103 protein-coding genes, 1 tRNA gene and 1 pseudogene (1 of these 105 running past the window's edge) are annotated in these 115,343 nt (G+C 63.6%); 40 read left to right on the forward strand and 65 right to left on the reverse strand.

Translation table 11 applies throughout. The features are described 5' to 3' along the window. Positions 1-414: 414 nt before the first annotated feature. Both tyrS and JGU71_RS21895 read right to left on the reverse strand, forming a co-directional pair. Complete coding sequence (tyrS, locus tag JGU71_RS21890) at positions 415-1,689, reverse strand: tyrosine--tRNA ligase (protein ID WP_307829761.1); 1,275 nt, start codon at positions 1,687-1,689, stop codon at positions 415-417. Continuing rightward, positions 1,682-2,341 carry a DNA-3-methyladenine glycosylase gene (locus tag JGU71_RS21895; RefSeq protein ID WP_307829762.1) on the reverse strand — a complete coding sequence of 220 codons (660 nt, stop codon included), beginning with the start codon at positions 2,339-2,341 and terminating at the stop codon, positions 1,682-1,684. Before JGU71_RS21895 ends, tyrS begins: the two co-directional genes overlap by 8 nt. Before the next feature lie 122 nt (positions 2,342-2,463). Between JGU71_RS21895 and JGU71_RS21900 the strand changes: the two genes are divergently transcribed. From JGU71_RS21900 to JGU71_RS21910, 3 genes are read left to right on the forward strand one after another with little or no spacing between them, the layout of a single operon-like run. After that, entirely contained in the window at positions 2,464-3,198 is a 735-nt protein-coding gene (locus tag JGU71_RS21900) for an ABC transporter ATP-binding protein (RefSeq protein WP_199706562.1), read from the forward strand. After that, entirely contained in the window at positions 3,195-3,950 is a 756-nt protein-coding gene (locus JGU71_RS21905; RefSeq protein ID WP_199706564.1) for an ABC transporter permease, read from the forward strand. Before JGU71_RS21900 ends, JGU71_RS21905 begins: the two co-directional genes overlap by 4 nt. A gap of 2 nt (positions 3,951-3,952) precedes the next feature. Beyond that, complete coding sequence (locus JGU71_RS21910; protein WP_199706566.1) at positions 3,953-4,573, forward strand: TetR/AcrR family transcriptional regulator; 621 nt, start codon at positions 3,953-3,955, stop codon at positions 4,571-4,573. A gap of 19 nt (positions 4,574-4,592) precedes the next feature. Here the strand turns inward: JGU71_RS21910 and JGU71_RS21915 are convergent, their stop codons facing one another. From JGU71_RS21915 to argC, 10 genes are all read right to left on the reverse strand, one after another. Further along, positions 4,593-4,838: a Trm112 family protein gene (locus JGU71_RS21915; RefSeq protein WP_199706568.1), complete on the reverse strand. Its 246-nt coding sequence runs from the start codon at positions 4,836-4,838 to the stop codon at positions 4,593-4,595. A 15-nt stretch (positions 4,839-4,853) separates the two neighbouring features. Next, complete coding sequence (locus JGU71_RS21920) at positions 4,854-7,826, reverse strand: AMP-binding protein (protein WP_199706570.1); 2,973 nt, start codon at positions 7,824-7,826, stop codon at positions 4,854-4,856. A gap of 98 nt (positions 7,827-7,924) precedes the next feature. Then, complete coding sequence (argH, locus tag JGU71_RS21925; protein ID WP_199706572.1) at positions 7,925-9,358, reverse strand: argininosuccinate lyase; 1,434 nt, start codon at positions 9,356-9,358, stop codon at positions 7,925-7,927. After that, positions 9,355-10,569, reverse strand: a complete 1,215-nt coding sequence (locus JGU71_RS21930) for an argininosuccinate synthase (RefSeq protein ID WP_199706574.1) — start codon at positions 10,567-10,569, stop codon at positions 9,355-9,357. Before JGU71_RS21930 ends, argH begins: the two co-directional genes overlap by 4 nt. Before the next feature lie 58 nt (positions 10,570-10,627). Next, positions 10,628-11,119, reverse strand: coding sequence for an arginine repressor (locus tag JGU71_RS21935; protein ID WP_199706576.1), 492 nt, complete (start codon positions 11,117-11,119; stop codon positions 10,628-10,630). Then, positions 11,116-12,045 (reverse strand): ornithine carbamoyltransferase, encoded by a 930-nt coding sequence (argF, locus tag JGU71_RS21940; protein ID WP_199706578.1) that lies wholly within the window; start codon positions 12,043-12,045, stop codon positions 11,116-11,118. The genes JGU71_RS21935 and argF overlap by 4 nt, the downstream gene beginning before the upstream one ends. After that, positions 12,042-13,238, reverse strand: a complete 1,197-nt coding sequence (locus tag JGU71_RS21945; RefSeq protein WP_199706580.1) for an acetylornithine transaminase — start codon at positions 13,236-13,238, stop codon at positions 12,042-12,044. Before JGU71_RS21945 ends, argF begins: the two co-directional genes overlap by 4 nt. Continuing rightward, positions 13,235-14,149, reverse strand: coding sequence for an acetylglutamate kinase (argB, locus tag JGU71_RS21950; RefSeq protein ID WP_199706582.1), 915 nt, complete (start codon positions 14,147-14,149; stop codon positions 13,235-13,237). The genes JGU71_RS21945 and argB overlap by 4 nt, the downstream gene beginning before the upstream one ends. Continuing rightward, complete coding sequence (gene argJ / locus JGU71_RS21955) at positions 14,146-15,345, reverse strand: bifunctional glutamate N-acetyltransferase/amino-acid acetyltransferase ArgJ (RefSeq protein ID WP_199706914.1); 1,200 nt, start codon at positions 15,343-15,345, stop codon at positions 14,146-14,148. The genes argB and argJ overlap by 4 nt, the downstream gene beginning before the upstream one ends. 32 nt (positions 15,346-15,377) lie before the next feature. Then, on the reverse strand, positions 15,378-16,436 hold the full coding sequence (gene argC / locus JGU71_RS21960) for an N-acetyl-gamma-glutamyl-phosphate reductase (RefSeq protein WP_199706584.1): 1,059 nt from the start codon (positions 16,434-16,436) through the stop codon (positions 15,378-15,380). A 122-nt stretch (positions 16,437-16,558) separates the two neighbouring features. On the opposite strand from argC, the gene JGU71_RS21965 reads away from it, so the two are divergent. Further along, positions 16,559-18,046, forward strand: a complete 1,488-nt coding sequence (locus JGU71_RS21965; protein ID WP_199706586.1) for a peptide MFS transporter — start codon at positions 16,559-16,561, stop codon at positions 18,044-18,046. Positions 18,047-18,069: 23 nt separating this feature from the next. On the opposite strand, the gene JGU71_RS21970 is transcribed toward JGU71_RS21965, so the two are convergent. From JGU71_RS21970 to infC, 9 genes are all read right to left on the reverse strand, one after another. Next, positions 18,070-18,822, reverse strand: coding sequence for an N-acetylmuramoyl-L-alanine amidase (locus tag JGU71_RS21970; RefSeq protein ID WP_199706915.1), 753 nt, complete (start codon positions 18,820-18,822; stop codon positions 18,070-18,072). Positions 18,823-18,893: 71 nt separating this feature from the next. After that, a complete protein-coding gene (locus tag JGU71_RS21975) occupies positions 18,894-19,934 on the reverse strand; it encodes a hypothetical protein (RefSeq protein ID WP_199706588.1) in 1,041 nt (346 codons plus the stop codon). Beyond that, positions 19,931-20,386, reverse strand: coding sequence for a hypothetical protein (locus tag JGU71_RS21980; protein ID WP_199706590.1), 456 nt, complete (start codon positions 20,384-20,386; stop codon positions 19,931-19,933). The genes JGU71_RS21975 and JGU71_RS21980 overlap by 4 nt, the downstream gene beginning before the upstream one ends. 51 nt (positions 20,387-20,437) lie before the next feature. Further along, positions 20,438-22,909 carry a phenylalanine--tRNA ligase subunit beta gene (pheT, locus tag JGU71_RS21985; protein ID WP_199706592.1) on the reverse strand — a complete coding sequence of 824 codons (2,472 nt, stop codon included), beginning with the start codon at positions 22,907-22,909 and terminating at the stop codon, positions 20,438-20,440. A gap of 30 nt (positions 22,910-22,939) precedes the next feature. Further along, complete coding sequence (pheS, locus tag JGU71_RS21990; protein ID WP_199706594.1) at positions 22,940-23,971, reverse strand: phenylalanine--tRNA ligase subunit alpha; 1,032 nt, start codon at positions 23,969-23,971, stop codon at positions 22,940-22,942. Positions 23,972-24,047: 76 nt separating this feature from the next. Beyond that, on the reverse strand, positions 24,048-24,848 hold the full coding sequence (locus tag JGU71_RS21995) for a TrmH family RNA methyltransferase (protein WP_199706596.1): 801 nt from the start codon (positions 24,846-24,848) through the stop codon (positions 24,048-24,050). A gap of 20 nt (positions 24,849-24,868) precedes the next feature. Next, complete coding sequence (gene rplT / locus JGU71_RS22000) at positions 24,869-25,258, reverse strand: 50S ribosomal protein L20 (protein WP_199706598.1); 390 nt, start codon at positions 25,256-25,258, stop codon at positions 24,869-24,871. A gap of 52 nt (positions 25,259-25,310) precedes the next feature. Next, positions 25,311-25,505: a 50S ribosomal protein L35 gene (gene rpmI, locus JGU71_RS22005; protein WP_199706600.1), complete on the reverse strand. Its 195-nt coding sequence runs from the start codon at positions 25,503-25,505 to the stop codon at positions 25,311-25,313. A gap of 46 nt (positions 25,506-25,551) precedes the next feature. Further along, positions 25,552-26,259: a translation initiation factor IF-3 gene (infC, locus tag JGU71_RS22010; protein ID WP_199706916.1), complete on the reverse strand. Its 708-nt coding sequence runs from the start codon at positions 26,257-26,259 to the stop codon at positions 25,552-25,554. A 344-nt stretch (positions 26,260-26,603) separates the two neighbouring features. On the opposite strand from infC, the gene JGU71_RS22015 reads away from it, so the two are divergent. Beyond that, entirely contained in the window at positions 26,604-26,936 is a 333-nt protein-coding gene (locus JGU71_RS22015) for a DUF1844 domain-containing protein (RefSeq protein WP_199706602.1), read from the forward strand. Here the strand turns inward: JGU71_RS22015 and JGU71_RS22020 are convergent. Next, a complete protein-coding gene (locus tag JGU71_RS22020) occupies positions 26,930-28,555 on the reverse strand; it encodes an alpha/beta fold hydrolase (protein ID WP_199706604.1) in 1,626 nt (541 codons plus the stop codon). The two genes, JGU71_RS22015 and JGU71_RS22020, sit on opposite strands and share 7 nt — an antisense overlap. A gap of 124 nt (positions 28,556-28,679) precedes the next feature. On the opposite strand from JGU71_RS22020, the gene JGU71_RS22025 reads away from it, so the two are divergent. Next, positions 28,680-29,387 (forward strand): alpha/beta fold hydrolase, encoded by a 708-nt coding sequence (locus JGU71_RS22025; RefSeq protein ID WP_199706606.1) that lies wholly within the window; start codon positions 28,680-28,682, stop codon positions 29,385-29,387. Positions 29,388-29,391: 4 nt separating this feature from the next. Here the strand turns inward: JGU71_RS22025 and JGU71_RS22030 are convergent, their stop codons facing one another. Next, entirely contained in the window at positions 29,392-30,483 is a 1,092-nt protein-coding gene (locus JGU71_RS22030) for an alpha/beta hydrolase family protein (RefSeq protein WP_199706917.1), read from the reverse strand. A 38-nt stretch (positions 30,484-30,521) separates the two neighbouring features. After that, positions 30,522-33,455, reverse strand: a complete 2,934-nt coding sequence (uvrA, locus tag JGU71_RS22035; protein WP_199706608.1) for an excinuclease ABC subunit UvrA — start codon at positions 33,453-33,455, stop codon at positions 30,522-30,524. A gap of 163 nt (positions 33,456-33,618) precedes the next feature. On the opposite strand from uvrA, the gene JGU71_RS22040 reads away from it, so the two are divergent. Next, entirely contained in the window at positions 33,619-34,305 is a 687-nt protein-coding gene (locus JGU71_RS22040; protein WP_199706610.1) for an MBL fold metallo-hydrolase, read from the forward strand. A gap of 10 nt (positions 34,306-34,315) precedes the next feature. On the opposite strand, the gene JGU71_RS22045 is transcribed toward JGU71_RS22040, so the two are convergent. Further along, a complete protein-coding gene (locus tag JGU71_RS22045) occupies positions 34,316-35,179 on the reverse strand; it encodes a MerR family transcriptional regulator (RefSeq protein ID WP_307829765.1) in 864 nt (287 codons plus the stop codon). A 35-nt stretch (positions 35,180-35,214) separates the two neighbouring features. Between JGU71_RS22045 and JGU71_RS22050 the strand changes: the two genes are divergently transcribed. The 4 genes from JGU71_RS22050 (at position 35,215) to JGU71_RS22065 (ending at position 39,343) form a co-directional block, all read left to right on the forward strand. Next, positions 35,215-36,135, forward strand: coding sequence for a DoxX family membrane protein (locus tag JGU71_RS22050; protein ID WP_199706612.1), 921 nt, complete (start codon positions 35,215-35,217; stop codon positions 36,133-36,135). 58 nt (positions 36,136-36,193) lie between these two features. Beyond that, the gene (locus JGU71_RS22055; protein ID WP_199706614.1) at positions 36,194-36,532 is read left to right on the forward strand and encodes an antibiotic biosynthesis monooxygenase family protein; all 339 of its coding nucleotides are present in this window, start codon (positions 36,194-36,196) and stop codon (positions 36,530-36,532) included. Between the two features lie 61 nt (positions 36,533-36,593). Further along, positions 36,594-38,900 (forward strand): HelD family protein, encoded by a 2,307-nt coding sequence (locus JGU71_RS22060; RefSeq protein WP_199706616.1) that lies wholly within the window; start codon positions 36,594-36,596, stop codon positions 38,898-38,900. A 35-nt stretch (positions 38,901-38,935) separates the two neighbouring features. Further along, entirely contained in the window at positions 38,936-39,343 is a 408-nt protein-coding gene (locus JGU71_RS22065) for a DUF732 domain-containing protein (protein ID WP_199706618.1), read from the forward strand. Between the two features lie 43 nt (positions 39,344-39,386). Here JGU71_RS22065 and JGU71_RS22070 read toward each other — a convergent pair whose 3' ends face one another. Continuing rightward, entirely contained in the window at positions 39,387-39,839 is a 453-nt protein-coding gene (locus JGU71_RS22070) for a universal stress protein (RefSeq protein WP_199706620.1), read from the reverse strand. Positions 39,840-40,078: 239 nt separating this feature from the next. Here JGU71_RS22070 and JGU71_RS22075 point away from each other — a divergent pair, with 239 nt between their 5' ends. Together JGU71_RS22075 and JGU71_RS22080 are read left to right on the forward strand one after the other, a co-directional pair. Further along, positions 40,079-42,979: an alpha/beta fold hydrolase gene (locus tag JGU71_RS22075; RefSeq protein ID WP_199706622.1), complete on the forward strand. Its 2,901-nt coding sequence runs from the start codon at positions 40,079-40,081 to the stop codon at positions 42,977-42,979. Further along, entirely contained in the window at positions 42,976-43,848 is an 873-nt protein-coding gene (locus JGU71_RS22080; protein WP_199706624.1) for an ABC transporter permease, read from the forward strand. The genes JGU71_RS22075 and JGU71_RS22080 overlap by 4 nt, the downstream gene beginning before the upstream one ends. A 15-nt stretch (positions 43,849-43,863) precedes the next feature. Here JGU71_RS22080 and uvrB read toward each other — a convergent pair whose 3' ends face one another. Beyond that, positions 43,864-46,023 carry an excinuclease ABC subunit UvrB gene (gene uvrB / locus JGU71_RS22085; RefSeq protein WP_199706626.1) on the reverse strand — a complete coding sequence of 720 codons (2,160 nt, stop codon included), beginning with the start codon at positions 46,021-46,023 and terminating at the stop codon, positions 43,864-43,866. A gap of 252 nt (positions 46,024-46,275) precedes the next feature. Here uvrB and JGU71_RS22090 point away from each other — a divergent pair, with 252 nt between their 5' ends. Both JGU71_RS22090 and JGU71_RS22095 read left to right on the forward strand, forming a co-directional pair. Next, complete coding sequence (locus JGU71_RS22090; protein ID WP_199706628.1) at positions 46,276-47,190, forward strand: patatin-like phospholipase family protein; 915 nt, start codon at positions 46,276-46,278, stop codon at positions 47,188-47,190. A 53-nt stretch (positions 47,191-47,243) separates the two neighbouring features. Continuing rightward, the gene (locus tag JGU71_RS22095) at positions 47,244-47,792 is read left to right on the forward strand and encodes a ribonuclease FAU-1 family protein (protein ID WP_199706630.1); all 549 of its coding nucleotides are present in this window, start codon (positions 47,244-47,246) and stop codon (positions 47,790-47,792) included. Between the two features lie 9 nt (positions 47,793-47,801). On the opposite strand, the gene JGU71_RS22100 is transcribed toward JGU71_RS22095, so the two are convergent. Both JGU71_RS22100 and coaE read right to left on the reverse strand, forming a co-directional pair. Then, positions 47,802-48,599, reverse strand: a complete 798-nt coding sequence (locus tag JGU71_RS22100) for a crotonase/enoyl-CoA hydratase family protein (RefSeq protein ID WP_199706632.1) — start codon at positions 48,597-48,599, stop codon at positions 47,802-47,804. A gap of 34 nt (positions 48,600-48,633) precedes the next feature. Continuing rightward, a complete protein-coding gene (gene coaE, locus JGU71_RS22105) occupies positions 48,634-49,851 on the reverse strand; it encodes a dephospho-CoA kinase (protein WP_199706634.1) in 1,218 nt (405 codons plus the stop codon). 120 nt (positions 49,852-49,971) lie between these two features. Here coaE and JGU71_RS22110 point away from each other — a divergent pair, with 120 nt between their 5' ends. Then, positions 49,972-50,184 (forward strand): hypothetical protein, encoded by a 213-nt coding sequence (locus JGU71_RS22110; protein ID WP_199706636.1) that lies wholly within the window; start codon positions 49,972-49,974, stop codon positions 50,182-50,184. Between the two features lie 182 nt (positions 50,185-50,366). On the opposite strand, the gene rpsA is transcribed toward JGU71_RS22110, so the two are convergent. Next, a complete protein-coding gene (rpsA, locus tag JGU71_RS22115) occupies positions 50,367-51,854 on the reverse strand; it encodes a 30S ribosomal protein S1 (RefSeq protein WP_199706638.1) in 1,488 nt (495 codons plus the stop codon). Between the two features lie 175 nt (positions 51,855-52,029). Here rpsA and JGU71_RS22120 point away from each other — a divergent pair, with 175 nt between their 5' ends. Beyond that, on the forward strand, positions 52,030-52,890 hold the full coding sequence (locus JGU71_RS22120) for a class I SAM-dependent methyltransferase (RefSeq protein WP_199706640.1): 861 nt from the start codon (positions 52,030-52,032) through the stop codon (positions 52,888-52,890). Between the two features lie 44 nt (positions 52,891-52,934). On the opposite strand, the gene JGU71_RS22125 is transcribed toward JGU71_RS22120, so the two are convergent. Together JGU71_RS22125 and JGU71_RS22130 are read right to left on the reverse strand one after the other, a co-directional pair. Continuing rightward, positions 52,935-53,087: a type II toxin-antitoxin system antitoxin gene (locus tag JGU71_RS22125; RefSeq protein ID WP_199706642.1), complete on the reverse strand. Its 153-nt coding sequence runs from the start codon at positions 53,085-53,087 to the stop codon at positions 52,935-52,937. A gap of 9 nt (positions 53,088-53,096) precedes the next feature. Beyond that, positions 53,097-53,948: an SPFH domain-containing protein gene (locus JGU71_RS22130; protein ID WP_199706645.1), complete on the reverse strand. Its 852-nt coding sequence runs from the start codon at positions 53,946-53,948 to the stop codon at positions 53,097-53,099. A gap of 97 nt (positions 53,949-54,045) precedes the next feature. On the opposite strand from JGU71_RS22130, the pseudogene JGU71_RS22135 reads away from it, so the two are divergent. After that, a pseudogene (locus JGU71_RS22135) lies at positions 54,046-54,306 on the forward strand (TetR/AcrR family transcriptional regulator); the annotation flags it as partial. Between the two features lie 9 nt (positions 54,307-54,315). Here JGU71_RS22135 and JGU71_RS22140 read toward each other — a convergent pair. The 4 genes from JGU71_RS22140 to JGU71_RS22155 form a co-directional block, all read right to left on the reverse strand. Beyond that, on the reverse strand, positions 54,316-55,077 hold the full coding sequence (locus JGU71_RS22140; protein ID WP_307829767.1) for an amino acid ABC transporter ATP-binding protein: 762 nt from the start codon (positions 55,075-55,077) through the stop codon (positions 54,316-54,318). Then, a complete protein-coding gene (locus tag JGU71_RS22145) occupies positions 55,074-56,024 on the reverse strand; it encodes an amino acid ABC transporter permease (RefSeq protein ID WP_199706647.1) in 951 nt (316 codons plus the stop codon). Before JGU71_RS22145 ends, JGU71_RS22140 begins: the two co-directional genes overlap by 4 nt. A 62-nt stretch (positions 56,025-56,086) precedes the next feature. Next, entirely contained in the window at positions 56,087-56,950 is an 864-nt protein-coding gene (locus JGU71_RS22150) for an ABC transporter substrate-binding protein (protein WP_199706649.1), read from the reverse strand. 197 nt (positions 56,951-57,147) lie between these two features. Beyond that, positions 57,148-58,236 (reverse strand): isocitrate/isopropylmalate dehydrogenase family protein, encoded by a 1,089-nt coding sequence (locus JGU71_RS22155; RefSeq protein WP_199706920.1) that lies wholly within the window; start codon positions 58,234-58,236, stop codon positions 57,148-57,150. A 122-nt stretch (positions 58,237-58,358) separates the two neighbouring features. Between JGU71_RS22155 and JGU71_RS22160 the strand changes: the two genes are divergently transcribed. The 4 genes from JGU71_RS22160 to JGU71_RS22175 all read left to right on the forward strand — a co-directional run bounded on the left by JGU71_RS22160 (position 58,359) and on the right by JGU71_RS22175 (position 60,573). Beyond that, complete coding sequence (locus tag JGU71_RS22160) at positions 58,359-59,150, forward strand: transglutaminase-like domain-containing protein (RefSeq protein WP_199706921.1); 792 nt, start codon at positions 58,359-58,361, stop codon at positions 59,148-59,150. A 10-nt stretch (positions 59,151-59,160) separates the two neighbouring features. Continuing rightward, positions 59,161-59,679, forward strand: coding sequence for a 2'-5' RNA ligase family protein (locus tag JGU71_RS22165; RefSeq protein ID WP_199706651.1), 519 nt, complete (start codon positions 59,161-59,163; stop codon positions 59,677-59,679). A 60-nt stretch (positions 59,680-59,739) separates the two neighbouring features. Continuing rightward, positions 59,740-60,111 (forward strand): thioredoxin, encoded by a 372-nt coding sequence (gene trxA, locus JGU71_RS22170; RefSeq protein ID WP_199706653.1) that lies wholly within the window; start codon positions 59,740-59,742, stop codon positions 60,109-60,111. Positions 60,112-60,216: 105 nt separating this feature from the next. After that, the gene (locus tag JGU71_RS22175) at positions 60,217-60,573 is read left to right on the forward strand and encodes a YciI family protein (RefSeq protein ID WP_199706655.1); all 357 of its coding nucleotides are present in this window, start codon (positions 60,217-60,219) and stop codon (positions 60,571-60,573) included. 60 nt (positions 60,574-60,633) lie between these two features. On the opposite strand, the gene polA is transcribed toward JGU71_RS22175, so the two are convergent. From polA to JGU71_RS22215, 8 genes are all read right to left on the reverse strand, one after another. Next, positions 60,634-63,378, reverse strand: coding sequence for a DNA polymerase I (gene polA, locus JGU71_RS22180; protein WP_307829768.1), 2,745 nt, complete (start codon positions 63,376-63,378; stop codon positions 60,634-60,636). A gap of 54 nt (positions 63,379-63,432) precedes the next feature. Then, positions 63,433-65,544, reverse strand: a complete 2,112-nt coding sequence (locus tag JGU71_RS22185; protein WP_199706657.1) for a bifunctional serine/threonine-protein kinase/ABC transporter substrate-binding protein — start codon at positions 65,542-65,544, stop codon at positions 63,433-63,435. A gap of 39 nt (positions 65,545-65,583) precedes the next feature. Next, positions 65,584-66,297 carry an ABC transporter ATP-binding protein gene (locus JGU71_RS22190; protein WP_199706923.1) on the reverse strand — a complete coding sequence of 238 codons (714 nt, stop codon included), beginning with the start codon at positions 66,295-66,297 and terminating at the stop codon, positions 65,584-65,586. Positions 66,298-66,349: 52 nt separating this feature from the next. Further along, positions 66,350-67,309, reverse strand: a complete 960-nt coding sequence (locus JGU71_RS22195; protein ID WP_199706659.1) for an ABC transporter ATP-binding protein — start codon at positions 67,307-67,309, stop codon at positions 66,350-66,352. Continuing rightward, positions 67,306-68,544 carry a branched-chain amino acid ABC transporter permease gene (locus JGU71_RS22200; RefSeq protein ID WP_199706661.1) on the reverse strand — a complete coding sequence of 413 codons (1,239 nt, stop codon included), beginning with the start codon at positions 68,542-68,544 and terminating at the stop codon, positions 67,306-67,308. Before JGU71_RS22200 ends, JGU71_RS22195 begins: the two co-directional genes overlap by 4 nt. Then, positions 68,541-69,578: a branched-chain amino acid ABC transporter permease gene (locus JGU71_RS22205; RefSeq protein WP_199706663.1), complete on the reverse strand. Its 1,038-nt coding sequence runs from the start codon at positions 69,576-69,578 to the stop codon at positions 68,541-68,543. The genes JGU71_RS22200 and JGU71_RS22205 overlap by 4 nt, the downstream gene beginning before the upstream one ends. Positions 69,579-69,677: 99 nt before the next feature. Then, positions 69,678-70,913: a branched-chain amino acid ABC transporter substrate-binding protein gene (locus JGU71_RS22210; RefSeq protein WP_199706665.1), complete on the reverse strand. Its 1,236-nt coding sequence runs from the start codon at positions 70,911-70,913 to the stop codon at positions 69,678-69,680. A 184-nt stretch (positions 70,914-71,097) separates the two neighbouring features. Further along, positions 71,098-71,700, reverse strand: a complete 603-nt coding sequence (locus JGU71_RS22215; protein WP_199706667.1) for an ANTAR domain-containing response regulator — start codon at positions 71,698-71,700, stop codon at positions 71,098-71,100. 129 nt (positions 71,701-71,829) lie between these two features. Here JGU71_RS22215 and JGU71_RS22220 point away from each other — a divergent pair. After that, positions 71,830-71,903, forward strand: a tRNA-Leu gene (locus JGU71_RS22220). A 358-nt stretch (positions 71,904-72,261) separates the two neighbouring features. Continuing rightward, positions 72,262-72,423 (forward strand): hypothetical protein, encoded by a 162-nt coding sequence (locus JGU71_RS29975; protein ID WP_233529924.1) that lies wholly within the window; start codon positions 72,262-72,264, stop codon positions 72,421-72,423. On the opposite strand, the gene JGU71_RS30430 is transcribed toward JGU71_RS29975, so the two are convergent. Then, on the reverse strand, positions 72,414-74,153 hold the full coding sequence (locus JGU71_RS30430; RefSeq protein ID WP_199706669.1) for a serine/threonine-protein kinase PknH/PknJ: 1,740 nt from the start codon (positions 74,151-74,153) through the stop codon (positions 72,414-72,416). The genes JGU71_RS29975 and JGU71_RS30430 overlap by 10 nt on opposite strands. 170 nt (positions 74,154-74,323) lie before the next feature. On the opposite strand from JGU71_RS30430, the gene JGU71_RS22235 reads away from it, so the two are divergent. Next, positions 74,324-77,413 carry an FAD-dependent oxidoreductase gene (locus tag JGU71_RS22235; protein WP_199706671.1) on the forward strand — a complete coding sequence of 1,030 codons (3,090 nt, stop codon included), beginning with the start codon at positions 74,324-74,326 and terminating at the stop codon, positions 77,411-77,413. On the opposite strand, the gene JGU71_RS30435 is transcribed toward JGU71_RS22235, so the two are convergent. From JGU71_RS30435 to JGU71_RS22260, 5 genes are all read right to left on the reverse strand, one after another. Further along, positions 77,393-78,316 carry an FHA domain-containing protein gene (locus JGU71_RS30435; protein WP_199706673.1) on the reverse strand — a complete coding sequence of 308 codons (924 nt, stop codon included), beginning with the start codon at positions 78,314-78,316 and terminating at the stop codon, positions 77,393-77,395. The genes JGU71_RS22235 and JGU71_RS30435 overlap by 21 nt on opposite strands. 587 nt (positions 78,317-78,903) lie before the next feature. Next, positions 78,904-79,899 (reverse strand): LLM class F420-dependent oxidoreductase, encoded by a 996-nt coding sequence (locus tag JGU71_RS22245; RefSeq protein WP_199706675.1) that lies wholly within the window; start codon positions 79,897-79,899, stop codon positions 78,904-78,906. Positions 79,900-79,902: 3 nt separating this feature from the next. Then, positions 79,903-81,417 (reverse strand): catalase, encoded by a 1,515-nt coding sequence (locus JGU71_RS22250; RefSeq protein ID WP_307829769.1) that lies wholly within the window; start codon positions 81,415-81,417, stop codon positions 79,903-79,905. A gap of 85 nt (positions 81,418-81,502) precedes the next feature. Continuing rightward, on the reverse strand, positions 81,503-82,420 hold the full coding sequence (locus JGU71_RS22255; RefSeq protein ID WP_307829770.1) for an NADP-dependent oxidoreductase: 918 nt from the start codon (positions 82,418-82,420) through the stop codon (positions 81,503-81,505). A gap of 75 nt (positions 82,421-82,495) precedes the next feature. Continuing rightward, entirely contained in the window at positions 82,496-82,906 is a 411-nt protein-coding gene (locus tag JGU71_RS22260; protein ID WP_199706677.1) for an STAS domain-containing protein, read from the reverse strand. A gap of 159 nt (positions 82,907-83,065) precedes the next feature. Here JGU71_RS22260 and JGU71_RS22265 point away from each other — a divergent pair, with 159 nt between their 5' ends. Next, a complete protein-coding gene (locus JGU71_RS22265; protein WP_199706679.1) occupies positions 83,066-84,376 on the forward strand; it encodes a DUF222 domain-containing protein in 1,311 nt (436 codons plus the stop codon). 13 nt (positions 84,377-84,389) lie between these two features. Here JGU71_RS22265 and JGU71_RS22270 read toward each other — a convergent pair whose 3' ends face one another. Continuing rightward, positions 84,390-85,808 (reverse strand): MFS transporter, encoded by a 1,419-nt coding sequence (locus JGU71_RS22270; RefSeq protein ID WP_199706681.1) that lies wholly within the window; start codon positions 85,806-85,808, stop codon positions 84,390-84,392. Positions 85,809-85,882: 74 nt separating this feature from the next. Between JGU71_RS22270 and JGU71_RS22275 the strand changes: the two genes are divergently transcribed. Beyond that, positions 85,883-86,494 (forward strand): TetR/AcrR family transcriptional regulator, encoded by a 612-nt coding sequence (locus JGU71_RS22275; protein ID WP_233529959.1) that lies wholly within the window; start codon positions 85,883-85,885, stop codon positions 86,492-86,494. A gap of 8 nt (positions 86,495-86,502) precedes the next feature. Here the strand turns inward: JGU71_RS22275 and JGU71_RS22280 are convergent, their stop codons facing one another. The 6 genes from JGU71_RS22280 to JGU71_RS22305 form a co-directional block, all read right to left on the reverse strand. Beyond that, a complete protein-coding gene (locus tag JGU71_RS22280; protein ID WP_199706685.1) occupies positions 86,503-89,628 on the reverse strand; it encodes a multicopper oxidase family protein in 3,126 nt (1,041 codons plus the stop codon). Between the two features lie 30 nt (positions 89,629-89,658). Beyond that, a complete protein-coding gene (locus tag JGU71_RS22285; RefSeq protein WP_199706687.1) occupies positions 89,659-90,624 on the reverse strand; it encodes an antibiotic biosynthesis monooxygenase in 966 nt (321 codons plus the stop codon). Then, a complete protein-coding gene (locus JGU71_RS22290) occupies positions 90,621-93,323 on the reverse strand; it encodes a molybdopterin-dependent oxidoreductase (protein ID WP_199706689.1) in 2,703 nt (900 codons plus the stop codon). Before JGU71_RS22290 ends, JGU71_RS22285 begins: the two co-directional genes overlap by 4 nt. Next, positions 93,320-94,138 (reverse strand): FAD binding domain-containing protein, encoded by an 819-nt coding sequence (locus JGU71_RS22295; RefSeq protein WP_199706691.1) that lies wholly within the window; start codon positions 94,136-94,138, stop codon positions 93,320-93,322. Before JGU71_RS22295 ends, JGU71_RS22290 begins: the two co-directional genes overlap by 4 nt. A 101-nt stretch (positions 94,139-94,239) precedes the next feature. Then, positions 94,240-94,638, reverse strand: coding sequence for an ACT domain-containing protein (locus JGU71_RS22300; RefSeq protein ID WP_199706693.1), 399 nt, complete (start codon positions 94,636-94,638; stop codon positions 94,240-94,242). After that, entirely contained in the window at positions 94,619-94,939 is a 321-nt protein-coding gene (locus JGU71_RS22305; protein ID WP_199706695.1) for a hypothetical protein, read from the reverse strand. Before JGU71_RS22305 ends, JGU71_RS22300 begins: the two co-directional genes overlap by 20 nt. A 150-nt stretch (positions 94,940-95,089) precedes the next feature. Between JGU71_RS22305 and JGU71_RS22310 the strand changes: the two genes are divergently transcribed. The 4 genes from JGU71_RS22310 (at position 95,090) to JGU71_RS22325 (ending at position 99,921) form a co-directional block, all read left to right on the forward strand. Beyond that, positions 95,090-97,594, forward strand: coding sequence for a VIT and vWA domain-containing protein (locus JGU71_RS22310; RefSeq protein WP_199706697.1), 2,505 nt, complete (start codon positions 95,090-95,092; stop codon positions 97,592-97,594). A 2-nt stretch (positions 97,595-97,596) separates the two neighbouring features. After that, a complete protein-coding gene (locus JGU71_RS22315; RefSeq protein WP_199706699.1) occupies positions 97,597-98,463 on the forward strand; it encodes a serine/threonine-protein kinase in 867 nt (288 codons plus the stop codon). Between the two features lie 69 nt (positions 98,464-98,532). Next, positions 98,533-98,814 carry a hypothetical protein gene (locus tag JGU71_RS22320; RefSeq protein WP_199706701.1) on the forward strand — a complete coding sequence of 94 codons (282 nt, stop codon included), beginning with the start codon at positions 98,533-98,535 and terminating at the stop codon, positions 98,812-98,814. Between the two features lie 75 nt (positions 98,815-98,889). Next, positions 98,890-99,921, forward strand: coding sequence for a YncE family protein (locus JGU71_RS22325; protein ID WP_199706703.1), 1,032 nt, complete (start codon positions 98,890-98,892; stop codon positions 99,919-99,921). 14 nt (positions 99,922-99,935) lie between these two features. On the opposite strand, the gene JGU71_RS22330 is transcribed toward JGU71_RS22325, so the two are convergent. Both JGU71_RS22330 and JGU71_RS22335 read right to left on the reverse strand, forming a co-directional pair. After that, positions 99,936-100,448 carry a YceI family protein gene (locus JGU71_RS22330; RefSeq protein WP_199706705.1) on the reverse strand — a complete coding sequence of 171 codons (513 nt, stop codon included), beginning with the start codon at positions 100,446-100,448 and terminating at the stop codon, positions 99,936-99,938. After that, positions 100,445-100,771: a hypothetical protein gene (locus JGU71_RS22335; protein WP_199706707.1), complete on the reverse strand. Its 327-nt coding sequence runs from the start codon at positions 100,769-100,771 to the stop codon at positions 100,445-100,447. The genes JGU71_RS22330 and JGU71_RS22335 overlap by 4 nt, the downstream gene beginning before the upstream one ends. A gap of 137 nt (positions 100,772-100,908) precedes the next feature. On the opposite strand from JGU71_RS22335, the gene JGU71_RS22340 reads away from it, so the two are divergent. From JGU71_RS22340 to JGU71_RS22365, 6 genes are all read left to right on the forward strand, one after another. Further along, entirely contained in the window at positions 100,909-103,722 is a 2,814-nt protein-coding gene (locus JGU71_RS22340) for a helix-turn-helix transcriptional regulator (RefSeq protein ID WP_199706709.1), read from the forward strand. Between the two features lie 68 nt (positions 103,723-103,790). Then, positions 103,791-105,140, forward strand: coding sequence for a sensor histidine kinase (locus tag JGU71_RS22345; RefSeq protein WP_199706711.1), 1,350 nt, complete (start codon positions 103,791-103,793; stop codon positions 105,138-105,140). Positions 105,141-105,160: 20 nt separating this feature from the next. After that, entirely contained in the window at positions 105,161-105,808 is a 648-nt protein-coding gene (locus JGU71_RS22350) for a LuxR C-terminal-related transcriptional regulator (RefSeq protein ID WP_199706712.1), read from the forward strand. 17 nt (positions 105,809-105,825) lie between these two features. After that, positions 105,826-106,560 carry a DUF429 domain-containing protein gene (locus JGU71_RS22355; protein WP_199706713.1) on the forward strand — a complete coding sequence of 245 codons (735 nt, stop codon included), beginning with the start codon at positions 105,826-105,828 and terminating at the stop codon, positions 106,558-106,560. Positions 106,561-106,653: 93 nt separating this feature from the next. Further along, positions 106,654-107,163, forward strand: a complete 510-nt coding sequence (locus tag JGU71_RS22360) for a monooxygenase family protein (RefSeq protein ID WP_199706715.1) — start codon at positions 106,654-106,656, stop codon at positions 107,161-107,163. Beyond that, complete coding sequence (locus tag JGU71_RS22365) at positions 107,163-107,687, forward strand: DinB family protein (protein WP_199706717.1); 525 nt, start codon at positions 107,163-107,165, stop codon at positions 107,685-107,687. The genes JGU71_RS22360 and JGU71_RS22365 overlap by 1 nt, the downstream gene beginning before the upstream one ends. A 123-nt stretch (positions 107,688-107,810) precedes the next feature. Here the strand turns inward: JGU71_RS22365 and JGU71_RS22370 are convergent, their stop codons facing one another. Then, positions 107,811-108,440 (reverse strand): winged helix-turn-helix transcriptional regulator, encoded by a 630-nt coding sequence (locus JGU71_RS22370; protein ID WP_199706719.1) that lies wholly within the window; start codon positions 108,438-108,440, stop codon positions 107,811-107,813. Between the two features lie 81 nt (positions 108,441-108,521). Between JGU71_RS22370 and JGU71_RS22375 the strand changes: the two genes are divergently transcribed. After that, positions 108,522-109,406: an alpha/beta fold hydrolase gene (locus JGU71_RS22375; RefSeq protein ID WP_199706721.1), complete on the forward strand. Its 885-nt coding sequence runs from the start codon at positions 108,522-108,524 to the stop codon at positions 109,404-109,406. Positions 109,407-109,441: 35 nt separating this feature from the next. Next, complete coding sequence (locus tag JGU71_RS22380; protein ID WP_199706723.1) at positions 109,442-110,476, forward strand: CE1 family esterase; 1,035 nt, start codon at positions 109,442-109,444, stop codon at positions 110,474-110,476. Positions 110,477-110,917: 441 nt separating this feature from the next. Here the strand turns inward: JGU71_RS22380 and JGU71_RS22385 are convergent, their stop codons facing one another. Together JGU71_RS22385 and JGU71_RS22390 are read right to left on the reverse strand one after the other, a co-directional pair. Then, positions 110,918-111,472 carry a peroxiredoxin-like family protein gene (locus tag JGU71_RS22385; RefSeq protein ID WP_199706725.1) on the reverse strand — a complete coding sequence of 185 codons (555 nt, stop codon included), beginning with the start codon at positions 111,470-111,472 and terminating at the stop codon, positions 110,918-110,920. Beyond that, complete coding sequence (locus tag JGU71_RS22390) at positions 111,469-112,557, reverse strand: oxygenase MpaB family protein (RefSeq protein ID WP_199706727.1); 1,089 nt, start codon at positions 112,555-112,557, stop codon at positions 111,469-111,471. The genes JGU71_RS22385 and JGU71_RS22390 overlap by 4 nt, the downstream gene beginning before the upstream one ends. A gap of 182 nt (positions 112,558-112,739) precedes the next feature. On the opposite strand from JGU71_RS22390, the gene JGU71_RS22395 reads away from it, so the two are divergent. Then, a complete protein-coding gene (locus JGU71_RS22395) occupies positions 112,740-113,396 on the forward strand; it encodes a TetR/AcrR family transcriptional regulator (protein WP_199706729.1) in 657 nt (218 codons plus the stop codon). Between the two features lie 34 nt (positions 113,397-113,430). Here the strand turns inward: JGU71_RS22395 and JGU71_RS22400 are convergent, their stop codons facing one another. From JGU71_RS22400 to JGU71_RS22410, 3 genes are all read right to left on the reverse strand, one after another. Next, a complete protein-coding gene (locus JGU71_RS22400) occupies positions 113,431-113,934 on the reverse strand; it encodes a DinB family protein (RefSeq protein WP_199706731.1) in 504 nt (167 codons plus the stop codon). Positions 113,935-114,157: 223 nt separating this feature from the next. Further along, positions 114,158-114,493 (reverse strand): YnfA family protein, encoded by a 336-nt coding sequence (locus JGU71_RS22405; protein WP_199706733.1) that lies wholly within the window; start codon positions 114,491-114,493, stop codon positions 114,158-114,160. A gap of 40 nt (positions 114,494-114,533) precedes the next feature. Beyond that, positions 114,534-115,343, reverse strand: partial view of an alpha/beta hydrolase gene (locus JGU71_RS22410; protein WP_199706735.1) — the 3' portion only. The gene runs 228 nt beyond the window's last position; 810 of the gene's 1,038 nt are visible here — the last part of the coding sequence; its start codon lies off the right edge, out of view; it ends in the stop codon at positions 114,534-114,536.

The following is a 115,343-nucleotide window of genomic DNA, read 5'->3' on the forward strand; positions in this document are numbered from 1 at the left end:
ACCAAAACAAAATATTTGGCACTGACATTCATCGACACACTGTTGAGTTCTCAAAGAACACGCACACACCATCCAACCCACCAAAGCAGGTCATCCGGGGCAACCGTTCCAGCCTAGCTGATCATCCAGACCGAGTCAAAGCTCGGCTGATCTGATCTTTCGAAGACACAAGCTAACCTTCTAGCTTGAACTTCTGGAGTTCAGGCGCTCCTCGTCCGGCCTCGTTTCCCTGACCTCTCGGTCCTGGTTGGCGTCCGTGTCGCTCTGACTTGAAGAAAGTTACGCGAACAAGAACACCACGTCAAATCGCCTGGTCGGAGGCTTTTCGGATCGCATCGGCGCAGCTCAGCGCTACGGATTTCCCGCAGAACCCGAGTAAATCACAACGATGTGATCCAGCCCACCGAAAAGACGTTAAATCCCGGCTAACTCCACGCCCGCAAAGTTGCGCTTCCCGCGCCGGACAACCAGCCACTTGCCGTGTAGGTAGTCCCCTGCTGTCGGCGTCCAGGTCTCGTCGGAAATCCGGACGTTGTTCACTGCCGCGCCGCCCTCTTTGATTGCTCGCCTAGCAGCACCCTTGCTCTCGCTGAGGCCGGTTGCCACAAGCAGATCGACGATCGAGTTCGGTTCGCCGTCGCCAAGTTGCGCGACAGACGCCTCGCGCAGTGCCGCAGCCAGCGTGGGCTCGTCGAGTTCGGTCAGTTCTCCCCTGCCGAACAAAGCTTGACTCGCCAACTCGACGGCACGGGTGTTCGCCTCACCGTGGACGAGGGTGGTCATCTCCGCTGCGAGCCGGCGTTGCGCCTCGCGAGCGTGCGGGCGTTGCTCGGTTGCCTCCGCCAACTCCGCGAGCTCGGCCTCGGACAGAAAGGTGAACCAGCGCAGGTAGCGGACGACATCGGCATCGCCGGTGTTCACGAAGTACTGGTACCAGGCATAGGGGCTGGTCATCTCGGGATCGAGCCACAGGCTGCCGCCACCCGTCGACTTGCCGAACTTCTTGCCGTCGGCCGACGTCACCAACGGCACCGTGAGCGCGTGCACCGCTGCACCGTCGACCCGTCGGTTCAGCTCGACGCCGGCAATGATGTTGCCCCACTGGTCGGACCCGCCGACCTGCAGAACGCAGTCGTACTCGCGTCGCAGATGGACGTAGTCGTTGGCCTGCAAAAGCATGTAGCTGAACTCGGTGTAGGAGATCCCCTCCCCCTCCAACCTGCGCTTCACCGTGTCCCGCGCAAGCATCACGTTCACCGAGAAGTGCTTGCCGATGTCGCGAAGAAAGTCGACCGCAGTCAACTGCGAGGTCCAGTCCAGGTTGTTCACTACAACGGCACCGGTCGGCGAATCGTCGATATCGACGAACCGTTCCAACTGCGACCGAATACGCTGCGCCCACGTGGAGACGGTGTCCGCCGAGTTCATCGTGCGCTCACCGACATCACGCGGATCGCCGATCATTCCCGTCGCACCACCGGCAAGGACGATCGGGCGATGGCCCGCACGCTGAAATCGCCTGAGGGCCAACAGCGGAACCAGGTGTCCAGCATGCAAGCTCGGACCGGTCGGATCGAACCCCGCATACAGGCTGACCGTTCCCGCGGCCAGTGCGCTGCGCAGCGCATCGAGGTCGGTGGACTGCGCGATGAGCCCGCGCCAGGTCAGTTCGTCGACAATGTCAGTCACCCGACGATCTTCCCGCATCACCCGATCCGGGCGCTCGGGGACTCCGCCGGTATGCCGAGACCGCAGGTGAATCGGGAAGCCACAGACGCCACGGCCGATCGGCAGCGGAGCTCACTCCCACCCGCGGACCGCTCGACCACGTCGTCGGTTCGCCGAGCTCGAGCCGGATGGGTGCCGCAGGATCGAACAGTCGAACTCCGTAGTCCGACAACGTGATACCCAGCGCACTCCCGAGGTTGCCCGGTCCCCGGGCGAGGTCTGCCGCACGCTTCGCCGATGGCCGCCTCCTCGCAGCCAGGTCGTAGCCTTCCACAACTTCGCCCGCACGAAGCAGCACCGCTGCAGCACTTCCCTCCGCACCGCACGTCACGTTCAGGCAGTAGTGCATGCCGTAGCTCAGGTAGACGTACAGCCGTCCCGGTTCGCCGAACATGATCGAGTTCCGCGGTGTGGGCCCGCGATAGGAATGCGCGGCCGGGTCCGGCCACGGCCCCTCCCTTTCGGACCCATAGGCCTCGACCTCGACGATCCGCACAACGACGCCGTTCGCACTCAGCCGCGCATCGAGCATCCGACTTGCCGCAAAAACAGGGGCAGGTACCTCCGCTGCTCGTGAGTCTTTTCGGCGGTCGGGCCCTCCGAAAGGACTCACGAGGTCAGCGCCCTCTTGCTCGTCACACAACCGATTCTGCCCTGCCTCTTGACCTGCGCGTTTGGCCGGTCTATAAATTCATTACGTGATGATTTCACCGCCTGATGAATTGGAGCTACACCATGACCGTCCCCGACGACGCGGACGCGATCGCGATCCGCAACCTCACCGTCCGACGCGGCGGCAAGCCCGTATTGCATGACGTGAGCCTGACCGTTCAGCGCGGTTCGATCACGGGTCTGCTCGGTCCTTCCGGGTGCGGGAAGACCACGCTGATGCGGAGCATCGTCGGCACCCAGATCGTCGAATCGGGCGATGTCACCGTGCTTGGTGAGCCTGCGGGATCGGCACGATTGCGCACACGCGTCGGCTACGTCACGCAATCCCCGAGCATCTATTCCGACCTGACCGTGCGCGACAACGTCGCCTACTTCGGCGCGTTCTACCGCAAGGGACCAGCCGAGGTCGCGGCGGCGATCGAGTCTGTCGGCCTCAGTGATCGGGCCGGACATCGAGGTGACGAACTGTCCGGCGGTCAGCGCACTCGTGTGTCGCTCGCCTGCGCACTCGTCGCCGAACCGGACCTTCTCGTCCTCGACGAACCGACGGTCGGGCTCGATCCTGTGCTTCGCGTCGAGCTGTGGGAACGCTTCATCGCTCTCGCGAAAGCCGGAGCGACCCTGCTCGTATCGAGCCACGTCATGGACGAGGCCGAACATTGCGACGAGCTCCTGCTGATGCGCGACGGCAAACTGCTCGCGCAACTGGCACCCGACGAACTTCGCAAGAAGACAGGCGAAACCAGCCTCGAAAACGCTTTCCTGACCTTGATCCGAAACGAAGGTGTACCAGCATGAACGCCAACGCCTACGCTGCGACGTCGGTCCGAATCCTCAAGCAGCTCAAAGCCGATCACCGAACCGTTGCGATGATCGTCGCAGTACCCGCACTGCTCATGACGCTGCTGTACTTCATCTATCAGAACGCCCCCACAATGCCGGGGCAGCAGAGCCTGTTCGACCGCGTCGGCATCAGTATGCTCGGCATCCTGCCGTTCATCGTGATGTTCTTGATCACGGCGATCGCGATGCAACGCGAACGCACCTCCGGAACGCTCGAGCGTCTGATGACCACACCGGTGTCCAAACTCGACCTGCTCGGCGGCTACGGCACCGCATTCTCGATCGCAGCGGGGATCCAGGCGCTGTTCGCCTGCGCGGTCAGCTTCGGCCTACTCGGCCTCGAATCGGCAGGTGGCGTCGCACTGGTCATCCTGGTGGCCATGGTCGACGCTGTGCTCGGCGTCGCGCTCGGTCTGCTCGCAAGCGCATTCGCGCGCACCGAGTTTCAAGCAGTGCAATTCATGCCGCTGATCGTCGCGCCGCAAATCTTTCTTTGCGGTCTGCTCGTACCACGCGGACAGCTGCCAGACTGGCTCGAATGGATAAGCAATCTGATGCCGCTGAGCTACGCGGTGGATGCCTTGAACGAGGTATCGACGCAGACGGGAGCGACCGGGCTTATGTGGCGTGACCTGGCAGTAGTTGCCGGATTCGCGGTCGTCGCACTCTGCCTCGCCGCCGCGACGCTACGCCGACGGACCCCGTAGCGATGTCCGTAGGTTCGAACGAGGACAAGCCGGACGGCGGCCGCACAGGCCGCCGGCCCGGCCAATCGGGCACCCGCGAGGCGATACTCGACTCGGCACGAGAACGATTCGCGCAAGTCGGCTTCGATAAAGCGTCGATCAGGTCCATAGCCGCAGGCGCAGGCGTCGATTCGGCACTCGTCCACCACTACTTCGGAACGAAACAGGAACTGTTCGTCAGCGTCGCGCAACTACCCGTCGATCCTCAGGTTGTGCTGGCAGCGGTGAACGCCGCTTCGGTCGACGAACTCGGCGAGCAACTGCTGCGTGCTGTCGTCGGCGCGTGGGACGGACCAGCAGGCGTGGGGATACTCGCTGCATTCCGCGGCGTCATGGCCGGCGCGGACCCGAGTCTGATCCGGACGTTTCTACTCGAGATTGCGCTGAAGGGTGTGCGTGATCGGGTCGACTTCCCGGCAGGCACAGGCCAACACCGGGTTGCGTTGGCCGCGTCCCAGGTCCTCGGAATCCTTGTGGCCCGCAAGATGATCCTTCTCGAACCGATAGCGTCGATGCCCATCGACGAACTGGTCGAGCTGGCGGCCCCGACGCTGCAGCGCTACTTCACCGGCGACATCTTCTGACGCCGACCGCCGAGCGCAATCAGACTGCGGGTGCAGCCTCGCCGCGTGCCACGAGGTCGTCGTGTTCGGCCTCGTCGGTCACGTCACGCGCCTCGTCGATCAGCAGTACGGGAATCCCCTGCTCGATCGGGTATGCCCGCCGAAGCCGCGGGTTGTAGAAGGCTTCGATGCCCGCATCGCCGCTGACCAGCAGCAACGGACCCTTGTCCTGCGGGCACGCCAGGATGGAGAGCAGAAACGGATCGAATGCGAAGTCTGATGCCACGACAGCGACCGTACGCTAGCCCGCGCTCTCGGCTGGGAACAGCCTCGACGCAACCTCTTCGGTCAGTTCCTTGTAGGCGCCGTCGTGGCCGTCGTAACACCACGTCGTCGGACCCGGTTTCGGTAGACCCGCAGTTCGAAGCTCACGCGCGCTCGGCCGGAAAGTCGAGCTGACCGGGATCTCGTCCACGATGTGCACGAGATCGGGGCGGTCGTTCGACGGCAGTCCGCGCAAAGCCTCACTGACGACCTCGATCGGCAGATCGGCTCCCGCGCGCACCGTCACCGCCGCGACGGCGTACTGCGTGTTGCCGGATTCGACCCCGTACGCGACCGCAAGATCGACCTCACCGATCTCGTCGAGCTGATCGACGATCGGCTGCGTGTAGACCGGACCGCGCGGCGCCTTCACCACCGTGTGTTTGTTGTCCACCAACCAGTAGTCACCGTCCGCATCACGCCGGAACAGGTTTTCGGTCGGGACCCACGAGTCGCCCTGCATGAACACACCACGCATACCACCGTGCGGGATCTCGACACCTGACGTCGCCCGCCCTAGCAGCAACCCGACCTCGTCGTCGACGCACTTGCGAACGAAACCTTCGTCGTCCTCGAGGAATCGACCGGCGACAGCGTCGTAGGCCGCAAGCTCGACATGTGCTGTGCCAGGCACGGATCGGCCCTTGCAACCCATCTTGTTGCCGCTGACGTTGGCGAGCACGACATCACCCTCGATGGACGCGTAGAACTCGAGCACGCGAGCCGGCTTGAAACGGTCGGTGGTGCGCTGCCACAGCCCGACCGGCATACCCGACCCGATGAACAACCGAACAGGGTGATCGCGACCGAGCGGAAACTCTTCCGCGTCGAGAATTTCGCGCATCATGGTCCACGTGTAGGTGACGACGGTGACGCCGTAGCGGTGCACCTCGTCGGCGAACTGTGACGGATCGAGACTGCGCGACAACGCAATACGAGATCCACCGGCGACGGCACCGCCGAGACTCACCAACAGCCCGGACGAATGATGCAGTGGCGCAAGGCAGTACACGGTGTCGTTGCGATCGAGGTCGGCCGACGTCGCGGTACCGAATGCGGAAAGCGCCCACCGATGGTTGGTGACGGGCTTGGCCTCCATCGCGGCGCCCGAACCACTCAACAACACGAACCCGAGTTCACGAGCCAAGCCCGGATTCGGCTTGTACCAGGCAGGAATGCGGACCGCACCCGGGTCGATCTGCTCGAGGTCGACGACGTTGCCACCGACCTCGACGTCGAGACCCCGGTTCTCGCCACCACCGAGGACCAGCACCTTCAACCCTGTCGCAGCGGCACTCTTGACGTTGTCCGGGTCGGCGACGACAGTGTCGATTCCGGTCAACTCCGCAGCGCGAGCAAGGTCGGAGCCGGGTGGCAGCAGAATCGCGACGGCACCGAGTCGTGAAAGGGCAGCGATGGTGACCAGCGCGCTCGGGCGGGTCTCCATCAGTACACCGACGTGCGCGGCCGGGCGAAGGCCGACCTGAATCAAGCCACGGACGACGTTGTCGATACGGGTGTTGACAGCCGCGTTGGTGTGCACCCGATCGTCGAAGAGGAAGCACTCGCCGAGCGGCGCACGACGACCCTGTTCGGCAAGTAGACCGCCGAGCGAAATTCGAGTGTGCGGCTGGATCTGACCCAGTCGCGACAACCGCGGCAATGCACGTGCTGCCTCGCTGGACAGTTCGAGTGTGCCGCGGAAGGCGTTGCTCGCGAAGCCGACGATCTCTCGACCGACGCCGGCACCGACCTCGGCGACGGTCGCGGCGGTGTGGGCGAACCGAGATCCGACCGATCCGACCGAGGCGGGCGCTTCGGGGTCGATGTCGGCGGACATCTCGTGCACGATGTCCGGCTTGGGTCCGAGACCTTCGCGCCACAGCGCCCACGCCGCGACACCCGGCCAGGTCTGCCGTTCCGCCGTGCCACCGACGACGAGGCCGAAATGTCCTGCGCGCAAGGTCGCTTCGAAGACTTCGGCGCGTGCCGCTGCCCGGCGGATGCCGCGCACGGACGCGGGCTGACCGATGTCGTCGACCTCACCGACGAAAGCGAGGATCGGGCAGGTGAGATCGGCGAGAGTGATGAGTTGATCGCGGACGACGAAACCACCCGACATCATCCGGTTGTGCACGACGAACTGCTTGAGCAGTTCCGCAACGGCCGGGCCCGACCACGGCACCCAGCCATCGGTCATCAGGAACCGGCGCTGCTGCTCGCGTGGGAGTAGCGCTTCGCGGTCGTGCAACTGCCTGACGAAATCCCAGCGCGCCTTGACAGTCTTGATCGGATCCAAGAGCTGGAACCCGGTGCGGGCCATCTGATCGGTGACCGCGAGACGGTTGAAGACGTGGTCCGCAAGAAATTCCGCGCCCTTGGCAGCAATGTTCGCCGGCAGGCCGAGCGGCATACCTGCGACAGCGTCGACCGGGCTGCCGAAAGCGATGATGCTCGCCAGATTCTTCGAGTGCCGGTACGCGCCTGCCTGGTAGCAGAACATGCCGCCCTGCGAGTAGCCGCCGAGGTGAACGTCGCGGCCGGTGTGCCGACGCACGTCGTCGACGACGTCACTGACCGCAACAACGTGGTCGGCGAGGGTGCGCTCCCAGCCGCCCTCTTCGGTTGCGGGCGAGCCGAAGTCGACGACCCACGGATCGATGCCCGCCTTGTGCAGGATGCCGACGGCGCCCGCGTCGGTGGTCACGTCGTAGACCTCTGCGCTGATCATCATCGGCGGCACCAGCACGACAGGTGGGCGCGATCCCAGCTCTTCGGTCGGGAAGTAACGCCGCAGCCGGTACATCGGTTTGCGCTCGACGACGTCGAACGGCGTACCGGTCGCACCGGTTTCGAGGCCACCGAACCGGATGACCTCCAGCCCGTTCTGCGCGGTCGCAACCAGCCTTTGGATCGGACCGATAACGGACTCCGCACTAATTTCAACCACGACAACACTCCCAAGACAAGGACGAATTCAGACCTACACGACGTCGTTGTGACGAGCTTTCCATACCGCCGACAACAGTGCGGGCACCTGGGAAATGTTCAGCTCACGCCCGACCACGGCCGGAGGGTGTCGGCCGTACGCCGGACCTCACCGAGCTGCGCCGCGACCTGCACGCCGGCCGTGCCGCCGCGAGCGTCGCGTGACGCGATCGAACCGGCAACCGTGAGCACGTCCCGCACCGCGGGCGTCAACGCGGGATCGACCGCCGCGAACTCGGCGTCGGTCAGATCCGCGAGCCCAACCCCGCGAGCTTCGGCAGCGCGAACGCACGCTCCTGCCGCCTCGTGTGCAACGCGGAACGGCACGCCGTTCCGCACGAGCCACTCGGCGATGTCGGTCGCCAGGGTGAAGCCGGCGGGGGCCAACTCGGCCATGCGGTCGGTGTGAAAGGTCAGCGTCGCAACGAGTCCGGCGATCGCCGGAAGCAACAGCTCGAGCTGCGCGACCGAATCGAAGACCGGTTCCTTGTCTTCCTGCAGGTCACGGTTGTAGGCAAGCGGCTGCGCTTTGAGCGTGGCCAACAATCCGGTGAGGTTACCGATCAGGCGACCGGCCTTGCCTCGCGTGAGCTCGGAGACGTCGGGGTTCTTTTTCTGCGGCATGATCGACGATCCGGTCGACCACGCATCGGCCAGCGTCACGTACCCGAACTCGGGTGTGCTCCAGATGATCACTTCCTCGGCCATCCGACTGAGGTCGACCGCGATCATGGCGAAGACGAACGCTGCTTCGGCCGCGAAATCCCGCGAGGACGTCGCATCGATCGAGTTCTGCGCTGCGCTGTCGAAGTCGAGATCGGCCGCGATGGCATCCGGATCCAGACCGAGCGACGAGCCTGCCAACGCACCCGAACCGTACGGCGAGACCGCCGCGCGTTTGTCGAAGTCCTGCAGGCGCGCGATATCGCGAAGCAGCGGATGTGCGTGCGCAAGCAGATGATGCGCGAGCAGTACCGGCTGCGCCGCCTGCAGGTGCGTCTTGCCCGGCATGACCGCATCCGGATGCGACGCTGCCTGGGTCGTGAGCGCATCGACCACGTCGAGGAGCCCGCCCGCGACGCGTCGCGCAGCATCGCGCAACCACATCCGGAACAGCGTCGCGACCTGGTCGTTGCGTGATCGACCTGCCCGCAGCCTGCCACCGACCTCTGCTCCGACGCGGTCGATCAAGCCGCGCTCGAGAGCACCGTGTACGTCCTCGTCGGACTCGGCGGGCGCGAACGCTCCCGACGCGACGTCGGCCGCGAGGTTGTCGAGACCGTCGAGCATCGTCCGTAGATCCTCGTCACGAAGCAGACCCGCCTTGTTGAGCACGCGAGCATGCGCCTTGGACGCTCGGATGTCGTACGGCGCGAGCACCCAATCGAAATGCGTCGACTTGCTCAGCGCAGCCATGGCAGCGGCCGGTCCCGATGCGAACCGACCGCCCCACAACGCGCCTTCGTTCGTGTGGGGTGCGTCCTGCGAGGTCACAGTCCCCGTTCTCCCGCAAGCCGGTTACGCCGCGCTGCGATCTTCGACGACAAGCCGTGCAGCTGGACGAAACCCTTCGCCGCCGACTGGTCGAAGGTGTCGCCCTCGTCGTAGGTCGCAAGGTTGAAGTCGTACAGGGATTCCTTGCTGCGGCGACCGTTGACGCTGATGTGGCCACCGTTGAGCACGAGCCGAATATCGCCCGTCACATGCTCCTGGGTGTGCACGACGAACGTGTCGAGTGCATCCTTCAGGGGCGAGAACCACAGGCCGTCGTACACCAGCTCGCTCCACCGCTGTTCCAGCTGCCGCTTGTAGCGGCCAAGCTCGCGTTCGAGGGTGACGTGTTCGAGCTCCTGGTGGGCAGCGATCAGCACCATCGCCCCCGGCGCCTCGTAGATTTCGCGGCTCTTGATGCCGACGAGCCGATCCTCGACCACGTCGAGCCGGCCGACGCCCTGCGCACCCGCACGCTTGTTGAGCTCCTGAATCGCCTGCAGAACGCTGACCTCACGACCGTCGATGGCGACCGGGCGGCCCTTCTCGAACGAGATGATGAGCTCGTCGGGCGCGAGGAAGTTGACGGTCGGATCGACGGTGTAGTCGTAGACCTCCTTCGTCGGCGCGTTCCACAGGTCCTCGAGGTACCCGGTTTCGACCGCGCGGCCCCAGACGTTCTGATCGATCGAGAACGGCGACTTCTTCGTGACGTTGATCGGGATGGCATTTTCCTCGGCGAAACGAATCGCCTTCTCGCGCGTCCACGCGTAGTCACGGACGGGCGCGAGCACTTCGAGATCCGGCGCGAGGGTGTTGAAGCCGACCTCGAAACGCACCTGGTCGTTGCCCTTGCCTGTGCAGCCGTGCGCGACGATGTTGCCGCCGTGAGTGCGGGCAGCGGTGACGAGGTGCTTGACGATCAGCGGGCGCGAGATGGCCGACACCAGCGGGTAGCGGTCCATGTAGAGAGCGTTCGCCTGGATGGTCGGTAGGCAGTAGTCCTCGGCGAACTCGTCACGAGCATCGAGGACGACGGATTCGACGGCACCACAATCGAGTGCGCGCTGCCGGACGACCTCCATGTCCTCGCCACCCTGGCCGAGATCGATTGCGACGGCAATCACCTCGGCACCTGTCTCCTTGCCGATCCAGCTGATGGCGACGGAGGTGTCCAGCCCGCCCGAGTAGGCGAGTACGACGCGATCGGCCATTGTTGTTGTGCTCCTCTGTTTCAACGTTTGCGGTGATACTTACTGCTGTTTTGCCTGTTCAGGCAAGTTCTTCGAGCTTTGCGGCCAGCTGTGCGCCGGTGGTCGGCTCACGCGCGATCACAAGAATGGTGTCATCCCCCGCGATAGTGCCGACAACGTCGGGTAGCGAGGCCCGGTCCAAGGCGCTCGCCAGGTACTGCGCAGCGCCGGGAGGAGTGCGCAGTACGACCAGATTTCCGCTCGCGGCCGTGGAGACGAGCAGCTCCGAAAGCAGCCTCGACACCCGATCCGTACCGCCCGACACACCTCTTACGGGACTGCCGTCTTCCGGCACGACGTAGACGCCTACTCCCCCGTCCGCGGCTCTGAGTTTGACCGCACCGAGCTCCTCTAGATCACGCGACAGCGTCGCCTGCGTCGCCTCGATGCCTTCGCTCGCGAGCAGTGCGGCAAGTTCGGTCTGGCTTCGCACCGAGTTGGTCGACAGCAGGTCCACGATCCTGGCTTGCCGGCCTGCCCGTGTCCGCGCGATCTCGGGGTTGATCGTCATCGCTGCTGCTCCAGCAGCCACACAAGAAGGGCCTTCTGCGCGTGCAGCCGATTCTCGGCTTCGTCCCACACGACACTCTGCGGTCCGTCGATGACGTCGTCGGTGATCTCCTCGCCACGATGGGCCGGCAGGCAGTGCAGGACGACAGCCTGCGGATCCGCGCGAGCAAGCAGGGTCGCATTCACCTGGAAGGGACGGAAAGGTCCGACGCGGTCGAGACCGTCGTTCTCCTGGCCCATCGACGTCCACGTGTCGGTGACGATCGCGTCGACGCCGTCGACCGCCGCGTCGGGATCGGTCGTCACTGTGATCGTCGCTCCGGTGTCCTTGGCTCGCAGCCGCGCGGCTTCGAGCACGTGAGGCAGCGGCAGAAAGCCTTCCGGGGACGCGATCGTGACGTCGACGCCCGCGGTGACGCCACCGAGCAGCAGCGAGTGCGACATGTTGTTCGCGCCGTCGCCGAGGTAGGTCAGTTTCAAACCACGCAGCGTGCCCTTGCGCTCGGCCAACGTTTGCAGATCCGCGAGGACCTGGCACGGGTGAAACTCGTCGGAGAGGGCGTTGACGATGGGAACCGTTGCGCCGGAGGCCATCTCCTCGAGGCGATCCTGACCGAAGGTCCGCCAGACCACCGCGTCCACATACCGCGACAGCACCCGGCCGGTGTCCTGGAGCGTCTCCTCGCGGCCGAGTTGTGTGCTTCGCCCGTCCACAACGACCGCGTGACCACCGAGTTGAGCAATGCCCATCTCGAACGAGAATCGCGTCCGCGTCGAATTCTTCTCGAAGATGACTCCGACGCCACGCGGACCTTCCAGCGGCCTGCGCGAAAACGGTGCAGCCTTCAGCTCTGCGGCCAGTGCGAGCACTTCGGCCTGCTGCTCGGGTGTGAGGTCGTCGTCCCGTAGGAAGTGCATCACGGTCATTTCGTCTCCTGAGCGGTGTTCGAGGCAGCGTCGAGAATCGCCGGTAGGGCGGAGACGAAGCTGTCGGCCTGTTCCTCGGTGAGGATCAGCGGTGGTGCCAGCCGAATCACGTTGGGTTTTGCAGGATTCACCAGAAAACCAGCAGCGCGAGCGTGGGCATCGACCTCGGCTGCGACATCGGCGGTGAGCACGATTCCGAGCAGCAGTCCGGCACCTCGAACGTGGTCGACGAGTGGATGATGCAACGACTCGATGCCCGTGATGATGGCTTTGCCCGTCGCATCGGCGCGCGAGACGAGGTCTTCGTCGGCGATCGTGCGCAGCACCGCCAACGCCGCTGCCGCACACACGGGATTTCCACCGAACGTGGTCCCGTGCATCCCTGGCTGCAGCAGTTGAGCAGTGGCACCCGTTGCGATGCACGCACCGATCGGGAGTCCCCCGCCGAGTCCTTTCGCCAAGGTCATGACGTCGGGAACGACGCCCGATGCCTGGTGCGCGTAGAACCAGCCGGTCCGCCCTATTCCGGTCTGCACCTCGTCGAGGATCAGCAAGGCACCGTGGCGTGCTGTGATCTCGCGAGCCGCCGCAAGGTAGCCCTCCGGCGGTACGACAACGCCACTCTCGCCGAGGATCGGCTCGAGAAACAGCGCCGCCGTGTTGTCGTCGACCTCACGCTCGAGCGCGGCGACATCACCGAACGGCACGTGCACGACTCCCGGCGGCATCGGCTCGAAAGGTGCCCGCTTCGCAGGCTGCCCGGTCAACGCGAGCGAACCCATCGTCCTACCGTGGAACGCCTCTTCGGTCGCAATGATCTTCGGCCTGCCGGTCAGCCGGGCAATCTTGAATGCGGCCTCGTTCGCCTCGGTTCCGGAGTTGCACAACAACACTCGGCCGGACGCTCCCAGGTGCGCGAGCAGTTGCTCGGCGAGTGCGATCCCCGGCTCGGTCATGTAGAAGTTCGACGTGTGACCGAGCGTGCCGAGCTGCGACGTGACAGCCTCGACGACGGCGGGGTGGCCATGGCCGAGGATGTTCACGGCGATGCCACCGAGCAGATCCAGGTACTGCTTACCGTCGGCGTCGTAGACGACCGCACCTTCGCCGCGTACGAGCGCGACCTTCGGTAGGCCGTAGTTGTTCATCATCGCGCCCGACCACCGCTGTTGCAGTTCCTGCGTGTGTGTCATGACTGGCCGTCCTTCTCGGTCGGATCTGGTGTCACCATGGTTCCGATGCCCTCGCCGGTGAACATTTCCAAGAGCACCGAATGTGCAAGCCTGCCATCGATGACGTGTGCACTCGACACACCGCCGCGTACCGCTCGCAGGCACGCTTCCATCTTCGGCACCATGCCCGCGTCCAGCGTCGGTAGCAGCTGTTCCAATGCGGCGGCATCGATTTCGGTGAGCAGCGAGCCGCGGTCAGGCCAATTGGCGTACACACCTTCGACATCGGTGAGCACTATCAACTTCTCGGCACCGATCCCCTCGGCGAGCGCGGCCGCCGCGGTGTCGGCGTTGATGTTGTGCACGACGCCGTCGACATCGGGCGCGATCGTCGAGACGACCGGAATACGTCCTGCCGCAATCAGATCCAGCACAGCATCCGGATTGACCGTCGTCACGTCGCCGACGAGACCGATATCGGTCTGCTCGCCGTCGACCTTGACGGTCCGTCTCGTTGCCGTGAAGAGGTGAGCGTCCTCGCCGGAAATACCAACGGCCAACGGACCGTGCGCGTTGATCAGACCGACCAACTCACGGCCGACCTGGCCGAAAAGCACCATCCGAACTACGTCCATCACCTCTGGCGTCGTCACCCGGAATCCGCCCCGGAATTCACCCTGCAGCCCAAGCCTTTTCAACATGGCACTGATCTGCGGTCCCCCGCCGTGCACCACGACGGGATGCACGCCGATCGTGCGAAGGAAGGCCATGTCCGCAGCGAAGGCCCGCTTGAGGTCGTCGTCGATCATCGCGTTTCCGCCGTATTTGACGACGACGATCTTGTCGGTGAATTTCTGCAGCCACGGCAATGCGTCTGCGAGCACGTGCGCCTTCTGACCGGCGGTCAGACCGTCGATGGTCACATCCGTCATGACGAATACGCCGAATTCTCTTCGACATAGGCGTGCGAGAGGTCCGTCGTCCGGATGGACGCCGACGCGGAGCCGATACCGAGGTCGACGATCAACTCGATGTCTTCGCCGGTCAGGTCGATCTCACGGGCGCCCGGCGCACCGACACCGTCGATGCAGACGAAGCTTCCGTTGAACGACACCGAGATTCGGTCGGGATCCAATTCGATGGGTGCGATGCCGATTGCTGCCATCACACGTCCCCAGTTGGGGTCCGACCCGAACAGTGCGGTCTTGACGAGGCTGTCACGCGCGACGGTCCTGGCGCCGACCAACGCGTCGGCTTCGGTTTTTGCTCCCGTGACCGCCACCGTGACCCGCTTGGTGACACCCTCGGCGTCGGCCATCAGCTGGTAGGCCAGATCGTCGCAGACGGCGAGCACGGCAGCGTCGAGTTCGGCCTGGGTCGGCGCGACTCCGCTGGCACCCGAACTCAGCAGCAGGACAGTGTCGTTGGTCGAGGTAGCGCCGTCGACGTCGAGCCTGTCGAACGTCATTCGCGTTGCCGCGCGCAGTGCCGCGTCGAGTTGTTCGGCGGTTGCGACCGCATCGGTCGTCACAACCGACAGCATGGTCGCCAACGACGGCGCGAGCATGCCCGCACCCTTTGCCATCCCGCCGACGACCCAGTTGCCGTCGTGGTGGAAGGCGGCTTCCTTGGCGACGGTGTCCGTCGTCATGATCGCGTGTGCGGCATCCGTGCCACCCGAGATACCGCCTGCCAACTCGTGCACGATTTCGGTGAGCCCGGGAACAAGTTTGTCCATCGGCAGACGATCGCCGATCAGTCCCGTCGAGCACACTGCGATCTCGCCACCGCCGGTGTCGGTGCCCCAATTGCTCAGAGCGGCAGCGAGTTCCTCTGCGGTCCTGTGGGTGTCCTGAAATCCCGGAGCACCTGTGCACGCGTTCGCGCCGCCCGAGTTCAGCACCACCGCGCGGACGCGTCCCGAGGTGAGGACCTGCTGCGACCACAACACCGGCGCTGCCTTGACCTTGTTCGTGGTGAACACGCCTGCCGCGGCCTGCTCGGGTCCCTCGTTGAAGACGAGTGCGAGATCGAGCTTGCCGCTCTTCTTGATGCCCGCTGCGATGCCGGCCGCACGAAAGCCTGCGGGTGCTGTAACACCCTGGGTCCGAAGCAGTTTGCCATTCATGAACTTCTCCCCTGCCAACTTGTCTGCTGCGGTCACGGTGCGAGTCCTACCGTCGAGAGCCCGTCGGTTTCGGTGAATCCGAGGGCGAGGTTCATCGATTGCACCGCGCCACCCGCGGTGCCCTTCGTGAGGTTGTCGATCGCCGAGATCACGACGAGCAATCCCGCTTCCGTGTCGACCGTCAGCCCGATCACCGCCGCGTTCGAGCCGAGTACGGACCCCGTCGTCGGGTACCGACCTTCCGGCAGCAGATGCACGAAAGGCTCGTCGGCATATGCTTTTTCGTAGACTGCCCGCGCCTCGTCGGCGGTGACGGTCGTCGGTGCCGTGCAGGTCGCGAGAATGCCGCGCGGCATCGGAGCCAGTACGGGAGTGAACGAGACCGTCACCTCGGCATCCGAGAATGCCGATAGGTTCTGCCGAATTTCGGGGGTGTGCCGATGGACGCCACCGACACCGTACGCCGACACCGAACCCATCACTTCGGAGCCGAGCAGATTCGGCTTGAGCGCCTTGCCCGCACCGGAAGTCCCGCTTACTGCAACCACATTCACGCGCGGCTCGACGATGCCTGCCGCAATTGCGGGTGCCATCGCGAGGCTTGCTGCGGTCGGGTAGCAACCGGGAACAGCGATCCGCGTCGCACCCGTCAGCCGCTCGCGCGCTCCGGGAAGTTCAGGAAGGCCGTAGGGCCAGGTCCCGGCATGCGCTGTGCCGTAGTACTTCTCCCACGCCGCAGCGTCGGCAAGCCTGAAGTCGGCACCACAGTCGATGATGACGGTCGAATCCGACAACGCGTTGGCGATCTCCGCCGAGTTGCCGTGCGGCAGACCGAGGAAGACGACGTCGTGACCCGCGAGTTCGTCGATGGTCGTCGCTGTGAGCACTCGATCCGCCAGGGGCAGTAGGTGAGCGTGGTGCTCACCGAGCGTCGTCCCAGCATTACCGCCCGCAGTGAGCGCTCCGATCGTCAGTTCACCACGCACGTAGGCTGGGTGCCCGAGGAGCAGGCGCAGGATTTCCCCGCCCGCGTAACCACTGGCGCCCGCGACCGCGATCGTGCCGGGGTTCTGAACAGTCCAATCTCCCATGCGGTTCATTATGCACTATCATGCAAGTTCATTCATAGAGTGGGTCTGTCCCGAGGAAAATCGCTGGTCGAAGCCGGACAAACCGCAACCAATCGGCCGAGGCGGTGGCAGAGTTACCTCCTATGACCACGCCTGCCGACGACGACGTTTCGCTGACCAAAGCCCCTGTCGAAGAAAACGATCGCGGCTTCTTCGGCCAACCGTTCGCGCTGGCGAATCTGTTCGGCGTCGAGATGTGGGAACGCTTCTCGTTCTACGGCATGCAGGGCATCCTGCTCTATTACCTGTACTACTCGGTGACCGAGGGCGGCCTCGACATCGATCGTGCGACTGCGACGAGCATCGTCGGCGCCTACGGCGGCACCGTGTACCTGTCGACGATCATCGGTGGCTGGATCGCCGACCGCGTTCTCGGCTCCGAGCGGACGCTGTTCTACAGCGCAGTGCTGATCATGTTCGGCCACATAGCCCTTGCGGTTCTGCCCGGTGTCGTCGGCGTCGGCGTCGGCTTGGTCCTCGTCGCGGTCGGCAGCGGTGGCTTGAAGGCGAACGCAACGTCGATGGTCGGCGAGTTGTACTCCGAACACGACGAGCGCCGCGACGCCGGTTTCTCGATCTTCTACATGGGTATCAACATCGGCGGTTTCGTCGGGCCGCTGCTGACTGGCGTCGCTCAGGACAAGATCGGCTTCCACGCCGGATTCGGTTTGGCCGCAATCGGTATGGCCCTCGGTCTCACGCAGTACACCGTGTTCCGCAGGCACTTGCACGGTGTCGGCGCAACCGCGCCGAACCCGTTGCCCCCAGCCGAACGCCCGCGGTGGATCGCCGTCGCGGTCGGCGGACTCATTCTGATCGCCGTACTCTCCATCACCGGCGTCATCACCGCCGCAAGCCTGTCCGACATCGTCGTCGGCGTCACGATCGTCGCTGCCGTCGTCTACTTCGCAGTCATGCTGTCCAGCAAGCGAATCACGGCCGTCGAACGGAGCCGGGTGATCTCGTTCATTCCGATGTTCATCGCGAGCGCGGCATTCTGGTCCTTGTTCCAGCAGCAGTTCACCATGATCGCCGAGTACGCAGACAAACGCTTGAACCGCGACGTGTTCGGCTGGGAATTCCCGGCGGCATGGGTCCAATCGATCAACCCCGTCTTCATCATCATCTTCGCAGGCATCTTCGCCGCGATGTGGACCAAACTCGGTTCGCGACAACCGACTACACCGCTCAAATTCGCCGCCGCGAACGCCGTCATGGGAGTCGCATTCCTCTGCTTCATCCCGATCTCCGGCGGCGGCCCCAACAGTGCGCCGGTGATCGCACTCGCAGGCATACTGCTGCTGTTCACCTTCGCCGAACTGTTGCTCTCCCCCGTCGGCCTTTCGTTGGCGACGAAGTTGGCGCCGAAGGTGTTCCACACGCAGATGGTCGCGCTGTTCTTCCTTTCGGTTGCGCTCGGCTCGGCGATGGCCGGAACTCTGGCGGGCTACTACGACGAGGCCAACGAGAAGCCGTACTTCATCGCCATCGGTGGTGCGTCGATCGCGGTCGGCGTGGTCGTCGCAGTCTTGTCACCGTGGATCAAGAAGATGATGGCCGGGGTCCGCTGAGCGAGAGTCAGCCGACGCCGATTTCACCCGACGAACGTGACGATCGAGGCGGCGATCGCATCGGCATAACGTTGCCGACCGGTAGCCGACGACAACGTCTCCGCCTCGACGGGATCGCGCATGTTGCCACATTCGACCAGAACGGTCGGCTGCTGAGACAGGTTGAGCCCTGCCAGATCTGCACGCGGGTTCAAGCCGTCGGCTCCCACATAGGTCGACGGCACGAATCCCGCACCTGCCAAGCCATCGCGCAACGTCTGCGCCAGCCGAACCGACGGACCCTCCTGCGCGGGATTCAGCGGCGGCGACGAATAGGCGACGTGAAAACCATGGGCCCCCGGCGAGGTGGCACCGTCGGCATGGATGGACACGACAGCCGCGGCAGCAGCCCGGTTACCGATCGCAGCACGTTCGTCGACACACGGCCCGACACCGTCGTCACTCGGCCTGGTGAGCACGACCTCGATGCCGCGTGCTAGCAAGGCATCCCGCACTCGGACCGTGACGTCCCAGGTGAAGGCGTGCTCCGGGTAGCCGGCGTCGGTGGACGTGCCGGTCGTGTTGCACGGCTTCGTCCGCCCTCGACCATCTGGGACGAGCGCACCGATCTCTGCCGGGTGCGACCCGTTGGCGCCGTTGTGTCCGGGATCGAGAACGACAACTCGCTTGGCGGCCAGCGTGACCGGCAACGCAGGTTGTGTCGAGGTCTGCGTCGGTGCCGCAGCGGTCTCGACCGCAGCGGGCGGTACCGGCGTAGCGCAGCCTGCGAGCACCATCGACGTGACGCCGACGATCAGGCCGAACGGGAAAAGTCGTCGCACACCTGAAGACGATAGTTCCCGACCAACTAGTCGGCCTGCGCGGCGGCAAGCAATTCGAGGGTCTGCTCGGAGCTGAAGAACGGCGCCAGACGCGCACGGATCTGCGAGGCAAGCACGCCGTTCTCTTTGGCCGCTTCGATGACGGGTGGCGCGAACGTGATGAGCTCGGTGACGATGTCGTCGGCGGTCAAACCGAGTTCGGGCAGCAGCGCCGCGACGGTGAATTCGCCGTACCTGTCGAAGAACACATCGATGCAGGCTTCGACGACGTGCCCGAAGTACTCCTTGTTGCGTCCTGACTCGACGATGTCGAGCACGATCATCACGACCTCGCGCAGTTCCTGCTTGCTGAGATATTCGCGGAGCACGCTGACCGGTTCGTCCGCATGCAGATCCCACAACTCCATCGCGGCATCGTGCAACGGTGCATCGTGAATCAGCTCTTTGATCGCGTTGTTGGTTCGCCGCAGCGCGAACTGCGCACCCCTGCCAGCAACATCTCCGATGAATCCCTCCAGGTGCCGGTCGCCTGCGCTACGAACCTTGCTCGCGGCCGTGCTACCTGCTTTCAGGACCCGCGACATGCCCGGAACCTTCTCTGCGCGTGCACGATTGGCCGCCATGAAGTCCGCGACGATCTTGTTGACGAAGCTCGATGCGACCGTGGCGACCAACGGGCTCTCGGTCAATCGCTCCAACGCCCGGTTGTGCAGCGTGTGCATGGCGAGGAACTGCTCGATCAACGCCGCGACGGGTTCCCGATCGACGACGTCGCCGAGGGTGTACTCGTCACTCTCGGCGAGGTCGTAGATGGCTTCGGCGATCGCTTCGACCATCTCGGTGACAATGTCACTGCCACCGATTTTGTCGACGACACGATGCGCGGTTTCTTTCACGCGCGCGCGATCGACAACTTCCCCCACGATCAACGTGTCAGCAACACCGAGCACATCCGCGACATCGCGGCGAATCACGTCCTCGAACCGGTCGCCGGTCAGTTCCGCAATCACGAACTCGACCTGAGCATCGAGCAACTTCTCCGCAAGCGCGTTCGGATCCGAACTCACTCGTTCCCCTTCGGTTGGTCTTCAGGTTTCTTCATCGAACGGCGAATCTGCTCCAGCCGGTCGTGCCCCGCCTTTTCCCGAGCATCCCACTGCTCCTGCAGCGACTTACCCGCAGCTGTGTCCTGATCCAACTCCCCCGCACCGACCGACGTCCCGAAGCGCTGCTCGATCTTCTCCCGCACCCGACCGAAGGTCGGCACCCCACCGGTCGTGTAGTCCGCATCCGGTAATTGCGTAGCCGGCAGCACGCCTGGCGATGCGGGAGCCGGCTGTGCCCGTGCAGGAACAGGCTCTGCGGCAACCGGTTCCGCTGGATGCACCACGGCAGCGTCGTGTACTGCGGCAGCGTCGTGCACTGCGGCAAGCGCGGGCCGTCCCTCGGTCGCGGATCGAACGACCTCGAGCAGTTCGTCGTCGGTCAAAGCCTGTAGCTGAACAACAAGATCGGACATGACAGCCTCCTCGGTAGCCGTTCCCAGGCTAGTCGTCCTTTCCGTCGCGGATCAGGCCCGCATCTGCGCACCGACCGCTTCCGCCGCCGCCGCGACCGCCGCGTCACGTGCCGCGCTTGCCTCGTCCTCGGTCAGGGTGCGATCGGCGGCGCGGAAGCGCAGCGCGAACGTCAGCGACTTGCTGCCACCGAGTTGCTCACCCTCGTACACGTCGAACAGCCTGATGTCTTCCAGCAACTCGCCACCGCCCGAACGCAGCGCCACTTCGACGGCAGCGGCCGGTACGGCCTTGTCGACCTTGACCGAAACATCCTGCAGCACAGCAGGAAAAGGTGACACCGCGGGCGCTGGGAGCCCGGTGTCGATGGGAAGGCCATCGAGGTCGATTTCGAGTGCGCAAGTGCGCTTCGGCAGTCCCGCACGTTCGAGGACGGCCGGATGCAACTCACCTGCGTGGCCGACGACGACGCCGTCGACAACCAGTGCCGCGCAACGGCCGGGATGCCACGGCAGATGTTGGGCCGCGCGGCGTTCAACGGTAACTCCCGCTGCGGACGCAATCGTGTCGACGGCGGCGAACGCGTCTGCCGCGTCGGCCTGACGCCCGGGTCCCCATGGACCACGCGGCTCGCGCATGCCAGTGAGAACGGCTGCGATATGTACCGGCTGCGCAGGCAACGACCCGTCGAGCATTGCGATCTCGTCGTCGGTCGGGCGGCGATCGACGGGCAACGGATCGACCGGACGCGTGTTCGGACCCGGCAGCACCACCTGAGCGATTCCGAAGATCGCCAGATCACGCTGGCCGCGGGCAATATTGCGGCCGGCAACCTCGAGGAGACCGGGCAGCAGCGTTGTCGCCAACTCGGGCCGATCCGCCTCCAGCGGATTCAGCACGCGGGAAGTGGAACGCCGCGGATCGTCGGCGTCGAGGCCCCACACATCGAACACGTCGGTCGGCAGGAACACCGGCGGGGGCACCTCGACGAAACCGGACAGCGCCAATGCCCGGCCGAGCGCACGCCGACGCTTCTGCGTCGCGGTGAGGCCACGTCCGGGAGGTGCCGCGGGAAGGATCGACGGAATCAGCTCCAGCCCTTCGAGTCGGAGCACTTCCTCGACGAGGTCGGCGGGCTGGACGAGATCGGGGCGCCAACTCGGCGGTGTCACAACGAGTTCAGCGCCGTCTTCGACCACCGCACAACCGATTTGGGTCAGTCTGCGCACCGAGGTGCCCGCGGGATAGGCGACACCCGCAACCTGATCGGGTAGACCGGCCTGCATGCGAACAGCCGCTCGGTCGGCGGGTGCACCACCGACGTCGGTCAGCAGAGGTTCCACAGTGCCGCCGGTGATCTCGGCAAGCAGCGTCGCCGCTCGATCGAGCGCCTTGACGTTCAGCGCGGGGTCGACCACTCGCTCGTAGCGCTTGCTCGCCTCCGACGACAACTTGTGCCGACGCGCAGTCCGAAAGACTGCCAACGGATTCCAGGTGGCTGCTTCGAGCAGGACGTCGACTGTATCGGCGCCGACCTCGGTCGAGGCCCCACCCATGACGCCTGCAAGCGAGACGACACCGGTGTCGTCGGCGATGACGACGTCCTCGGGGTCGAGTGTCCGCACGACGTCGTCGAGGGTCCGCAGCTTCTCACCTGCAACCGCTCGACGAACGACCAAACCACCCTTGACCTTTGCCGCATCGAACGCGTGCAGCGGATGCCCGACCTCGAGCATCACGTAGTTGGTCACGTCCACAGCCGGGGAAATCGGCCGAACACCCGACAGCAGGAGGCGGCGCTGCAACCACCACGGACTCGTTGCCGTCGGATCGATACCGGTGACTTTGCGCGCCGCGAACCGAGTAGCGCCCGACTCGGGCTCCAACGTCACAGGCCACGCATCACCCTGCGCCGGAGGCGATTCCACATCGGCGGGATCGGCGAATGCCAGGTCGAAACCACACGCGAGTTCGCGTGTGAGGCCGCGGACCGAGAAGCAGTACCCACGGTCGGGTGTGATGTTCAGCTCGATGATCGTGTCACCAAGGCCGAGCAGGGCGTTGCCGTCGAAACCTGGCTCGGCAGTGCCTGGTTCGAGGACAAGGATGCCGGAATGATCCTTGCCGATGCCGAGCTCGGACACCGAGCAGATCATGCCGTCGGACACCTGGCCGTAGGTCTTGCGCGACGCGATCTCGAAACCGCCGGGCAGCACAGCACCCGGCAGCGCCACCACAACCAGGTCGCCGACCGCGAAGTTGCGCGCACCGCACACGATGCCGCGTGGCGCCGTTTCCCCGACCTCGACCTGGCAGAACCGGATCGGCTTCTTGAATTCGGTCAGCTCGGTGATCTCGACGACCCTGCCGACGACCAAAGGCCCGTCGACAGGCTCGAGCGTGTCGACCTCTTCGACTTCGAGACCGACCCGCACGAAACCGGCGTCAAGCTCCTGCGCGGTCACCGACCAGTCGGGATTGGCCCGCTGGATAATCTCGGTCAGCCACGATTGCGCTACTCGCACGTCTGTTTCGCTCTCTTGTCTCGGTGAAAATCAGGCCTGCGCGCCGAACGGCAGCGTGAATCGGATGTCGCCTTCGACGATGTCGCGCATGTCGGGAATCCCGTTGCGGAACTGCAGGGTTCGTTCCAGTCCCATTCCGAACGCGAATCCGCTGTACACCTCGGGGTCGATACCGCAGGCGCGCAACACGTTCGGATTGACCATGCCGCAGCCACCCCACTCGACCCAGCCTGCGCCACCCTTCTTACCGGGGAACCACACGTCGACCTCGGCCGACGGCTCCGTGAAGGGAAAGTAGTTGGGACGCATACGAGTACGCGTATCCGGTCCGAACAGCGCGCGAGCGAACGCATCGAGAGTGCCGCGTAAATTGGCCATCGTCAGACCCTTGTCGACTGCCAGCCCTTCGATCTGGGAGAAGATCGGCGTGTGTGTCGTGTCCAGCTCGTCGGTGCGGAACGTTCGGCCAGGACACGCAACGTAGATCGGCAGCTCACGCTCGAGCATCGTCCGAATCTGCACGGGCGAGGTGTGGGTCCGCAGCACCTGACGCGAGCCTTCGGGCGCAACGTGGAAGGTGTCCTGCATCGTCCGCGCCGGATGATCGGGCAGGAAGTTGAGTGCGTCGAAGTTGAAATGTTCGGTCTCGACCTCGGGGCCTTCGGCGATCTCCCAGCCCATCGCGACGAAGAAGTCGGCGACCTGCTCGGAGATCACCGTCACCGGGTGCCGCGCCCCCTGCGGCCTGCGGTCGGCAGGAAGGGTCACGTCGATCGATTCGGCAACGAGAACGGCAGCATCGCGGTCGGCGAGCAGCACCTCGCGGCGCGCGTCGTACGCCTCGCTCACCCGAACGCGAGCAATGTTGACGCGTTTGCCCGCGTCGGCCTTCTGCTCCTTCGGCAGTGCGCCGAGACCACGTCGCGCGAGCGCGATGGGCGACTTGTCACCCTGATGCTCGGTCTTCGCCTCGGCAAGTGCATCCAGATCCGCTGCCGCGGCGAACGCCTTCTCCGCAGCGGCGGCGGCCGACGCGAGCGACTCTTCGCTGAGCGGATCCATGTCGAGAACTCCTGAGATCGATACCGGGCGTTATGTACTGCTGATCTTATTGGATCGGTTGCTACGCTCGACGCCGCTAGGCACCCGCGCGGTGCACCCGTGCACTGCTGTATAGGCAAATCGCGGCTGCCGCGGCCAGATTGAGACTTTCCGCACGGCCGTGGATCGGGATCCGGACTCTGTGATCTGCCCGTGCCAGCACATCGGCAGGCAATCCGTGGGCCTCGTTTCCGAACAACCACGCGGTAGGTCGAGCAAGCACGTCGTCGGCCCGGTCGAGGTCAACTTCGCCGTCGGCTGCGGTCGCGAGCAATTGCATGCCGGCCGCCTTCGCCGCATCGAGAGCGGCATGCACATCGCGTTCACGGGCGATCGGCAGATGGAACAGACTGCCCGCCGACGACCGGACGCACTTGCCGTTGTGTGGATCGACCGTGTCGCCGGCAAGCACAACGGCATCGGCACCGACAGCATCGGCGACCCGGATGAGGGTGCCTGCATTGCCTGGCTCAGCGATCTCGACCGGAAGCGCAACAAGCCGCGGATCCCCCGCCAATGCCGCCCCGATCGGTACATCGATCAGCCTGCAGACCGCAACCAGGCCGGGCGGCGTGACGGTGTCACCGAGCGCGCGAGCAGCGCGGTCGTCGACAAGGGACACCCGAACCGACGACACAGCCGCACGCTCGATGAGTGCCGCTGCACGATCGCTGGTGTCGGCTGTGTAGAACAACTCGCGGACGTGACCCCCGTCGAGTGCAGCTTCTATCGAATTTGCACCTTCGACGAGGAACTCACCCGCCTTACGCCGGCCGGCGCTGCGAAGGAGCTTGACAGCCGAAACGACCCGTGGGGTCCGCTCGGTGAGCGCGTCCACGGGTCGTCTCTGGGGTTGGATCAGGCAGCCTCACCGGCAGGCGCGTTCACGTCGGCGGGCAGTGCCGCCTTCGCGATCGCAACCAAGCCGGCGAATGCCTCGGCGTCGGAGACAGCAAGCTCAGCGAGGATCTTGCGGTCGACCTCGACGCCAGCGGCCTTCAGGCCCTGCACGAAGCGGTTGTAGGTGATGTCGTTGAGACGCGCCGCAGCGTTGATGCGGGTGATCCACAGCTTGCGGAAGTCACCCTTGCGCGCACGGCGGTCACGGTAGGCGTAGGCGAGCGAGTGGAGCTGCTGCTCCTTCGCCTTGCGGTACAGCCGCGACCGCTGTCCGCGGTAGCCGCTGGATGCCTCGAGAATCGAACGACGCTTCTTCTGGGCGTTGACCGCCCTTTTTACGCGTGCCACTTGCTAAATCCTGTCTGTGTTGGACCCCGCGGCCCGAATTGATCGAAAAGGGTCAGATACCGAGAAGGCGCTTGATACGCGGGGCATCGACAGCGGCCACGTCGGTCTGGCCATCGAGACGACGGGTACGACGGCTGGACTTGTGCTCGAGCAGGTGGCGACGGTTCGCCTGCTCGCGCAGCAGCTTGCCGCGTCCGGACACCTTGAATCGCTTCGAGGCGCCGCTGTGGCTCTTCATCTTGGGCATGTGATCCTCAGTTCTGTTCGTACTGCTTACGGTGTGGTCGGTGTGACTAACCGCCTGCTGCTTCGCCTTCCGGCGCTGCTGGTGCCTGCGGTGTCGCAGGAGCCTGCGGTGTTGCAGGAGCCGGTGCCGCTGGGACACGCGGTGCCGCGGTGGCCCGAGGGGCTGCCGCGCCTTCTTGCGCCTGCACGCGGGTCTTCGCGCCCTTGTGGGGTGCGAGGACCATGGTCATGTTGCGGCCGTCCTGCTTGGCCGAAGTCTCGACGAAACCCAGTTCGACGACATCCGCCGCGAGACGCTGGAGCAACCGGTACCCGAGTTCGGGGCGGGACTGCTCACGTCCACGGAACATGATGGTCACCTTGACCTTGGATCCGACCTCGAGGAAGCGAATGACGTTGCGCTTCTTCGTCTCGTAGTCGTGATCGTCGATCTTGGGTCGGAGCTTCTGCTCCTTGATGACGGTCTGCTGCTGGTTCTTACGAGATTCGCGTGCCTTCTGCGCCGTCTCGTATTTGAACTTGCCGTAGTCCATGATCTTGCAGACCGGTGGACGGGCATCGGGCGCGACCTCGACCAGGTCGAGATCAGCTTCCAGAGCGACACGAAGTGCATCTTCAACACGCACGATTCCAACCTGTTCGCCTCCCGGTCCGATAAGCCGGACCTCGGGAACTCGGATGCGATCGTTGATGCGGGTCTCAGTGGTGATGGGGCCTCCTAGGTAGAGCGGTGTCTTTGTGACAACCGCCGGCAGGGAGGAACTCTTCCCACTATCAACGCCAGAAGCCCCGCTCGGTGGTTACCGATGCGGGGCCCGATGTCGACCGGCCAGCTTCATCCCAATGCCGAAAGGCATCGCGACGAAACCCCTCGTGAATCAGAGGGAGCCCATTCGATTGCTCGAACGGGCGACCGGACCGTGACGCATACGTAAGTCGCGTAACGGTGGGAGTCGGGCTCCACTTGCTGCCCCGGAACAGTGTCCAGGGAGGTCGTCACCGAAAACCTTATCATTTGCCCACGTCGTAACCGAATCGCAGCGGAAAGAGGAGTCCCCCGCGGGTAGGAGACCGAGCCGAGGATGGAATCCTTTCAACCATGACCGACCAGCCTGTACGTGAACTCGCCGACATCCCCGCAGTGGAGGTGATCAGCCGTGCCGCGGTGATGCTGATGAGTTCTGCGGCAGAAAAGCTCGGACTTTCCGACCCCAACCCGGACGAAAGCCCAAGTCGCGACCTCGACGAAGCTCGCAGAGTCATCACGGCCCTCGCCGGTCTCGTCACCGCGTCGCTCGAATACCTGGGTCCGCACGCAGGTCCGATCCGTGACGGCTTGCAGTCGCTGCAACGCGCATTCCGCGAAGCTTCCGCACATCCCGACGAGCCGGGCAAAGGTCCCGGCGAGAAGCTGACCGGCCCCGTCTACTGAGTCGGTCCACGCCGCGGAGGCGTTGCGTCATCATCGGCGTCGTCACCACCGAGCGCTTTGTGCAGCAGATGAAGCCCCGACCGCACCGGACCCTCCGGCGCCATATGTTCGACGGTGTCGACCAAGCCTGTCAGTGCTTCCTTGATGGTTGCCGACCCGGTCTGAGCGGAATGTGCTGCCGAATGGGTAGCCGACCGCGCAGTGGACCGCGCTGTGTCTGCCGCGGTACGCGCACCGACCGATACCGGCGCGAACACCGCCGCCGGCGCAGCACCCAAGGCGGACAGCTGCGCCTTCGCTGCGGAGCTCAGTCTTTCCGGGCTGAGCCGCTCGGCGCTCAGCGTCGCGATGCCCGCCCGCGTTTCCGGTTCCGGCTCGGCTGCATCGGCAAGTAGCCGTTCGGCATCGGCGGTCACCAGATCGATGATCCGACGCAGTTCGGCGTTTACGACCTCTGGATTCTCGAACACGGTCTGGTGCCCGCATTTCGGAATGACGGTCATCGTCGCACCAGGAATGGCGTCGGCAAGCTTCTGCTGTTCGGCGATCGGTACGAAATGGTCGTTGAAGCCGCCGACAACCGCGGTGTATGCGCTGCCGAGTTCGGCGAGGCCCGCCCGTTCGTCGTGGTCCTGAATAGCAACGACTATGTCGCCCGCCTGCCGAAATCCGTTGCCGTAGACGATCGCCGTCGTCAGTCGAAGCGCGGTCCGCTTGTGCACCGCGAAGAAACGCAGTCCGAGCAGATAGGGAGCAAGCCCGAGTAGCCGCAGCACAAATCGGGGCACGGCATCGGCAACGACCATAAAGCCGGCGACCTCACGCCTGATCAGCCAACTCACCGGTGCAAGCACCCGCCACAAACCGAACGACATCGTCTTGCTCAACGGCCCAGCGGAGGTCGAGCAGAGCACGAGTCCGCCGATGCGGTCGGCGAGATCAGGTCGGGCAGCTCGGAGTGCAAGGACAGTCGCACCTCCCATGCCGTGCCCAGCGAGCACGAGATAGCCCTCCGGCGCGGTGGCGTCGATGACCCGACCGAGATCGTCGGCAAGCTGACGTAGACCGCGAATTCCCTGGTCCAGCTTTCGCGTCCCCGACTTGCCGTGGCCGCGCGCGTCGTAACTCACGCGCCGTACCGGCGAATCTTCCAGTGCCGGACGCTGATAGCGCCACGCGCTCGCATTCATCTGAATTCCGTGGACGAATACCACCGTCACCGCGGCATCGGCCGGACCGTCGATCTCGACATGCAGCGGTACACCGTCCGCGGTACGCACGGTCTCCGGCTGCCCTGGCCTGATCTCGTCGGCAAGTTCACGCCAGGGCCGACCACTCCAGAACTCGAGAATGCCGAGCCACGCCATCAATGCTGCTGCGCCGGCGAACAGGACGACCACAAAACCCCACCACAGCGTCGTCGTGTCGACCAGCCAGTAGAGGGCTCCCCCGATCACCGCGAGCGTCACGAGCGCGGCGGCGCCCGCCAGGGCGAGAAATTCCAACGCACACGCGGCGCGGGTACGTCTCGGCCCGCTGTACTGGCTTGTGTCACGTACCGCTGTGTCATGAACCGCTGTGTCATGAACCGCTGTGTCCTGCAACGCCGCGTTCGTCATCGAACACCTCCGCATCGAGATCGTGCCCGAAGCCTAAACCGGTGAGGTCGGTGCTGGACCGCGAACGCGTCACGTGGACGGCTCACCGATTCCGGGTCGGAAAGCGAGTGCAATGCTGTCGGACATGACGACGAACATTCTTCTTGTTCCCGGTTTCTGGCTCGGCGGATGGGCATGGGACGCGGTCGCCGACGACCTGCAACGACGCGGCGACGTGGTGACTGCCGTGACGCTCCCCGGCATGGACGCAGCCGACGACCGAAGCGCCGTCAGCCTCGACGACCAGGCGCGCGCACTCCTTGCTGCAGCGGACGGTGCCGGTGCTGGCAGAACCGTTCTCGTCGCGCACAGCGGAGCCGCAGCACCCGCCACCCTCGCAACCGATCTCGATCCGAATGCATTCGCCCGTGTCATCTACGTCGACACAGCGCCGCTGCCGGACGGCTTCACCATCTTCGAGGATCTGGATCCAACTGCGACCGAGGTCCCGCTACCGGACTGGGAAGAACTCACGGCCGCCGGCAATAGTCTCGACGGCTTGGACGAAGCCGCTCTGACGATGTTCCGCGAACGGTCGGTTCCAGTGCCCGCGCAGGTAGCCGGCGGCAAGCTCGAGTTGAAAAATGTTGCACGCAACGGTGTTCCGACCACGATCGTGTGCAGCAGCTTTCCCTCGTTCGCTGTGCAGCAGATGCGCGACGAAGGCCATCCCCTCGGCCTCGCTCTGCGCGACATCGACGCCGACTACGTCGATCTGCCGACCGGTCACTGGCCGATGTGGTCGAAGCCTGCCGAATTGGCCGAGATCATCCACACTGCGGCGAACAAGTAGGCGACTATCCGAGCAGTCGAGCGACGAACGGCACCGAGTCGGCGAGCGAGAGAGCCATCGTTCCGTCGTGGTCCGAGGGATACGGTCGGAACGTGACGGGTTGACCGTTCGCTGTGAGTCGGGCGGCGAAGGCGATCGTCGCGGGCGTCACGACGTCGGTGTCGAGTAGCCCCTGGCCGATGAAAAATGGTCTGTCGTAACCGTTCTCCGGTATCCCCATAAAGTTGCGCAAGATGTCGGAAACACCAGGAATCGAGGAAAGCGGCTTCGTGAACAACGATCCGACGGCAACTCCGTCGACCGACGGACCGAATTCGTCGTAACAGACGGCCTCGGCTCGGTCCACGAGGTCGACACCCCGCTGGGTCAGGAACGAATCGATCTTCAATGCCGGAAAGGTCGCTCGCAAACCGGACAGGATGTAGACGAGATAGGTATTCAAGTTCTCCCCGACCGCGATCGGTGGGACACCCGGCCCGAGCAGAGCGACGACATCCTCGATGTCGGCAGGCACACCCGTCGCGACGGCGCCACGGTAGTCGAGGCCCGAACCACCGAACTCCGTGGCGTAGCGGGCGGTAGTCAATGCCGCTCCCGCACCTTGCGACTGACCGATGACAACCCACCGATCGGACAGGCTCGCGTACGTCGCGGTACTCGCCTTGACCATGTCGACGACGCTGTGCGCTTCGACGATGCCGTTGAGGTAATGCGTCGGACCTGCGACGCCGTGCCCTGCGTAGTCGGAGGCGACGATCGCGTAGCCCTTCGACAGCCAGGTCGACAGGTATGCGAAGTCACGTTCGGGCCGAAGCGGACCGCGCACGCTGTACGCGCACTGGTCGCCGAGTCCGAGTGTGCCGTGCGCCCAAGCGACTACCGGCCAGCCACCCGCGGGTGCGGGGCCGGGCGGCAGGTAGACAGCTCCACTGCTGAGTGCCGGACCGTCTGGACCTGTGGTCCAGTAGGTCAACCGATAGGCGTCGGCCGAGCCTGGTATTCGGATCTCGACCGGTAGCGGATCGGCACTCACCACGGTCCCCGGGAAGCGGTCGTCCGCCACCGCGGGTGCCGCAAGGACGAACGAGGACAGCATCGAGATCACGGCGGCCGCCACGACCGCGGCGAGCCGAGTCACGACTTCGCGCCTGCCCCGACCGCGGCCCGCTTGCGCGGTGCCCGCTTCTTGGGAGCCGTCTTGATCGCTGTCGAAGCCTGCTTCAGCACTGGCTTGAGGAACTGACCTGTATAGCTTTCCTCGACGTCCGCGATCTCTTCCGGAGTGCCTTCGGCAACGACGACGCCGCCACCCGAACCACCCTCCGGCCCCATGTCGACCACCCAGTCCGATGTCTTGATCACATCGAGATTGTGCTCGATCACGATGACGGTGTTGCCCTTGTCGACCAATCCGTTGACGACGATCAGAAGTTTGCGGATGTCCTCGAAGTGCAGGCCGGTCGTCGGCTCGTCGAGAATGTAGGCGGTCCGTCCTGTCGAACGCTTCTGCAGTTCGGCGGCAAGCTTCACGCGCTGCGCTTCGCCTCCCGACAGCGTGGGTGCAGGCTGGCCGAGCCTGACGTAGCCGAGACCGACATCGTTGAGTGTCTTCAGATACCGATGGATGGATGTGATGGGTTCGAAGAAATCAGCGGCTTCCTCGATCGACATGTCGAGGACTTCGGCGATCGTCTTGCCCTTGTAGTGCACTTCCAGGGTCTCGCGGTTGTACCGCGCACCGTGGCAGACCTCGCAGGGGACGTATACATCCGGAAGGAAGTTCATCTCGATCTTCAGGGTGCCGTCGCCTGAACATGCCTCGCACCGGCCGCCCTTGACGTTGAACGAGAAGCGGCCCGGCTGGTAGCCGCGGACCTTGGCTTCGGTGGTCGCCGCGAACAACGTCCTGATCTTGTCGAAGACGCCTGTGTAGGTCGCCGCATTGGATCGCGGGGTACGTCCGATAGGTGACTGGTCGACCTGGACGAGTTTGTCGAGTTGATCCAATCCGTTGATTCGGGTGTGGCGCCCAGGTACTTGCCGGGCGCCGTTGAGCTTGTTGGCCATGACCGTCGCGAGGATGTCGTTGACAAGCGTCGATTTGCCCGAGCCGCTGACGCCCGTGACCGCGGTGAGCACCCCGAGCGGGAAACTCACGTCGATGCCTCGGAGGTTGTGCTCGCGCGCGCCGACAACCGTCACCTGACGTTTCCGGTTCGCGATCCGTCGAACGAGCGGGATCGCGATCTCCGATCGGCCGGAAAGATAAGCGCCGGTGAGCGATTCGGGATCGGTGAGCAGTTCCTCGTACGGTCCGCTGTGTACGACGCGACCGCCGTGCTCGCCCGCGAGCGGGCCGATGTCGACGACCCAGTCCGACGCCCGAATGGTGTCTTCGTCGTGCTCGACGACGATGAGCGTGTTGCCGAGATCCCGCAGCCGCGTCAGTGTTTCGATGAGCCGCCGGTTGTCACGCTGATGCAGCCCGATCGACGGTTCGTCGAGCACGTACAACACACCGACCAGTCCCGACCCGATCTGGGTCGCCAGCCGAATGCGCTGCGCCTCACCACCGGAGAGCGTTCCTGCCGCGCGTGAGAGCGAGAGGTACTGCAAACCGACATCGAGTAGGAACCCGAGCCTGGCCTGCACTTCCTTGAGCACCTGACCCGCGATCGCCTTCTGTCGTGGGCCGAGGGTCAGGTTGCCGAGGAACTCCGAGCACTCCGCTATCGACAGCTCACTGACTTCGGCGATCGACTTCTTGTCCTCGCCCGCCGAGATGGTCACCGACAGAATCTCGGGCTTGAGCCGAGCGCCGTTGCAGGCAGGACACGGCACGTCGCGCATGTAGCCGTCGTACCGCTCCTTCATCTGCTCCGATTCCGTGTTCTCCATCCTGCGATGCAAGAAGGGCATGACGCCCTCGAAGTCGGCGTAATACGAGCGGGTGCGGCCGTACCGGTTCTTGTAGCGAATGTGCACCTGGTCGGAACTGCCCTCCAACACCGCTTTGCGAGCTTTCGCCGGTAGGTCCTTCCACGGCGTCCGCATCGAGAAGCCGATGATCTCCGACAACCCCGACAGCAGTCGACCGAAGTACTCCGCCTGCTGCCCGACCGACCACGGCGCGATCGCACCGTCCTCGAGACTCAGCTCCGGGTCCGGAACGACCAGCTCGGGATCGACCTCTTTACGAATGCCGAGACCTGCGCACTCCTGGCACGCGCCGTAGGGCGAGTTGAACGAGAACGAACGCGGCTCGAGATCGTCGATGTCGAGCGGATGATTGTTCGGGCACGCGAGCCGCTCGGAATACCGACGCTCGCGATCGGGCGCCTGCTCGTCGCGATCGACGAAATCGAGCACGACGATGCCGTCCGCGAGGCGCAGCGCGGTCTCGACCGAGTCGGTCAGCCGCTGCTTGGAGCTGGCCTTGACCGTCAACCGGTCGACGATGACCTCGATGTCGTGCTTTTCCTGCTTCTTCAGCGTCGGCGGCTCGGTCAACGGGTGGACGACACCGTCGACCCGGACACGCGCATAACCCTGCGACTGCAGCTGTTCGAACAGGTCGACGAACTCGCCCTTGCGGGTCCGGACCACAGGTGCGAGCACCTGGAACTTGGTGCCGTCCTCCATGGCCAGTACCTGATCCACGATCTGCTGCGGCGTCTGTTTTGCGATCGGTTCACCACAGACCGGGCAGTGTGCGTCGCCGGCTCGCGCATAGAGCAGGCGCAGGTAGTCGTACACCTCGGTGATGGTGCCTACCGTCGAGCGAGGGTTGCGGTTGGTCGACTTCTGATCGATCGACACCGCAGGCGAGAGCCCCTCGATGAAATCGACGTCGGGCTTGTCCATCTGCCCGAGGAACTGACGCGCGTAGGCCGACAACGACTCGACGTAACGACGTTGACCTTCGGCGAAGATCGTGTCGAACGCCAGGCTCGACTTACCGGATCCGGAGAGTCCGGTGAAAACGATCAGGCTGTCACGAGGGAGGTCGAGATCGATCCCGCGCAGATTGTGCTCGCGAGCACCCCGCACGATCAGGCGGTCCGCCACTGGCAGTCCCTTCTTGTCAGAACTAGTTCAAAAAACAGGTGCAATTCACGAGGTCCGTGCGACGACAGCGCACGCGGTCCACATGCTATGTCTGCCCACCGACAAGTTCCTTGGACGAATGGGCGAGCACCCGCGGCATACCCACGACGGTAGCCTGCGGAACATGGAGCAACCCGTCGCAATCGACAGCAACTACACCGGCCACATCGCCCCCGGTTCGTCCGCGCAACGACGCACAGTCGATGGCGCGAGCATTATCAAGATCTCGGTCGGTCCTATGGATAACAACGCCTACCTGGTCCAATGTTCCTCGACGGGCCTGACGCTGCTCATCGATGCCGCGAACGAAGCGGACCGGCTGATCCAACTCGTCCGCGAGCAAGCCGGAGGCACACTCGAGCTTATCGTCACAACTCACCAGCACCCCGACCACTGGTTGGCGCTGCAGGACGTCGTCTCCGCGATCGGCGCCTCGACGGCTGCGCATCCTCTCGACGCCGAGCCGCTTCCGGTTCCGCCCGACTTCGATCTCGACGACGGCGAAAGTATCCAGATCGGTGAACTCGAGCTCGAGATCATCCACCTGAGCGGCCACACGCCAGGATCGGTCGCGCTGGCCCTCACCGAATCGGGTGGGCGAGTACACCTGTTCACCGGCGACTCGCTGTTCCCCGGCGGCGTCGGAAAAACGGCGGACGCGGAGAAGTTCGCCAGCCTGCTCGCCGACGTCGAGACGAAGCTGTTCGGTCGCTTCGGTGACGATACGATCGTCTATCCCGGTCACGGTGACGACACCACACTCGGAAACGAACGCCCCCACCTGACGGAGTGGCGAGAGCGCGGCTGGTGAGCCACGCTAGCTACTCGGTCTCCGCCTTGTGCTTCTGAAAGGCCACAGACAAATACTCGCCGAGCTGGGTCGCGACCGTGTTCTCCATCGCCGAGGCCAGCGTGTCGTGGACAGCCGCGATGCCGATCTCGCGCATGTGGCTGATCATGTTGGTCGTCGCGGCGATGTCCTCGTCGGTATCGGGTAGCCAACCAGGGCCGTGCTGGGCGGTGATGTGCGAGCGGGCAGTGTCGACCATCAGCCTGGCTATGTCGTCGACGCGTTGCGCGATGTCGCTGTACAGGTCGATGACGTCGCGCAATTGCAGGCCGAAGGTGTGCAGCTCGCCGAATGCTTCCAGCATGCTCGGGCGGGTGAACGTGATCGTGTCGTCGTCCTTGGCGCGGGCAAGACCGAGTTCGATGAGTCGATCGACCAGGTCCCCTGCGTCCGACCCGAGAAACGTATCCACCAACTCGCGAGGCACATCGATGGAACTGTTGTCGCCCCAGGTTGCAGTGACGGCATGCTGCAGTCCCAGCACCTCGGACATGTCTTTGCCCGTTTCCCAGCTGGTGATGAAATCAGCAATATGGGCTGTGGTGAAACCTCGTTGCAGCAACGCATCGATGATCTTCAGACGTTCCAGATGCGTCTCGTCGTAGATCGCCGCTCGGCCCGACCACCTGACAGCAGGTGGCAACAAGCCGCGCTCCTGATAGGCGCGGACGTTGCGCGACGTCGTTCCGGCCTCTCTAGCGAGATCATCGATCCGGTAGTCCACTTGCCGCAGTCCCCTGTCGATCGCCGGTTGGTCGGCCAAGCCTAGCGAACCGGACGTTGCCAGATACGCAGCCAACCACCGCTCGTCCGGACCCGAAGTTGTCGATGTCACGTTTCGCGCAACGGCGCTGTGGGAACCCTCGCGTCATGTTGATTCGCAGAATTGCCCGACCGCTTATGTCGACGATCTTCATCGCGCAGGGCATCGAGTCCCTGAGGAATACGAAGCTCTCAGCCGACGCCACCAGGCCGCTCCTCGACAAGAGTCAAGAGGTGCTGCCCGACAAGTACTCGTCCAAGGTGCCGACCGATGCCGAGCAGGTTGTCCGGATCAATGCCGCCATCCAGATCGCCGGTGGCGCACTGCTGGCGACGAACAAGGCGCCACGTCTCGCCTCCATCGCGCTCGCCGGCACGCTCGTCCCTGGCAACCTCGGCCGCAACGCGTTCTGGAACGAGACCGACCCGCAGCTCAAGGCACAGGAGCGCACCGAATTCCTCACGGGCCTCAGCCTGCTCGGTGGTCTGATGATCGCAGCTGTGGATACCGAAGGTAAGCCGTCGCTCGGTTGGCGAGGCCGCCGCGCGGCACGTCGCGCAACCGCGGCTGTGTCGTCCGCACTCCCGATCGGTGCTGCCGCCGAGACCGGAGCGTTCGGCGAGACTGTAAGCCACGGCTTGCACGCCGCAGCAGAGAGGAGTCGCGCGCTTGCCGAGGTCGCGCGCGAACGCGGACCGGTGATCGCAGCCGCTGCAAAAGAGCGCGGCAGTGAGCTCGCCGAGGTCGCCCGCGAACGCGGACCCGGCATCGCAGCCGCAGCAAAAGAACGCGGCAGTGAGCTCGCAGAGGCGGCCGCCGAGCGTGGCCGCGAGCTGGGTGACTACGCACGCGAGCACGGACCTGAGCTTGCCGAAGCGGCGCGCAACCGCAGCAGCGAACTTGCTGCCCGAGCAGCAGAACGCGGCGAAGTGCTCGCCAAGGTGACCAGGAAAGAGGCCGCAAAGGCCAAGAAGGAAGCTGCCAAGGCCTCGCGCACGGTGAAGTCCAAGGCCGCCGAGTACAGCTAATCTTCGAGGTCGACGGACCGCCACTCACGGCGGTCCGTAGGCCTAGGAGTTCGCCCCAATGATTCTCGAACATGCACTGCTGCCCGTTCGACCAGGCGAAGAGACCCGGTTCGAGGCTGCTTTCGAGCACGCCCGGTCGATCATCGCGGTCATGCCCGGCTTCAGATCGCTCACTCTGTCCAGGTCGATCGAAACGCCGACCTCCTACCTCCTGCTCGTCGAGTGGGAGACGCTCGAAGACCACACCGAAGGCTTCCGCGGATCAGCCGAGTACGAACGCTGGCGCGAACTGCTGCACAGCTTCTACGAGCCGTTCCCGACGGTCGAACATTTTGTCAGAGTGACCCACGCGGACCCTCGACCGGGCACTTCGGCGCACCCTTCGATCTCCAACTAGACTTCTCAGGGCGATTTTTGCGATCCCGCGACAAGTCGCGCCCTACACCGAGGAGTACCTATTGCCTGACGACGGCCAGAGTGCCCTGGACCGTGAGCAGGAGTACGTGTCGACGCTGTACCACCAGCTCGACAGCATGCGGAAGTACGCGGCGACGCGACTGAGCAAAGTTCTGCTGGAGACGGGTGGGACGCCGCAGGCGCGCAGCGAGCGCGAATCGTTCAGCCAGCTGTACACCGACGACCTCGCGAAGTACGACGCGGCCGAAAACGGTTTGTGCTTCGGCAGAATCGATATGAGCGACGACGAGTTGCGCTATGTCGGACGACTGGGAATCCTCGACGAAGCCAACGACTACGAGACGCTGCTCCTCGACTGGCGTGCGCCGATGGCACGTCCCTTCTACCTCGCGACGACTGCGATGCCGGACGGCGTGATTCGACGTCGTCACATCCGGTCTCGCAGCCGCCGAGTGACCGCCGTCAACGACGAATACCTCGACCTCGACGCCGCGCAGGAGGCAGGTCGTACGGAGGATTCAGGCGGGGTCGGCACCGAAAGCGCGTTGCTCGCTGCCCTCAACGCCGCCAGAACCGGCCACATGAACGACATCGTCGAAACCATTCAGAGCGAGCAGGACGCCATCATCCGGTCCGATCACAAGAGTGTGCTCGTTGTGCAGGGCGGACCGGGGACCGGCAAGACGGCTGTCGCACTGCATCGGGCGGCGTATCTGCTGTACACCTATCGCCAGCAGCTGGCGAAGAGCGGCGTCCTCATCATCGGACCGAACGCGACGTTCCTCGATTACATCGGGCAGGTGCTGCCGTCGCTCGGCGAGACCGGTGTCCTGCTGTCGACGATCGGCGATCTCTACCCGGGTGTTCGCGCGACTCGAGAAGATTCGCTTCGGGCCGCGGAACTCAAGGGCTCCCTGACCATGGTCGACGTGCTCAAGAACGCGGTCAGAGATCGGCAGTTGGTTCCCGACGAGACGATTACGCTGCGCTTCGAGTCCTACGAGGTGTCGCTCGACCGCAAGACCGTCACGCGGGCCCGTGGCAGAGCACGTTCCTCGCGTAGGCCGCACAACCTGGCTCGCCCGATCTTCGTCTCCAGCGTCATCGATTCGTTGACCGACCAGATCGCGACCACGATCGGCAGCAACGTCGTCGGCGGCTCGAATCTGCTCAGCCGCGACGACATCGCCGATATCCGCGACGAGATGCGGTCGGACGCTGAGGTCATGGCGACCATCGGCGGTCTGTGGCCGGAGCTGTCTCCGCAGGAGGTATTGGTCGACCTGCTCGCATCGGACGTGCGACTGTCGACTGCCGCCCAGCAGTTCGCTGCCGACGACCGTGCAGCGCTGCTGACCTCGGAACGTCGCGGCTTCACCCCTGCCGACGCTCCCCTGCTCGACGAACTAGCCGAGCTGCTCGGCGTCGACGACGCGGAAGAGCGCGAACGCAACCAGCGGCAATGGCGAGCCCAGATCGCCGACGCGCAGGGCGCACTCGACATCCTGACCGGTTCTGCACCGCAAGATCTCGAAGACGAACTGGATCCCGAGATCCTGATGGCCTACGACCTGATCGACGCCAGTCAACTCGCGCAGCGGCAGAACTCCGGTGTGCGACTCACCACCGCGGAACGTGCTGCGGGCGACCGCACCTGGACCTACGGTCACGTCATCATCGACGAGGCGCAGGAACTGTCCGAGATGGCGTGGCGCATGGTTATGCGCCGGATACCGAATCGTTGGATCACAGTCGTCGGCGACGTCGCACAGACCGGCGACCCCGCAGGCACCACCTCGTGGCAACGCATCCTCGAGCCGTATGTCGCACGGCGCTGGAAGCTGGCCGAGCTGACGGTGAACTACCGAACACCCGCCGAGATCATGGGCATCGCACAGGACGTGCTCAGCGCCATCGATCCAGCGGCAACAGTGCCGCGGTCGGTGCGCGACTCGGGCGTCCCGCCCTGGGCGCACTCGGTAGATGCCGCCGCCCTCGAGCCGATCGTCCGCGACTACGTAGCCGCCGAAACGGGCCCAGGCCAGACCGCCGTGATCGTGCCGAAAGAGTTGTCTGCAACTTTCGCGGACCTTGCAAGCGACTCGGTGAGCGTCCTCACCGTGCGGGAGGCCAAAGGTCTCGAGTTCGACGTCGTTTTCATCGTCGAGCCCGCTCAGGTACTCGATGAGTCTCCACGCGGGCGAAACGACCTGTACGTTGCTCTTACGCGAGCTACGCAACGCCTCGGCGTCGTACATTCCCGGCCACTACCGACCGAACTAGCCGGTCTCGTCGATTCCGACCGCAACGACGCGGCGTCAGGGCGCTCGATCGCCGCAGGAAACTGATCGCGAGCAGATTCGCAGGCAGGAAGGTGTTCGACGTGGACGGCAAGACCAGCGCCATACGCGTCGCCATCGTTCTCGCCGCGGGTTCGTTGACGCTCGGCGCCTGCACGGTCGCCGACTCGGGTGACTCTGCACAGTCCTCGTCGGCTACGCCAACCGCAGCGGCCATCGCACTCGGCGGTGAGCAACCTCTCGACGACCGGGCGCAGGCCTACAAAGACGCTCTGATCGCCGCGGGAATCCCTGCGGGGCAGTCGAATTCCACGACCCTTGTGCTCGGCGAAGGGATTTGTGCGCGATTGGCCGATGCAACTCCTGAGCCCGAGATCCTGGCGAACCTCGCGCCTCTCGCCGAGTACACGGCGTCGACATCGCAGGGCACGCTCGACGGTGACCAGGTCGCTCGCATCTATCTGGAAACAGCAAAATCCGACTATTGCTGACGATTTCCCGTCGGCAACAGCCGGATTTGCGGTTCCGAGCCGGCTAGCGGACCGTGTGCACGATCAGAACGTCGGAGCGTGACTTGCGCGCGACGTCGGAGGGCACCGATCCGAGCAGGCGACCAGTCAGCGAGTTGAGGCCGCGGTTGCCGATGACAAGCAGATCCGCGTCGACGTCGACGACGAGTTGCAGCAGCGAGTCGACCGGAGCACCGACGATCGAACGTTCGACGATGTTGGTCGCGCCGACTGCATGAGCCTTCTCGCGGGCGGTGCGCAGGATGTCGTTCGTTGGCGCACTGCCGCGCACTTGGTACGCGTCGTCCTTGAGTACGTCCGCCGCGGCACCGACGTCACGCTCGTCCGTCGGGTAGTACGCGCAAGCGATCACAAGCTGCGCCCCCTCGTCGCCGGCAAGCGACGCGGCCTTCTCGACGGCCTTGTACGACGAGTCGGAACCATCAGTCCCGACGACAATGGTCCGGTACGCGCTCATTCATCCTCCATGGGTGCAAAAAAACGGGTGCACAGTCGCGCGGCTGAACCACTCCAACCGCTTCGCTGACCCTAGCCTCCAAAAGCGCGTGTGAGGCGAATTTGGGTCAGAACACACATTCCGGCGATTCAGTGATCAGCCGGGGGATCAGCCGAGGACCAGCCCCTGCCACCGCAAGCGAGACAGAGACGATGCATCCGGCAGCGGCACACTTCGCAAACCTCGCATAGATTGGATTTATGCGTATTCCGAGGCCTGACACGCCGGGCCGTCGGTCGTTCCTCCGCGCCGCGGCCATTGTCGCTGCAATCGTGGTCGTTCTCGGCCTTGTCATGTTCGTGTTCGACCGCGACGATCAGGTCGACATCGCGACGGAGGACGTGACGCTGACCATGCCTGCTGGCCCTGGCGAAACTACGACCGTCGCTATCGATGCGCGGCTGCATCTCCCCGAAAAGACGCCTGCCCCAGCGGTTCTCCTCGCGCACGGGTTCGGCGGCAACAAGGATTCGGTGGCGGGCCAAGCCCGCAGACTTGCCCGCGACGGCTTCGTCGTTCTCGCCTACAGCGCGCGCGGTTTCGGCGAGAGCACCGGGGCCATATCGATCAACGATCCCGACCGCGAGGTGGCCGACGCACGAGCCATGGTCAGCTGGCTCGGGGAGCGGACCGACGTGCAACTCGATGCACCCGGCGATCCGCGCGTCGGTGTCGCAGGCGGATCCTATGGCGGCGCTTTGGCTTTGATGCTCGGCGGAACCGATCCCCGCATCGACACAATTGCGGCCTCGATCACGTGGAACGACCTCGGTGTTGCGTTGTTCCCCAACTACGCTGCGCCGCTTCCGAATCCGGATCAGCCCGACCCAGCGACACCGACAGCACCCGACTACGCAGCGCCCGGCGTGCTCAAACGCGCGTGGGCCGGAGTGTTTTTCGGCGTCGGCGCCACCGCGCTCGGTCAGGATGCTTCGCCCGGGCTGTCCGGTGATATCTGCGGCAAGTTCTCCGAGGTCGTGTGTCAGGCCTACGCGCAGTCTGCGGTGACAGGAACGCCAACGCCCGAACTCCTTGCGCTGCTTCGATCGCACTCCCCCGCCGCATACAACGACAAGATCACTGCGCCGACGCTGATCGTCCAAGGCGAACGCGACACGCTCTTTCCACTCGACCAGGCCGATGCGAACGCACGGCAGATCGCGGCAACGGGAACTCCGGTCGAAGTCACGTGGTTCAACGGTGGCCACGACGGCGACGCGAATCGGGCCGACTACCCGATGCGGAGTTTCCTACTCGCCAATCTGCGTGACAACAACGACAACGCCGACAGCAGCGACTCCGACACCCCACGATTCAGCTTCCAGCTGCCCGGAACACCCAACGAGCAGGGCGAGATCCCGAGCCGCAGGATGAGCGCCCCCGAGTACCCGGGGATCGGCAACTCCGAGCCTGCACGCCGCACTACGCTGCGGCTGTATTCCGACCTCGACGCACCGCAGACGATCGTGCGCCCGCCCGGCGCATCGCCTGCCGCGGTGTCCAGCGTCCCCGGGGTCGGTTCGGTGCTCTCGTCGGCTCTGTCGATCGCTGGTCTCGACGCCATCGGCCGTGATCCGGCAGGTCAGGCGGCAACGTTCCGGACCGATGCGTTCGACGAACCACTGACGATCGCGGGGTCGGCGACGATCGACCTTCGTGTACATTCCTTTGCCGCACCGGGCGATTCGGTCTTGTTCGCGAAGCTGTACGACGTGAGCGCCGACGACCGGCGGGTGCTGCCCGGCGGCGCAGTCGGGGCGGTGCGGCTTCCGGACTCGCCCGACGGCAGTCCGGTGGATGTTCGGGTCACCCTGCCGGGCATCGCATTTCAGGTCCCCGAGGGCCATCACATCGAAATCGTCATCGGCACAACGGATCAGGCCTACGCGGTGCCACTGGAGCCTGCGGTGTTCAGTGTGTCTCTGCTGGACGCGCAGTTGAGTGTGCCGACGATTTCGGGAATGGCCACCTCACGCTCCGTTCCGATCGAACCGCTCATCGGTATCGGGGTCATCGTCGTCGCACTCGGACTCCTCGTCGCTGCGGCCCTCGTCCGCTCGCGTAGGCGCGGCACCGCGGATGCAGACGAAGATCTCGCCGACATTCCACTCGTGGTCAGTGGGCTGCGTAAGACCTACGCCAACGGTTTCCGCGCCGTGGACGGTGTGTCGTTCAGAGTGGAACCCGGCCAGGTTCTCGGCCTCCTCGGGCCCAACGGCGCAGGCAAGACGACGACACTGCGTATGGCGATGGGACTGATCAAGCCCGACGACGGTGAGATTCGTGTGTTCGGCCACAAGGTGACCGCAGGTGCGCCGGTGCTGTCACGGATCGGGTCGTTCGTCGAGGGTCCGGGCCTGCTCCCCCACCTTTCGGGAGCAGAAAATCTCCGCCTGTTCTGGCTCTCTACCGGCCGCGCGTTGGAAGACGCGCACCTCGACGAGGTCGTCGCCATCGCCGACCTCGGCGCAGCGATCGACCGAAAGGTTCGCTCGTACTCGCAAGGTATGCGGCAGCGGCTCGCCATCGCGCAGGCCATGCTCGGCCTACCCGACCTACTGCTGCTCGACGAACCGACCAACGGCCTCGACCCGCCGCAGATCAGGACGATGCGCGACGTACTGATCTCCTACGCGCGGCGCGGGCGAACGGTCCTCGTGTCGAGTCACCTGCTCTCCGAGGTGGAACAGACCTGTACCCATGTGGTCGTCATGAACCAGGGCAAGGTGATCAGCGCAGGTTCGGTTCGTGAGCTGGTGGCAGCGGGCGGTCCGACCGAAATTCGGGTCGACGATTCGGCCCGCGCGGCCGCAGCTTTGTCCGGCGTCGCCGGACTCGGTCGGATCATCGCAACCGATGGTGACAACCCACGGCTGCGGATCGATCTCGGCTCGGCTGCACCTGCCGACGTCGTCGCTACCTTGGTCGATGCCGGCGTCGCGGTCAGCGGTGTCGCGTCGTCTACGAAGTTGGAGGACGTGTTCCTTGCGCTGGTGCACGATCCACGAGCTGCTGGGCCCGATCTCGACGAGGACGTGCCGGACGGCAGGAATTCACAGAACAGCGCACCACAGAGCAATGGAAAGGACCCGGCGGAATGACCGAATCTGCAACAACGTCCGCCGACCATCCCGATGGTCGCGCTCCGGGTTTTCGGCCGAGCGCAACGCTGTCGGTCCGTACCGAGTTCGAACGACAGCTACGCCGGCGCAGAACCCAGGTCGCGATCGGGTTTCTGGCCCTGTTGCCAGGCATCCTCGCCGCGGCGTTTGCCATCGGTGGTGCCGAAGCCGATTCGGGTGCAGGCCTGATCGAGCTCGCCACACGTGGTGGTGTGAACTTCACGGTCTTCTGCCTGCTGATGTCGGTCGGCTTCCTGCTGATCGTGGTCGTTGCGCTGTTTTTCGGCGACTCCGTTGCGAGCGAGGCGTCGTGGTCGAGCTTGCGGTATCTGCTGACAATTCCGGTGCCGCGGTCACGATTGCTGCTGCAGAAGGCCGTCGTATCGGTGTTGCTCTCGCTCATTGCGATCGTGGTGCTCGTTGTCGTCGCGCTTGCCCTCGGCACCCTGCTCTACGGCGCGGACCCGTTGGCGAACCCGTTCGGCGATTCGTTGCCGTACCAAACAGCAGTGTTGCGGCTGTTCGTTGCATTGGGCTACATCGCCATCAATCTGACCTGGATCGCCGGTTTGGCGCTACTGCTGTCGGTGCTGACCGACGCACCACTCGGTGCGGTCGGCGGCACGGTCATGGTGTCGATCCTCGTTCAGATTCTCGACCAGATCACCGCGCTCGGGGACCTGCGGCGGCTCCTACCCGGCCACTTCTCGTATGCCTGGACCCGTGCGTTGTCACCGACGATCGACTGGTACGACATGACGATCGGAGCATTCTCCGCGCTCGCCTACGCATCGATCTTCGGCGTCCTTGCCTGGATACGCTTCTCCGGCAAGGACATCACCAGCTAGGACCTTCGGACCCAGCTACTTCACTCCGGCAGCATCCATTCCGCGTAGTTCCTTCTTCAGGTCGTGAATTTCGTCGCGTAGTCGACCCGCCAACTCGAACTGCAGTTCTCGTGCGGCGTTCATCATCTGATCGGTCAGCGACTTGATCAGGTCGGCCAGTTCGGCGCGCGGCATCGACTTCACATCCTGGCCTTCGTAAACACCCGCGCTGACTGCACGCCCAGGCTCGCCTTGTGCACGCCGACCTCGGCTTGCGTTGCGTCCGGAACCACCGATCGCAACGTCGGTGTCGTCGGCCTCTTCGTAAACCTGGTCGAGGATGTCGGCGATCTTCTTTCGCAGTGGCTGCGGATCGACTCCCATCTCGGTGTTGTAGGCGACCTGCTTCTCGCGTCGGCGTTCGGTCTCTTCGATCGCCATCGCCATCGAGTCGGTGATCTTGTCCGCGTACATATGGACCTCACCACTCACGTTGCGGGCGGCGCGGCCGATCGTCTGGATGAGGCTGGTGCTGCTGCGAAGGAAGCCCTCTTTGTCGGCGTCCAGGATCGCAACCAAGGACACCTCGGGAAGGTCGAGACCTTCTCGAAGCAGGTTGATACCGACCAGAACGTCGTACTCGCCGAGTCGCAGTTGCCGCAGCAGTTCGACGCGTCGCAACGTGTCGATCTCCGAGTGCAGGTATCGGACTCGTATGCCGAGCTGCAGCAGGTAGTCGGTCAGATCCTCCGACATCTTTTTCGTCAGTGTGGTCACCAGAACGCGCTCGTCTTTCTCGGCGCGCTCTCGGATCGAATGAACGAGGTCGTCGATCTGACCCTTGGTCGGCTTCACCACGATCTTCGGATCGACCAGACCTGTCGGGCGGATCACCTGCTCGACGAACTCGCCGCCGGCCTGACCGAGCTCGTACTTGCCCGGCGTCGCCGAGAGATACACAGCCTGCCCGATTCGGTCGGCGAACTCCTCCCACGTCAACGGCCGATTGTCGACCGCGGACGGCAGCCGGAACCCGAACTCGACCAGGTTCCGCTTACGCGACATGTCACCCTCGTACATGCCACCGATCTGCGGGACTGTCACGTGTGATTCGTCGATGACGAGAAGGAAGTCTTCCGGGAAGTAGTCGATCAGTGTCGCCGGTGCTGTGCCTGCAGCGCGGCCGTCGATGTGGCGCGAATAGTTCTCGATGCCGGAGCAGAATCCGACTTGGCGAATCATCTCGAGGTCGTACTGGGTACGCATCCGCAGACGTTGCGCTTCGAGGAGCTTGCCCTGCTTTTCGAGTTCCGCGAGGCGGCCTTCCAGCTCGGATTCGATGTCGCGAACCGCGCGTTCCATCCGCTCCGGACCTGCGACGTAGTGCGTCGCGGGAAAAATTCGCAGCATGTCGACCTGCCGGACAACATCACCGGTGAGGGGATGCAGGTAGTACAGCGCCTCGATCTCGTCGCCGAAGAATTCGATACGAACGGCCAGCTCTTCGTAGGACGGAATGATCTCGACGGTGTCGCCGCGGACTCGGAACGAGCCACGTACGAACGACAGGTCGTTTCGGGTGTATTGCACGTCGACGAGCAGGCGCAGCAGGTCGTCACGGTTCACCTCGGCACCGACTTCGAGCTGGACGGACCGGTCGAGGTAGGACTGGGGGGTGCCGAGGCCGTAGATGCAGGACACCGAGGCGACCACGACGACGTCACGACGAGAGAGCAAGCTGGACGTTGCGGAGTGCCGCAACCGCTCGACGTCGTCGTTGACGGAGCTGTCCTTCTCGATGTAAGTGTCGGTCTGGGCGATGTACGCCTCGGGCTGGTAGTAGTCGTAGTAGGACACGAAGTACTCGACAGCGTTGTGCGGCAACATCTCTCGCAACTCGTTGGCCAGCTGCGCTGCGAGCGTCTTGTTCGGAGCCATCACGAGTGTCGGCCGTTGCAACTTCTCGATCAACCACGCCGTCGTCGCGGACTTACCGGTGCCTGTCGCACCGAGCAGGACAACGTCCTTCTCCCCCGCGTTGATCCGGCGTTCGAGGTCGGCAATGGCGGCCGGCTGATCACCGGCAGGCTTGTGTTCGCTGACAACCTCGAAGCGACCTTCGGTGCGTTCGATCAGCTCGCCGACCGGACGATGCTCCGAGTGGGCGAGGAGGTGCTTTTCTGTTGGAAACGCCATTGCACAAGCCTATGCCGACCCACCGACACGTACCGCTCGGCTGCCGCAGCGACCGTGCTGACCTGCAAGTAAATCGATTGCACCATCGCGCCGCCCGGTGTTAGCGTTTCGGCGATCGTCGACCCGTCCCCAGGAGGTGACACCCATGAACGTTGTATCCACAGTGGGCGCTCCCCTACCGATCACGATCGCGCGACCGACGTAGTCGCCGCTGGGAGCGCCTGAGAACGCAATTCGTGAAAGGCGACTCCCATGAACTCAACACCCTCTGCACAGCCCGAAGCCCGCGAGCGAGCACTTGTCCTCGGTGGCGGCGGATCGACAGGCAATGCGTGGCTGATCGGCGTTGTCGCCGGCCTGTTCGATGCCGGACTCGACGTAACCACAGCCGACCTCACCATCGGGACATCAGCAGGCTCGACCGCCGCAGCCCAGTTTGCCGGCGCCTCCCCGACCGAACTGTTCGCCGCCATCCTTGCCGCCGCGCCTGAACAGAAGGCAGGTTCGGCGGCGTCCGACCGAAGCCGCGTTGCCAGCAGGCCGGTGGCCGACCACCTGGCACGAATCAGCGCCATCATCGCCTCCTCCGACGACATGGCCGACCTGCGCCGCAGAATGGGCGCGGCAGCACTCGACCTGGCTGCGGCGTCGGACGGCTCCTGGCAAAAACAATGGCGAGCCACTGTCGCCGCGCGACTACCAAGTCGACAGTGGCCGCAGCGAACGGTTCTCATCACGGCGGTCGATGCCCGGACCGGTGCACCGGCCGTGTTCGACCGCCACAGCGGAGTCGATCTGGCCGATGCGGTCGCCGCAAGCTGCGCAAGCAGGCTTCCCTACCGAGTCGGCGACATCCCGTACCTCGACGGCGGTTACCGTTCCAACGCCGAAAACGCTGACCTGGCAGCGGGTTACGCGCGGGTGCTAGTGCTGGCACCCTTCGGCGGACGTGCACTCACGCCGGTGGAATGGGGCAATCATCTCGCAACGCAGATCGACGAACTCCGTGCACACGGCAGCAGGGTCGAGACGATCAGCCCGGACGGCAGCGCCGAGCATATGTTCGGACCCAATGCGATGGACCTGACGCTGCGACCGCCCGCTGCCCGAACGGGATACGAGCAAGGCACGGCCCTCGCCGAGCCCCTCGCCGCATTCTGGCGCTGACGCCAGCTCACCAATCTCAGCCGGATTCCAGAGAAGCAGGTAACTTCCTATGGGTGGTCCACGTGCACAAACCGAAGGTCGAGTACTTCGATATCGAAGCGCGCACGAACACGGACCCGAAAGGTTTCGTCCGCGAGGTCGAGCAGTACCGCGTCGAACCGTGGGGCCTGTACATGGCCCGCACTGCAGACCACCATGCCTTCCACTACCTGGAATCGTGGCTGATCCCGACGCTCGGGTTGCGGGCGACGATCTTCCACTACTACCCGGAGCATCGCCGCGACCAGAACTTCTACGTCGACCTCGGCGAATTCACTATCGGGCCAACCGTCTGGAAGTCGGTCGACCACTATCTCGACCTCGTTGTCAGGTCCGGCCGCGACGTCGAACTACTCGACCTCGACGAACTTCTCGAAGCACGGACCGCAGGATTGATCACGACAGAGGAAGCACACAAAGCCATCGAGCAGGCCTTCGTCGCAGTCGACGGTATGGCCAGCCACGATCATCGACTCGAGCCGTGGTTGGAATCGCGTGGCATCGCACTCACCTGGTCGACCGAGGTGCCCGCCCCGCCACGCTCACCCGCAACGAAAGGCTAGACCGAAGTCCTAGACCGACCTGGCGATCCACTTCGGGATCTCTTTGGCCTTGCCTGCAGCGCGCGCGATTTTGTGGTTCTTGCCGAGAATCAGCCGCAATTGCAGCTGACTTTCGGTCCAGAATGCCGACCGCGGCGACGAGGTCCACGTGTCGTGGAACAGCCGCTTGGTGTACGCGACGGAATCCGGCGAGCGTGTGGCAATCTGGTCGGCGAGCGCTTTCGCGGCCGCGAGCGGATCGGCGCTGACCTCGGTGACCAGTCCGAGTTCCTTCGCCTTGACGCCGTCGAACACCTCGGCGGTCATGGTGAGCCGTTTCGCAACGTCGATCGGAACGAGTTCGCGCAGTGTCACCGACCCGGTCATGTCGGGGATCAGTCCCCACTTTGCTTCCATCACCGACAACTCGCAGTCGGGTGTCGTGAAACGGAAGTCTGCCGCGAGCGCCAACTGCAGTCCGCCGCCGAAGCAGTAGCCGTGCAGCACTGCCAGGACGGGCACGGGGAGCTCACGCCACGCCCAGCACGCCTTCTGGAACAGGTTGGTCGTCTGCACGGGCAGCTTCGCGAAACCGCGGACCTGAGCGATCTGGTCCTTGCCGACAGCCGCGAAATCGAGTCCGCTGCAGAAGGCCTTTCCATCACCCTGCAGGATGACCGCGCGGATAGAGCGATCCTTCGCGATCTGCTCGGGAACAGAGGTGAGGGCCTCGAACATCGGAAAGTCGAGGGAGTTCAGCTTGTCGGCGCGGTTCAGGGTGGCGTAGGCGATGCCGTCGACGACGTCGAGGCTGATGCGTTCTGACATGCGGGCAACATTATCCGAGCCCTGGATGCGCGACCTATCGGCGACCTTCCTGCGAGGCTGCCCACTCCATGGCGCGGTGGTAGGCCGTGTCGAACCACGGCTCTTTGACGGAAAGGTAGGCGTCGATTGCATCCGAGCGCTCGGTAAACGCGCTCGCCTTCGCTTCGGCATGTCGCTTGATCGCCGAATACTCGTCGCGAATGTCGGCATTTTCTCGTAGCCAATCACGGAATGCCAGAGCAAATTGCTGCCCGGGCCAGTTCGCGACTCGGATATGCAGACTCGCTGGGCGCTTCGGGTCGGCATTCCCGTGCAACCGCTTCTGCCAGATTCCCGGGTCTGCTTCACCGCCGACCCCGTAGGTCGGTTTCGGATTATCGGCAGTGATCCGAGAGTTTCGCGGGAAGCCCGCCTTTTCGAGCGGCTCGGCCAATTTGTCTGCTGTCGCGAGATCGGCAACGGTGATCTGCAGATCTATGACGTCTTTCGCGGCGAGTCCAGCGACCGCCGTCGAACCGATGTGATCGATGCGCATCGCGGATGCGCCACATGCCACGTGCAGGCGTCCGATCAACCGTTGCGCTTGCGCAGGCCATTCCGGATCAGCGGGGACCAACTTTACGACCGAGGTGGCCGACTGCCCATTCCGGATATTGCGCTCGAACGGAACGAGACGCTCGTCCCACAGCGCGTGAACCTGCGCGTCGATCGTTCCCGGCGGACCGCTGTTGTCGAGCCAGACATCGGCCGCCGCACGTCGCTGTTCGTCGGTGGCCTGCGCCGAAATCCGTGCGCGAGCGTCCTTCTCGGGAACACCGCGGTGTTCGACCAATCGGTGTACGCGTTCTTCTGCGTCGACGAATACCACGATGACCAGACTGAACAGCGGTCCAAGTCCGTTTTCGACGAGTAGCGGAATGTCTTGCACCAGAACAGCATCGGCGGGCGCGGCGGCTATCAGTTCGGCAGTTCGCTTGCCGACCAGTGGGTGCACGATCGAGTTGAGTTTGCCGCGCGCCTCGTCGCTGACGAATGCTTTGGCCGCCAACGCCGCTCGATCGAGGTTGCCGTCTGTTGCGAGGATGTCGTCGCCGAATGCAGCAACGAGTGCGGTTAGGCCTTCGGTTCCCGGTTCGACAACCTCCCGCGCAATCTTGTCGGAATCGACAATTACCGCTCCTCGACTCTCGAGTATTTTCGATACGGTCGATTTACCTGCTCCCATGCCTCCTGTGAGGCCAATTCTCAGCACGTTTCCAGTCTCTCATCCGACACGCTGTTGTTCACACGTCTCAAATGCCACAAGTTCAACAATTTGTCGGTTATGTTTCGTCGTGGCGTGCCAGGCCAACCTCTCTAACAAAGGAACATCATGGGAAGCAATCGACACCAGGCCGGTCGGCACCGCCTGGGCATGGCGAATGGGGTGCACTGCACTCTGATTCCCGCTGTTGCGACTGCACTCGAAGAGCACCGTCGCAATTGGTTCACCGCGCTTGTCAGCCCTGCCCGACACAGTTTCGCGGCGATGCGCAAGCGCACCGCAACTGCGTCGACCCATTGGGTGCCGGCAACCGCAAGCTGAGCACGACCCCTTTTCTACAAGTGGCCCAGTCCGATTCGGACTGGGCCATTGACTTTTTCCGGGCTGATTTCGGGCGGCGTCAGGGGTTCACCGACCCGTCCGACGGCGCTAGGGGACCCCTCACTCCACTGACACAAACAAAGAGGCCCGGTCCAATTGGACCGGGCCTCTTTGTTTGCTAACTACGCGTTGCCGGAGAGCTTCTCGCGAAGCGCTGCAAGCTGCGCGTCGCTGGCAAGCGATCCACCGGTGGACTCGGCCGGAGCCGCGCCTGCGGCAGCCGCTGGGCTACCACCCTCGGCGGAACCGGTCTCCGACGAATAGCCTGCCGCAGCGTTCGCGATCTCGTTGGCTTCGTCGGCGGCCATCTTCTCCATCTGAGCGGTGTGCATCTTGTGGCGACGCTCGGCCTCGGCGTAACGGCCTTCCCACTCTTCACGCTGCTTGTCGAAGCCTTCGATCCAGTCGTTGGTCTCGGAATCGAAGCCCTCGGGGAAGATGTAGTTGCCCGCTTCGTCGTAGCTGTCGGCCATGCCGTACTTCGACGGATCGAACTCTGCGTGGTAATCCTCGTTGGCCTGCTTGAGGCTCAGCGAGATACGACGACGCTCGAGGTCGATGTCGATGACCTTGACCATCGCGTCGTCTCCGACTGCGACGACCTGGTCCGGGACCTCCACGTGGCGCTCGGCCAGCTCGGAGATGTGGACCAAGCCCTCGATGCCCTCTTCGACCCGCACGAAGGCGCCGAACGGAACCAGCTTGGTGACCTTGCCCGGAACGATCTGGCCGATCGCGTGGGTGCGAGCGAACTGGCGCCACGGATCTTCCTGCGTTGCCTTGAGCGACAGCGAAACGCGCTCGCGGTCCAGGTCGACGTCGAGAACCTCGACGGTGACCTCGTTGCCGACCTCGACAACCTCGGACGGGTGATCGATGTGCTTCCACGACAGCTCGGAGACGTGCACCAGGCCGTCGACGCCACCGAGGTCCACGAAGGCACCGAAGTTGACGATCGAGGAGACGACGCCCTTGCGGACCTGTCCCTTCTGGAGCTGGTGCAGGAATTCGCTGCGAACCTCGGACTGTGTCTGCTCCAACCACGCACGGCGCGAAAGGACGACGTTGTTGCGGTTCTTGTCGAGCTCGATGATCTTGGCCTCGATCTCCTTGCCGACGTACGGCTGGAGGTCGCGGACACGACGCATCTCGACGAGCGATGCAGGCAGGAAGCCACGAAGACCGATGTCGAGGATGAGGCCGCCCTTGACGACCTCGATGACGGTGCCCTTGACGGCCTCGTCCTTTTCCTTGAGCTCTTCGATTGTGCCCCATGCGCGTTCGTACTGAGCGCGCTTCTTCGACAGGATCAGGCGGCCTTCTTTGTCCTCCTTGGTGAGGACGAGGGCTTCGATCTCATCGCCTACGGAGACGACCTCGTTGGGGTCGACGTCGTGCTTGATGGAGAGCTCGCGAGAAGGAATGACGCCTTCGGTCTTGTAACCGATATCGAGTAGAACCTCGTCACGATCGACCTTGACGATGGTGCCTTCGACGATGTCGCCATCGTTGAAGTATTTGATCGTCGCGTCGATTGCGGCGAGAAAGTCCTCAGCAGAGCCAATGTCATTGATGGCTACCTGCGGAGAGGTGACGGTGGATGAGGGCATGTGTTGAGTTGCTCCGGACGGGTTGTGGTCGGTTGATGGATGTTCGGTCGGTCACTCGCGAACTCGCACCGCACCGGTTTCGGCGCAGCGCAAAGACACTCGCGCAAAACAGGGTACGCGACCCGGGTAGAGCTGGGCAAACCGGGCGGCGCGCGTCGCACCTAGAGTGTTGCCCATGTCAGAACCAACGGTATCGGACCGACATGCCGAGGCAAATGCCCTGCTCGGAGCGGTCGGCGTGAGCCGCACCCGGATCGACTCGGCGACGAGCGAGCGCGCCAGCCGCGCCTGGTGGGACGCCGACGCCGGTGCCTATCACCAGACCCACGGCGAGTTTCTCGGCGTCGATTCCGCGGACGGTGAGTTCGTCTGGTGTCCGGAGGGGCTGCACGAAGGCGATATGCGTTTCCTCGGAGACGTCGCCGGCAAGGCGATCCTCGAAATCGGCTGCGGTTCTGCGCCGTGTTCGCGCTGGTTGGCGGCTCAGGGCGCCCGTCCGGTCGGTCTCGATCTGTCGATGGGGATGTTGAGCCGCGGGCTCGAATCGATGTCGGGGTCCGAACGGCGAGTGCCGCTCGTGCAGGCAGGTGCCGAGACACTCCCCTTCGCGGACGCGAGCTTCGACGCGGCGTGTTCGGCGTTCGGTGCCGTGCCGTTCGTCGCCGATTCCGCCCTGGTCATGAGGGAGGTCGCCCGAGTATTGCAGCCCGGCGGGCGCTGGGTGTTCTCCGTCAACCACCCGATGAGATGGATTTTCCCCGACGATCCCGGCGAGGCCGGGCTCACTGCGACCATCCCCTATTTCGATCGCAGCCCCTATGTGGAGGTCGACGAGGCCGGTAGAGCGACGTACGTCGAACATCATCGGACGGTCGGCGATCGGGTCCGCGAGATCGTCGCCGCCGGCCTGACCGTGGTCGACATCGTCGAACCCGAGTGGCCCGAGTGGCTCGACCGCGAGTGGGGGCAGTGGAGTCCATTGCGCGGTGCACTGTTTCCGGGGACCGCGATCTTCGTGTGCGACAAACCGGAATGAGGGGTTCCCTGCCGTCGTCCGACGGAGTCAGGAAACCCCTCGTCTCACTTTGCCGATCGGCCCGCTTGCTTCAACGCCATCCGCAACGCGAATTCGATCTGTGCGTTCACGCTGCGTAGGTCGTCGGACGCCCACTTGGCCATGGCGTCGTGGACTACAGGATCGAGCCGAAGGAGAATCTTCTTTCGCTCAGCCATGACAGCGGCTCAGCCATAGATCGTGCCGGTGTTGACGACCGGTTGCACGGCCCGATCACCGCACAGCACCACAAGCAGGTTGGAGACCATGGTCGCCTTGCGGTCCTCGTCGAGTTCGACGACACCCTGCTCGGCCAACCGCTCGATTGCGAGGCCGACCATCCCGACCGCACCTTCGACGATTCGGGTGCGTGCCGCGACGACCTGCGACGCCTGCTGGCGGACCAGCATCGATTGTGCGATCTCGGGCGCATAGGCGAGGTGCGTGATGCGCGCTTCGATGACTTCGACGCCTGCAAGAGCGGTGCGATCGCTCAGTTCGACGGTGAGTTCGGACGCGACCTCCGCGCCGTCCCGCAAGCTGGTGCGACCCTCCTCGTGCGAGTCGTACGGATGCGTCGTTGCAAGGTGCCTGACCGCCGCCTCGGACTGGATCGCGATGTACTCCTCGTAGTCGTCGACCGCGAATGCTGCTTTACCGCTGTCGATCACCTTGTAGACAACGACAGCCGCGATCTCGACGGGGTTGCCGTCGGCGTCGTTGACCTTGAGCTTCGCCGTCTCGAAGTTGCGGACCCGCAACGTGATTCGCTTCTTGGTCGACAGCGGGAGCACCCAGAGGAACCCCGCATCGTTGACCGATCCGACGTATCGACCGAAGAACTGGACGACCTTCGACTCGTTCGGGTTGATGACCGTGAAGCCGGTAGCCACGATTAGCAGCACGATTCCGAGAACGATCGCACCCGCTCCCGCTGCGGGATTCATTGTCGCCGCGGCAAGCCCACCTGCGACGGCGCCGACGACCAGAAGAACCAACAACACCAAGAACCCGTTTACTCGAAAAGCTTGTCGCTCCATTGCTTTGCCCTTTCTCGTGCTACCAAAGTGATATCACTATAGTAGCTCACGAATATCCGTCACGCACCACTTCCCGACGCGGTAGCGGTACACCGCGATGCGGGCAATCCTCGACGTGATCGTGGCAGTGCATCGCGATCGGCCCGCCCTGCACGCGCTTATGCATCGGCTCGCTCCACGGTCACCAGCCGACCTCGAGGCGCTACGCGCAATGGAGGAACACATCACCGGCGAGGTCGAATACCACCTGCGACGCACCGAGCGCGGTGGCGACGATCCGGCATTGACGGCGCAGACCGTTTGCCACGCCGTGGACGCGCACGTCCACCGGGTACTGACCCGGCACACTGTCGACGTCGACGACCGCTTAGAGCAGTTTCGACAAGAAGAGCTTGGTTCGGTCGTGCTGTGGATTGGCAAGCAGTTCACGGGGTTTGCCGGATTCGACCACGACGCCGCCGTCCATGAAGACAAGCTGATCGGCGACTTCGCGCGCGAAGCCCATCTCGTGGGTGACCACCACCATCGTCATACCTTCACGCGCAAGGTTCTTCATGACCGAAAGCACCTCGCCGACCAGCTCGGGGTCCAAGGCGGACGTCGGCTCGTCGAAGAGCATCAGCTTCGGATCCATTGCCAACGCTCGTGCGATGGCGACGCGCTGCTGCTGCCCACCGGAAAGCTGCGCCGGATATGCATTCGCCTTCTCGGACAGCCCGACCTGATCGAGCAGGTCCTTGGCACGCGTTACCGCGTCGGCCTTCTTGATGCCCTTCACCTGTGTCGGAGCCTCGACGATGTTCTCGAGGGCAGTCCGATGTGGGAACAGGTTGAAGTGCTGGAACACCATCCCGATGTCGCGGCGCTGCTTGGCAGCGGCCTTCGGCGGCATTTCGTACAGCTTGCCGTTCTTCTCGCGGTACCCGACAAGATCGCCGTCGACGTAGAGCCGACCCGCATTCACCTGCTCGAGGTGGTTGATGCAGCGCAGAAAGGTGGATTTCCCCGAGCCCGACGGGCCGACCAGGCACAACACCTGGCCGCGGTCTACCTCTAGCGTGATGCCTTTGAGCACCTTGAGCGCGCCGAAACTCTTGCAGACCTGTTCGGCCTTCACCATTGGAGTCATACCGGACCTCCGCCGCCCTTCGGCGCTCCGAGTCCCTGAGCTTTCGCCAGCGCCTCGAGCTGTTTCGTCGTGAGAGTGCGCGACGCGCCCTTCGAGTAGTACCGCTCCAGGTAGAACTGGCCGACCATCAGGATGCTCGTAATTGCCAGGTACCAGGTCATAGCCACCATCAGTAGTGGCACCGGCTGGAAGTTGGTTCCCGAGATGTCGCGTGCGACGCCGTACAGCTCGGTACTCAGTGGAACTGCTGTAACCAACGACGTGGTTTTGAGCATGCTGATGAGCTCGTTGCCCGTCGGCGGAATAATCACTCGCATCGCCTGCGGCAGCACGGTGCGACGGATGGTCTGCGACCACGACATACCAAGGGCTGTCGACGCTTCCGTCTGCCCCTCCCCGACCGAATTGATACCGGCCCGCACGATCTCCGCCATGTAGGCGGCCTCGTTGAGTCCGAGCCCGATCATCGCGAAGAGAAAAGCCGCACTGAGCGATTGGATGTCGAAGTGCACGAATTGCGGGCCGAACGGGATACCTAGATCGATCGTCTTGTACAGCGACGGGAACAGCCCCCAGAACACCAACTGCACATACACGGGAGTGCCGCGGAAGAACCACAGGTATACCCATGCCGCCGACCGCAGCACCGGGTTCGGCGACAGTCGCATCACCGCGAGTAGAACACCGAGGGCGATCGCGATGGCCATCGCGAGCACCGTCAGCTTGACGGTCACCCAGGCGGCGGCCGAAATGCGTTGGTCGAAAAGGTATTTCCCGTAGGTATCCCAGCCGTATGCGGCGTTTGTCGCCGCCCCGTAGACAAAGAGGGCGACCAGTATCAGTACGACTATCGCAGCGATCCAACGGCCGGGCCGGCGAAGCGGGATGGCCTTGATGGCCTCCGGCTCCGCCGACGCGCCGTCGACCACAGGCCGCGTTTCGGACACGTGACTCTCCTGTTGTGCGCTGTGCGGTCAGTGGTCTGTAAATCCGGCTCTCACGTGGTGAATCAGTTGACCGCGCCGTTGATCACCGATTTTTCGATCACACCTGCCTCGACGCCCCAGTTCTCGGCGATCTTCAGGTAGCTGCCATCGTCGATCAGGTGCTGCAGCGCCTTCTGGAGTACGCCGGCCATCGGAGAGCCCTTGGCGACCGGCCAACCGTACGGTGCCGAGTCGAAGAGTTCACCGGCCGGTTCGAGCTTGCCGTTGCTCTGCTTGATCGCGTACGCAGTTACCGGCGAATCGGCCGACATCGCGTCCACCTTGCCCAAGGCGAGTGCGCTGGCGGCGTCGTCCTGACGATCGAACTTCTGCTTGTCGATCGGCGGCTTGCCTTCGGCGACGCACTTCTCGCTCTTGGCCGGGATTTCATCGGTGTCCTCGACCGTGGTCGACTGGACCGCGACCTTCTTGCCGCACGCATTGTTCGGATCGATCGGCTTGCCGGTCTGCTGCGCCCACTGAATTCCTGCGCTGAAGTAGGTCGTGAAGTCGACCGTCTGCTCGCGCTCCTTGGAGTCGGTGAACGACGACATTCCCACGTCGTACGTTCCAGCCTGGATCGCGGGGATGATCTTGTCGAAGTCGGATTCGGCGTACTCCGGTGTCACGCCGAGCACCTTGCCGATGGCGTTCATCAGGTCGACGTCGAAACCGACGAGCTTGCCGCTGCCGTCCTTGAACTCGTTCGGCGCGTACGGAACGTTCACGCCGACAACCAACTTGCCCGAACTCTTCACCTTCTCTGGGAGTTCGGCCGCGATCGCGTCCACCTTCTCGACCTCGACGGTGGCGGTCTCGGAACCCGAACCCCCGCTGTCGCTGTTGTCCGCACAACCCGCGAGCACAAGGGCTGCGCCACTCGCCATCACACACACCGTGCGTGCGAAGCGACTACGGGCAAATACCGTCCGACCAGACACTGCTGCCTCCAGATGATTTCGACTTTCGGCACAGGTTAGACCCAACCGGGCGACTGTGCGACGTTATCGACTCGCGATCCGCGGACCGTAAAGCCGTCGGACGTTGCCGACCTGGACCGGAATAGGTCCGTCGGAAGTGGGATTCAGCGCTTACGAATTCTGGCGAGCACATGCTCAGTGAATTCACTCGTCGACGCGAGTCCACCAAGATCAGCTGTCGCGGTCCCTGCCTCGAACGTTGCGGCAACACCGTGCTCGATTCGATCCCCCGCATGGGTCAGAGTGGGATCGGATCGACGCTCCCCCAACCACCGCAACAACATCGCCGCAGACAGGAACAGGGCCGACGGATTGGCACGGTTTCGACCAGCGATGGTCGGCGCGGCACCGTGCGCAGCCTGTGCCATGGCTATGGTGTCCGAGCAATTGAGCGACGCCGCGGTGCCGAGCGACCCACCGAGTTCTGCTGCGAGATCGGACAGAATGTCGCCGAAAAGGTTTTCCGTGACCACAACGTCGAACTCCTCGCCGCGTCGAACCAGGTGCGCTGCCATTGCATCGACATGTTCGTCGTCGACGACGACGTCCGGATACTGCAGCCCGACCTCTGCGCACACGTCGCGAAACAGTCCCGTCGTCATCGGCAGAACGTTGGCCTTGTGCACGATCGTCACGTGCTTGCGCCTGGTTCGGGCGAGCCGAAAAGCCACGTGCGCGATACGTTCCGTCGCCTGACGGGTGATGACGCCGACCGAGAGTGCGACGTCGGGCGTCGGTTTGAATTCACCGGATCCAGCGAACATATTTCGGTCGGCGTAGAGACCCTCGCTGTTCTCCCTGACGATCACGACATCCATCCGCGGCGACATCGACCGCACCCCGGTGAACGCGCGAGCCGGACGGATGTTGGCGTACAGATCGAATCGCTTCCGGATCGCCCCACCCGGCGGCGGACCCACCCGATGTTCGGCCGGATAGGACGCACTGTCGTGCGGACCCATCACCCAACCATCGAGTCCCGTCAGCGCGTCGAAAGTAGATTCCGGCAGCGGCGAGGCATGGTCGGCGATCGCGGCGTTGCCCATCGGCAACGGTGTCCACACCACCCCCGGCGCACGCGCTGCAGCAAGGGCTTCCTCGACCACTCGCATTGTCTCGGTGACGATCTCGCGTCCGATTCCGTCGCCCTCGATCGATCCGAGGCGGAGTGCATTCGATTCCACGCTGCTCATCGGAACATCATCGCCTACGGTTGTGGTGTGCAGCGTCACGGTTTCGCCGAGTTCGAACTCGGGTAATTCTTCACGCACTCGCCTCCCCACTCGAACAGAGGATTTTTGTGCTCAAACGCGACATGTCCGCGCGCCTCGATATCTCGATCACCGCGCCGACGAGCCTGGAGTTCCAGATCGCGATCGCGCCGCATCCCGGTGCGACCGTAACCGAGAAGCTCGTCTTTCTGCTCGACGGCAAGCCCGTCGACGCAACCGAAGTCAGTGGCCCACACGGCAATCGCATCCATGTCTTCGACGCAGGGGTCGGCAGCCTCCAGGTCGAATACGACGCCACCGTGCTCGGCAACACCCATCCAGCGCCGATCACCAACTACGACAAGTCGCTGTACCTGCGCCCGAGCCGCTACGCGGAATCCGACAAGTTCTACGGTTTCGCCGCAACGGAATTCGGCGACTACGCCGATTCCGAGGAAGTGCTCGAGAAGATCTCCGCCTGGGTCGGCCGACGGCTGCAATATGTTCCGGGCAGCAGTGATCCGATCGACGGTGCCACCGACACTCTGCTCGCCGGGGCAGGCGTATGCCGCGACTACGCACACCTTGTCGTCGCGATGCTGCGGGCGGTCAACGTGCCAGCGCGGCTGGTTGCGGTATATGCGCCCGGCTGCGATCCGATGGACTTCCATGCCGTCGCCGAGGGATTCGTCGGTGGCAAGTGGCGCGTCGTCGACGCGACCTGCCTAGCACCGCGGTCGACCCTGATCCGTATCGCGACGGGCCGCGACGCTGCCGATACCGCGTTCCTCGACAACCACAACGGCGCCATCACGCTCAACAGCTCGACGGTCACTGCCGTCGTCGACGGTGAGCTTCCGATCGACGACATCACCGAGCTCGTGTCGCTGACCTAATCTTGATCGCGTGGTTCAGTCAGTGGAGTTGCTGCTCGACGAGGATGCCGAGGCAGCGGTAATTGCGCAATGGCAACTGCTCGTCGATGCAGGACTGCCCGCTCAGGGCGGTCACCATCGGCCGCACGTCACCGCGGCCGTCGCCTCCGAACTGTGGCCTTCCGTCGAGCAGCGACTCGAACGCGAACTCGATTTCGTTCCCATCCCGGTTCGGGTCGGCGCGATCGTGCTGTTTCGGGCACGAGTGTCGAGAGGGCCTGGTGCCGTGCTCGTCAGGCTCGTGGTTCCGTCTGCCCCGTTGCTCGCTCTGCATCGTCGGATCCACGACATCGTCGCGGAATGTCCTGGCACACAGGCGAACTTGGCACCCGACGAGTGGACACCGCACGTCACCCTGGCGCGTCGGCTACCTCGTGACCGTCTCGGGTCCGCGGTGGCGACGGTGCTCGACGAACCGGACATCATCGGGTACGTCGCAGGCATCCGCCGTTGGGACAGCGACAATCGCCTGAACTGGCAGATAGCGTGAGTTGGAAGAAACTCGGCAGCAAAAGCGTTCAAGTGATTGCAACCTAGCGAAAGGACCGCAGTGGCCACTCAGACCCTGACCCAAGAAAACTTCGACGAGACCGTGACCTCGAACGACATCGTCTTGGTCGACTTCTGGGCGTCGTGGTGCGGGCCGTGCCGCAGCTTCGCGCCGACCTTCGAGAAGTCTTCCGACGCACACCCCGACGTCCTGCACGGCAAGGTGGACACAGAGGCAGAGCAGGGCCTCGCCAGCGCCGCGAACATTCGGTCGATCCCGACGCTTATGGCTTTCCGCGAAGGCGTACTTGTCTTCGCTCAGCCAGGCGCACTCCCCGCACCAGCGCTCGAAGACCTCCTGACCCAGATCAAGGGCCTGGACATGGACGACGTCCGCCGCCAGATCGCCGATCAAGAAGCCGCCTCCAAGTAAGTTTCGGATACGTGTCGAAAACGGCCGAGGCCGTTCGACGCTGTTTGTGAAGACAGAAACTGTCCTTCGACACGAATCCGACGATTGGGGAACGACATGCGATACATGAGCTGGGTACACAGTGCAGGTGACTTCGGTCCGCCGCCACAGGCCTTGATGGATGCGATCGCCGAAGCGGGCGCGCGCGATGCGGCCAACGGAATTCTCCTCGACTCCGGTGGCATCGGAACCCTCGACGGCGGCGGAGCCAAGATCACGCTGACCGGCGGCTCGGTGCGGGTGCTCGACGGGCCCTACAGCGAGGCGAAAGAACTGGTCGGCGGCTACGCCATCCAGAATCTCGCGTCACGCGAAGAGGCAATCGCCAGCGCGAAATGGTTGCTCGAACTCCACAAAGAGCTGTGGCCCGAGTGGGAGGGCGAGATCGAGGTCCGCCAACTGTACGGAGCGGAAGACTTCTGAGCTCGAGCTGACATTCGGCCGGCACGCACCAGCGTGCCGGCCGTTTGTTGTGTGCGGCTGTCAGTGCGCCGCAGCGTCCCAACTGCGGCCGGTGCCGACCGACACATCGAGCGGAACATCGAGTGCGATGGCCGACGCCATCTTCTCGCGAACGATCGTTTCGAGTTGCTCACGTTCGGCGGCGACAACCTCGAACAACAATTCGTCGTGAATCTGCAACAACATCCGCGATTTGAGACCTGCTTCTCGAATAGCGGCCTGCACGTTGATCATTGCGACCTTGATGATGTCTGCCGCGGTCCCCTGGATCGGTGCGTTCAACGCTGCCCGCTCGGCAACTTCACGACGCTGCCGGTTGCTGCTGTCGAGGTCGGGCAGATACCGCCGCCGACCGAACAGCGTCGACGTGTAGCCGACCTTGCGTGCTTCGTCGACAGCGTCGCGCAGATAGTCGCGAACGCCGCCGAACCTGGAGAAGTACGTCTCCATCTGTTCTTTGGCTTCTTCGGTACTGATCTTCAGTTGTGCCGACAGTCCGTAGGCACTCAGACCGTACGCCAAGCCGTACGACATCGCCTTGACCCTGCGACGCAGTTCGGGGGTCACCTCGTCGATCGGCACTCCGAAGGCCTTGGACGCGACGAAAGTATGGAGGTCCTCCCCCGTGTTGAAGGCTTCGATCAAACCCTCGTCGCGGGATAGGTGGGCCATGATCCGCATCTCGATCTGGCTGTAGTCGGCCGTCATCAGCATGTCGAACCCCGGCCCGACGACGAAGCCGTCCCGGATCTGGCGACCCGTGTCGGTGCGGATCGGAATGTTCTGCAGGTTCGGCTCGACCGACGACAGTCGTCCTGTCGCGGCGATCGTCTGGTTGAACGTCGTGTGGATCCGGCCGTCGTCGGACACGGCCTTGAGCAGTCCGTCGACCGTCACCTTGAGCCTGGTCGCGTCGCGATGGGCAAGCAGGTGCTCGAGGAACGGATGCTGGGTCTTCTCGAACAGGCCTTCCAGTGCGTCCGCATCCGTGGTGTAGCCGGTTTTGGTGCGCTTGGTCTTCGGCATGTCGAGCTTCTCGAAGAGCACCGTCTGCAACTGCTTCGGCGACCCCAGGTTGATCTGCTCGCCGATCACCTCGTAGGCCTCGTTCGCCGCACGGGCAACCTCGTCGGCGAAGCGGCTCTGCAGATCGTGCAGGTGATCGAGATCCATTGCGATGCCGGCCGTTTCGAGGTCGGCAAGCACGGTGAGCAGCGGCAGTTCCATCTCGGTCAGCAACGCGGTCGACTCGATCGTTTCCAACTCGGTGTCGAATGCAGCCGCGAGGTCGACGATCGCCTGAGCGCGCAGGATCTCGGCTTCGGCCGCTGCGGTCACAACCTCGTCCTCGTCGTCGAGCAACGACAGCTGGCCCTGCTCCGACTTCTCGACTCGCAATTCGCGACGCAGGTAGCGCAACGACAGGTCGTCGAGTGCGAAGGTCCGCTGGCCGGGGCGAACCAGGTAGGCGGCCAGACCCGTGTCGGTCGTGAGGCCGCCGAGCACCCAGCCGCGCCCATGTAGGGCGTGCATCGCGGCCTTCGCCTCGTGCAGCGCCTTCGGCTGCGCCGCATCCTCGAGCCAACTACCAAGCGCCTGTTCGTCTTCCGGTGTCAGCGCAGTGACGTCGATGTAGCCACCCTCGCCGTCCGACGCTGCGATCGTGATAGAGGTGACGTCGCCGCCGTACGGCGTCGTCTTTCCCGCCACGGTGACGCCGTGCCGCTCGCCTGCCGAGGCGTGCGTGGCAAGCCATGTTGTGAGTTCGCCCGGCGCGATCGCGCCGCCGCTGATCTCGAAACCCTCGTCGGCCTCGGGCTCCGGCGAGGCGAGCGTTTCGAACAGACGGTCACGGAGGACGCGAAACTCGAGGTCGTCGAAGAGCTGATGAATCTTGGCGCGATCCCACGGACCGTGTTCGAGCTGGTCGGGGGTGTACGGCAACTCGACTGTCCGCAGCAACTCGGTGAGTTGGCGATTCATCAGCACGTGCGCCAGATTTGCGCGCAACGCGTCGCCGACCTTGCCACGCACCTCGTCGACGCGATCGACGAGAGTGTTGAGATCGCCGTACTCGCGGATCCACTTGGTGGCGGTCTTCTCCCCTACGCCGGGTATGCCGGGGAGGTTGTCACTCGGATCGCCGCGCAGCGCAGCGAAATCCGGGTACTGGCTCGGTGTGAGGCCGTACTTCGCCTCCACCTCCTGCGGTGTGAACCGAGTGAGCTCCGAGACGCCCTTACGCGGGTACAACACCGTGACGTTCTCGTTCACCAACTGAATGGCGTCGCGATCACCGGTGACGATTAGCACGCGATAGCCGAGCGGTACCGCCTGCGTCGTCAGCGTCGCGATGATGTCGTCGGCTTCGACCCCGGCCTGCGCCATGACGGGAATACCCAAGGCGCCCAATACCTCTTTGGTCAGGTCGACCTGACCCTTGAACTCGTCCGGCGGGCTGCTGCGGTTCGCCTTGTACTCCGGATAGGCCTCGGCACGGAAAGTCTGCCGCGACACGTCGAACGCTGCGGCGATATGCGTCGGTGCCTCGTCGCGCATGATGTTGATGAGCATCGCGGTGAACCCGTAGACAGCGTTGGTGGTCTGCCCGCTCTGGGTCTTGAAGTTCTCGGCAGGGAGCGCGAAGAAGGCCCGGAACGCCAACGAGTGCCCGTCGAGCAACATCAGGGTCGGCTGTTTTCCAGCCTCCGCTGCTGCCTTGTCGGTAGCGGACGGCTTGGCACGTTGATCGGTTGCGGGGCTCACGGCGTCGAGTCTAGGGAACGACTCCGACAGGTCTTTCGCACAGTCGACTCCGACTCACTTCCCAGCCCGATAGGCCCACACGCTCGGCGCAGCCAGTTCTCCCGATTCGAGCCACCGGTAGTCCCTCGCAATGCCCGAACCCGAATAGGCGCGCACGTAATTCCGCAGCGCAGCGCGGTCCACAGCACCGGAGTCGATACCCATCAGCATGATCGTCGCGATGTCGTAGGCCTCGACCGCCCACAGTCCTGGTTGTGTGCCGTGGGCGGCGCGATAGGCGGCAGCGAAATCGTCGGGCGCGGGCGCGCAGCCACACGTCGCGACGGTCTGCCCGTTCGTCTCCCTGTGGCTGTCGGCAAACTCGGGTCCGTACATGCCGTCGTCTCCTACGAGTACGACCGATGCGGCAATTCGCTTGCGCAGTTCGAGTGCGGTCGATTCGTCGGCGCTCAGGTAGACGGCGGCAGGCGCAGCCATATCGATGGCCTCGGCAACCGCGTCGAGCGAATCGATCTCGCCCGAGCAGTTCGGGTCTGCTTTTGCGCCGAGTACGGCTTGCACGTCGTCGGCTCGGACCCTACTGAGCTCGGCATCGGCATTGAGGACACATACCGATTCGAAGGTTCGCTCCAGATACCTCGCCGCGGCTTGGGTCAGCACCGAATTGTCCGCTGTCGCACGGAAGAACGACGTGAAGCCGCGATCGACGAGATTCGACTGACTTGCTGTCGGCGTCACGAATACCAACCCCGCCCGGTCCAGGACGGGTCCGAGGGAATCGACACCGGCGGACGCGGTCGGGCCGATCAACCCGATGATCGAGGGGTCGGCAGTGGTCGCCACAGCGGATCCACCGTCCACGGTCCGCAGTGCGACAACACAATCCGGATTGGCGGCGTTGTGTGCGTCGACCGCCAAGCCCGCTCCGTTGCGGACGGCCTCGGCCAGGCTCGGCGAATCCTGGTTACCGTCGACGGCCAAAGTGAGGTCGCTGCAGGTCGCTGCACCCGAGCCTGCGGGATCGGCTGCCATCGTGCTTGCGCGAGCAACCGGGCTACCGTCCGCGGCAATCTGGAAGTAGGCGTTCGTATCGTTTGCGACGGCGAACGCGGGCTGCCTCTGATTCGAGTCGTTGCCACCCGGCCACTTCCAGATCAGGACCGCACCGACGAGGACAGCTACGAGGGCAAGCGACACAGCGAGCAGGACGGGATACCGCGCGGACTGCGGTCGGTGCGGCGCAGGCTGCGCGACGAGACGCGCATCGGAAACAGGCTCGGCGAAAACCGGTTCCGCGTCGAAACGCATCGTCCGTCGCCCCGGAAACAACGACGACCGCAGCTGCGCGGCGAACTCGGCACAGGAATCGAACCGGTCGGAAGGCTTCTTCGACATCGCGCGTGCAACGACGGCGTCGACGCCCCGCGGCAACTGCGGCACAACGGATGTCACAGCAGGTGCAGTGCGGTGCAGGTGCGCGAACATCAGGGCTGCTGCGCTGTCGCCGTCGAACGGCGTTTGCCCGGTCAGCAATTCGTAGGCACTGCACGCCAGCGAGTACTGATCGGCCCGCCCGTCGAGTTGCAGCGCTTCCAGATGCTCCGGCGCTGCGTAGGCGAGCGTTGCTACGAGCCCGTTCGTCTTCGTCAGTCCGGAAGAATCGGCCGCTTTGGCAATCCCGAAGTCCGTCAACAGAACTCGCTCGGCAGGTCCGCCCGCCTCAGGAAGCTCGAGCAACATGTTCGCAGGCTTGACGTCTCGGTGCACCATCCCGAAACTGTGTGCGTGATCGAGCGCTGCCGCGATCTGCTCGACGATCTCGACCGCCTGCTCGGGGTCGAGACCGTGGCCAGCGGCGGCACGAAGCGCGTGGGCGGCGTCGGTACCGTCGATCAACTGCATTGCGATCCACAGGTGACCATCGGCTCGGCCCTGGTCGTAGATCGCCACGATGTTCGGGTGCGACAGCCGCGCGACAAGGATCGCCTCGTGGGTGAACCGACGCTGAAATTCGTCGTTCGCCGACAGCTCTTCGCTGAGCACCTTCAACGCAACCCGCCGCCGCAGCTGGACCTGCTGGGCGACGTACACGGTACCCATGCCGCCGGTGCCGACGACTCCTTCGACCGTGAATCCCGCGATCCGGCTACCCGGTTGCAACGGCAACTACGACCCCCTGAGCAGGAACCCCCTGAGCAAACAATCCTAGCCGACGCCCAGGTACGCAGCCTTGATCGACGGATCGGCAAGCAACTCTTTGCCGGTGCCTTCTTTCGTGACGTCGCCGGTTTCGAGGATGTACGCGCGGTCGGTGCGCGTAAGTGCCTGTTGGGCGTTCTGCTCGACCAGCAGGATCGTTGTTCCCGCAGCGTTGATTTCGGCGATGATGCGGAAAATCTGCTGAATGATCATGGGCGCCAACCCCATCGAGGGTTCGTCCAGCAGCAGCAACCGGGGCCGAGCCATCAGCGAACGGCCGATGGCGACCATCTGCTGCTCGCCGCCCGACAACGTGCCACCGACCTGGGTGCGCCGCTCGAGGAGGCGGGGAAAGAGTTCGAAAACACGGTCGAGCGTCTCCTTGTAGGCGGCCTTGTTCTCGAACTTGCGCGAGTAATGACCCATGTCGAGGTTTTCCTGCACCGTCATGCCGGGAAACACGCCACGACCTTCCGGCGACTGCACGATGCCGGCCTTGACCCGCTCGTGCGCCTTCATGTGCGTGATGTCTTGTCCGTCGAAGACGATCCTGCCGCGGGTCAACGGCAGCAGTCCCGACAGCGCACGCATGGTCGTCGACTTGCCTGCACCGTTCGCACCGAGCAGGGTGACCAGCTCGCCGTGCTCGACCCGCAGCGAAATGCCATGCAGTGCTTGGATCCTGCCGTAGTTGACGACCATGTCGTGCACTTCGAGCATGGGGCTGTTCGACGCAGGCGTCGACCCCTTCTGGAGGTCCAGTTCTGGTCTTCTATGCCGTGACATCGTCGGGCACCCCTAGGTAGGCGGCAATAACGGCCGGGTTGTCGCGAATCTCCGCGGGCGCGCCCTCGGCGATCTTCTTGCCGAATTCGAGTACGACGATTCGGTCGGTCACACCCATGACGAGACGCATGTCGTGCTCGATGAGCAGCACGGTGAAGCCGTCGTCCCTGATCTTGCGAATCAGGTCCATAAGCGACGCTTTCTCGCTCGGGTTGAAGCCTGCGGCGGGCTCGTCGAGGCACAGCAGCTTCGGTTCCGTCGCGAGTGCGCGGGCGATTTCCAGACGTCGCTGATCACCGTAGGAGAGGTTCTTCGCCTTCTCGACCGCGCGGGGCGCGATGCCGACGAACTCGAGCAGAGCCATACCGCGTGTGATGGCGTCGCGTTCCTCACGACGGTGTCGCGCGGTCCGGAAGATCGCGCCGAACACCGAAGTCCTGTGTCGCGCATCGGTTCCGACGACCACATTCTCCAGCGCGGTCATCTCGCTGAACAACCGGATGTTCTGGAATGTCCGCGCGATACCGAGACGTGTGATCGCGTTGCGCTTGGTCTTCGTCAGCGGTTTGCCGTCGAAATACACGGTCCCCGATGTCGGTCGGTAGACGCCGCTGATCGCGTTGAAGCACGTCGTCTTGCCCGCGCCGTTGGGACCGATCAGACCGAGGATTTCGCCGCGGCGGATTTCGAAACTCACCGCGTCGAGTGCAACGAGACCGCCGAACCGGACCGTCAGATCCTCTGTCCGCAGCAGTGCCTCACCGATCTCGGTATCGATAGCGCGGTCCGTCGCAACGGCTTCGGCGACTGCTTCGGGATCGGCGAGATCAGGATTGATCTGCGTGACGTCGACGGTACCGGCCGACTCGACCGGCACGTCGGGATCGATCTCGGCAGCCATGTCCTCATTACCGAACAAGGCGTCGCCGGGGCCCGGTGTCGTCATTTTGCGCCTCCGATCTGGTCGGCGGGTTTGCGAACGGCACCGTAGATCGTCCGGCCGTAGGCAAGCAATTTCTGCCGTGCCGGGAACAGCCCCTGCGGCCGGAAGATCATCAACGCGACGAGCGCAAGTCCGAAGAACAGGTACTTGTAGTCGCCCAGTTTCTGGTCGCCGACCTCGACCGACATCGCCCTGTTGGGCAGGTAGACGATGATGAACGCGCCGACGATGACACCGATCTTGTTGCCCTGGCCGCCGATCACAACCATGCACAGGAACAGCATCGAGTTGATGATGTTGAAGCCGGTCGGGTTGATGAACTGCACCTGACCTGCGTACAGCGCGCCAGACAGACCGCCGATGGCGGCGCCGATGGTGAAGGCCCACAGCTTGAACTTGAAGGTCGGCACGCCCATGATCTCGGCGACGTCCTCGTCTTCACGTATCGCGACCCAGGCACGCCCGACGCGACTCCGCTCGAGGTTGCCGACCAGCAGCAGAACGATCACGACGAGCACCATGCCGACCCAGAACCACCACACACCTGCGTTGATACCGCTGCCGGTGTTGCCTGCGGAGAAGATGCCATACGGATTTTCCGCGGTTTCGCCGATGTGCGGGTACGCGGTCTGCGGCAGTCCCTGACCACCGTTGGTGACCTCTTTTAGGTTGTCCGCGAGCAAGCGCACGATCTCGCCGAACCCCAGCGTCACGATGGCAAGGTAGTCACCGCGCAGGCGCAGCGTCGGGGTCCCGAGGATGAGACCGGTGAGCGCGGTGATCGCGACTGCAAGTGGCAGGCAGGATAGCCAGGCCCAGTCTTCGCTGAAGAAGCCGCTTTCCGACGACTGATTCCACGGACTGCTCGGACTGGTCAGCAGTCCCACCGTGTACGCGCCGACAGCGTAGAAGCCGACGTAGCCGAGGTCGAGCAGACCGGTCTGTCCGACAACGACATTCAGCCCGATCGCGATCAACGCATACATCGCGAACTGCGCCATCACACCCGAGAACGAGGTGCCCGGAGTGTCGAGCAACGGCGGTGGAAAGACAGGGATGATCGCGATGATCGCCAGGACCGGCACGCCGACGAGCCACTGCATCGGCCGCGACAAACCGTTCCACCAGGTTCGAAGCGCATCGCCGACACCGTGTTTCGGCCGTTCGGGTGCGATCGGCAGTTCCGGTGGGGCTGCAGGCGGCGGCGTTGTCGAGCCGCCTTTTTCCAACGACGTCATACCCGGGCCCTCCCTAGACTCTCGCCGAGAATGCCGGTCGGGCGGAACATCAGCACCAGAATCAGCAATACGAAGGCCACAACATCCCGCCATTCGGTTCCGAACAGGACCTGACCGTAATTCTCCATCAAACCGAGCAGCAGACCACCGAGCAGCGCACCGCGAAGGTTACCGATACCGCCGAGGACTGCCGCGGCGAACGCCTTGATACCGAGGATGAATCCGCCGTTGAAGATGATGCCCGACGGAATTTTCAGGGTGTAGAGCAGCGCGGCCGCGCCTGCGAGAACGCCGCCGAGCAGGAAGGTGAACATGATGATCTTTTCCCGCGAGATGCCCATCAGGGTCGCGGTATTCGGATCCTGGGCGACGGCGCGAATGCCGCGGCCGAACTTGGTCTGATTGATCAGCAGATCGGTGAAGACGGTCAACACGATCGCGGAGAAGATGATCACGATGGTCACGTTCGTCACCGACGCGGACCCGATCTTGAACACCTCGACCTGCTGAACAAGCTTGATCGGCTGCTGGGCGTTGGTACCACCGAGGCCGGGCTTGATCTTCGGCAGCACGTAGTGGACGAATTCCTGCAGCACGAACGACATGCCGATCGCGGTGATCAGGAAGACGAGCGGTTTGGCTCCCCGTTTTCGCAGGGGTCGGTAGGCGACTCGTTCGAGGGCGACAGCCGCACCACCCGACACAGCCATACCGAAGATCATTGCGAGACCGAGGAATACGACCGTCATGGCCAGACCCTCTTTGTACACGTTGCCGCTCGGCGCGAAGCCGAGCAGTTCGAGCGCCACGTACTGACCGAACATGCCGAGCATGAAGATCTCGGAGTGCGCGAAGTTGATCAGGCGCAGAACGCCGTAGACGAGTGTGTAGCCGATTGCCACAAGGGCGTAGATCGCGCCGTAGGCCAGACCGTCGACCGTCAACTGCCAGAAGCTCTTTGCGAGCCCCGATACGTTGAAGTCGACCGAACTGGCGAAGATGCTCGCCGTGTCGGTGAATGAGGTCGCGATCATAGGTCTCTTTCGAAGTGTGAGGGTGCAACGTCGCGACAGCGCAGCCGGGCCCCTGCGTGGTGCAGGAGCCCGACTGCGCGGTCAGGAGTAGATCTCTTCTCAGCCGACCTTGTAGATCTCGATCAGGGCATTTGCCAACTCGCCCTTGTCGTTCCACTGGTAACGCTTGCCGACACCCTGGCCGTCGTAGGCCTTGACGAAGGCGAGCATGCCAGCGCGATCCTTCACGCCGGAGTCGATTGCCTTCAGCATGATCGTGGTCAGGTCGTAGCCCTCGACGGAGTAGACGCCGGGATCCTGGCCGTTGAGCGCGTTGTACTTCGTGACGAAGTCCTCGGGACCCGGAACACACGGGCACGTCAGGATTGCGTCCTTGGCGGCTTCGCCCGCCTGCTTGACGAACTCGGGGTCGTTCGTTCCGTCGCCGGAGCTGAACGTTGCCGTGACGCCGCCCTCACGCAGCTGCGTGACGAATGGTGCGGCCTCGGCGTAGTAGCCCGAGTACCAGATTGCGTCCGGCTCTTCGCCCTTGATCTGCGAGACCGTTGCCGAGAAGTCCTTCTGTCCCGACTTCACGCTTGCGGAGCATGCCGCGTCAGCAGCCTCGCCCAAGCTCTCGGTGACAACCTTCGCGAGGCCGACGCCGTAGTCGGTGTCGTCCTGAATGACGCAGACCTTCTTGGCGCCGAGCTGTCCGGTGAGGTACTTCGCGACGACAGCACCCTGGCTGTTGTCGTTGCCGAGGCCACGGAAGAAGGTGGTCCAACCCTTTTCGGTGAGCGACGGGTTGGTTGCCGACGCCGTGAGGAACGGCAGGCCGGCCTGGTTGAACTGAGCGCCGGTCGCGTTCGTCTCACCCGAGAAGGCGGGGCCGAGCAGACCGATGATGCTGGCGTCGGACGTGATCGGTCCGGCAACCTGCGTCGCCTTCTGCGGATCGCCCTCTGTGTCGAACTGCTTGATTTCGACCTGGCACTCCGGGTTCGCCTTGTTGTGCTCGTCGAGCGCGAGCTTGGCACCCATAAGAATGTTCTGGCCGAGTGCTGCGTTGGCACCCGTCAATGCGCCGGCCATGGCCAGCACAGCGTTGGAGCAGGTGGCCTTTCCGTCGCCGGCTGGATCCGCGGCTTCGCTCGCACTGCTGGACTCGACCTCTTTGCCTTCGGAATCGAGCAATACCTGTGGCTTGATGGTCAGACCGGACGCCGACGAAGATCCGGACGTTCCGCTGCTGTCCGTTGATCCACTGTCCGACGACTTGTCGCTACAGCCCGCCAATGCCAACGCGGCCGCGACCCCAATGACCAACGCGCCCCTCGCTGTACGACGATGCACGTTCCACCTCCGAGTTCTTTTGCTCCCCGGCGACACCGGAGGGGCCGACTGCGCCAGCCCGCAGAGAACTTAACCCCGCTGGGTTACCTACGCATCACATTGGGCTCAAATCGGTCACATTCAGTTCATTCGGGGCATCCGTACGGTGAACATCTGCTCCGACGAAAATATGTGCGGCGAGAACCTAGTCCGACTTCAGGTTGTCCAGGACGACCTCGGCGACGGCCTTCATCGTGGTGCGCCGGTCCATCGCAGTCCGCTGGATCCACTTGAAGGCCTGCGGCTCCGACAGCCCCTGCGTCTTCATCAACACACCCTTGGCCCGTTCGACGAGCTTGCGGGTCTCGAGACGATCCGACAGATCGGCCACTTCGCGCTCGAGCGCAGTGATCTCCCAGAACCGGCTCGCTGCGAGTTCGATAGCCGGAACGAGGTCCGACTTCGAGAACGGTTTCACCAGATACGCCATTGCGCCCGCGTCACGAGCACGCTCGACGAGATCGCGCTGGCTGAATGCGGTCAAGATCACCACGGGTGCAATTCGCTTGGTCGCGATTTCGGCCGCGGCATCGATCCCGTCGCGGCGCGGCATCTTCACATCCATGATCACGAGGTCGGGCTTGTGCTCGATCGTCAGATCGACAGCCTGCTGACCGTCGCCGGCCTCGCCGACAACCTCGTACCCCTCTTCGGACAACATCTCGACCAGGTCCATCCTGATCAGGGCCTCGTCCTCGGCCACGACCACTCGACGTGGTCCGGTTCCCCCTGCTGCAGGTGCGCTCATGAGCACTTGTCCCCTCTGATCGGCAAAACGGGCGACACCCGAGTTGAAACGCAAGGGTACCGGTGCGAGCGCGTCGAAGCCCATTCTCTAGAGTGGTGTCTCGCGCCGCTGCACCACCGGCGACGCAACGCCCTCGTATCCCAATTGGCAGAGGAAACGGATTCAAAACCCGTCCAGTGTGAGTTCGAGTCTCACCGAGGGCACTCAGCAACACCTCACGCACAGTGGGCCTAGGCGCCCAACATTCGTCGAAATATGCGGGATCCCGCCGAAATCATCGAATCTTGGTTGCTCAGGCCCATTTCTTTGGGTATCCCGATCCCATGACCCACACGTTCTCCGCAGATTCGGCCGCTCAGGCACCCGAAACCTGGTCGCTGGTTTCCGAGCCTGCCCGCTGGCCCGAGTGGGCGCCACATATCCGCGGTGCGTGGGGGCTCGGCTCCCCCGAGGTGCAGCAGGGACGCCGCGGCGCCGCTCGAGTCCTGTGGGTTGGTACCGATCCCGGCGGTCATCTCCGACAAGACGGAAGGTCGTTCGTGGACCTGGCAGGTCGGGCCGATGACACTGGCTCACGACGTGACGCCGCTGCCGACCGGGTCGAGAATCACGATGTCGATCTCAGCACCCGGCCCGCTGGAGACCGTGCTTGCTGCTACATACGGCCCAGTCGTCCAGTTGTTGGTTCGACGGCTGGCAAAGGTTGCCGAAGCTCAGCCTTGAGCTTTCGCCAGTATCGCTGCGACGATGTCCTGCGACTTGTCTCCGACGTCGATGTCGCCGCATACGACGGCTTCGGCGACGACGTTCGACCACGCTCCCATGGTGTGCTGGCACGTGTAGCCGGCGAACTCGGCAGGGGGAACCGTCCGGTTCTGCACGATCGAACCGTCCTGGCTGACAACGTCGGCCAGGGTCACGCTGGTCGTTCCGGTCTGGCCGGTGTAGTCGACGGGTCCCGACGCGCAGGCTTGCCATTGTTGTTTCGAGTTGTCGACGATCTTGGTCGCTGCCGAGGCCGACGGCAGGAGCGCAACAGATTGGTCGACGACGTAGTACACGGAGCTGGATTCGGGTGTCTGCGAGACACTTTGCCGCAGCGCCGTGTAGCCGCTGCCGTCGTAGACCTTCTTTTCGAGCGGATAGATGGCGCCGACACATTCGGGACGGCTGAAGTCTGCCGACGCGTCCAGCAGCGTCGACGCCGTCTGCGGATCGTCCAGCGCCTGCCCGGTCAACGACGCGAGCTGCGGCTGATCGGCAAGCAGCGCTGCCACTTTCGACGGTTGCACAAGCGATGAATCGACCGCCGCTGCGGGACCGGCAGCACTCGAACTGCTTGCTGCGACAGTGTCACCCGAATCGGAGTTCGACGAACCCTGCGTGAGCACAACGCCGACCGCAATCGCCACTGCGACAACGACTGCCGCAGCGGCGGCGAGGAGCCAGACTCGTCGACGCCCGGCGCCAGCGGCCGGGGCCGGACCTGTGTTCGGCGGTGGCGGTGGTAGCGACCCAGCTGGTGCTACGTAGGCCGGAACCGGCTGCCCCGCAGGCGGATTACCGCCGACGGGACCGATCATCGTCTCGTGGTCGGTCCGTGGCTGCGCCTCGACGGCGGCATTGAGCGCCTGCGCGAACTCGGAGCACGACCCGTAACGATCGTCGGGGTTCTTCGCCATGCCCTTGGAGATAACCGCATCCAACGCAGCCAGATCGGGCCTGGTGTCACCCATTCGCGGCGGCGGCGACGATAGATGGTTGCTGATGATGACAGCCGCATTGGAGTTGTCGAAAGGTGGCTTGCCGGTGAGCAGATGGAAGGCGGTCGTCGCGAGGGCATACTGATCTGCTGCCCCGTCCATCGTCCGCCCCATCAACTGCTCGGGCGCGGCATAGGAGATCGACCCGACCGTCATGTTGGTTGCAGTCAGACCGTTGGCATCGTCGATTCGTCGAGCAATACCGAAGTCGGACAGTAGCGTTCGACGTCGTTTCGATTCCGGGTCGGAATCGCTGAGCAAGATGTTGGCAGGCTTCACATCGCGGTGCAGAAGACCTCGCTCGTGCGCATGATCGAGCGCATCGGCGACGGCGCTGACGATCTCAGCACCGAAACGTGTCGGTACGCCGGCCGGAAAGCGCGTTCGCAGCAGGACGGCGGCGTCGGTCCCCTCGACGTAGTCCATCGTGATCCACAGCTGACCTTCGAACTCGCCACGATCGTGCACGGCAACGATGTGCGGATGCCACATCGAGGCAGCCAGATCCGCTTCGCGGATGAAGCGCTGGCGGTACTCGGAATCGGCCGTGAGCGTGGACGGCAAGATCTTCAAAGCTTCGCGGCGCGGCAGCCTGGGATGTTCCACCAAATAGACTTCGCCCATCCCGCCCGCGCCCAACTGACGCACGATCGTGAAACCTGCGAATTCGGAACCGGGAGCCAGCGGCATGCGCGAAAGTGTACAACCAAGGTCGGGTGCGGACCGCTGATCACAGGGACTTTCCGCGTCCGCCCGCGCTCCCGGAATGTCCGAATCCCTATCCCACTGTTAGCGCGCCCGAATGGTCTTCTCACGCGTACGATTAGCGCGCATTCCGGCATGAGAGAGCGAGCGCTGCCATGGACCCGAACCAGGTTGTCATCGAAATTCGGGAGTGGGGGCGGCGTCCTCGCCGGGTGGCATCGAGCGGGTCACTCACGTTCGGCCGCGACTGCGCCGGTGAGAATCTTGCCGATACCGAGGTGTCGCGCGAGCACCTGCGGATAGTGCCGAGCCCGACCGCGTTGTCCGTCGTCGATCTCGGTAGCCGCAACGGAACCACACTCAACGGAGTGCGGATGTCCGGACGTGCCGAACTCGCGGCGGGTGATGTTCTGCGCCTTGGCCGTACCGAACTGATCGTCGTATCGGTCCCGGCGTCGCGCGGAGCCGAACCGGCCGGAGCGCCCGCTTCCGATCACGACTCGACCCGGCTCGGGGTCATGGTCGCCGCTCCCCCGCCGCCACGAGCCGACGTCGTCCCGTCCCGCAGAATCGTCCTCGCCGAACGTGTGCTCGGCATCGACCCGACCGGCGAGCGGGAACTGTTCCCCGCCTACACCGATCTGCCCAAGAGAATTCCGCTGCCCGTGTGGCAAGCGCTTCGAGTGGTCAGCATCGGGAGCTTCCTCACGGTGATCGTGTTGCTGTTCGTGCGTCCCGCGGCCGGCCTTTTTCTGTTCTTCGGCGTGATCGTTCCGGTACTCCCCGCGCTGTTTCTCGTCGCACCCGGGTTGTGGCGCAACATCTGTCCACTTGCGGCGACGAACCAGATCCCGCGTGTATTCGGCTTCACGCGAGCGTTGAATCCACCGGATTGGCTACGAAATCGTGGCTATCTCGTCGCGATGGCGTTGTTCTTCGGCATCGCCGGTTCCCGGCTCGCGGGTCTCGATCAGAGCGGCGCCGCGACCGGGGTCGTGCTCGTCTTGGTCGCGACGGTCGCGTTCACCGGTGGACTTGTCTTCAAAGGCAAGAGTGGGTGGTGCAGCAGCATCTGCCCGCTGTTTCCGCTGCAGCGTGCCTACGCGCAGACGCCCTACATCACCGTCCCGAACAGTCACTGTCCGTCGTGCGTCGGCTGCGCAAAGAACTGCTACGACTTCAAACCGCGCGCCGCGTACCAGGCGGACCTGGTCGACGACGACCGCGGCTGGACTTCACAGCGCAAGCTTTTCGTCGCGGCGCTGCCCGGCTTCATCCTCGGATTCTTCACCGCCGTAGGCCAACCCGATATCGCTGCGTTGGAGCGGTACGGTCTGCTGGCGCTGTTCGTCCTCGTCAGTGTCGGGTCGTACTTCGCGATCGAAGCCGTGTCCCCATTGAGCCCGGCGATGGTGGCGGTCTCCTACGCGGCAGCGGCGCTCAACATCTTCTACTGGTTCGGCGGACCCGTGGTTGTGAGCTCGCTCGCCGAGATCACCGGCATCGAAATTCCTTGGCTGCGTTGGCTGATCAGCGCTGCGGTGGCGGTGGTGACCCTTGTGTGGATCGCTCGCACCAGGGTCAGCGAACTGCAGTTCGCGTGGGTGTCCGGTACCCGAAAGGACCCCGTTCGACTACTGCCACTCGAACCCGTCGCGGCAGCTTCTACGGAGGCGACCGCGCGAGTTCAGTTCGGCAGCAACGGCGTTCCGGTCGCGGCCGAGTCGGGAACGAGCTTGCTGGAGATCGCCGAGAAGAACAAGCAGCCGATCGAGGCGGGATGCCGGATGGGTGTCTGCGGAGCAGACCCTGTCGCCGTCCTGGACGGTATGTCGTGTCTGTCGGCGCCCGAGCAGGACGAGCAGAACACACTGCGGCGTCTCGGCCTTGCGAAAAATACTCGGATGGCGTGTTGCGCACGGATCTCGTCCGGGACGGTCACGATGTCGCTCACCCCGGAACCAGGTGACGGATCAGGCGACAAGCCAACACGATTCGACCGATCGATCGTCAGTGTCGTCATCGTCGGTGGCGGTATCGCCGCTGTCACCGCAGCCGATTTCGTTCGGCGCGGACACCCCGACTGCGAGATCCACCTCGTCGGCCAGGAATCGCACGCCCTCTACAACCGCATGGGAATCTCGCGGCTCGTCTACGGTCGGTCTGCAATGCAGGGCCTCTACCTGCTTCCCGAACAGTGGTACGACGAACACAGCGTCCACGCGTGGCTGAACACGATGGCGAGACGCATCGATGTTCAGGCTCAGCGCGTTCTGCTCGGCACCGGCGAGTCCCTGCCGTACGACCGCTTGATCCTGGCGATGGGGTCGAGCGCGACCATTCCGCCGACCCCGGGAATCGACCGCGAAGGCAGCTTCGTACTTCGCGAAGCGGGCGACGCGATGGGCATTCGTTCCTACGTGCAGCGCAACGGTTGCCGGTCGGCTGTCGTCGCCGGCGGTGGACTGCTCGGACTCGAAGCTGCGTACTCGCTGCACTTGCTCGGTTTGCAGGTGACGGTGCTGGAACGCGGCGATCGTTTGCTCAGCCGTCAGATCGACCCACGCTGCTCGGAAGTCGTTGCGCAGCATTTCAAGAATCAGGGAATCGAGTTGCTGACCCGTGCGGAGACAGTTCGGGTGGAGGGCAACCCAAGTGTCACTGCGGCGATCCTGAAAGACGGTCGGGAACTGCCCTGCGACGTATTTCTGACGGCCGTCGGCGTCCGCCCCAACGTGGGCCTCGCCCGCGATGCGGGGATTCCGGTCGGCAAGGGTGTGCTTGTGGACGACCGCATGCGTACCCGTACGCGCTGGGTGTACGCGGCAGGAGACGTCGCCGAACACAACGGCCAGGTATGGGGTCTGTGGCCGGTCGCCGTAGAGCAAGCCGAAGCTGCTGCTGTGAACGCACTCGGCGGCGAGATGACTCTGACCGCCGAAACGCCTGCGACGATCCTCAAAGGTGTAGACCTCGAGTTGTTCTCGATCGGCAAGGTGACGCCTGCCGCAACCGACGACGTCATCGTCATCGACCGCCCGGCCCGCATGTCCTATCGGCGCCTTGTGCTTGCGCACGGTCGGGTAGTCGGCGCAACAGTTCTCGGCCACCATCCAGCCGATGTCACAGCGGCACAGAAGGCGGTCAAGGGACGTTTCCAGGTCGACCCAAGCGCGCTGAATGCCTTGCGCGCCGGAGATTGGAGCGGGCTGGCAAACGAAAAGTCAGCTCGCGCCACCCGCTAGGTGTGTCACGGTCCATTCGCCGATCCGTAAGGTCCAGCCCGGGTCGAGTCGCGCAGGGGTTTCGCCGACCTGGGTCCAGTCCTCGGCTCCGGGTGCTGCGATGAAAGTTCCTGCGGGAGTGAGGGCGTCGCGCACGAAGACGTCGCCGCGTTCCACTGTGATGTAGGCGTGCACGCGCGAGATGTACGGGTCGTATTCGACGACGATCGGCGACGCCGTTGCGTTGGCGACGGCCTCGTCCGACAGTGGTGCACGTCCGATGACGTACGGGCGGTCCAACGGATAGACGGCGCCGTCTTTCGTCGACAGCACACTGATCACCGGCGTGGCAGCGGCAGTTTCCTGCGGTGACCGGAACCCCGGCGTATTGCTTGCGCCGGCAGGAATACGCACTGTCGCAACAGTTTCCATATGGCGCGGCGGTTCGGTCGGCAGAGTCGCTCGAACGATCGCGAACCCGCCGCCGGGCACGATTCCTGCCTGCAGATCGGTATGCGGTCGGGGGTACGGCGTCGACCGGTCTGCGGTACGGAGGCCGATTGTCGTCGCGTGGTCGGGCACAGCTTCGACAACGAAGCGCGGACCGTCGTTGCCAACCAGGCTGCGTCCGCCGTCGTTGGTTCGGATATCGGCTGCGACAACGCCTTTGAGCAGAACGATCGCGCCGTCTGCGGTCGGCGCGACGACGCCGAATGCGACTCCGCGAGCTGCTCCGAACGCGACCGGAGCAAGCCGATCGGGCAAACCTGCGCCGGGGTACTGAGTGCGGGCGGCGGAATCCACAGCCCCAAGCAACTGCGCAACGGCTTCGTCGGCGCCGATGGCAAACAACACCACATCGCCGAACCGCGCGATCAAGCCGCTACCGTCGGAAATTCCAACTGTGAATGGTCGTTGCTGCACCGACGGCCGCCCTTCGTTGACTCGCGCTGATCATAATCCGCGCAGCCGAGTCACCGTGGTGGACGTTGCCGACATTCCTCGTAAGTCGCGCCGGAGCGGAAGCAATCGTAGAAACCACTTTGTATGTCACCGGATGTCGGCGGCTCGCCGCACAACACACCGCACCTCAGATAGTTGGGTGCGATCGAGCCGTCCGGGAAACGGCACACATCGGTACAGGTGTAGCCGCGCGCATTCGGATCGATGGGCATCAGATCAGGTGTGTACGCCCAGACCCAAGCATCAGTGCGGGAGACCCTGGTGCAATAGACGGTTCTCCCGTCTGCGGTGTGCGCGACGGCGCCGTGGTCTTGGCAGTAGTTGTTCAAATTGACAAGCGAACCCGGCGGACCCGCAGCGCCAGACCCGCTGTCAGGCGCTGCACCCGCTGGTGCCGCAATCGCAAGGCATGCGCACACTGACAGAACAGCTATGAACAATCGCCGCACGATGTGCGAACGTCTTGGTGCTGGCATGGACGAACCCCCTACCGAACGAGTCCCCAACCCGATGGTTCGAGAGTAGCCCGACTGCCGAGTATTCAGTACCTACTCCGCTTTTGCGGCGGCCCGCAATTTCTCCAAGAGCGGACCCGCCACTTCGTCGAGAAATGCCTCCTGCGACTCGTCGCCGATCTGCACGAGTGCGATGTCGCTGAAACCGGCTTCCCAGTAGGGTCTGACCGACTCGACGATGGCGTCGAGGTCGGGGCCGCAGGCAATGCTGTCCGCGACGTCTTCGGGTCGTACGAATTGTGTTGCGGCGGAGAAGCCCGCGGTTGTGGGGAGATCGGCGTTGACGCTCCAACCTCCGGCGAACCAGCGGAACTGATCGTGGGCTCGGTCGATTGCCTTCTGCTGGTCGGGATCCCAGCAAATCGGAATCTGGCCGATGACCCGCGATTCGGACGGCGATCCGGCCGCCATGTTGCGTACATGGCGCCAACCGTTGACCAGAACCTTCTCCGGCGCGACCGCAATCATGTGGTCGGCGATGGAGGCGAACTTCTCGATCGACTTGTCTCCCGACACCGCGACGGCGATCGGCAAGGGCATGTCCGGCAGGTCCCACAGCCGGGCCGAGTCGACGCGATAGTGCTCGCCCTGCCATTCGACAAGTCCGCCGGCGAGTAACTCGCGAATTATCTGGATCGACTCGACGAGCATGTCCTGCCGTTTGTCGACACCGGGCCAGCCCGCACCGACAACGTGTTCGTTGAGATTCTCGCCGCTACCCAGCCCGAGAGTAAATCGGCCATCGCTGAGAATCTGTAGCGTCGCTGCCTTTTGGGCGACCACCGCTGGGTGATAGCGCATCGTCGGGCACGTCACGTAGGTCATCAACTCGATGTTTTCGGTCGCTTGCGCGACGGCACCGAGAACCGTCCACGCGTAAGGCGAATGCCCCTGCGAGGTAAGCCACGGCGAATAGTGATCGCTACTCACCGCGAAGTCGAAACCGACTTTCTCTGCGCCGACCGCGTAAGTGACCAGTTGTTTCGGACCACTCTGTTCGGTCATGAGCGTGTAGCCGAATCCGGTCATGTGTCAGGCTTTCTGCTGCATACTCGACCGCGCCGAATTGCCCTGTTCGGCGGCCTTCGGATCGAGTTCGTCAGCCTTTGCCCTGACCCCTTCTTCCACCTTGTCGCCCAGCGATTTATCGACATTTCGCCAATACTCGAAGGCCTTCTGCAAAATCGGCTCGGATACTCCGTTGAGCAGGTGGCCGACGATGTTGTCGACGAGTCGACCGCGGGCGGCGTCGTCGAGGACGTCACGAACCAACGTGCCTGCCTGTCCCCAATCATCGTCTTCACTGTGCGAAACGTATGCGCTGCGCCCGATTTCGCCTTCCGAGTACCAGCCTGGGTCGGCAAACCCGTCGGCGTGCGGACCGCCCTTGGTGTTGGGTGCATACACCGGATCGGACACCTTGTCATACCGCATAGCGCCGTCTTTGCTGTAGCTGTTGACGGCCGATGTCGATGCATTTACAGGCAATTGCTTGTAATTGACTCCAATGCGATGCCGGTGGGCGTCGGCATACGCGAACAGTCGAGCGAGCAACATTCGATCGGGACTCGGTCCGATACCGCGGACCAGGTTGTTGGGTTCGAAGGCAGCCTGCTCGATTTCGGTGTGATGATCGGTTGGATTCCGGTTCAACACCATCTTCCCGACGCGCTTCAGCGGATAGTCGCTGTGCGGCCACACCTTGGTCAGGTCGAACGGATTGAATCGATAATTCGCCGCCTCGTCGAACGGCATCAACTGGACGAACAACGTCCAACTCGGATTGTCACCCTTCTGGATGGCTTCGAACAGATCGCGCGTGTGGTAATCGGTATCGGCAGAAGCCATTTGGTCGGCTTCGTCCTGCGTGAACGTCTCGATACCCTGATCGGTCTTGAAGTGGTATTTCACCCAGTGCCGCTCGCCCGCAGCGTTCGTCCACAAATAGGTATGCGAGGTGTAGCCGTTCATGTGCCGCCAGGTCCGCGGAATACCCCGATCCCCCATCAACCACGTCACCTGGTGGGCCGACTCGGGTGACAGCGTCCAGAAATCCCACTGCATATCGTGATCGCGCAAGTTGTTGTCGGCTCGACGCTTCTGCGATCGAATGAAGTGCTGAAATTTCATCGGATCCTTGACGAAGAACACCGGGGTGTTGTTTCCGACCATGTCGTACACGCCTTCCGACGTGTAGAACTTGACGGCGAAGCCGCGCGGATCGCGCCATGTGTCCGGGCTGCCCCGCTCCCCCGCGACGGTCGAAAAGCGTGCCAGCAGATCGGTTTTCGTCCCTGGTGCGAAGACGGCGGCACGAGTGAACTCGCTGACGTCGTCAGTCACTTCGAAATGTCCGAAGGCACCGCTCCCCTTCGCGTGTGGCTGCCGCTCAGGTATGCGCTCGCGGTTGAACTGCGCCATCTGCTCGATCAGATAATGATCCTGCAGCAGGATAGGTCCAGCCGGTCCGACGGTCAGCGAATGCTCGTCACTACCGACCGGAATTCCCGCATCGGTTGTAGTGGTTCCTGCAATGTCACGTGTCACGTTCGCGCTCCTCAATACAAAGTCGTGCTGAGGGCATACCCCAACTGGCCCTCGTCACACCTGCCCCGTCCGATGTCGTCGCGGATCACGCGACGCTGACGACGACTTTCCCCTTCGCATGGCCTACTTCGACCGCGGACATCGCAGCTGCAACATCGTCGAGCGACAGGACGTCTTCGACGTGCGGGTCCAATTTTCCCTCCGCAACGAGATCGGCGACGATGTCGAGGACACGCTGCGTGCGATCGCGCTCGATGACGTGGCCGCCGAGTTCGGCGACGGTCTCGGGATCGCCGGCACTGATCAGCTTATTTCGGTCGGCTACCAGATCGACGACATCTCGCAGGCCTGTTCCGCCTGCGAGATCGAAGATGGCGTCGACACCGTCGGGAAGTAGGTCGGTGATCCGACCAGCGACACCGTCTCCATAGGGAACGAGCGTTGCACCGAGTGACTCGATCAGCGGTCGCTTGTCAGCACCTGCTGTTCCGATGACATTGATCTCGAGGTCCCGCGCGATCTGCGCAGCAGCAACGCCGACACCGCCGCTCACACCATTGATCAGCAGGGTTTGCCCAGCTTCGAGCTGCACCTGCGTCACACCGTCGTATGCGGTCGCGGCTGCAACGGAGAGCGTCGCCGCGTCAGTGAACGAGACCTTGAGGGGTTTATGCGCCGCGGCAATTGCCGGAAGGAGCGTGAACTCGGCAAAGCCGCCGGATCCGGGTGCAACGCTTCCGAACACCTCGTCGCCGACTGCGAACCCGTCCACGTCCTCGCCGATTTCACGGACGACACCCGACACCTCGGAACCGAGCACCTTTGGGAAGTCCGCAGGAGCGGCTGCTCCGTAGGCGCCACTACGAATCTTCCAGTCGACGGGATTGACCCCGGCGGCTCGGACCTCGACCAACAGCTCCCCCGGCAGTGGGGACGGCATCGGAAGGTCGAGAAACTCCTGAACTTCCGGGCCACCGTTGCTGTTGTAACCAAATGCTTTCACTGCTGCAGTCCTCCCAATCGGGTAGATGGATCTTCTACAGCGGTACCCAACCAGCAGGAGCCAAACCAAGGACGGTCAATCGCGACCGGGCGGCGGCAGAGCGTAAGCCGCATCGAATGTCGGCACGAGATCGAGGGATCGGTCCAACCCGGTGACTTCCAGCGGCCGGATGACCGCCCGATTGTTGCCTGTGACAATCCGGAACGGATGACCTCGCGTCGAGCTGCGTTCGGCGAGAGCAACGAGAAGTTCGATGCCCGCCGAACCGAAGAACGTTATTTCGGCGAGGTCTACGAGTACTGCTTTCGGCGACGGAAACTCGGCGAACGTCTCGTCGAATCGTGTGCGGAGATGTCGCTGGGTTGCCATATCGATGTCGCCGACGATGCGGACGACCACCGTGCCGTCCTTCGTGCAGCTCACTTCGACAGAGATCGAATCGGAACCCATCGAGTTGGTCGTCGACTCGTCGTTAGTTGTGGACATCGCGGCGCACCTTCCCGTCTGGACCTTCGTGTTGGAGAAATTGTATGCACCCGGATGACCGCTGACCACCGTTTCGACAGAGAGTCTCGACGGGCATTTTCAGTCGATAGCTGCACGTATTCGCTTGCAGCCCAGCAAGTTATCGGTAGAATAGAACACATGTTCGGGTCGGGGGAAACGCAAGCGGAGGCGGACCGGATAACCGCTTTATGGGCCGAGATGGCGAATGTCGATCGCACACTGAGCGACGCCGAGCAGGCCGATGTGATCCTGGTATTGGAAAAAGTGAAATCAGGCTGCGCAGCACTGCAGGCACGGGTGACCAACCAATTCGCCACGCAACGACGAGCCGAACGCGCCGCACGCGGACTGTCGAAAGCGCAACAGGACATCGGCATCCCGTCCGAAATCGGATTGGCCCGACAATGCTCGCCACACAAAGGCAGCCAACATCTCGGCTTCGCCCGCGCGCTGGTCGAGGAAATGCCGCACACCCTGCGTCAGCTCGAGACGGGTGAGCTGACCGAGTGGCGAGCCACCATCCTGGTCCGCGAAACCGCGTGCCTGAGCAAGGAAGACCGCGGCACCGTCGACCGAGAACTGTGCAGCAACCCCGCCACCCTCGCCGGCAAAGGCGACAATCAGCTCAAAGCTGCCGCGATCGCGTTGGGTGCCGAACTCGACGCCGAATCTATGGTGCGACGAGCCCGCAAAGCCGAAGCCAACCGATGCGTCACCTCACGGCCGGCGCCGGACACCATGGCATATCTGACGGCGTTGCTGCCGATGAAGCAAGCCGTCACCGTCCATACGACGTTGCTGAAGGACGCCGCAGCCGTCGTCGCGGCAGGCGATGAGCGGACCAGAAGTCAGATCATGGCCGACATCCTGGTCGAACGGGTGACCGGGCTGGCAACAGCGTCCGCAGTGCCGGTCACTGTCAACATCGTCATCTCCGACGAAGCGCTGCTGACCACTACTCCATCCGCGGCAGATGTTCCCGGTTACGGACCGATACCCGCGGATCTGGTCAAGCAGTGGCTGCACGACTCCGACGCGATGGTCGAGTTGCGTCGGCTTTATGCGAATCCGACGACGGGGGCGTTGACCGCGATGGAATCGACGTCGCGGTGCTTCCGGAAAGGGTTGCTGCGGATGACCCGATTCCGTGACCGGATCTGCCGCACCCCGTGGTGTGATGCGCAGATCAAGCATGGTGATCACGTCGAATCGGCCGAATCAGGTGGTGCGACGACGCTGCACAATGCTGCCGGCCTGTGCGAAGCCTGCAACTACGCCAAAGAAGCCGACGGCTGGTCGGTGAAACCCGACACCCAGCAGCCCGGCCAACTGCACAGCTACACCATCACCACCCCGACCGGGCATCAGCACCGATCGACAGCACCACCGCTACCGCTTCCACTCACATTGCAGCGCAGCGGAGTCGACAGAGTCGACTCCGCTGCGTGATGTGAAGCTTCGGTTAGTGCTTCGTGCGCAATCCCGACACGGCGACTGCGGCTGCGGTGACGCCGACTGCGACTGCTGCCACCACAAGTGCGTTGCCGAGGCCATCGGTGAACGCTTGGTTAGCGCCGACCTCCGCGACCCGATTGGTGATGGTCGAGGTGAGGACGCTTCCGAAGACTGCGATGCCGATCGCGCCGCCGAGTTCACGAGCCAAGTCGTTCATTGCCGATGCGACGCCCTGCTGATCTGCTGGCAACGATTCGGTCAGAGCACTCGTTGCCGGCGTCATCGCCAGGCCCATACCTGCTCCGAGGATCGGGAGCCCGACGAACAGGACGACGTAGTTGATGTCGGTGCCGAGCGTGCTCAGCGTCAGCATCGCAACGACGATCAGGACGAGACCGAGGACGCAGGTCCGGATGTGGCCCAACTTGCGGGTGACCCGAAAAGCGTTGCGAGACGATCCCATCAGGCCCGCAGCCATCGGCAGCATGCAGATCGCTCCGACGAGCGGGCTGAGGCCGGCGACCGACTGCAGGTACTGCATGATCAGGAACACGAACCCGAAGAACGCTGCGAACTGCATTGCGATCGACAGCGCACTTGTCGAGAAGAGTCGGTTACCGAACAGCCGCGGATCGAGCAGCGGATGCGCCACGCGCAGCTCCCACACGATCGTCACGGCGAGCAGCACGAAACCGAAGGCGAGTCCGAAAACCGTTCGCATGGAACCCCATCCGGCAGTGGGAGCTTCGATGATCGAGAAGATGATCGCGCTGATGCTCAACACGAACAGGACCGCTCCGCCGACATCGATACGGTTCGAACGACCCTCCGAGTTCTCGGGCACGGCACGGGCAACCAGGATTGCAGCGATCACGGCGAGCGCAACATTGAGCCCGAAAACGGAACGCCAGGAGAAGAATTCGAGCAAGGTTCCTGATACGACCAAGCCGAGGACAGCGCTCGCACCCGCAACGCCCGACCAGATTCCTATGGCACGCAGTCGTTCTCGATCCGAGTAGACGGTGGTAATGGTCGACAGCGTCGCGGGCATCACTAGTGCGGCGCCGATACCGAGCAGGCCGCGAAGGCCGATGAGCATCCCGATACTGTCGGTGAACATCGCCAGCAGCGAGGTAACTCCGAAGACGGCGAGTCCGGCGAACAGTGCGAGCCGCCTGCCGTACCGGTCCCCCAGCGCACCGCCGACGAGCAGCAGCGACGCGAAGACCAAGGCGTAGGCATCGACGACCCACGCGATCTGTGTGTGCGACGCGCCCGTGTCGCGGGCCAGATCTGGGATCGCGACATTGAGTGACGTCACCGCCGAAACAACGGTCGCCAGCGATATGCATACGGCCGGTAGCAGCAGCTTCTTCGCTTTGGAACTGGGTTCTGGTTCGGCTTTCGTCGCCAGGTCGATGGCCATCAGGTCTCCTCGGTTGCGGTTATTCAACGATGTTGAAATAACTGTCGCACACCGCGCGCTACAATTCAACAGTGATGAATAAACAACTTTCCAAGACCGGCCCCGGCCGCCGGACTGGAGCACCCGACACCAGACAGGCGATCCTCGACGCCGCACACGCTCGATTCGCCGCCGAAGGATTCACGGGGACGACGGTGCGGTCGATTGCCGCGGATGCAGGCGTCGACGCGGCGATGATCAACTACTTCTTCGGGTCGAAGCAGAAGCTCTTCGAAGAGGCACTTGCCCTTCGCGCCAACCCGGTTGTGATCGTCACCGAACTCGTCGAGGGGTCCATCGAAGGACTCCCCCGCCGAATACTGACGACGTTGCTCGCGACCTGGGACGACCCGGCGAACCGGCCGCCACTCATCGCCATCGTCACATCCATCGAGGACGATCCCGCCCAGAACGGTCTGCTACGCGACTTCCTCGAAAAGGTCATCGCAGGACCGGTGGCTGCTCAGCTGACCGCGGCTGGGATGCAGCAGGGCACCGCGGAAATTCGCGCAGGCCTGCTCGCATCGATGTTCGTCGGCGTCGTCATGGCGCGTTACGTCGTCCGCGCGAGTCCGATGGCCGACCTGCCGCCCCAGGTCATCGTCGACGAACTCGGACCGGCGCTGGACGCGATCCTCGCCTTGTGACGCCCTCTCTACCGGCCCGCCAACCCGACGGCGCCGCCGCTTCCGGGGATGGTCGCGATCAGCGTCGGTACAAGCGTCGTCGCCTCCGGACCCGCCCGTCCGAGCCCGAACTTACGGACCTCACCTGACGCATTACCGACAAGAAGGTCGGCTCCCGTTGTCGTACTGGAGGTCGCGACGCTGACCCCGCTCCCTTCGAAAGGTACGAACGACGCGATCTGCGCGAAGGCCACCTTGCCCGAATGATGGTCCGGTGCATGGAGATACATCTCCGGCGCACCATCGAGCAGAGAGCCCGCCGAAAACACTCGCACTGTCCCCTCGCCGCCGAGCATGCCGGTGACGATGCTCTTGGCACCGCCCTCGGCGCCTGCCACCCAGCCGGTCGTCAACGACACTCCCCCGGTATAGCTTTCGTCGAACGCAAGGAACTCCGATGTCGTCGTCGGCGATTCTCCGCCATGCCCCGAATGTTCCTCCGAGGACGCAGATTTGGCGGTCGGCTGATACAGGTCGTAGCGGAACGTCTTGACCATCGGAGCGTCACCGGGACCGGGTGCCGTCACGATGGTCGCCCTGCCGGACCCCGAGTCGACCATGCCGGTCGCCAGCGTCACACCCGACTTCGAACCTGGGTACGGCGCAAAGCTGGAGAACAATTCGGGCGCCCTCCCTGCCTCTCCAGGCAAGGTCGAGGAAAAGATCTTCACCTGCGATTCGATTCCGGGTCCTGCTCCCACAATGATGTTGTCCGCCAGCGCGTTACCATCGACGTCGATGCCCGCCACGCTGACGCCGCCACGGAAGTCCGCTTCGAACGGTGCGAACCGCGCCACCTCCGTATCGAACGCGGGGCCTGCGAACGCCACGACCTCCGGGGCAACACCCGTGCCGGTACCGACCACGACGTCGAGCACCATGTCGCCGTTCACGTCCGCCATGGCAACGCTCGGTGTTCCTTCGAAGGCCGGAAACGGTGTACTCGTGGCGAGCGGTTTGTCGCCGTTGCCGTCGTACACCTGGACCACGGCGGGCCTACCTGGCGAACCTGGAACTGCCACTGCGTAACTCGACACCTCGGGTATCACGTTTACCGTCGCCATCAGGCCGTTGTCCTCGTGATTCAAACGGTGGCAATGGATTACGAAGGTGCCCGTGTAGTCGGTGAACTTCGTCCGCAACGTCAGCGACGCAGGCTCTAGCGCATTCTCGTTCTCGTCGGTGACGGGCGCGGGAACGTTCGCGTTGTCGACGCCCCACATCTGCGCACCCGTCCTGGTCTTCTCGACAGGATCGACGACCTCCGTCACCTGGAAGTCGTTGACGTGGATGTGCATCGGGTGATCGTCGTTGTTCAGATTGGTGATCTTCCACTCCTCGACCGAGTTCAGTCGTGGCTGCAACAAGGGAATGTTCGGGAAGGTGTTGCCGTCGAACTCGTAGGTGAACGACTTCGGGTCGTTGTTGCTCGCCTTGTCGTTGCTGAAACCACCCGTGATGACCAACTCCCGCGTCACATCGGGAGTCATTGCCGAGGTGTCGACGAAAGACGTGTAGGCGTCCAACCTTTGGCCGGGTTCGAACGGCGTCGTCTTGCCTTCGCCACTGTCGGGTGTCACCTGAATGAGCTTCTGCGTCGGGAAGGTGAAGAAGCCGTCGAAGTAGCTGATGTACTGCGGGTCGACCGTTGCGGTGCCGAGGACTGCAGGCGAATTCTCTGTGCCGTCGTTCGTGTAGAGCACGCCGGGATTGCTGACCTCCTTGCCGTTTTTCATGGGTGGCATTTCGACTACTAGGTCACCTATTTCGGGCATCGTGACCGCGATGGCGTAGCGGGAGCCCGGCGGGATAAGCAACCGTGTCCCGTCGCCCTCGACGGGTCGCTGCACCGTGGTGAACGGATTACCGTCCTGCCCAACGATCGTGAACTTCGGATGGTTGCCGGTCGCGGTCTCGGTCAACGTGATCGGCAGATAGGCGAAGTCGCTGATGTTCGCGAGCACCCAGATCTCGGTCTGCCCCGGCTTGACCTTCAACGATGGTTGGAACTGGCCGTTGACCGTGAATTGCACGTCGCGCTGATTGTCCGGAAGCCCAGGATCAGCAGGAACATTCACCGAATCACTGGTGAAGCTCTGCAGGTTTCCCGGGATGAACTGATTCTGCCCGCGATGGTTCCGCGTCGACAGCGGACCCGAATACCAATTGGTGAAGTACTGCGAACCTTTGCTCGTCTCAGGGAAATTCACCGGCGCCAAGCTCGGTCGGTAGGTGCCGTCCGCCAGTTGCGACCCCTCCGGCGGCGTGAGCGTGCTGACGAACTGCGGCCAGATGGGATTGTTGAGTTGGTTCGAGCCGCCTTTACGGTCGAACACGAAGTTGTACTGCAGTGCCATATCTCGGATCGGAATCTCGTTCTGCGTGACCACCGGAAGATTTCCGTCGGGCCGCCCGATCTCCAGTAGACCCGCCAAACCGAAGTAGGTCTGCTGAGCCGTCAGGGTGTGCCGATGGCTGTGATACCAGTACAACCCGTTCGGCATCTCGTCAGGCACCTCGTAGTCGTAGACGTTGCCCATGCCGGCCGGGATGTCGAGTAGCACGTTGTCGGCGTTGCCATCTGGGCTCACGTGCAGTCCGTGCGTGTGCAGATTCAGCGGCGACGACTCCAGCATCGGCGGATACAGCGGCACCTCACCGCCCGCAGCGGTGAACGCAGGGTCGTAGTAATCGCCGACGTCCAAGCCTTCGAGATCGTTGTCGTAGTGCACGATCAGACGTTCACCCGGATCGACCCGCAAAGTCGGTGCAGGGTAGGTACCTTCACTTTTGGTCGAGCCGTCCGACGACGTACCTCTGATGAGCTCGTAGCCGAACAGCAGGAAGTCGTCGACGGGCTTCGCCGTCGTGTCGAGCGCGACAGAGGCTTGGTGCGCGGACAACCTGACCTCGAGTACGCCGTCCTTGCTCGACAGCTTGACCGGCTCCTTGTACGGGACGGGAGAGCCGTCTACACCGAAGTTGCCGCCGGCCTCGGGACCGGAATCGTCGGCCGAACACGAGGCCAGGATCAACGTCAACGACGTTGCCAGACAGGCGAAGGCGACCAGCGGCCTGCTACGACTCGCGAACATCGGGGCTCTTTTCAGTCTTTGAAGACTCAGCTAGAAGAACTGCCAGAACACGACGATGAGCACGGCGTACCCAGCCAGCACAATCGCCACACCGATCAGATTGGTACGCAACCGATTCGACGACTCCGGTTGGAGCCACCAATCGAATCGTCCATTGATCCAGGGCACGAGCCAGTTCAGCGCCGTGACGCTCGCGACGTTTCCGATGAACAACGCGACAGCAAATGGCAGCCCGAGTTCGCGATCCAGCAGCGGAGTCTGCACCCAGAGTCCGAACAGGAACACCACCGGGTACAACATGAGCACAACCATCATGTTCTGTTTCCACGCCGGCGGCGGCTGGCCGGCCGCGGACGTCTCGGCCGTGAACCAGTGGTCGAATCCGGTTCGCACGACTCGGGTGTGGAATTCTTCGGTGAATGCGGTGGCTTCGTCGACCAACTGCTGTCGCACCGGCGAGTCTAGCCATTTCTGCAGATTGGCTTCGCTGTCGAAGCGCAGGATCGCCAGAAAGTCCTCTTGCACATGCGGTATCGGTGGTTCGAACCGATAGCCCTTGAAGCCGACAGCTTTGGTTTGGGCGGCAGCTATCCGGCGCTCCCATGCGCGGTATTCGGCTTCGGACCCCGGGCGGACCCGCGTGGAGATGACCACCGAGATCGGCGCGGGCAGTACCCCTTTCGACTCGACACCTTCGGCACCATCACTCACGACATGGACGTCGTCGCGACCGACGAGCATCGGCGCCGCGCCCTCGATGCGCGCGGCGCGCTCGGGCGAGTTGAGCCAGGTCCGTGCCGAAGCGTCGCTGTCGAACCGCTGCAGAATCACCCAATCGACCTGGGTCGGCGGGCTGGGTGGCAACACGGTCTGCTCGATGAATCCAGGCAACTGCGATAAGCCGGAACTCGTGTCGACTTGCCACCGGGAAAATTGTTCTTCAGCTTCGGGTCTCACACTCGTCTGCGTGACGATAGTGACCGTCTCCTGGCTCATGACCGAGCTGCGAGACGCGAATAGAGCCTGTCCGGTGTGAACGGCAGGTGTGCGAAACGAACACCTGTCGCGTTGACGATCGCGTTCGAGATCGCAGGAGCCACAGGATTGATCGCGCACTCGCCCTGCGACTTTGCACCGAGCGGACCGATCGAATCGTGGGTGTCGGCGAAGAACACCTCGGATCGCGGGACGTCGGCGAATGCCGGGATCCGATAGTTACGGAAGTTCGGATTCACCACCGCGCCTTCGGAGTTGTGCACCATGTTCTCGGTCAGTGCCCAGCCGAACGCCATTCCGATGGCACCGTCGATCTGGCCTCTGCACTGCATGGGATTGATCAGCCTGCCGATGTCGGCACCGTGCACGCTGTGCAGGATTCGGATCTCCCCGGTTATTCGATGCACTGCCAATCGCACACCGTGGACATTGAACGCGATGGTGCGAGGAGACAGGTACGCCTTGCGGGTTCCTTCGAAGCGATGGCCGTCCGCGGCACCTGCCTCGTGCAGTTCCGCCAACGAGATGCGCTTGTCGCCACAGAGCACGGCGTCCGCCGCGAGCGTGCATTGCTCTCGCGCTACTCCGCTGTGGCGGCTCGCGTAGTCGAGAATGTCGTCGCGCAGAGCCATCGCAGTGAGGTGCACGGCCTTGCCTGCCACGACTGTGCCGGTGCTGGCGAAAGTACCCGTGTCGTAAGGCGTTCGATCGGTGTCGGCGTTGACGATGTCGACGTCAGCTGCCCGACACCCGACGGTGGAGGCTGCTATCTGCTTGTGTGCGTTGGCAATTCCGTTGCCCATTTCGCAAGATCCGACGGCGAGGTGGTAGGTACCGTCGGCAAGTAGGCGCATCTCGCCTGCGGACCTGTGCTCGGTCGGAGGCCCGCACTCGAGCATTGCGAGGGCGACGCCGGTTCCCTCCGCCCAGTCGTCACCGTCCGGCTTGGCGACACCGTTCCCGCGAGCGAGCGCTTCCTCCGCGAAGTCGAGGCACTGATCGAGGCCGTAGCTGCCGAAACTCGCGTCGCTCGGGTCCTGCCAGACCGACTCGACGTGGTCGCCCGGCCGAACCATGTTCTTGCGGCGCATCGCAAACGGATCGATCTTCAACAGGTGCGCCATCTCGTCGATCGCGCACTCGATAGCGAAGGTGGTCTGCGAGGCTCCGTAACCACGGAACCCGCCACCCGGAATCACGTTGGTGTAGACCGCATATCCGAGTGCCTTCTTGTTCTCGCAACGGTAGGCCGCAAGCGGGCTACCGAGCGCCGCGGCCAGCGTTTCACTCGCGTGATTGGCGTATGCGCCCGTGTTCGACACGACATAGATGTCCAGTGCGGTCAGGGTGCCGTCACGTTTCGCGCCGAGCTTCACCCGTGTGGTCATCTGGTGTCGCGTCGTGGTTCCGATGAACTCTTCCTCGCGAGTCCACTCCCATTTGACCGGACGACCGAGCTTCATGGTCGCGAACAGCACGAGGTCTTCGGAGATCATTTCCTGCTTGCCGCCGAAGCCGCCGCCGACCCGCTCGGTGAAGACATGGACGTCGCGAGCCCGCAGGCCGAATTGATGACACAGCTTCGCCCGAACGACGAACGGCCCCTGCGAACTCGTTCGTACATGCCAGCGGTTGTCGTCACCGCGCCATGCGATCGAGCCGTGCGTCTCCAGGTGCGAATGCTGGACGCGCGACGTCGAGTAGGTCATCTCGTGCACCGCGTCGGCAGCTGCGAATCCATCAGCCACACTGCCTATTTCGCCGTGTATGTCGACGAAGATGTTGCCCTTCTCCTCCATACCCTTGTTGTGAAGTACGGGTGCGTCGGGTTCCATCGCCGTCACGGGATCGAATACCGCAGGCAACACCTCGTAGGTGACATTCAGTGCCCGGCAGCCAGCGGCCGCGGCCGCCTCCGACTCCGCGACCACGGCGGCGATCCGCTGACCGACGAAACGAGCGACGTCGTCCAGGATGCGGGTGTCGTCGGGATCGACGAGGTGATCCTCGTGTAGCGCGGTGCTGTAGAGCCGGTCCGGTACGTCGGCAGCGGTATACACAGCCACCACACCAGGTATGGCCATCGCCGCACTTCGATCGATGTCGACGATGCGGGCATGTGCGTGCGGGGACCGCAGCACGACGAGATGCAACAGTCCTTCCATGGCGACGTCCATCGTGTATCGCGCTTGCCCGGTGAGGATTCCGCGGCTGAACGGATTGGCCAGACTTGCGCCACACGACTCTCCCGCAACATCGGGCTCTGCTTCGGCAGCACCCTGCAACGCGTCGGCGATGGACCGATATCCGGTGCACCGACACAGATTTCCCTTCAGCGCACGGGGCAGATCTTCCTTCTGCTCGTCGCTCAACGATGCCGCGGTCATGATCATCCCCGCCGCACAGAATCCACACTGGAAGGCCTGCGCGTCGTGGAAAGCCTGCTGCATCGGGTGTAGTTCGTCGCCCGAGCCGAGCCCTTCGATGGTGGTGACCTTGCGCCCTGCCGCTCGGAAGGCCGGCACCAGGCACGAGTGGAACGGTGTGCCGTCCAACCACACCGTGCAAGCGCCGCAATCGCCTGCGTCGCAACCTTTTTTGACGCCGAACACCTCGCGATCCCGGAGGAAGGTGCGCAGACACTGACCCGGCTGTGGCTCGGCGGAGAAGAGGCGTCCGTCGACATCGAATTCGCTCATGAGAGTTCCGCACGTAGCTGTTCGGCGAAGTGATAGGTCAGGTGTTGCTTGTACGGAGCAGACCCGTTGACGTCGTCGAAATAGTCTTCGGCGGAGAGTCTTGCCGTGATGTCACGGCGCAGTTCTGCCTGCGTCGGAACGTCGTCGAATTGCAACTGCACCGGTCGAGTTGTCGCGGCCGTTACCGTGATCCGGAAGTCGTGACCGTCGGCGCCGCACGTCCCGATGATCAGGGCGGCCGACCGTCCAAGGTGCACCAGCGACTGCTGTCGATACGCGAACCGTTTTCGCAGTGCGGAGTCCGGCAACCGAATCGATCGCAGTAGCGCACCGGGCCGAAGGATGTTCGCGTTGTTGCCCGTCACGAAGTCGAGTGCCGAAACCTGTTCCGGCGCAGCGCCGTCGCGCGGCCACACCGTGTAGGTGCCCTCCAGCGCAGCCGTCAGCGAGATCATCGCACCGGCCGGTAGCGACATGCAGATATTGCCGCCGACGGTTGCCGCGTTCCAGATCTTGAACGACGCGAGCAGGGAGTTGCAGCAATCGCGAATCAGCGGTGCCGCAGTCCATTCCGCTGGTGCGTCGAATGCGAACAGCTCTGCTATGCGGCAGGTTGCGCCGATGTCGAGGCCCGCATCGGAGACTTCCAATGCCGGCCAGCCGAACCCGTCGAGATCGATCAGGGTGTCTGTCGCGACTTGCGGTTCGGAGAACAGCCAGGTGCCGCCCGCCAGCCATGCGTAGCCGTCTCGCCAGGTCGTGATGTGGTCGGGAGAGGTCGGCCTTTCGAGCGCTGTGATCGTGGTGAGGTTCATTGCAAAACACCCCTATCTCAGGGCTCGGGCGTATGCGCAGTCCAATTAAACACCCGTGTTTCACAATCTGAGGCCGAACCGAGATGCCAAGTTGTCGCCGCTCAGCCGCCGTCTGTCATACCGACGAGTAGCGCCATCGTCTCGCTCACCCGGCCGTGGGGAACGAACAGATGGTCGTGATGAAACCCGGCCACCATGTTGCAACTGATGCCCGCGGCTGCGAGCGCTGTCGCTACCGCAGCCGTCAGCCCGACGGCGTCCAGCGCCGAGTGCACACGAAGCGTGATCCAAGCCGCCACGTAGTGATAGTCGAGGCCGCCTGCGTCGGCTTCGGTCTGAGGTATCACCAGCGTGCAGCCCTCGGTTTCGCACACCGTGACAACGGGGCGGACGTCGTCCGGGACCGGACCCGCGACCGTGACGAAGACGTAGCGCCCCGGATTGTGATGGGGACGCAGGTCTTTCAGAAGTCGCGTCAGGTCACGCTCGCCGCTGGTCACGCTTGCGACGGTAGTAGACGTCGACCACCCGAGTCAGAGGCTCCGGCCAAGGTGCGTGCGTTCGCCTCGAGAGGGTCCATATTCCATGCCAGTCAGCAACGGAACTCCAGCCCCAGAGGGCCAGCCCGACGCCGACGGCGATCAGCACGACAGGTACGACGACCGCAACGATCAGAACTGCGACGGCGACCACTGCGACAACCCACGCGGGTTGGCGAACCATGCTGTGAGCCAGCGAGAAACGGAAGACGCCCGCATCGCCTGCGGCCGACTCCACCGTGGTTGCATCGTCGATGTTCATACGTCGATTCTGGCCTCGGGTCGACTTCTGCAAAAGAGCCACCTACTAACAACTGGACTGCCTATGCAGGTCCACCTGGGCCGGCAGGCGCAATTATGGAAAACTGACGTTCATCGGCTGGTGTGAGAAAGTGCGGGCAAGGAGGCTGGGTTGACGCTCGTCCCCGTCTTCGACAAACCCTCGCGGGGTCGCGCAAGTACCCGCTCGGGCTTCGGCGCGATCACAACTCCTCGCGGCGATCTTCCCCTCGAGGCGTTGACTGTTCGAGCCGACATCACCGGATTGATGTGCCGCACAGACGTTCGCGCGACATTCCGCAACTTCGCGCCGACACCCATAGAGGCGACCTACATCCTTCCGCTCCCCGACAACGCCGCCATGACAGCGATGCGATTCCGGATCGGCGACCGCCTCATCGAAGCGACTCTGCGCGAACGCGGTGATGCACGCAAGATCTACGACGCCGGCATCGCCGCGGGCGGGCGAGCCGCGATCGTCGAGCAGGAACGCGCCAACATCTTCACCATCAGAGTCGGCAGCCTGTCCCCGGGCGAACGAATCGAAGTCCAACTGGCGCTTACGTTCACGCTCGACTACTCCGATGGTCAAGCAGCATTCTGCTTTCCGCTCGTCGTTGCACCCCGATACCACCCCGGCGTCCCACTCGACGGTCCTCGAGTCGGGATGGGAATCTCAGCCGACACCGACCTCGTTCCGGATGCCTCGCGGATTTCACCGCCCGTACTGCCGTGGAACGCTGCCGACACCGTCGCTCTGACGATTTCGGCAACCGTTGCGCGGCAAGCACTTCCGATCGTCGAGATCGGCTGTACGATCCCGGCACGAATCACCGACGATCCGAACCTTCCCCACATCACCGTCGACATCGAGCCCAACCAACGTCTCAACCGAGATTTTGTACTGCGGCTGAGCACCGGTCAGCGCGACGACGCAGTCATGTCGCTGTCGACAGTCCGCGACGGCGACGGACCCGACGGCACCTTCGCCCTGACGGTATTGCCACCGACGACCGGTTTACCACCGGCGTCGACCCGCAATGTTGTTGTCGTACTGGACAGCTCGGCAGCGATGGCCGGTTGGCCAGGCGCAGCGGGGCGACGCGGAGCTGCTCGAATCGTCGACATGCTGACTCCTGCAGACAGATTCGCTGTGCTGACGGTTGCCGACGCGGTCGTCGCCGCGAGTGGACGAGAGCCGAAACTCGTTCCGGGAATCGATCGCAACAGGTTCGCTGCCGTCGAGCACCTCACGTCGATCCGTCCCGGTGGCGGCGCGCACCTGGGGCGGGCTGTCGATCTTGCGGTCGAACTCCTCGCATCGGAACATCGCCGCCCGGCACCGCACCATTCGATCCTCGTCGTCATCACAGCCGGCCAGGTCGGCGACGACGACGACATCGTGGCTCGTGTCGCACCTGCGCGATTCGCTGCTGGAGTCGGTGGCATGCGGATCCACTCGATCGGCATCGGCACGGCTGTCAACACCGCTTTGTTGCGTCAACTCGCCTCGACCGGCCGCGGCGAATTCCATCTCGCCGAATCGGAGGATCAGCTCGACGCGTTGATCCCTCGGATCCGGCGCCTGCTCGGTCCGCCACTGCTGACCCGCATCGGCCTCACCGCAGAGGGCATGGAGTTCGATCCCCGCACGCTCTCCCCTGCTCAACCCCCTGATGTGTACCCGGGCGCCGCACTCGTCATCACCGGGCGTTGCCGGGCAGGCGAATCCGGTCGGCTTATGTTGTCGTCGATCGGTGCCGACGGTCGTCCCTCGGTAAGCACCATCCCTGCGGTCCCGACGACCAATCTCGCCCTCACTGCCCTGTGGGCGCGCGGTCACCTCGGTGACCTGCAGCGCCGATATGCGACGTGCCCGATCGCCGAAGCTCCCGAGCTCGCGCAGCGCATCGTTGCGACGTCGATCCGCTTCGGAGTCATCACCCGTCTCACCGCATTCGTCGCCGTGACCGGTGCGAACAGAAGGCCGAATGCCGCAGGCGGACAACCTCATCAGGTGGTTCAGCCGGTCGAGCACACGGTCGACTGGACAGGACCCGACGAGGGGTCGTCGGCCTACTCGGTCGAGTACGCGAAGCGCGTGACGCCGACACCGCCGCCGTTCGACGCACCAGGTCAGCCGCAACCCTCGACTGCTCCGCGGGCGCAGCGTCGGGGTGTGCTGATCGGTGCCGGCCTCACCGTGATTGCTGCGCTGATCGGTGTCGGGGCCGTCGTCACCACCGTCTCGTCCAGCGATTCGACAACCGACGGCGTCGCACAACCCGCGCCGAAGTCGCCTGCCCGGCCCGGTCTGACGTTCACCAACTCCGCGCCACCGCCCGCAGAGGCGGATCCAGAACAGGACAGCGAAACCGCTGCGTCTCTCAACGTCGTGTTGACACCACGGGGTACGCGAACCGAGATCAGCGCACGTGCGGCCGGGATACCTACCGGCGAACCGGTCCGCCTGGTCGTCGTCGGGTCGGATGGCTCTCGCGCAGTCGTCGACGCATGGACGGTCGAAGCCGGCGACCCAGCCCGCGTAGTGCTGGTCGATCTTCCCGTCGACCGCATCACACGGGTTGCAGTCGAAAACGCGACCGGCTTCGTCTACGTGAGCACAACCATCGAGTGACGATGGAGCAACTCGATCCTCGGGATCCGACCTCGATCGGACCGTTCACGTTGCTTGGCCGACTCGGTGCAGGCGGCATGGGGCGGGTTTACCTCGGCAAACTACCGAGTGGACGACGCGTCGCGATCAAGGTGGTGCACGAACATCTCGCCGCAGACCCACGGTTTCGCGTGCGGTTCTCCCAAGAGGTGGGCGCGGCGAAAGCCGTCGGCGGCTTCTGGACCGCGGCGATCGTCGACGCGGACCCGAACGCACCGACACCCTGGCTCGCCAGTGAATACATCGTCGGCCCCACGCTGGAGACAGCGATCGAGACACACGGACCGCTCGGCACCGAAGCCGCCAGGATCGTGCTCGTCGGCCTCACCGAAGCATTGATCGCGATCCACCGCGTTCGACTCATCCACCGCGATCTCAAACCGGCCAATGTGCTACTCGCACAGGACGGTCCGCGGGTCATCGACTTCGGTATCGCCCGCGCGCTCGATCAGGCGCGGCTGACGCAGCCCGGCCTCCCGATCGGGTCGGCGTCCTACATGTCGCCCGAGCAGGCCCTCGGAACGACGACACTCACCCCCGCGAGCGACATCTTCTCCCTCGGTGGGGTTCTCGTGTTCGCCGCGGCCGGCCATGCTCCGTTCACGGGCGCGAACGTGTACTCCGTGCTGCTCGCTGTGGCGAACGGACAGCCCGATCTCACGGGCGTCCCCGCTCGACTTGCCGGCATTGCCGCGGCCTGTCTGGCAAAGGATCCTTCACAACGACCGACGACCGCCGACCTGCTCGACGAACTGACCCGCACGACAGCGACCACACCGGGTAGACCTTCGGTCGATCGCCGCGACGACTGGTGGTTGCGTCGGCGCTGACCGATATCCCCCCACGTCAGGGGCAATGGACGGTAGCGTGACCGGTCAGTCCAGCGGGAGGATTCGCACGTGGTCGGTTTCGCTTTGTTCGTCATCATGTTCGCCATTGCCGCACTGTTCAGGCTTGCCGATCTGCTGTTCCGATACTGGTACGTCGTGGTGCCGATCGCTGTGATCGTGTGGATCTGGCTGCTCGGCTTCGAATTCGGTCCGAAGCACGAAGAGTCGATTCGGCGTGACCTGAACGCGGTCGCAAAAAGGTTGCCGTTCAGCATCAGAAAACGTTTGCGTCCCAGTTGGATTCGATGGATCGAGCGCGGGGATCCGCGCGCTCGCACCCGCCGGACCTGATCGGGTCGGGCGCGAGGCCCGCGGATACTGTGAAATCCCATCGATGACCAGCACTTATATGCAAACATCATTCGTATGGTGAGATCGAACGGCAGATCGAACTTCATCGGGCTACGGCGTCGCGCAGCCTGGCTCGGCCGCACCATGACCCTTATCGTCGCCGTCGCCGCACTGTCGAGTGGAAACGTTGTTGCGCAGGCGGATTCGGTATCAGGATCCATCCCGATCGACGAAGTCCCCGGCGGTCTCACACTCGCACCGAACGGCGGTCGCGCCTATGTCACCAACCCGAACGGGAAAATCACGATAGTCGACACCGCAAACAACGTACCGGTCGGAAAGCTCGGGTTCGGTGGCTACGCCATCGCTATCGTGCCCAACGGCACGCGGGCCTACGTGACCGGTCGCGGCAACACCGTCGAGGTGTTCGACCCGACGACGAACCTCATCTCTGCCCCCGCGATCGATGTCGGCGGAACCTCGAAAGGTGTTGCCGTCACACGCGACGGCGCGCGCGCCTACGTCGCCAACTCGTCCCGCAATTCCGTGACGGTCATCGATGTCGCGTCCAATTCGATCATCACCGATATTGCGGACATCGACTCCCCCATTTCGGTGTCGACTTCGCCGAACACCCCCCGCGCCTACGTCTCGACCGCCAAGAGTGTGGTGGTGATCGACACCAATACCAACACCGTCGTCACGTCGATCGAAGCCGGCGAGCGGTTGACCGGAATTACCACCGGTCCGAACGGAACTCGGGTCTACGCCGCCGACACCGACGGTAATGCCGTCCAACTCATCGACATGGCGGCCAACACCCTCGTCGGGTCGATACCCGTCGGCACAGCGCCTGCGGCGATCGCATTCAGCCCGGACGGCACTCGCGCCTATGTCTCCAACTCCGGTAGCGACACGGTTTCGGTGATCAACACGACGAACAACACCGTCATCGAAACCCTCGGAGTCGGCGCGGGACCGTCCGCAATCGCAATGATTCCGAACGGTAGCCGCGCCTACGTCGCCAACGTCGATGGTCGATCCGTATCGGTGATCACTCGGACCACCGGAATCTGCCTCTCGGTCTGCTTGCCTTCGCTCTTCTGACCTATAGCGTCAACTCACGCCACCGGGGCAAGTCGTGCTCGTACGGTCATCGCGATAGTCCGTCCGATCAGCAGCCGAGGCGCTTTGATACCCAGGTCCCGACGGTCGAATATCGCTGTGCCACAGAGGCTCACCTCGTCTCCGGAACCATCGAGAGTCACGTCGAAGTACACCATTGCACTGTTTCCCCGCACCGTCAGATGTCCCGCGACTCGCCAGCCGGTCGCCGTCGCTACGGCGTCCGTCGCGACGAACGCCGCTACCGGATGGTTGTCGAGATCGAGGAAGCGTGGTTTACGGAGGTCGAGATCGCCCCGCATGTTCCCGGTGTCGATCAAGCTCAGTTCTGCCACACCCTTCGCCAGTTCCAGCCCACCGTCCTGGCCGAAGGAAACGCTGCCTTCCCGAATCGGGACGGTGCCGGTCACCGTATGACCCAGTTTGACGACCGTGAACGTCGCGGTGCTGTGCTCGACGTCGACCGCCCATCGGCGTGCGCTCACCGGCGCAGCTACTGGCTTGTTCATCGCGTTACCTCCATGGTTGCTGCGTCGACATGTTCGACGACTGGATAGATCTCGATCCGGTCGGCGCCCGGCAGGAGCGCGGGGTCCTCGCCGGGTAGCAGTTCGGTCGCCATGATGGCGCGTTGTCCGTCGAGCAAGGACTGCTCGGATTCGGCAATGGTGATCACGACCTGCGAGCCGTCGGACTGACGAAGCACGTAGTTGGCCAGAAATCCTGGTACCCGGATGACTGCGGGCTTGATGCGGTTCTGACCTGCAAAATCCGCGGCCGCGATTTGTTCGGCAGTCCGCGGACCGTCGAAATAGGTTAGCTGTGCGTACATTTGGTGCTCCCTCGAATGATGTGTCGGATCGACTGACATCAGTCTGTGAGCGAAAGGCATGCGGCAAATCAGTAGCAGTACGTAGCTCGACCACTTAATTGCCACGTACTGTGATCGGCGCGTTGGATACTTCTTGGATGGACGCCCCATTCGTCGGTCGCAGCCGTGAGGTCGCGCAACTGCGCGCCGCGGTTGTTTCTGCTGCCAATGGCGCCGGCCGCATGATTCTGCTCAGTGGCCCTGCGGGAATCGGTAAATCGCGTCTGACGAAGGCACTCGTCGAGATCGCTGCCGAGTATCGAGTGCCTGTCGCGCGTGGGTACGCGGTCGACGATGCGGGCATGCCCGCATGCTGGCCGTGGACTCGGCTCGCGCGCGATGTCGGAACAATTGCCCCGTACCTGTCGGAGGATCTGTCGGGTAGCAACGCCCCGTTGTCGGAGGCGACTCGTTTTCAGTCGTTCACTGCGATCGCGGATGCACTGCGCGATGCGGCGGCGGCTACCGGACTCGTCGTAGTCCTCGAGGATCTACATTGGGCGGATCGCACATCGCTGCTGCTCCTGCGCCATATTGCGACCGACGTGCACGCCACTCGCCTCCTGATCGTCGCGACGTTTCGGGACCCTGCCGACGGGACGTTCGCGGACGTTCTCCCCGAATTGCTTCGAGCGCAGGACGCGCAATCCATCCGGCTCAGCGGCCTCACCGCCGCAGACATCGCGCACTGGCTGCGCCAGGTGCAACCCCGCACCACCGGTGCTGTCGCCACTTCACTTCGCGACTACACCGACGGGAACCCACTGTTCGTGCGTCTGCTCGTCGACTCGATGTCCGACGACGAATTCGTCGTCGATCCTGCGGCGAACCCCGAAGTACGACGCCTGGCGGTCGCACAGCTTGCTCGCCTCGACCGACAGACCCGCGATGTCCTCGACGCAGCCAGCGTCACAGGCGAGCGGATCGACCCGCTGCTGCTCTCGTCGATTCTGTCTCGGTCCGAAGACGAGGTCGCGCGGGACCTGGATACAGCAGCAGGGGCAGGCGTCGTCGAATCGGGTGACGGTCAATTCACGTTCGCGCACGCACTGATTCGCGATGCGGTGTACGCCGAACTGGCTCCGTCGACGCGAATGCTGCTGCACCGCAAAGCGGCGCTGGCGCTGTCGCAAGGCCCGGTTGCCGACTCGACCGCCGGACCCGTTGCCGCGCACTGGCAGCGGGCGTCCGGCGAGGACTCCGCCGCGCAGTGTATGCAATGGGCACGCCGTGCCGCAGAGTCGGCGATGTCCACCGTCGCCTACGCCGAAGCAATTCGATTTCTCGACTTGGCCATCGAGGCAGCGGGAACAGGCGCGCCGCCAGCACTGCTCGCCGAACTGAATCTGCAACTTGCGATCGCCGAGTTCGCGGGCGGACGCATCGGCGCGAGCATCGAACAATGCGTCCGCGCAGCGGATTACGCGGAACAAGCCGACCGACCCGATCTGATCGGCGCAGCGGCACTCGTCGTACACGGAGTTTCGTCGAAACCGATACTGGAGACCGTCGAACGACTGTGCGTTGCAGCGTTACGAACACTTCCCGCCGACGCGACGACTCTGCGTTCGCGACTCTTCGCGCAGCGCTCGCTGGCCGCATCGGAAGACGAGAACCCCAGTGCAGCAATGGAACTCTCTGCGACCGCACTCGAACTCGCGGACCACAGCGGTGATCCGGACGCCATCCTCGACGGCCTGCATGCGCGTCACGTTGCACTGTCCGCACCGCAGTTCGTCGAGCAACGACGCGAACTGTGTGCCCGTGCAATAGAAATCGACTGGACCGCCCGCCAGCCCCTTGCCGCGCTGTGGGGTCACGTATGGAACATCGATGCCGGGCTGCAGCTCGGCGATCTCGGCTTGGTCGATCGCTCGCTCGCGATGATCGAGCAGGTCGCGACGACCCGAAAACTTCCCCTCGCCTGGTGGCACCTGCACAGGTGCCGAGCGACGCGAGCCGCGCTCGTCGGAGATTATGTTGCGGCACAGAATCATACGGAATCCGCACGCAAGTCCGCGGAGGCGATGGGCGATAGCTCGCTGGTGGGGCTGTACCACGCGTTCCAGACGCAAATCGTCATCATTCGCGGTGTAGTGACCGATTTCGACTCACAGATGGCGATGCTGCAGGCTGCGCCACAGATCGGGCTCGTCCGCATATTCGTTCCGATCAACCTCGCGCTCGCCGGCGACATCGACGGGGCGCGTGCCGCTTTCGAGGAGTTTCGGACGGTGCCGGACACCCTCGAGGTCGGTCCACGTTGGGCGGCGATGCTGTTCCACATCGCCATCGCGGCGGACCTGCTCGCCGACGCCGAGGTTGCAGAGAAAGTGTTCACCAAGGTCCGCGACCTCCACTGCTACTACTCGTGCGATGGCGGCGGGGCCCTGTTCTGTTCGGGATCGATGGCTCGAGTGATCGGCGATATGGCTCGGACGTGTGGCCGACTCGACGACGCGGTGGACGAGTACCGCCGTGCAATCGACATGGACGCCCGCATCGGCGCGCGGCCGTACCTTGCGTTGAGCAGACTCGGCCTCGCACGGACCCTCGTCCAGCGCGGTCGGGCCGCGGACAATGCCGAAGTTCGTGAACTTCTCGACCTTGCGGCACGGGAGTTCAGGCGTCTGGACCTGCCGGGGCCGTTGCAGCGTGCTGACGCTCTCAAGGCTCAGGTGGCCCATGCCGCAAAGGCCGCCAATCCGTTGTCCGACAGAGAATCTCAGGTTGCGCAGCTGATCGCCGCAGCGATGTCCAACCGGGAGATCGCCACGAAGTTGGTGCTGTCCGAGCGCACTGTCGAAACACACGTTCGTAGCATCCTTGCCAAACTCGGATATTCGAACCGCACCGAAATCGCAGCCTGGTCACTTCGCGGACAGACGTCCAATCCAGCCGACATGGTGTAGCTGGCAACACCACCGGTCAGCGGGTCGGCACTATCGAAAGCGGCCACTTCGCCCGCAAGGATCGAGATATGACAGAAACGGTCTATGCGCAATTCTCGACCTACGCGGAGGCGAATGCGGCCGTAGGCAAGACTGGACGGGTGCCCACGACGTTGTTGCGAGCGCCCATCGACGCGCAGACTTGGCGCGATGCTGCGTACGTGCTCCTCGGAACGTTCCTCGGCCCAGTCGGAATTGCCTATCTCTACGCCGGTTTCGGTGCCGGTCTGCTGCTGACGGTCGTTCTGGTCGGCATTCCACTGCTTGCAGCTGTCGTCGTGGGTAGTCGGATCTTCGGTCACATATATCGCGGGCTTGCGATGGGATTGCTGCGGACCGACGTCGAGGCGCCGTTGGAGTTCCGGTCACGGCCGGGTCTACTTGGGTTCGTTCGGTCCGGACTCACCGATCGTGACGGGTGGCGGGCCGTCGTGTTCGTCCTCGTCAAGTCGGTACTCGGCCCAGTCCTCGGCTACCTGGTGCTTACCTTTGCGGCGATGTCGGCATTCGTCGCGATATCGCCGATCCCGTGGTGGCTGTTCCATCCGGTCAACATCGACTCCGCCGGCGTCGAGCGTCATTCGATCGTCCAGTTCGGAGACGTCTACTTCGAGACCTGGCCCCAGATGCTCGCCTTCTCTGCACTCGGTTTCGTGTGTGTGTTCATTGCACCGTGGCCCATCCGAGCTGTCGCCTCTCTCGACCGACACCTCGTGCAGGCGCTGCTGGGAAAGACCAAGGGCGATGCACGGGTCGAACAACTCGAGCATGCACGCACGACCGTCGTCGAAGATTCGGCAGCGACGCTGCGGCGGGTCGAGCGTGATCTGCACGACGGCACCCAAGCGCGGCTTGTCACCATGGCAATGGCGTTGGGCCGAGCCGAGGAGAAGCTCGCAACCGGTGGGGAAGCAACAGCTTTGGTCTCGGACGCACACGCAACGGCAAAAGAGGCGCTCCGTGAGCTTCGCGAGGTAGTGCGCGGAATCCACCCTCCCGCACTCGATCTCGGACTCGGCGCCGCACTCGAGACGCTCGCCTCGCGCAGTCCCGTCCCCGTCGACTGCACCGTCCACCTCGCGACGCGGCCCTCCCCCGGCATCGAGGCGATCGCCTACTTCTCGGTGGCCGAACTGCTGACCAACGTCGCCAAACATGCGAACGCAACCAAGATCTGGCTCGACATCCGCGACGTGGGCACGCTGCTGACGATCACTGTGCGCGACAACGGCATCGGCGGCGCCGACCCGATCGGCGGTACCGGACTGGCGGGGCTGCGGTCGCGCGCGGAGACCGTCGACGGACACCTGGACGTGACGAGTCCGATCGGTGGGCCGACCGTCGTGACGATCGCTCTTCCGACAGGATGGACGTCGTGACTGCAAATACGGTGGCATCCATGCGCATTGTTATCGCCGAGGACAGCGTCATCCTTCGCGACGGTCTCGCCCAACTCCTGATCGATCGCGGTCACGACGTCGTTGCCATGGTGGGAGATGCGGAGTCACTTGGCCCGGCGGTCGACGAGCACCGGCCGGACGTCGCCGTCGTGGATGTGCGAATGCCGCCCACGTTCACCGACGAAGGCCTGATTGCAGCGATCACGCTACGTCGTCGCCATCCCGAGATCGGTGTGCTCGTCTTCTCGCAGTGGATCGAAACACGCTATGCAGCAGAGCTTCTCGCAGGCAACGCGGCAGGTGTCGGCTACCTGCTCAAAGACAGGGTCGCCGATGTCAGCGAGTTCGTCGACGCTTTGACGCGAGTCGCGTGTGGTGGCACCGCACTGGACCCTGAGGTGGTGAGCCAATTGATGGGGTCGTCGCGGCAGCGCGACGAGTTGGACCGCCTCACCCCACGCGAGCGCGAGGTGCTCACGCTGATGGCGCAGGGCCTGTCCAATTCCGCGATCGCGTCCACGTTGGTCGTCACCGATCGTGCCGTGGAGAAGCACATCGGCAACATCTTCACCAAACTCGACCTACCGCCGTCGGACACCCACCATCGCCGAGTGCTCGCCGTCGTCAAGCAGTTGGGTCGGGTCTGAGAAGTTACTGTGCAGCTATGAGAACCGTCGGTGTCGACCTTGCTGCCGAGCCGGCGAAAAGCGCTCTGGCGATACTGGATTGGACGCCCGGACGCGTGCAGGTCGTCGACCTGCGGATGGGTGTCAGCGATGCGGAGATCGTCGCGGCTGCGGACGGCGCTGACCGAGTAGGTATCGATGCTCCATTCGGCTGGCCGGACGCCTTCGTCGCATTCGTTTCGGCTCATCACGAACACCGATCTCCCGCAACATCTCTCGCGTCTCGTGAAGATCGACGACCGTTGACCAAGCGGCGCACCGACATCGTCGTCCAGGAAACCACCGGCGTCGTCCCGCTCAGCGTCTCGGCTGATCGGATCGCACACGTCGCACTTCGATGTGCGGGCCTTCTGACGGAACTGAGGTCCGCCGGCATCGATGTCGGTCGCGTCGACGGTGTCGCCGTCGAGGTCTATCCCGCCGCGGCATTACGACGCTGGGGGCTACGGAATCGTGGTTACAAGGGCGGCGCGCAGGACGGTTTCGCAGGCTTGCTCGACGCTTTCGACGCCGCGACGCCGTGGCTCGACCTAGGAGACTTTCGGGCGACGTTCCGAGCGACCGACGACGCGTTCGACGCTGTTGTCGCAGCGTTTATCGCTCGTGCAGCAGCCTGTGCTGCAACAACATTGCCGAGTGCGCGCGAGTGGGACGTCGCGTCGCGTGAGGGCTGGATTCATTTACCTACCGGGGCGCTTGCCGATCTCGTCTGACAGCCGCGAAATATTTCCGGGATCGAACTACCCATGTCGTTGCTACGTTTATCTACATATCCTGGAGTCCAGCGCGGAGGGAGGTGACGCAGTGTGAAGGTGAACCGTCTGACCGCAGATCTGTCCGACTACCCCGACCTCGTCGTCGTCTACCTGGGGATGCGCGTCAACAAGCCACGTGGAATCCTGCGACTCCTCGGCATCGGTCCGAAGCTCTACAAATCTCACAAAGACCAACCCGACGGTCTGCTGCTGCACGAGGACATCATCTGGTCGTTGTTTCCGCCGCACTGGGGTGCGCGGCAATATTGGCGTGACCTCGACAGTCTCGAACTTTGGACTCGTTCCGATCCACACAAGCAGTGGTGGCAGAAGTTCTTGAAAGATTCGGGCGGGACAGGATTCTGGCACGAGGCCTACTTCATGAGCGGAGGTATCGACACGTTCTACGACGACATGTCCACGCCGACCGGCATCGGCAGATTCGCGCCGACCAATAGCGCTCGTGGAGCGGCGTTTTCGACTCGTCGCCGCATCAACGGTGTTCGGCCGAAGGTTCCGCCCGTCGTCGCCGAGAGCGACCTCTACAACGAACCGGCCTGATGACGCGTCTCGACCTCGTTCGCTGGCAGTTCGACCTGACCTGGTCGCTGTTCGAAATTCACCTCGACGCGCTGACCGACGACGACTTTCTATGGGAGCCCGCGGAGGTTTGCTGGACCGTTCGCATCGGAAGCGACGGACTGTGGCGACCCGACTGGGACGAAAACGAACTCGATCCTGTCCCCGTGCCGACCATCGGCTGGATCTCGTGGCACATCGGGTGGTGGTGGTCGGTCGCTCTCGACCACCTCTACCAGCGGACCGTGCGCGAGCGAACTGACATCTTGTGGCCGGGCAGCGGTGGGTCGGCGATCGTGTGGTTGCGAGGGTTGAAAGACGAGTACCTGGCGCTGCTCGGTCGTATGTCCGACGACGATCTCGAGGCCGCCGCCACATTTCCGTGGCCAGGTGAATCCGACAAAACCGTCGCTCACACACTCGCATGGTTGAACGCGGAACTGATGAAGAACGTCGCCGAGATCGGTCAGCTTCGGCTGATCCGCGCTGCGCGGGCTGGTCGATAGCGCGGCCCGAGTCAGAGGACGGGCCGCCGCTTCCCATGGTTTCCCACCGGCGGCCCGCCTGGCTCGAGAATACCAGCCTTCGAACGTGCGTTCTATACGGCTGCAGGCTCGAACCGCGAGAGATCAGGCTGCTGCGAAGACGTCGCGGACGACTGACTCGTCGCCGTCGATCTCGATCACACCGAAGGCACGGGCGTCGGTGAGAGTTAGGGCGCCGGCGGCCAGTCCGAGAATGTAAGCGGGTTCTCCGCGGACGGTGGCGTCGAGTTGGCTGCCGTCGTGTGGGCCGACTTCGAAGCCGGACTGCGTCGCGCGGAGTTGTAGAGGTTGGTCGCCGAAGTCGAGGCCGACTGTCGCCGATGGACGGTCCTTGACCCGCGTGTCGAGCAGGGCGGGGACGGCGAGGCCGAGCCACTCGGGTCGGAAGGAGTCGCCTTCGGGTCCGCGGACCATCAGCGGGGTGGACCAGCGGATCAGGCTCTCGATCGGCTGGCGTAGTTCGGCTCCCCACTGCGTCAAGGCGTACTCGACGACGTTGCCCTCGCTGGCTAGTTGCCGCTCGATCACGCCCAGGGACTCGAGTTCTCGTAGTCGACCAGCGAGGAGGTTGGTCGCAATGCCAGGTAGGCCGTCGACCAGGTCGCGGTAGCGGGCCGGGGAAATGAGCAGTTGGCGGACGATGAGCAAGTTCCACCTGTCGCCTACGACCTCCAGCGACCGGGCGAGCCCGCAGTATTGGCCGTAGCTTCGCATCAATTCCTCCTATCGCTTGATCTTCTCAAGTGCGCATGACATTCTCAAGCGCATCTTGCAGCCGAGTGTAGGGGGACCACCATGGCCGACACCACCAGAAGTGTTCGACCCGCATGGGTCGACGACGAACTCTTTCCGTTCGACAGCAGATTCGTCGATATCGACGGGCACACCGTGCATTACATCGACGAAGGAACGGGACCAACGCTGCTGTTCCTGCACGGCAATCCGACTTGGTCATTCCTCTGGCGCGAGGTGATCCTCGCGCTTCGAGGCGACTTCCGGTGCATCGCGCTCGACTACCCGGGCTTCGGACTGTCCACGGCCAAAGTCGGCTACCGCTACCTGCCCGAAGAACACGCAGATCTCGTCACCGGTTTCATCGACGCGCTCGGCCTGACTGGGGTGACGCTGGTCGGGCAGGACTGGGGTGGCCCGATCGGTCTGGCCGCCGCACGGCGACGGCCGGGTGTCGTCGATCGGCTGGTACTTGCCAACACCTGGGCCTGGCCGGTCAATGGGATTCTCCATTTCGAGGCATTCTCTCGCATCGTCGGCGGACTCCCGTTTCGATTCTTGGTCCGGCGGTTCAACCTTCTCGTCGATGCGTTCATCCCTACCGGTCACCGACGTCGAAAGCCGACGTCGGCCGAGATGACTCACTACAATCGTGCGCTCGACACCGCCGAGCGGCGCCAGGCCTCTGCCGTGCTTCCTGGCCGTATTCTCGCGAGCCGGGCCTTCTTCGTCGAGTTGGAAGACGGCCTTGCTGACCTCGCCCACCTACCGACCCTGATCGTGTGGGGTGACGCCGACATCGCCTTCCGACCTCAGGAGCGCGAGCGCCTGGAAGCAACGTTCACAGACCACACGACCGTTATCGTCGAAGGCGCTGGGACGTACGTCGAGTCAGATGCGCCGGAAGAGTTCGTCGCTGCCATTCGTAATTGGGAATCGACGCACTGATTGCCGGTTCCGACCGCGGCGTACCGTCGCATGTGATGACCCATTTGCGTCCACTTACGTTCCTGTTGCCCATACTCCTTGTGCTGGCGCTGGCCGCCTGTTCCGAAGATCGCGGTGATACCGGTGAAAAAGAGACGGTAGCTGCGGCGCGCGAATCCGTCGGCTGCGAAATCGGTCAGCCAGCCGCGGGGCGCACGGAAGTGACCATGACGAGCGGCGGCCGCGAACGCTCCTACATCCGCTACGTGCCTCAAGAACTGTTGCCGGGCAAGGCAGTTCCGCTCGTGCTCGACCTCACCGCGTACTCACCCGCAAGCACCGAAGAGTCGTTCAGCGGGTTCACCAAACCCGACGCCGCGGGGAGAGTCAAGGCCGATGATGTCGGCGCCGTCGTCATTACACCCGAGCCGGTCAACGGTGCCGGGCCGCTACTCACCTGGAACTACGTCGACAAACCGGGGTGGACGGACGACCAGCTGTTCGTCAGCGACCTGCTCGACGACGTTGAGGCCGCCACCTGTATCGACACTGATCGGGTGTTGGTAATGGGCTTCGCCGTCGGCGGGGTGTTCGGCTCGATCTTGGCCTGCGACCAAACTGACCGGTTCGCCGCACTGGTTACTGTCTCGGGCCTCTACAGCCCTACCTCCTGTTCACCGTCCAAGCCACTTCCGGTGCTGTCCTTCCACGGCACGGCCGACCGGTTCATCCCGTTCGACGGCGGAGTCGGCAGTGGCGCAGGCGAACTCGGGCTCACCGAGGAGACGACGGCAGGCATGTTGTTCATGGGCCGGCGAGACGGTGCACTCCAATCGTCACAGGCGTGGGCCGACCACGACGGCTGCACCGTCGGGCCGACCGATACACCCGTCACCGACGGAGTCACCCGAAAGGCATGGTCCGGATGCACGAATGGCACCGTCGTCGAGCTGTACGTCCTCGACGGCGGTGAACACACGTGGCCCGGCAGCAATGGGATGGACGCTCTCACAGGGCTTCTCGGGCCAGTCACCGACGCTGTAGTCGCAAACGACGTGATCTGGGATTTCTTCGAAGCGCATACTCGTTGACAGCGGCCATCGACTGGGTCCAATGAGCAGTTCACGGAAAGATCGAGGCGTGGCACTTCCGAGATGGCGGCGGATCAGAGACGGGGTCTTGCTGGCCACGCTGGCAGTGTTCGCGATTGTCTACGTCGGTTTCGGCGTCAAGTATTCGAATCCGAACTGGATATTCTCCCCGCCCAACGCCTTTCGCTTCGAAGGTCGGATTTATCAACCAAGCTACTTCGAACCGACTGAGACGCTTCCACCTCGGTCCGGTCACAGCTACGAGAAAATAGGATCACTAATCCCATTCGGTCAGTCGATCTACGGACTCCGAGGAGTCAAGCTGCATATGGGCCTCTTCGTGCATTGGCACGGGAAGTACGTGCAATACGGGATCCTCGGTGGCCCCTAGCGCAGCACACCCGGCAAAGCCGCTCCGAGACCGAGCGTCGCCGTCCACCTTCAGGTCGTAGCAATGCGTGCACTCGCTGTCAGTAGTGCCTCGACAATCTCGTCCGCGGGGGCGATCTCGCTCGCCCGATGGGCGCGGAATTCCCAAACCACTTGTGCGCCTCCGCGTGTGGCGACGAACGCACCGCCGAGTTGTGCATTGTCGCCCGTCCTTTGATAGGGGTAGACCCCATTCCGAACGAGACCGATCAAGGGGGCAATGTTTGTCGGTCCGTGCGCAGCGCGCCACGCTCGGGTGAGTCCCATGGTGCGATAGAGCGACTGGTCGGCGGTCGTCAGGATCGGGAACCTGGTTTCGGAGCGTTTGCGAAAGGTGAACGCCTGGATAGGGGTTCCAAGTCCGATCAGGACGACATTGGCGCCGGCCGCCGTGATGTCGTCGTAGCTCGTGTTGAGGTCGACTGCTTGTTTCAGCGCGAACGCGCTGCCGAACTGGCGCAGGAATACGAGCGCTACCGGACCGTTCTGCCAGAAGTCCTGGATCTCGTGGTGGTGGTGACGGTCGTCGAGGAGTCGTTCGGTCGAGATCACATCGACTCGGCTCATTGCTTGGCCTCCTGCAATCCTGCTTGTACCGGTTGATCGATCGTGTGTTGCAGCGTGCCGCCTTTACCTTGTTGGAGGGTGAGGCCGGGATTGTGGGTAAAGGGAACCTTCCCCGTTTCAGAGGTATGGCGGAGGGCGTTGTGCGCATAGCCCCACATCTCGTACCCGACGAACGGCACGATCAAGTGGTCGACGATCGGGTGGTTCACGACCTTGGCGACCTGCTTGATGACGACAGCGGACAGAGTGGTGCGCAACCGGATGTTCGCGAGTCCGCCGATTTCGCGCACATACGGACTCATCAGTGGAACCGACGCCCAAAACAGAATGCGCACAAACGGATTGATCGCTCCCAGCGGCCACACCGGAGTCCATGGCGGCGATGTGAGGAAGTCGAGAATTTCCTGAGCAGGGCGGGTGAACGCCATGATGTTCCGCTCGGCGTTCGCCACCCAGGCGTCCACGTCCTCGGGCGTAAGGGGCAGTTCTCCCGTGGGGATTCCTAGCAACTCGGCGACGATGTGCTGTTCGGCGTAGAACTGCCGCTCGTCTTCCACGGTTGCGTTCGGATCGCCGTAAGCCTTGTACGCGCGCCATAGGAGCTGCCAGCCCGCGATATAGGTGAACTTCAACGCGTCGACATGGTTGGCGCGAAACTGCTCACCGGAACCGGGGATCTCACCGTTGACGTGCGAATGCTTGCGGAACAGGTCACGACCGACCTTGTCTGCGGTCGCGCTGTCACCGAATACCGCACCGGCGAAGAACAACAGACTCCGTCGCGTCCGGCCAAGCGTGTCGTAGTAGTAGACGGTGTGTTGCCCCACGCCATAGGCACCGACTGGATCGAGCATGGCGAGGAACAGACCGGACATCGCGCCCATCCCGGCAACCAGTACGTTTTCGTAGACCTTCCAGCTGATTGAGTCGGGACCGAAGTACCCGCCGTCGATTCGCGGGGACTCGGCCAAGGCGAGCGCCTTCTTGCCGTTTTTGCCGTGCAGCCCGAGCAGGAAGTCGAACTTCCGATCAGCCGCTCGACGCTCGTCGGGAGTTTTGCTGAGCATTTCACTGACAAAGCTCATAAGACCTGCCCTCACTTCGTTGTACGGGAACTGAACCGGTCCGCCGGACGACTCCCGTCGAGCGTGATGACCATTTCATATTAGACCATAATTTGAATTGCAACATAATATGCTGGGTGGGCGTATGGCAAGGCCGTTCCACTCGGACGGGCGCGCTAGCGTTGACGCGCAAAGGAGGACAGATGCCGAAGGCGTTGACGCGCGACGAATTGCAAGCGCAGACCCGCGAGCTGATCGTCTCCGCGGCGGAGCGAGTGTTCCTGGCGCGCGGCTACCACGCGACGACGATCGCCCAGATCGCTGACGAGGCCGGCCGCACCCATGGGTCGATCTACGGAAACTTTGCCGGAAAAGAGGACTTATGCCTGCAGGTGCTGCGCAGACATTTTCAACACGTCCTCGAAGGTCTGTCCACCGCGGTCCTGACCGCCGCTGGAGAGACCGCCAAAATGTCTGCAACACAACAACAGTGGGAGAAGCTCCTCGAAGAACCGGCATGGATCCGGCTCGCGGCGGACTTCACGATCGCCACCCGCAGCGACCCAGCCCTCGAAAAGTCCAACCGTGACACCATCGACGGATTCACCGCAGGCATCCGAATTCTGATCCTTGCGCAGGCGAATACTCTTGGCGTGCAGGCCGTCGACCACGAACTGCTCGAGCGGGCCGGCGCAGCGCTGCTGGCCACCGGGGTCGGATTGGCCGTCGGATATGCCTTGGGCGCAACGTCACACGAACTCACTGTCGCGTCGTTCCTCGACAGCGTCGAACTATGGTTCCGCCGAATGGATATCCAATCGCAACCGTTCCCTGACCGGGTCGACGATCACCAAGGCTAAGCGGCGGTACTTTCGGTCTCCGACGGAACGTGCGCTACGAAATCCGCTGTCCCAGTGCCGGTTCGTCGATCTGTTCGCGGAGTATGTCGCCATGACCCGCGTGCCTGGCGAACTCTTGGATCATCGCGAGCAGTGTCCATCGCATGCTGACGGTGCCCTCGCCGGGAAAGTCCTTGGTGTCGTCGAGGTCGTAGCGGGATGCGATGTCACGTGAGCGTCGGCTCGCGCGTTCGAACTCGGCGATAACATCCTCCACCGACTCGTCTGCGGTCACTGCGAAGGTGCCTTCGTCGCGGCGCGAGTAACCGTCGCATTCGGATTCGTCCAGTTCGGCCCAAAACCGTTGGAACCAAATACGTTCCGCGGCGGCAGCATGCTTGAGCAACGAGATCGGTGTCGTCAGTGACGCAACGAGTCGTCGGCGCGCATCGGTGTCGGACAGTCCCCGCGCCGTTTCGATCAGCGCTTCGCGGTTGCGGTCCAGCGTGTTCTCGATGAGGGCTCGCTCGGTGCCGTTGGTGATTCGGTTGGTAGACATAGGTTTTCACTCCATCTCTGTGGTGCATGCAAGGTTCGTCCGGCGTCGACAACGACCGGGAAATGAGGCATTCGATTTCGCTCGTCGCGCGAAGAGTGGCGAGGCGGCGTGTGATACAGCCCGGTCTACCCGGCCGGTGCTGCGGATTCAGCGTATAGCAACGCGACCCGAATCGGGAGACGGAAGTGTCACGTCCCAGCCGATCGAGCCCGCCTGCACACGACTAGGCGCTACGCGGTGAATACATGATGACGGCAACGCCGATCAGACAGATCGACGCGCCGAGTACGTCCCAGCGGTCGGGACGAAACCCGTCCAAAACCATTCCCCACGCGAGCGATCCTGCGACGAAGATTCCGCCGTATGCAGCGAGGATTCGACCGAAGTTCGCGTCCGGTTGCAGGGTGGCGACAAATCCGTAGGCACCGAGGGCGACCACTCCAGCGCCGATCCAGACCCAGCCGCGATGTTCGCGGACGCCCTGCCAGATCAACCAGGCTCCGCCGATCTCGGCAATTGCAGCGAGAACGAACAGCAGGATCGAACGCAGAACGGTCATGGCGGGAGTCTATGGATGACTCCTGCGGGCCGTTGAACGCCTAACCTGCCGCAGGCAATTCCGCGCACACGGCGACTTCACAAATGAACTCGCCGATTTCTTCCAGCGATTGTCGTGCCTCGGGAACAAATGCCTCGGCTGCCTGGAACACGTGCACCTGCCCGGCCCACGTCTTCAGCTCGACCGGCACTCGGGCCGCCTGCAACCGCTCGGTCATCAGCTCCGCGTCGTAGATCAAACCTTCGACCGCCGAGGCGTGAATCAGCGTCGGCGGCATCTTCGTCAGGTCTTCGGCGGTCGGTTCGACAAGCGGACCGGGTACACCGTCGACAAGGACACGCTCGTTCGCTTGCAGAATGATCTGCTCGAGAGCCGTGAAGCATTTGGCTGTGAAGATGGGGTCGGTCCGTGAATTGGGATGACTCAATTTTCCGGCGGGATCGAGCTCGGTCAGCGGTGACATCGCGACGATGCCCGCAGGTGGCGTCAGCCCCTCGCTGATCAAGGTGAGCGCAACCATAAACGTGAGGTAGCCGCCGGCGGAATCACCTGCGACGACGATCTGGTCCGGCCGATATCCACGCGCAAGCAGCCACCGGTAGCCGTCGACGCAGTCCTGCACCGCGTCCGACATCGGCGAGTGCGGCGCCATCCGATAGTCGACGCTCAATACCGGCGCGTCGGCCAAACGCGAGAGCGTCGATACGATTCGCACGTGGGTGTTCAGGCCACATGCAATGAACGCTCCGCCGTGCAGGTAGAGAATCGCCCGGCCCGATCCGTCAGCTGGCGCAACACCTTTCGCCCGTACGAGTTCGCTGCCGCAGTTGTTCAGCCGGACCGGTTGCCG

The organism is Antrihabitans stalagmiti, from assembly GCF_016482825.1.
GTDB classification, from domain to species: Bacteria; Actinomycetota; Actinomycetes; order Mycobacteriales; family Mycobacteriaceae; genus Antrihabitans; species Antrihabitans stalagmiti.

What these genes read in the sequence shown, in the direction of transcription:
- JGU71_RS21900 (WP_199706562.1), top strand. Translation starts at nt 2,464, where the DNA reads ATGACCGTCCCCGACGACGCGGACGCGATCGCGATCCGCAACCTCACC.
- JGU71_RS21905 (WP_199706564.1), top strand. Translation starts at nt 3,195, where the DNA reads ATGAACGCCAACGCCTACGCTGCGACGTCGGTCCGAATCCTCAAGCAG.
- JGU71_RS21910 (WP_199706566.1), top strand. Translation starts at nt 3,953, where the DNA reads ATGTCCGTAGGTTCGAACGAGGACAAGCCGGACGGCGGCCGCACAGGC.
- JGU71_RS21930 (WP_199706574.1), bottom strand. Translation starts at nt 10,569, where the DNA reads ATGGCCGATCGCGTCGTACTCGCCTACTCGGGCGGGCTGGACACCTCC.
- JGU71_RS21935 (WP_199706576.1), bottom strand. Translation starts at nt 11,119, where the DNA reads ATGACGATCAACCCCGAGATCGCGCGGACACGGGCAGGCCGGCAAGCC.
- argF (WP_199706578.1), bottom strand. Translation starts at nt 12,045, where the DNA reads ATGACCGTGATGCACTTCCTACGGGACGACGACCTCACACCCGAGCAG.
- JGU71_RS21945 (WP_199706580.1), bottom strand. Translation starts at nt 13,238, where the DNA reads ATGACACACACGCAGGAACTGCAACAGCGGTGGTCGGGCGCGATGATG.
- argB (WP_199706582.1), bottom strand. Translation starts at nt 14,149, where the DNA reads ATGACGGATGTGACCATCGACGGTCTGACCGCCGGTCAGAAGGCGCAC.
- argJ (WP_199706914.1), bottom strand. Translation starts at nt 15,345, where the DNA reads ATGAATGGCAAACTGCTTCGGACCCAGGGTGTTACAGCACCCGCAGGC.
- argC (WP_199706584.1), bottom strand. Translation starts at nt 16,436, where the DNA reads ATGGGAGATTGGACTGTTCAGAACCCCGGCACGATCGCGGTCGCGGGC.
- JGU71_RS21965 (WP_199706586.1), top strand. Translation starts at nt 16,559, where the DNA reads ATGACCACGCCTGCCGACGACGACGTTTCGCTGACCAAAGCCCCTGTC.
- JGU71_RS21970 (WP_199706915.1), bottom strand. Translation starts at nt 18,822, where the DNA reads ATGGTGCTCGCAGGCTGCGCTACGCCGGTACCGCCCGCTGCGGTCGAG.
- JGU71_RS21980 (WP_199706590.1), bottom strand. Translation starts at nt 20,386, where the DNA reads ATGTCCGATCTTGTTGTTCAGCTACAGGCTTTGACCGACGACGAACTG.
- pheS (WP_199706594.1), bottom strand. Translation starts at nt 23,971, where the DNA reads ATGGATCCGCTCAGCGAAGAGTCGCTCGCGTCGGCCGCCGCCGCTGCG.
- rpmI (WP_199706600.1), bottom strand. Translation starts at nt 25,505, where the DNA reads ATGCCCAAGATGAAGAGCCACAGCGGCGCCTCGAAGCGATTCAAGGTG.
- JGU71_RS22015 (WP_199706602.1), top strand. Translation starts at nt 26,604, where the DNA reads ATGACCGACCAGCCTGTACGTGAACTCGCCGACATCCCCGCAGTGGAG.
- JGU71_RS22020 (WP_199706604.1), bottom strand. Translation starts at nt 28,555, where the DNA reads ATGACGAACGCGGCGTTGCAGGACACAGCGGTTCATGACACAGCGGTT.
- JGU71_RS22025 (WP_199706606.1), top strand. Translation starts at nt 28,680, where the DNA reads ATGACGACGAACATTCTTCTTGTTCCCGGTTTCTGGCTCGGCGGATGG.
- JGU71_RS22030 (WP_199706917.1), bottom strand. Translation starts at nt 30,483, where the DNA reads ATGCTGTCCTCGTTCGTCCTTGCGGCACCCGCGGTGGCGGACGACCGC.
- JGU71_RS22040 (WP_199706610.1), top strand. Translation starts at nt 33,619, where the DNA reads ATGGAGCAACCCGTCGCAATCGACAGCAACTACACCGGCCACATCGCC.
- JGU71_RS22050 (WP_199706612.1), top strand. Translation starts at nt 35,215, where the DNA reads ATGTTGATTCGCAGAATTGCCCGACCGCTTATGTCGACGATCTTCATC.
- JGU71_RS22055 (WP_199706614.1), top strand. Translation starts at nt 36,194, where the DNA reads ATGATTCTCGAACATGCACTGCTGCCCGTTCGACCAGGCGAAGAGACC.
- JGU71_RS22070 (WP_199706620.1), bottom strand. Translation starts at nt 39,839, where the DNA reads ATGAGCGCGTACCGGACCATTGTCGTCGGGACTGATGGTTCCGACTCG.
- JGU71_RS22075 (WP_199706622.1), top strand. Translation starts at nt 40,079, where the DNA reads ATGCGTATTCCGAGGCCTGACACGCCGGGCCGTCGGTCGTTCCTCCGC.
- JGU71_RS22080 (WP_199706624.1), top strand. Translation starts at nt 42,976, where the DNA reads ATGACCGAATCTGCAACAACGTCCGCCGACCATCCCGATGGTCGCGCT.
- uvrB (WP_199706626.1), bottom strand. Translation starts at nt 46,023, where the DNA reads ATGGCGTTTCCAACAGAAAAGCACCTCCTCGCCCACTCGGAGCATCGT.
- JGU71_RS22090 (WP_199706628.1), top strand. Translation starts at nt 46,276, where the DNA reads ATGAACTCAACACCCTCTGCACAGCCCGAAGCCCGCGAGCGAGCACTT.
- JGU71_RS22100 (WP_199706632.1), bottom strand. Translation starts at nt 48,599, where the DNA reads ATGTCAGAACGCATCAGCCTCGACGTCGTCGACGGCATCGCCTACGCC.
- JGU71_RS22110 (WP_199706636.1), top strand. Translation starts at nt 49,972, where the DNA reads ATGGGAAGCAATCGACACCAGGCCGGTCGGCACCGCCTGGGCATGGCG.
- rpsA (WP_199706638.1), bottom strand. Translation starts at nt 51,854, where the DNA reads ATGCCCTCATCCACCGTCACCTCTCCGCAGGTAGCCATCAATGACATT.
- JGU71_RS22120 (WP_199706640.1), top strand. Translation starts at nt 52,030, where the DNA reads ATGTCAGAACCAACGGTATCGGACCGACATGCCGAGGCAAATGCCCTG.
- JGU71_RS22125 (WP_199706642.1), bottom strand. Translation starts at nt 53,087, where the DNA reads ATGGCTGAGCGAAAGAAGATTCTCCTTCGGCTCGATCCTGTAGTCCAC.
- JGU71_RS22130 (WP_199706645.1), bottom strand. Translation starts at nt 53,948, where the DNA reads ATGGAGCGACAAGCTTTTCGAGTAAACGGGTTCTTGGTGTTGTTGGTT.
- JGU71_RS22140 (WP_307829767.1), bottom strand. Translation starts at nt 55,077, where the DNA reads ATGACTCCAATGGTGAAGGCCGAACAGGTCTGCAAGAGTTTCGGCGCG.
- JGU71_RS22150 (WP_199706649.1), bottom strand. Translation starts at nt 56,950, where the DNA reads ATGGCGAGTGGCGCAGCCCTTGTGCTCGCGGGTTGTGCGGACAACAGC.
- JGU71_RS22155 (WP_199706920.1), bottom strand. Translation starts at nt 58,236, where the DNA reads ATGAGCAGCGTGGAATCGAATGCACTCCGCCTCGGATCGATCGAGGGC.
- JGU71_RS22160 (WP_199706921.1), top strand. Translation starts at nt 58,359, where the DNA reads ATGTCCGCGCGCCTCGATATCTCGATCACCGCGCCGACGAGCCTGGAG.
- JGU71_RS22175 (WP_199706655.1), top strand. Translation starts at nt 60,217, where the DNA reads ATGAGCTGGGTACACAGTGCAGGTGACTTCGGTCCGCCGCCACAGGCC.
- JGU71_RS22190 (WP_199706923.1), bottom strand. Translation starts at nt 66,297, where the DNA reads ATGCTCGAAGTGCACGACATGGTCGTCAACTACGGCAGGATCCAAGCA.
- JGU71_RS22195 (WP_199706659.1), bottom strand. Translation starts at nt 67,309, where the DNA reads ATGACGACACCGGGCCCCGGCGACGCCTTGTTCGGTAATGAGGACATG.
- JGU71_RS22200 (WP_199706661.1), bottom strand. Translation starts at nt 68,544, where the DNA reads ATGACGTCGTTGGAAAAAGGCGGCTCGACAACGCCGCCGCCTGCAGCC.
- JGU71_RS22205 (WP_199706663.1), bottom strand. Translation starts at nt 69,578, where the DNA reads ATGATCGCGACCTCATTCACCGACACGGCGAGCATCTTCGCCAGTTCG.
- JGU71_RS22215 (WP_199706667.1), bottom strand. Translation starts at nt 71,700, where the DNA reads ATGAGCGCACCTGCAGCAGGGGGAACCGGACCACGTCGAGTGGTCGTG.
- JGU71_RS29975 (WP_233529924.1), top strand. Translation starts at nt 72,262, where the DNA reads ATGACACTGGCTCACGACGTGACGCCGCTGCCGACCGGGTCGAGAATC.
- JGU71_RS30430 (WP_199706669.1), bottom strand. Translation starts at nt 74,153, where the DNA reads ATGCCGCTGGCTCCCGGTTCCGAATTCGCAGGTTTCACGATCGTGCGT.
- JGU71_RS22235 (WP_199706671.1), top strand. Translation starts at nt 74,324, where the DNA reads ATGGACCCGAACCAGGTTGTCATCGAAATTCGGGAGTGGGGGCGGCGT.
- JGU71_RS22245 (WP_199706675.1), bottom strand. Translation starts at nt 79,899, where the DNA reads ATGACCGGATTCGGCTACACGCTCATGACCGAACAGAGTGGTCCGAAA.
- JGU71_RS22260 (WP_199706677.1), bottom strand. Translation starts at nt 82,906, where the DNA reads ATGTCCACAACTAACGACGAGTCGACGACCAACTCGATGGGTTCCGAT.
- JGU71_RS22265 (WP_199706679.1), top strand. Translation starts at nt 83,066, where the DNA reads ATGTTCGGGTCGGGGGAAACGCAAGCGGAGGCGGACCGGATAACCGCT.
- JGU71_RS22270 (WP_199706681.1), bottom strand. Translation starts at nt 85,808, where the DNA reads ATGGCCATCGACCTGGCGACGAAAGCCGAACCAGAACCCAGTTCCAAA.
- JGU71_RS22275 (WP_233529959.1), top strand. Translation starts at nt 85,883, where the DNA reads ATGAATAAACAACTTTCCAAGACCGGCCCCGGCCGCCGGACTGGAGCA.
- JGU71_RS22280 (WP_199706685.1), bottom strand. Translation starts at nt 89,628, where the DNA reads ATGTTCGCGAGTCGTAGCAGGCCGCTGGTCGCCTTCGCCTGTCTGGCA.
- JGU71_RS22285 (WP_199706687.1), bottom strand. Translation starts at nt 90,624, where the DNA reads ATGAGCCAGGAGACGGTCACTATCGTCACGCAGACGAGTGTGAGACCC.
- JGU71_RS22290 (WP_199706689.1), bottom strand. Translation starts at nt 93,323, where the DNA reads ATGAGCGAATTCGATGTCGACGGACGCCTCTTCTCCGCCGAGCCACAG.
- JGU71_RS22295 (WP_199706691.1), bottom strand. Translation starts at nt 94,138, where the DNA reads ATGAACCTCACCACGATCACAGCGCTCGAAAGGCCGACCTCTCCCGAC.
- JGU71_RS22305 (WP_199706695.1), bottom strand. Translation starts at nt 94,939, where the DNA reads ATGAACATCGACGATGCAACCACGGTGGAGTCGGCCGCAGGCGATGCG.
- JGU71_RS22315 (WP_199706699.1), top strand. Translation starts at nt 97,597, where the DNA reads ATGGAGCAACTCGATCCTCGGGATCCGACCTCGATCGGACCGTTCACG.
- JGU71_RS22325 (WP_199706703.1), top strand. Translation starts at nt 98,890, where the DNA reads ATGGTGAGATCGAACGGCAGATCGAACTTCATCGGGCTACGGCGTCGC.
- JGU71_RS22330 (WP_199706705.1), bottom strand. Translation starts at nt 100,448, where the DNA reads ATGAACAAGCCAGTAGCTGCGCCGGTGAGCGCACGCCGATGGGCGGTC.
- JGU71_RS22335 (WP_199706707.1), bottom strand. Translation starts at nt 100,771, where the DNA reads ATGTACGCACAGCTAACCTATTTCGACGGTCCGCGGACTGCCGAACAA.
- JGU71_RS22340 (WP_199706709.1), top strand. Translation starts at nt 100,909, where the DNA reads ATGGACGCCCCATTCGTCGGTCGCAGCCGTGAGGTCGCGCAACTGCGC.
- JGU71_RS22345 (WP_199706711.1), top strand. Translation starts at nt 103,791, where the DNA reads ATGACAGAAACGGTCTATGCGCAATTCTCGACCTACGCGGAGGCGAAT.
- JGU71_RS22350 (WP_199706712.1), top strand. Translation starts at nt 105,161, where the DNA reads ATGCGCATTGTTATCGCCGAGGACAGCGTCATCCTTCGCGACGGTCTC.
- JGU71_RS22355 (WP_199706713.1), top strand. Translation starts at nt 105,826, where the DNA reads ATGAGAACCGTCGGTGTCGACCTTGCTGCCGAGCCGGCGAAAAGCGCT.
- JGU71_RS22365 (WP_199706717.1), top strand. Translation starts at nt 107,163, where the DNA reads ATGACGCGTCTCGACCTCGTTCGCTGGCAGTTCGACCTGACCTGGTCG.
- JGU71_RS22370 (WP_199706719.1), bottom strand. Translation starts at nt 108,440, where the DNA reads ATGCGAAGCTACGGCCAATACTGCGGGCTCGCCCGGTCGCTGGAGGTC.
- JGU71_RS22375 (WP_199706721.1), top strand. Translation starts at nt 108,522, where the DNA reads ATGGCCGACACCACCAGAAGTGTTCGACCCGCATGGGTCGACGACGAA.
- JGU71_RS22380 (WP_199706723.1), top strand. Translation starts at nt 109,442, where the DNA reads ATGACCCATTTGCGTCCACTTACGTTCCTGTTGCCCATACTCCTTGTG.
- JGU71_RS22385 (WP_199706725.1), bottom strand. Translation starts at nt 111,472, where the DNA reads ATGAGCCGAGTCGATGTGATCTCGACCGAACGACTCCTCGACGACCGT.
- JGU71_RS22390 (WP_199706727.1), bottom strand. Translation starts at nt 112,557, where the DNA reads ATGAGCTTTGTCAGTGAAATGCTCAGCAAAACTCCCGACGAGCGTCGA.
- JGU71_RS22395 (WP_199706729.1), top strand. Translation starts at nt 112,740, where the DNA reads ATGCCGAAGGCGTTGACGCGCGACGAATTGCAAGCGCAGACCCGCGAG.
- JGU71_RS22400 (WP_199706731.1), bottom strand. Translation starts at nt 113,934, where the DNA reads ATGTCTACCAACCGAATCACCAACGGCACCGAGCGAGCCCTCATCGAG.
- JGU71_RS22405 (WP_199706733.1), bottom strand. Translation starts at nt 114,493, where the DNA reads ATGACCGTTCTGCGTTCGATCCTGCTGTTCGTTCTCGCTGCAATTGCC.